This is a genomic window from Bacillus sp. FSL M8-0166, assembly GCF_038008825.1.
Lineage (GTDB): Bacteria > Bacillota > Bacilli > Bacillales > Bacillaceae > Bacillus > Bacillus safensis.
This window is the reverse complement of record NZ_JBBOZZ010000001.1, coordinates 2,990,190-3,105,532: the sequence shown is the minus strand read 5'-3', so window position 1 is coordinate 3,105,532 and position 115,343 is coordinate 2,990,190. Positions and strand designations below refer to the sequence as shown.

The window sequence follows — 115,343 nt, the reverse complement described above, 5'->3', positions numbered from 1 at the left end:
AAGAAAGGAGCGATCTGAGTGGATTTTGATGTTGCCTTTATGCTGCAGGCCTTTATAGCTGCACTTCATTATTTGCCAACGACGCTGTTATTAGGCTTTCTCCCGCTATTATTTGGCTCTGTCTTTGGATTTGGTATTGCCCTTATCCGTTTTTATCAAGTGCCTGTATTGTCTCCATTGTTCAAATGGTTTGTGGTTATTTTTAAAGCAATTCCTGTTGTCCTGATTCTGCTCGTATCTTATCTCCTTTTTTCCGATTCGCTGGATCGTTTGGCTGCATCTCTTTCTCTTCAGATTCGTTTCAGTGATTTGGACAGACGATGGATTGCCATTTTCGCCCTTACTTTATATGCCGTAAGCGGGTTATCTGAAATATTTCGAAGCTCTCTTGCATCTATTCCAAAGGGGCAAATTGATGCTGCTCTATCCGTTGGTTTCACCAGCAAACAGGTCTTACGAAGGGTCATCATACCGCAAGTCTTTCCCATCGCCCTTCCACTTTTGAACAACATGCTGATCAGTTTAATCAAAGCCTCTTCTCTCGTCTCTATGGTGTCTGTGGTCGATATTTTAAACGGCGCTTTAATCAAAGCCAATGTGAACTATCGTTATCTTGAAGCATACATCGCCGTTGCTCTCATTTACTGGGCACTGTGTGCCTCTATCGAAGCCATTACAGCCGGATATGAGAAATATGGATACAAAAACAAAAGGAGACGATTGGCATGATTGACATCAAACAGGTGCATAAAGCGTTCGGTAAAAACCAGATTCTGAGAGGAATTGATTTAACGGTAGAAAGAGGCGAAGTGGTCGTCATTTTAGGTCCGAGCGGTTCTGGAAAATCAACCTTTCTGCGATGCTTGAATTTTCTTGAGCGTGCGGACCAAGGAGAAATCAGCATTGATCACACGACTGTCAAGTTCAATCAAGCAAGGCCTAAAGACATTCTCGCACTTCGCAGAAAAACCGCCATGGTCTTTCAGCAATACGATCTATTTCTTCATAAAACAGCACTTGAAAACGTCATGGAAGGTTTAGTCATTGCCCGTAAACAACCAAAAGATCAAGCCTATGACACAGCTCTCCAATTACTCACAAAGGTCGGATTACTAGAGAAAAAGGATGCCTATCCGCATCAATTATCTGGCGGACAGCAGCAGCGAGTTGGCATTGCACGGGCACTGGCTTTGAATCCAGAAGTCATTTTGTTCGACGAACCGACCTCTGCATTAGATCCAGAACTTGTAGGAGAAACGCTTGATGTCATTAAACAGGTAGCACAAACCGGGGTCACCATGATCATCGTCACCCACGAGATGAACTTTGCCTATGATATTGCCGACAGGGTGATTTTCATGGAGGATGGGGTCATCGTCGAATCAGGTACGCCGGAAGAAGTCTTTGAACAGACGAAAGAAGAACGTACAAAACAATTTTTAGCGAGATTCTCTTATCACCATTCATAAAAAACAAGTCGATCCATGCGGTCGACTTGTTTCTGTGCAAAATAAAAACCAGTCTGTTCTAGCCATTAGCCATCACACACTGGTTCTTCTCGTTAGTTCAATTCCTTCAACTGATCAATATAAGCAAGGGCAGCCTCAAATTCTTCATCCGTATAACGCTGCTTGCTTTTAATGGTAAAGACCTTTTCCTTTACTTCATCTTCTGGCAGGTCATCAAAATATAAAATCGTTGAGACAAGCTCTAGGAAACGGGACGATTGCTCGTTCATCTGCTGCGTCAGCACTTTGAGGTCGGGCATGTCCACTTCACACTGATCGAGAAACTCTTTCCCATTGTCCGTCAGCGAATAGCGATATTGATAGTATCCGCCCTTTTTTTCCTTCATTTCGTCCAAGAATCCAAGGTTGCACAGCTCTTCAATTCTGAGCGTCAACTCCTCTGAATAGGGGCCATAAAAATGAAAATCGTATTTCTCGTAAAAAGGCAAATCTAGCTTTTTTGCTATGTAAATCATCTTTTGCAGCTTCTTCCGTCCAACGATTTCCCCTGATTCAGAGAATACCTTCATCAACTTTGCATGCTCTTTCAACAAATTCCCGACATCTCCTTTTTCAGTACTTCCTTATCCCAAACCAAGCAGCTTCATGATCGCCTTCTTTTCTTCAGCTTTTTCCGACATATCTACAATTAAGTCCATCGGGAAATAAAGTTTATGATCGGTTCTTCGTTTACCGGAAATGGCGTCAACAATATCTGACTGTCTCGACAATTCTTTAATATGACCGCTTTGCGTCAAAAGGTGGATGGGCAGCCTCTCTTCTTCCTCCCCTGGTCTGTAGAAGTCATAGGGCAAGTCAGAGGAAGAGTCGACCACTAAATAGTAGTCAGGATCAATTCCTGCCTCCTTGAACAAGGCGGTCAGCTGGAAATATTTCGTCATTTCTTCATTTGGATTAAACTCTGTATATTGGAACAATCGGCGGTTCATAAAACGGCGGCACAAATCAGCCAGCACGTGATCTTCTTCATCTTCCCACGCCTGAAAATAAAATAAGACAATGGATTCATCCAGCTTAATATAGTCCTCTGTGGTGACATTCCCCTCAAAGATTGAATAAAAATGAACTGGGGCATGTGTAAAAATATAACCAGTTTCATGCAGCTCTTTTGCCCGATGAAGGATTTTCGTTAAAATGACTTCCGCACTGCGTGTCACTGGGTGGAAATAGACTTGCCAGTACATTTGATAGCGGCTCATAATATAATCTTCAACCGCATGCATCCCGCTCTGCTTCATCACAATCTGATCTTCTCTCGGGCGCATCACACGTAAAATACGTTCCATATCAAAGTGGCCGTAGCTGACACCTGTATAGTAAGCATCACGCTGCAAATAGTCCATTCGGTCGGCATCAATTTGACTTGAGATCAAACTGACCACCTGTTTGTTTTGATACGTTTTGGCAATGACTTCAGCCACATGCTTCGGGAAATCATCACTCACCCGGCGGAGCACTTCATTGACTTCCGTCTGCCCTAAAATAATATCTCTTGTAAACGATTCATGGTCTAAGTGGAAGACCTTTTCAAAGGAATGAGAAAATGGACCATGTCCGAGGTCATGAAGCAAAGCAGCACTAAGTACAAGCTCTCGCTCTCCTTCATCCCATTCAGGCCGCCCTTTAAACACATCATCCACAATTCGTCTCACAATCTCGTATACACCGAGTGAATGATTGAATCGGCTGTGTTCTGCACCATGAAACGTCAAATAAGTAGTTCCTAGCTGTTTAATTCGTCTCAGGCGCTGAAACTCTCTTGTTCCTATTAAATCCCATATTAATGCATCCCTTACGTGAACATAACGGTGCACAGGATCTTTAAATACCTTTTCCTCAGATAATTTCCCTTTTGGATACGCCATCGTTTCGTCCCTCTTTTTTTAAGACGTGTTTCTATTATATCGGGTAACTTTTCCCGAAAACATCCTTGAATTTGCTGGTGAATGTGTTCTCAAAGATTGCACGGACGTAAAAAGCCCGACCTGACAGGGACGGACCTCTTTTTAGGTCGACTGAACACATTCAGTGACATTTATTTGACTTTTTTTTGAACCTTTTCGAGTAATTCATCTTCTGTTGGTGCGGATAATGGGCGATTGTTCACAAACGCAAAAGCCTTTTTTCGTCCTGGGCCACAATAGGATTGACAGCCGATCTCAATTTTTGCATCAGGGTCAACCGATTTGAGTCGAGGCAATAACGTCTTTAGGTTCGTCGCATCACAATCGTCACATACGCGAAACTCATTAGCCATGGTCTTACGCTTCCTTTCAATGATGATACTTCATTCTATATGAAACAGTTGGACAGCCAATCGTGGATAATATACCACCCAACATTGTACATCGAAGCGGCTGGACTTGCAAGACGCTTTGCCACCCCAATCACCCGCTTACATAAAAGCTAGTATTTTCCACTATCCTTTTAGCAAACTTGTATAAACCTTCTTGAACTTGGCTAATCTAATACCATCAAATCATATGGGGGTTTAAACACATGTCAAAACAAAGACAAGATGCTTGGTCAGAGGAAAATGATCTCCTCCTGGCAGAAACCGTCTTACGTCACGTCAGAGAGGGCAGCACGCAGCTGAATGCGTTTGAAGAAGTAGGAGATAAACTGAACCGCACCTCAGCGGCATGCGGATTTAGATGGAATGCTGTCGTCAGACATCAATATGAAAAAGCGTTGGCACTTGCCAAAAAACAGCGAAAACAACGGATGCGCGCACTTGGCAATGGCCAGCCAGCGAAAAAACGATTACTTTATCAGCCGCAAGTAGAAGAAACGGTTACTCAAGAGGAATTCTCACAGGAACTGGAGCCAGCACAGGAAGAAACATTTGCACCAGCTGCTGAAACAGCAGAACAGCTTCAGTTTGTGGATCAAAGCTACAATGAAGAGTTAGCTAGTTTATCACATTTATTGTCACAGGCTGCTCCTGCCCCAAATACCGCAGAGAAAAAGCCGGAAGCAAATCCATTTAGGCAGCATCAAGAATTAACCATCGACGATATCATTGATTTCTTACGCCGTTATGAAGGCGATGGTCAGCAATCCACTGCCTTACGTATGGAAAACAGCCGCTTAAAACGAGAAAACAATGAGCTTTCTCATAAAGTCTCGCAGCTAGAAGCTGAAGTGAAAAAGCTTGAAAAGGATCAGCTCACGATTCAAGAAGATTATGAAACACTCGTCAAAATCATGAACCGTGCAAGAAAACTAGTTTTGTTTGAAGAGGACGATAGTGCCGCACCAACCTTTAAAATGGACCGGAACGGCAACCTCGAAAAAATGGCAGAATAACAAAAAGTGCTCCCCGCCTCGGGAAGCACTTTTTTAAATACCCAGAAATAGCATCACACTAAAAAGAACATTGATCAAAAACACAAACATAAAAATATACCTGACCTGCCTTACCTGAAAATCACCAAACATAAAAATATAAAGACCTGCGATGCCAAGTGTCAGTACAGGCTGAAGAAATGGCACTAAAAGCGAAATGCCGTAGCCGGCTCCCATGAGGACAGGAAGCCATAGTAAATAGAGGTAACCGCCGTTTTTGGATTTCAAGAAACCACTCCCTCTCTTTCTTCTATCTGCTTGATTTCAGGCTGGACAAACTTGAGTCCGGCCATTGTGCGGCCGCGTTTTTGTGATGTCCAGACCGCAATCGCCGGCTGATCTATCAGAGATTCTGTGTCAATGGTGATCAGCACTTTCTCATGTAATTCAATTGAAGCTTCAGACTCGATTTTGCATCCAGATAAACTAATATCATGTATGTTCACCGGCACCTTCTCTTCTAGCCGGCCCTCATAGGACAGCGTACCTGTCACACCTTGCAATGGTCTTCTCATCCATTTGCGCTGCAGAGCCTTTGGTACCTTCTTCGTTTCTCTTACAAAGCGGAGAAATGTCCGAACAGCATAGGATTTTTTCTCACGATCCGTTATCGATATATGCTCTCGTGTGAATAAGAAGCGGATCAGCGATAGATACTCTGATTTTTCTGTGTCAGTAAAAGCAACACCAACCATCAGCTTGTCTCCCTCTGGATGGCTCCAAACCACATCACACGCCACACTTTCTTCCTCTGAAAAGAACAATTGCGTTTGTCCTTGATAGAGAGAAGGAGCTTGATCAAGTGGAATGGATAGACGCGCACCTGAATCACTCATATCTAGTAGAAAACAAGCAATCGGCTCATCTTGATGATCAGAACGGAGCTGCCCCTCTTTTTCAATGACAAACCGCTCTGATTTTCGATAACGCGGACGATCAAACGCCACAATGAGTGCCATGAATAGACCTGCACCGTTATAAAGCACCCAAAAAATATTAATCAACGTGAGGTCAGCATTCATCGTCCCATTTACCTTCACATCGTATCCTATTTTCACAAGGACAAGCAATGAGAGCAGCAAGAAGATCAAATGAGGAATCATCGTTTTCAAATGGAAATGTCTCTTGTCCGTTTGAATTCCCTTCGGTGTGACAAGAAATTCAACCCTCTTCTTCAAAAACAGCTCACTTAAAGCCACACCAGCCAGATGGAATGCCATAGAGCTTTCGTAAATATGACTCCAAAACATACTTCTTTTTTGATTCGACACCAGTTTAAACGCTAAATACGAACTAAAAAACGCCGGCAGCCAAAACATGAAAATGGACTGGAAATCTGCCCAGAAACTTTGAATACCAAACAATAAAAACAAAATCGGTGTAAGAATGTAAATCATTTTAAACAAACCGTTAAACCAATACACAATGCCATCTAAATAAAGAACTCGCTGCATAAGCGTTAAGCCGCGAACTTTCAATGGATTAAACTTACGGGCACACTGAATGTTCCCTCTCGACCACCGGTCTCTCTGCTTTAACAGATCAAGCCAGCTTTCAGGTGCCAGACCGACGGCTAATACTTCTCCGACAGACACAGATTTGAAATTCCCTTGGAGAAGCATTCCGGTCGCCATGTCTTCTGTAATCACTCCAGTAGCAAATCCGCCAATTTCCTCTAAGGCCGTTCTTCTAAATACAGTATTACTCCCGACATACATAACAGCATTGAACCGATCCTTACCAGCTTGGAGGGTTTGCATGAAGAAGTCCTGTTCATTTGGAATTCGATCTTTCGAGAACATATTATATTGGAAAGGATCTTCATTATAAAATGCTTGTGGAACTTGAACAAACGCAGTGGCTCCATCATGAAAGTAAGGCACTGTCTTTTCTAAAAAGGCAGGAAGGGGGACCATATCAGCATCAAGTGTGAGAATCAGCTCTCCATTCGTTTGAGACATCGCATGGTTTAAATTACCCGCCTTAGCAAACTTGTTATCTGTTCTTGTCAGATAATGAACACCAAACTCAGAAGCAAGCTGCTCTACAGACTCCCTTTTGCCATCATCACATAAATAAATGTGGACGCTGCCTTTTGGATAAGAGAGATTCAAACAACCTGCAACCGTGCGTTTCAGTACTTCAATTGGTTCATTATATGTAGCTATGAAAATATCAACTGTTGGCAGCCTGTCAAGATCACTGATCGTGACTTGTTTCCGATTTGAAGGCTTCCAAACAAGTGTATAAAACACAAGCAGCTGTAAAAATCCAATGCATTCACAGGCAACAAGCAAGATGCCCATTATCATATTAAATGTACCTTCATGCGGCAGTGTAAAGAAGAGACGCCAGCAAATATATGCGGCATTTGTTAACACACAGAGCACAATGATGATTTTTTTAACAGTAGAGGCCATCGGCTGAATACGATACATCACATACAACACAGACAAAACACAAAGCATAAACAGCGGGTAATACGTGGTGAATAATGACAACAAATTTACCTTCTTTCTTACGCCATAAATGACTATTACATATAAAATTTCATAACAAAGGAGGGGATTCTTTCATAACATTGCCCCTCCAAATCTATTTAAGCAGCCAAATCAACTATTATTTCCATAACGTATCTAACTGATTTGAATAAAAATCAATCGCCTTTCGATAACTTAAAATAGCAGGATCTTTTGTCGTTTCAGTTAAACAGTTCAGTAATATTTCCATCGCTTTGCTATGTTCTTTCAAATTATACAAAGTCATGGCATAGAACGTTTGAATGGCTTTGTTGTCCGGATAAGTTTCCATCCCTTTTAGGAATATCTGTTTTGACTTTTCATATTCTCCTAAAGTTCTGTATGTACTTCCTAACCCTAGTAAAGCGTCTTCTAGTTCTTCTGAAGACAATCCTAACTCAATGGCCCTTTCATAAAAAAAGACAGCTTGCCTTTCCTCACCTAACAGGTCATAACTCCAGGCACATTGATAATGAATAGAGGCATTGCCTGGATACTCCTCTACAAGATGAGACAGCATTTCATTTGATTCTTGAAGATGTCCACTTTTTCGAAGTTCAATGGCTTTCTCAAGCTTTGTTTTCATCATTTCACCTCTACTCTTTTCAAGATGAAAGGGCTGATGTTTACGAAAACACCTTTTCATTCCGCTCAATCATCCGCGTCATGTTTTTCTCAAATTCCAGCTGTTCTTCTGCATTCAGGCCCGAAGCTGTCAGCTGATCACTGAGCTTTTGAAGCTCCTCTAGTAATAGGCGCATGAGAAATGTACAATCAATAGGTTCACCGATTAATTCTGATAAAGATGCCATCGTATCCGGCTGTATAACAGGAAATACTGCCTTCACTTCTTGCCGTTTATCCTTTAAGGCGGCGTCATAAAAACGGCGGATCAAGTCGGCACGTTCACGCCCGCTTCCATCTGCACACAAATAAATTTGCACAGCGACCCCACCGCGTAATCTACGCTGAGAAATGCCTGCAAATTTCTTTCCATTAATACTTAAATCGTAGCTGCCTGGACAATAGGAGCCGACAATTTCATAGGCTTCGATATCCACCTCATACATCGACAGCATTCGGCGGATCAGTTCCACCATCGCATCATACCCGCGGTCAATATCAATGCCCTTGTTTTGTTCCGCAAAGATTAAAGACACATTCAGTACACCTTCATCCAGCACCACAGCAAGACCGCCTGAGTTGCGCACAATCACACGATAGCCCTCTTCCTCAAGCAGCTTTACGCCATCTTGGAGAAATGGAAGTCTTGTATCCTGAATCCCAAGCACAATCGTATTGTGATGCACCCAAGAACGGGCTGTCGCTGGTGAGAGGCCCTTTCCCACCGACGCGCAAAGTGTATCATCCATCGCAAAGGATTGCTTCGGGTCCACATAAAGACCAAGACTCGACTGATCGATGATCCGCCATTTCGGCTGTGTCAGTAACTCAATAGGTTCATTTTTCATCTCCTGCATATCCTCTCGTTCATAAACTGTGTTTATTATAACATGTGATGAATGGAGGGAGAATGCAAAAAGCTCCATAACATTTGGCGTCACAGAGCGTTTCAGTTGGATGATTTGATTTTCTTGTTCTTGCTTTTCATGTTGAAATATACAGAGATCACTAAAACAGTATCATAACCACAAAACCAGCAGTAATCCATCTATTCCAAGGCAGTGTGAACATCTCCTTTATTGGATTACGCTTCTATGATACAGCCCTCACTCACCCATTTCAGAAAATTTTCGGCCATCAGCTCTGCATGCTGAGGGTCCATTACACCAGCATCCACGATCCATACCTTTTTCTCCTCTTCAGCCAGCCGCATGAGAAATACTTGCCCGCCGCCATCGTCGCCAATCGCCACATAGCCGCTTGCATATTGCTGAACCTCCCATGTTTTATTGCGTTCCACCATGTCCTCCGTCCCGTATAGCAGCACCTCACCGCCAAAGGAACATCCATTTGTCTGTTTCAGCAATTCCTTATAAGCACGGGGCAGGACAATGTATAGCTGGGATTCTGCCTCTTTGATATGTAAGTCACTTGCTGGTTTGTTTACGTGCAGATTTGGGATTTGAGGTAAATTGATCATTTTAAAAGCCTCCTCTAAGTTAATTTCATGACCCTTTTATACAAACGAAGGAGCATTCTTAAAAGAAAATAGAAAATGACCACATCGAGTATAAAACCCCACAATAGAAATTCAAAAGTATGATGTCCGTGCAGAACTAGCCAATCAATAGGGAAACCGCGATAATCAGCGTCTGAGCGAGAAACTCCTTTCAGCAAAGCTGTTCCTATAACAATCAGAATACTGATACTTAATAGCCAATTGGGTGTTTTTTTGATTTTGTGTTGTTTATGTTCCATATGCATTCCTTTCTTTGTTTTGCTGCCCGATACAAAACTTGATTCCATTACTACAGACAGCCGTCCTATCTATGACAGCATTTCTTTAAGCAAACTCTCTGCTTTATGTAATTCATCTAGAAAGGGGTTTAGATAGTCATTATAACTATCCAAATAAGCCCTCACCCCGCCAATGATCAAAATTTTTTGGAGATCTTCATTGTTCTGAATGATCCTTTGTGCATCCTTATATCTTTTGTATATTAATTGGAGAACACCTTGATTGATTTCTTGTGAATATTCTTTTTCTAGGATGTTGATGACTGTTTGGATTTGTTTCGTTAGTTGTTGTTTTTTGTTCATTGAACGCTCCTAAAGAATCTGCATTTTTTATTCTCTTATCAATTCAACAAGCCATCCCTGAGTGTATCTGATCATTATCGTTCTTCAGCAGGTATACAGATTCAACTATCATTATATTTCAAATAGCCCTTAAAAGTTTATAGACTTTTAAGGGTTTAAAAACACCATCTCATACTAATAAATATCAAGTCGTTGACAATTAAAACTTATAAAATCGCCTTCATTTATATCTCCTGGTAAGTTGTTATCCAATTCTAATAAAAATCCGCCTACTCTCACTTTTTCATCATGCTTATCAATTAATTGTCCTAAAAAACTATAGCTAAAATTATCATCTAATTTTTCAATTCTATACTCTGACAATTCAGCTTTCACTAAGTCTGATACATCTAAACAATAAATAGGCTCTAATAGTTCACTTTCTTCAAGGTAATTTAATGGTTGGGCAAAACACATTATTTCCAGTTCACCATCTGTTACAATCACTTCAGCTTCCGAAGCTTCTTGTGAAATCCAGTTTATTTTTTTTATTTTCAATACACTCACCCTTTTTTACTTCTTTGTTTTTATCCCTAAACTTGGTGCTTTTTTAGAAAGTTCTTTAACTGATTTTATATGAAATGTGGTAATATTCCCTGTTTTTCTATCAAGCCCAACAAATCCATATTTTGCACTTCCCTTTCCACCAACAAGCCTCACATAACCATTCAGTTCTGGTACATATTTCCCCTTCTGAATAACGTGATTTGCATCTTTAAGATAATTTTTGATATTGTATTGATTTTTACCCATTGCATCCATTATCTCTTTACTATGCTTTTCATAATGAATAATAGCTTGATCACCTTTGAATTTAATCAGGTCACCCGCACCTTTAGCAGTCTTCTCAACCCTCGTCACCGCATTCTTCCCTTGATCCAACCTAAAAACATATTTCCCAACCTTCACTATCTTCGTCATTGGAATGATAGAGGCTGCGGATAGGGCTTGGTCTGTGCTGCTGATGTTTTGGCTGGTTTCTGGCTCTTTGCCAGTAACGGCTCGGTAGCCGTCGTAGATGCCGCTGTATTCTAGGATGATGTTTTCGGTGGTTGAGACGACTTCACCGTCTAATATGCGTTTAGCGTTGCCATGGCTGCGGCTTTCTGGAATTTTGTCGACTTCTTCTATTCTTTTTTCGCCATTTGCGATATACGTTCGGATGATTTGTTTATTGGCGTAAACGGTGTATCGTCCGCCAATAAAATCAATATCCGACGGGTCCGTGACGACTTCATCTGCGATATCGAATTCTTTTAACTTTTTAATGCCTTTTACGTTGTATAGTCTACCATTTATGACCCTGATGTCTCTATGAATCTTGTTTTTCCCGTTCACGGCTTCCCTTTGCAATGTGGTAAGCGATGGATCGTTTGCTGTGACTTGTTTACTGATGTTTTTATAGGTGTCATTACGAACAACCGTCTCCACATTCGCCTGTTCTTTCTCTTTCAGTTTCTTCATCATGATCATCATTGGATTGTCTTTTGGGTTGTCTATTTTATCCTTCAATCCACTGATGGTGCTGCTTACTTTTTCTTCTTTTTCATCTTTGAAAATAGACCCCTTTTGATAGCTCGTGATGTCGATTTTTGGGCCGGTGAACATGGTACTTAAGGTATTTATGTATTGCTTCATTGTTTGAAGAGAACTTTTGGTTTCATGTAAAGCACTTGTCTGCTCCCTGTCAAATGCATGAAGCAGACCAATGGTTCTTGATGTCTCGAGCCATGCCTTTTGATAGTTCTGCTGAAACACTGATTCGTCTACACTTGGCAGATGAACAATATGACCAACTCTGCCGATGGCGTGGTTTACCTCTGATACGATTTCAGAAATCGTACGTTCAGCTTTTTTTAAGCCCTGATCAAGTTCGTGTTCAATAAATGCTTGTGATATATAGCCGTGCCCGTTTGATTCTAGTGCATGAAGAGCCTGCTTTGTGTTTTTCAATGCAGCGCTATATTCCTCAATGACGACCTGAAAGAATTGCAGGAAGGGAATATGGCATTCTGTATAAAAGGCGCGGATGGCTTGTCCCGCCTCTCCCTTTAGTTCGCCATCGAGTGAGATAATGTGATTGATTTGTTTTTCTATGGAGCTGATTTGCTGTGACTGCTGCTTTAACGCATTCAGCGTTTGATCTATTCCGTTTATTAGCGCAAAGGCGTCAAGGGTTTTCATTGCGTTCTCCTTTATTTTCTTTTACTGCTGGAAGCAAGCGCCTTGTCCGTTTCAATCATGGTGTTCACCACTTGTTCTGTTTGTGCAAGCTGTTTCTGAAGAATGCCTATATAGGATGTACTAATTTCGTTCAGCTGCTGATTGATCTTTTCTAATGTGTCTGCCGTCAGGAGCTGATTTCTTCCTTTGATGGTTGTTGGAAGGGCTGCATTCATTTGAGTGCCTGATTGTTTTGCATGCTGTAATACTTGTTTGACCTGACTGGCATCTATTTTAATTTCTCTCGTCATGTGACTACCCTCTTTTTTCTTCCAGTTGTTGCTGCTTTTCTTTCTCTATTTTTCTTTCAACCGAATGAATTTCATGTTCTAACGAATGAATCTCCGATGTGAAATCACTGATTTTCTCATCGATTCGATTTAATAGATTGGTTAGCTGTACACCTTTTATTTCCTGACTAGCGGAAGCCATTTCATCTCGAATGTCATCAAACGTGTCTGCCAAATGGCCAAACCATGTATGTGATGACAGATCTGGATGAGTGATTTTCTTGCTGGCATCTGCCAGGGCCCATTTTGCCTCTATGATTTCTTTTCGGCACATGCTGAGTTCAATGATTTGTTCTTTTTTTATAGATATATCTGCCTTTAACGAATACAAGGCTGCTTTATAACCAATGATTGCTCCAGATATGGTCAAACACCTCTATTCCTTAAATAGTCCTCCGTTATGTTACCATTTACTAGCACGAGAGGCATATGATTGAAAGTGAATTTACCAAAAAATGAATCGTATGTATTGGGTTTTAATACCTATTTCTCGCGCACAAAAAAGCTGGATCCATTTACTGAATCCAGCTTTTTATTGCTTATTTGAGCGAATCCCCTGCTGATGCTGATGGATGATCGCTAATTGAGGTGTCTTTCTTTTCAGGAATATAATGGAGAGAGAAACCAACAAGACTAAAAAAGGCACTTAACACTAGTGTTGGGTTTTTGAATAGATTCGTACTCGCAATAATCATATCTCCCTTTTGCAAAAGAATCCCTAGTATTTGACCGAATACCAACAGGGCTCCTGACGTTAAGAACAGGACAAGCAGCACTTTAAATAAAAATTCCATCAATGCTCTCATGTGTTTCTCCTTTCTATACTGGAAGTATTCCCATTCCAATGAGCCAGCCAATTCCCACGATCGGCAGCATATAGTAGAGAATCAGCGGTATAAACGTTTTCTCCGGTCTGGCTCCTGCAAGACCAGAAGCAATGAAAATCGATCCTGATGCCGGCGGGGAAGCGCCTTCTGTTGATGAAAAAGCAAGAATGGCGACAACAGCCACAACTGGGTCCACTCCGACTGAGACTAAAGCTGAAAATGAGACAAGCCCAACAGCTGTTAACGTGGCCGTTGAAGATAATGGTCCAGCCACCAGTGTGACAAGAATTCCCACAATGAGCACCATGAGCCACTTCGGAATGGTAAGTACTGATGTGATTTGCGTCAAATCTTCTGCCAATCCTAATTCAGCAAGCACCTGACTAGCAGCAACAGCAAACAGCATCAAGGCACCGATCGTTGTAAACTTAGGAATGGCCGACTTGAAAAACTGAGACCAATCAAGTGCAGACGCTTTTTTTCTCCCGATCGTTAAACTAATCAACATCATGAGAATTGGAATCCACGTAATTAAAGAAATTTGATCCATTGCCTCTGGTCCGATGTTTGGATTACTTTTTAAGTAGTTTGCCAGCGGACCAATTGTGATAATGATAGGAATCAAGGCACCGAAAAAAATAAAGATCGACTTCCACCCTTGTTTCACAGCTTCCCTAAAAGGAAGAATATCATCTGGCGGCATGGCCTGAATTTTATTCTTTTTCACCAGAATATAAACAAGAATAAATCGGTATACGACTTGATACAGTCCTCCTATTAAAAGCGCAATATATAAATCTCCTTCGGATACAAGGGCTGCAATTGGTGCAAACCCCAGCATGATAAACATTGAAGAGTTCGGAGGCAGTGCCGCCCCAAGTCCGCCATTCCCTGCTAAAATCGTGGCCGTATGGGTTCGGCTCCAGCCTGATTTAATCATCCAAGAGGCCGTGATAGAGCCAGTCGCAGCTGTGTTTGCAGAATTTGAACCTGAAAGAGCACCTAAGACTGCTGAACCTAACGTACTCATATAAGCCGCTCCACCAGGAAGTTTTCCTACAACCGAATTTAAGATTCGCAAGAGTGCATGAATTAATTCCAGCTTTTCGATTAAATAGGCCATGAATACAAATGCGACAGCTGCATAGAGCACCTCATATGTAGATGCAAATTTTAATCCATCCCAGAAAAGTCTTAATGCATCCAATCCGCCAAATAATGTGGTTGCAATAAAGCCTAATAGCATGGCTTCTCCCATATTCCGTTTCACGACGACATTCCATATAATGATGACAGCTATGAATACAATCAACGCAATAAAACCCATATCGTTTTTTCGCCTCCCCTTTGTTAAATAAAACGCTTACAATTGATCACCCTTGCTGCATCACGTCAATGACTTCTTCCCAGCTGGCTGGTTTTGCCCCGTCAAATCGTTCAGCAAAGTGAAAGTCTGCTAATCTCTCAAGCTTTTGTTGTGCTGCCCGAGACATACTGGCATCAACCTCTGCTTCATCTAGCATTTCAATAGAGCCAAGCAGCTCTACTGCCCGTCTTTTTGCATGCAATGCACTTCCTGTCACAAGACGGTTCATTGTTTCTTCAAAGCTCTTGCTGTCCATTGTTTCGCTCAGAGAAGAAATCACTTGATGTTCCACATTATATTTTTTGGAAATTTCCAAAAATTCAATTAAGAGTCCAACAATCCCCTTCATATAAATGCTTCTTATCAGCTTTAGTGCCGAAGCATCTCCTGGCTGGTCACTGATTTTTGTGATATTCATGCCATATGCTTTTGTGACGTCTATGAATCGGTCTGTTCCACTGCCGCTTGCCGTGATTGGAACCTTGTGTTTGTTGACTGGAAGAGATCCTAGCATGGCGGCATCTACAAATAAAGCTTTTTGCTTTTCAATTTCGTTTGCCACTTGTTTTTTGATGTCTGGTGTTGATGCCGACACATCCACATATACTTGATTCTCTTTCAAACTTCCCGAAACGGATTGGGCCACTCCTAAAGTTTTATTTGCTGGCACAGCGGCAATGACAATATCAGATTTCTCAATGACTTCGCTGATACTGCTGGTTAATTGAACTCCTGTCTGCGATGCTTTTTCTTTCAATGCGCCAGCTAATTTCTCATTTTGTAATAGTACATCATACGCGTAAAATTGATCTAATCCTTCTGTTTTCAATCCCGTTGAGAGCTCATATGCTGCTTCTCCATAACCGATAAACCCTATTTTCATCACCGATTCTCCCCTATTCCTGAAATTTTTTCATTTTGCCTGCCAGCCATGCAGGTGCTAAGAGACTGATGTCTTGCTTTCCTTCGTCCATATACTGTTGAATCGTTTTTAATCTCTGATTTTCATACGCTTGTTTCTCTTCCGCTAGTGTCAACAGGTGTTCCGCCTTCTCCTGTGGAACGATGACGACTCCATCATCGTCAGCAATGACTAAATCACCTGGTGCTACTTTGACACCGCCGCACGAGATGGTTTGATTCAATTCCCCAGGACCATCTTTAAAAGGTCCGTTCGGCATAAACCCCTTACTGTATATTGGAAAAGCCAGCTCCTCTAAAGCGAGTTTGTCGCGAACAAGCCCGTCAATCACGATTCCTTCTATTCCTGCAGCCTTTGCTACACCTGCCATCAATTCCCCTAAATATGCATGACCCTTATGGTCTTTTCCATCAACAATCAGTACATCTCCTTCTTTCGCAGAGTAGATCGCATGATGAAGAAATAAATTATCCCCCGGCCGTAAGCTAACGGTAAAAGCTGTCCCTACTATATTCATGCCTCTTGCAACAGGTTTAATTTGATGATCCATCGCGCCGGTGCATCCCATCACATCTGACAGCAAGGTCGAGTTCAGTTTTTTTGCCCGATCTATTAGATCATTTGACACGAATTGAACAGTACTCATTGTATCCATCATCCCCTTTTAGTTATATTCATTACATTTAATTTAATTAAAGTAATATATATTACTTTCGTGATACGATCATACCATCTCGATTTTATTTAGTAAAGCGCTTTCAAAAAAATTAAATTAAAAAAATGAGTCATCACACGACTAATGTGTTGTGTGATAACTCATTTTCGTTAACATATGATTGATTTGATCTAAACGTGGTTTTGTCCTTTCAGGATCATTAATGGCTAAGGCACTTAAAATATAATCTACGATAAAAATAGCAGATACGACAGAGTTATGAGAGCCCACACTTGCTGAGGAACATGGTAATACATATTGTGCATACTTAGTTAGAGGAGAGCTGTAGCTGTCTGTAATTAAAAGCACTTCCACCCCATATGACTTCGCTGCCTCCATCAAGTCCTTCAAACGCTTTGCATAGCGAGGATAACTGACCGCTATAATGAAATCATCAGATTGAAAATGAACGAGATCATCCACCCAGTCACTTTTGTCCGCATCAATATATTGACAGTTTCCCAACAGCCGATTGATTCCGAGTGACAGATACTCGCCAACAGGCCTTCCACTTCGGACACTTGTACACAGAACCTGGCGGGAGCTGGCTATTTTTTCAACAATATGCTGAAAGGTTTCTTCCGTGATATTGTCTAAAGCGTACTGGATATTTTGAAATTGCAGCTCGACATGATTATGCAGGAGCTTACTTTTATTTGAATGCTTGAGGTTCGCTTCAAGTCTCGTTTGAGGGGCAGCTTTATGCTTCATATTTGATTGAAGCTCTTTTTGAAGCTCGGAGAAACCGGAATACCCTACAGCAGCAGAGAATCTCATGATGGTAGCTGTACTAGTCCCTACTTTTGACGCCAATTTATCTACAGTTAAAAACGCAACCTCCATTGGATTTTGCACGATATAATCTGCAATTCTCCTTTGTGCCTCGGTTAATCCTGCGACCTTATGCTGAAGCTTATGTATTAAATCGTCCATTATAGCACCTGCCCATTCTATCGGCTTTATCTACGATCAGATTTTTTCTTTTCCCCCTATATTGTACACATTTGTCATCAAAAAAACAGCCAGCACGAATCTATCGTACTGGCTGCCTTTGTCGAGATCATTATAGTGCTTGAGCTGCTGTGATAAGCGCAAGGTTGTAAACGTCTTCGGCATTACAGCCTCTTGAAAGATCGTTTACTGGCTGGTTTAAGCCTTGCAGGATTGGACCTACAGCTTCAAAGTTACCTAAGCGCTGTGCAATTTTGTAGCCAATGTTTCCAGCTTCGAGGCTAGGGAAAACAAATACGCTGGCGTCGCCTTTGATGACGGAATCCGGCGCTTTTTTCGCTGCTACTGAAGGAACGAAAGCTGCATCGAATTGGAATTCTCCATCAAGTACAAGCTCAGGTGCCTTTTCTTTTGCAATGCGAACTGCTTCAGATACTTTTTCTGTTTCGTCTGATTTTGCTGAGCCTTTTGTAGAGAAGCTAAGCATTGCCACACGTGGTTCGATATCAAACATTTTGGCTGTATTTGCACTTTCAATCGCAATTTCAGCTAGATCTTGGCTGTCTGGTGCAATATTGATTGCGCAATCAGCAAACACATATTGCTCTTCGCCGCGAGCCATGATGAAGACGCCAGATGTTTTCTTTACGCCTTCTTTTGTTTTAATGATTTGAAGTGCTGGGCGCACTGTGTCAGCAGTGGAGTGTGCCGCACCGCTCACAAGTCCGTCTGCAAGACCTTTATACACAAGCATTGTACCGAAGTAGTTTTCATCTAGTAATGCTTTTCTAGCTTGCTCTTCTGTTGCTTTACCTTTACGTCTTTCTACGAAAGCTTGTACAAGCTCTTCAAAACCTTCATATGTATGAGGATCATACACGTCAACACCATCAAGTGTAAGACCTAATTCTTTTGCTTTAGCTTCAACTTCTTGTTTTTTTCCTACCACAATTGGCTGCAATACTTTGCCATCTGCTAGTTTTTGAACGGCTGTTAGAATGCGTTCGTCCATTCCCTCAGGAAAAACGATCTTAACTCCTTTACCTGCAACCTTTTCCTGAACTGTTGAAAAAATATCTGCCACTTCAATACCCTCCTTGATTTTACAAAAAAAGCGTTCTCTTTTAAGCATACTCTTCTTCTACCTAAATTCAAACTACCAACTTATATTATAGCGCTTACAAATTAAATTCTTATTTTTCAAACTAATTTAATCAATTTTGACAAAAGCTGTCTTCCTCGTTCAAGTTTTGATCACATCTCCATTTGGACAAACTATGTTATAGTTGGAACAGATGGAAAACTGTTAATAGGAGTGAAAGAAATGAGCGAACAACATACAACAAATGAAGCAGCTCAAACACTAGATGGCTGGTATGCACTGCATGATTTTAGAACGATCGACTGGACAGCTTGGAAGCTGCTGACAAGTGATGAGCGCCAAGCCATCATTCATGAGTTCACAGGTCTATTGGAAAAATGGAAGACAGCTGAGCAAGATAAAGCTGGAAGCCAAACAATCTATAGTATTGTCGGCCAAAAAGCAGATATTATGCTCATGATTTTACGTCCGACAATGGAAGAACTAGGTGAAATTGAACTCGAATTCAACAAGACACGGCTAGCAGAGTTTACGATTCCAGCTTATTCGTATGTTTCAGTTGTTGAGCTCAGCAACTACTTAGCTGGAGGCGGCGATGGCGGAGATCCTTACGAGAATCCGCATGTACGTGCTCGCTTATACCCAGAGCTTCCTTCTTCTCAATACGTGTGCTTCTATCCAATGGATAAAAGACGTTCTGGCAATGACAACTGGTACATGCTTTCCATGGATGAGCGTAAATCTCTTATGAGAAGCCACGGCTTAATTGGCCGAAGCTATGCTGGAAAAGTAAAACAGATCATTACAGGTTCTGTTGGTTTTGATGATTATGAGTGGGGCGTTACCCTTTTCTCTGATGATGTGCTTCAATTTAAAAAATTGGTTTATGAAATGCGCTTTGATGAAGTCAGTGCACGCTACGGCGAATTTGGTTCCTTCTTTGTTGGAAACCGATTAGCAAACGAGCAGCTGGCGTCTTACTTCCATGTATGATAAACTCTTAAGGCTTCGGATCTCTCCGAAGCTTTTTTATGTATTTGTTTAGAAAGGTGATCACATCATGAAAAACTTCCCCATCGCTATTTTTGCATTAACGCTCGGTGCGTTTTCGATTGGCATGACTGAATTTGTCATCAAGTGTTGGAACAACAACTAGACATGTATAAACCTTTTGTCTTTTGCTTGTTATACTCTTTTCTGTATATGCTGCATAAACCATCAAACCTATTAAAATAAAAAGACATACGGTACGACCCATAAAGAAAGAACTACATGATGTGTTTGCCATTGAGAAAATTCCGTAAAGTAAATCTGCATAATGATGACGGGTATGAACAAAATTATTTTCCAAATGAAACTTCGCTTTTTACTTGTGATTATTTCTGAGAACACAAGGCCGAAAATCATAATTGCAATAAAGCTGCCCCATCTTGTTTTTTTATTTTCAGGATAAGTAAGAAACAAAACTAAACTCATGACCCACAACAATGCAGTTAGGATGAACATCATTTTATTTCTTTAGCCTACTTTCAATAAATTGAAGTGTGTCACCTGCTATTCTATTTTTAGATAGAACAATCCCAGCATGCCCACAACTGTATATGTGCCTTTTAGGTTGATTCCAGCTATTCCACAGAGTATCAGCATCGTTTATGTCGATATACATGTCATATTTTCCTGATATTAAGAGTACATTTTCTTTGTCTACGAGAAGCTTTGCTTTACTAGGGTTCATAATGTCCCAAGCTTTGTCGAGTTCTTCATACGTTGCTCCATGTTCCTCCAGATCTCTTCGTATATACTTACCAGGAAGAGTATTCCAAATAGAATGTGCAATATTGTTCGCATAAAAAGCTGATACGACAATATTCACGTCTTTCTCGACTGTTGCTAATAAGTTTGTTAGCCACCCTCCTAAACTAATACCAACTACGATTATTTCCCCACCTTCATTTTCCTTGATCCATTTAATCAGCCCTCTAAGTTCAACAATAGCTTGCTGGGAGGATTGCACGGTTCGACTTATATTGGCGCTAATCATCTGTTCACCAGAATATGTTGAATTTTGTGGTTCCCTATCGAAATGATAAGGCAGCGTGTAGTAATACATATTCCAATCATAATTTTTAACGATCTTATCGTGATAAATCTTCTTGATTCTGTCGTATGAATCCATTCGCCATCCATGTACGAAGATTACATTGGGCCTGTGCTTTGACTCTTTTCGTAAAAACACTTCCCCAGAAACCTTATCATTCTTATCTTCACCAGATTTGATGCTTGAATGAAAAGAAAATATTCCACTTTTTAAGTTTGCTGTATGGTTATCGATGTGAAATTGTAAATCAATTGGCTGAGCACTAAAAAAACGATCCCTATTACCTACGTCAATAGGCAAATTATTATAGTGACTTTCTTTACTTCTTGTTCTGTGCATATCCATCAATGCTGCGTAATCTATTACTTTTAAAAGCTTCAAAAGAATTAACTCCTTTAATCTCAAATTATTACTATACGAATATTTCTCCATTCTGCCTTTAATATTGGGAATGCCGTTGGTGCAGCGCTTGGCGGTCTTGCTATCGAAATCACACATTTACAGCTTGTTCCGTTATTTACTGCAGCTGTGACATTTATTGGTCTTATCATTACGATTATGAGCTATCAGTCAGATAAACGAGGAAAAAGGACCTGAGACAGGTCCTTTCAGCGTGTAGACAAACCCTAGCATTCGTTGTCAGTCCTGCGCTCCGGTGCTCGCCCTTCCTAGACTTCAAAGGTTTTCTATCACGCTGAGCTGAAAAAATACAAAGGGCTAAACTAAAGATCATTTTAGCTCTTTGTCAACAATCTGAAACTTTTTATTTCACCACGGTCACTTCTGGCTCTTCTATTGGTTTCACACGTTCCTGAATGGGATGAGAAAAAGAGTGCTCTGACAAGACAATATGGGATACGGTTTTTGTAAATCCAGACACTTCTTGAATAAAGGCTTCAATTTCTTCAAGAGAAGAAACTGACAGTTTAATGAAAAAGCAAGACTGCCCTGCCACTCGATAAGCAAAAAAGGCGCGTGGGTGCTCGTTCATAAAAGCCACAAAACGCTGATACTCCCCATTTAACACCGTAACTTCCAGCAGGCAGTCAATCAGAAGCCCTAATTTTTTATAATTGACCTGAACAGAATACCCTTCGATAATCCCTGCATCCTCTAATTTACGCACTCTTTCTGCTACCGCAGGTGCTGATAAATTCACTCGTTTGGACAATTCCCTCATGGATAAGCGGGCATCTTCTCTCAATTCATTTAAAATATGCACATCTACATCGGTGATTTTCATTCGTACCTCTCCTATCCAAAAATCGTTCCATTTGAAAAGTATTTTATGATAATACTTATGATGCGAAATGTAAAATAAAACTAAATAATGGTAGAATTTATTTTAACGGAATTGAATGAAAAAGCAAGTATGGAGGGATCACTTGATGAAAGAATCTTTAGACAGCCAGGCTTCTAAAACATTTCCCATCACACTTGCCATCGCACTCACACTTGGCGTTTTTGCGGCGGGATCGGAAGAGCTGGTGATTTCACCGCTGCTGCCTGATTTATCAAACTCCTTTCAGCACTCTCTTGATGTTCTCGCTCTTTCCATCAGCATTTATGGGTTAGCTGTGCTGGTTGGAGCTCCGCTGCTCGTTCCTTTAGGGGACCGGTATTCAAGAGAGCTGTGTTTGATTATTGGGCTGTCTTTCTTTTTGATTGGAACAGTGATGTGTGCTGCTGCCCCAAATTTGGCCGTGTTTTTTGCAGGCCGTGCTATTTCTGGGCTGGCGACTGGTGTATTTGTGCCAACAGCCTATGCTCTTGTGGGCGACCGGGTTCCATACGAGTATCGCGGCAAAGTGATGGGGCTCATTGTATCGAGCTGGTCTCTTTCTCTTGTCCTTGGTGTGCCCATTGGCGCCTTTATCGGTCAAAGTTTGAACTGGCGCTGGACATTTTGGATTTTCGCCATGATGAGTCTCGTTGTCCTGCTGCTCGTCATCCTTGAATCACGAAAACAAGTGGCAACAGCTGATCCGAAGGCTCCTCAAGCTAGGGAGAAATCAGGCTCTTTATGGGGGGCTTTAAAAATCGACCGAGTCCCTGCCTATTTGACCGTGACATTTTGTAACATGCTTGGATTTTATGGCATGTACTCATTTTTAGGAGCTTACCTGCAAAGTCTGTTTTCCGGAGGGCAATCGACTGCTGGACTTCTGATCATGGCTTATGGTGTTGGCTTTTCCATGAGTATGTTTACTGGGAAATTAGCAGATTGGTTTGGCAAAACGCGGTCTCTTTTCTTTGTGCTGGGCGGCATTACGCTCGTTCTTGCCTTACTTCCTTATGCACCGTTCTCATGGACATTGCTCATTTTCGCTTTATTTATTTGGGGTGCCATGCAAAGTTTATCTGTCACGCTTTTGAGCACCGTCCTGAGCGACTGCTCCCAAACCCACCGAGGCAAAGTGATGGCTTTTTACAGCCTTGCTTCCAATCTTGCCGTAATGCTTGGGTCCGCTCTGATGGGACCTGTTTATGTCCATTTCGGCTATCATACGGTAGGGCTTGTATGTGCACTCATTACGCTTGTTGGTTTTCTCATCAGCTTCGTCAGCTATAAACGTGAAAAAACCTTACAGCAGAAACATAAAAAAACATTTGAAACGTGAGCTCATTTCACTGCACATCTCGATATGTGCAGTTTTTTAGATCAATTTTTAATATCATCATAAAATACATTTTTTATAAATTTTGTTGACAATTGCCAATTTTATTTTTTATAATCTAGTAAAAATTTGAAAAAGATTGGATGGTAAACATGATCTTAAAGAATGATGTTTTTCATTTCAAAGAAGAGCCCATCGTTTCACCTAAGATGTTTACAGTCAATACATTAGGCCCTAAGGGGACAAGCAGTGAATATGCAGCAAAACATTTCATCTCTCATTCCACCACTACACTCGGCACTCATACGAAACTATCCCTTTACGACACATTCGAAACTTGCATTGAACATACTCTCTCTAACGCACTCCAATACACTCTCGTTCCACACGCATACGAAGGAATTAAACACTTCTACATGAGACCTGACCTACAGCTTTTACAAATATTCAGATGTGACACGCCCATGTATGGTTTGGCTGTCAGACCAGATTTCCCCTTTCAAGAACAAATGCTTCACCATTTAAAAATTGTTTCTCATCCTGCACCTGTGAATTTGATTCAATATTTTATTCATCAAAATGCTGAATTTGAGCTTGTCAATTCTACAAGTACAGCCGCACAAAAAGTAAGAGACGGTGAATTTGATTTCGCTTTAACCAATGAGGTGGCTAGAGCTACATACGGGCTCACCTTCATTCGAACATTTAAAAGCATTCCTATGAGCTGGTCTATATTCGGAAAAGGAGAGATGTAACATGACAACTGAACAAAAGGTGCAAGAATTATATTTTCCTCAAGCGAAAAAACGAGAATGGGATAATGGTGTCATCCAATATTCTACTGTCAGAGGCGATACGGAAGTGTTAATTTCATACGTCCCTCCTCACACAATCATCGAACCTCACGAGCATCCAGAAGCACAAATCGGCATCGTATTAAAAGGCGAGCTTCAAATGACGGTCGGCCAATCGACCCAATTGCTGACCCCATTAGAATCAGCCTATATTGCACCACCATTCGTACCTCACGGCGCATCGAATCTGACAGATGAAGAAGTGATCGCCATTGATATTAAGAGATTAAAAGATGGTGAAGAATATACGGCTCCTCCTACTTATTTCTTAGACATTTTCAAAACTCGTGATTTACTTCCTGGCATGGAAGTGACTTTTTTTGTGGAGGACTGGATGGAGCTTATGATTGCCAACATTCCGGGAAATGGCGGGGAAATGCCTTTTCATAAGCACCGTAATGAACAAATCGGGATTTGCATTAGCGGTGGGTACGATATGACGATTGAAGGCTTTACAGAAAAGATGGAATTTGGCACGACTTACTTCTGTGATCCAAAAGAAGATCACGGCGCCATTAATCCAAAACCAGAAGCATCAAAGTCTATTAATCTCTTCTTCCCTCCACGCTATAACCGCTTAAAGCCAAAAGCGTCTAAGGTGAAGAAATGAACATTGCCGGAAAAGTCGTCCTGATTACAGGAGGTGCGTCTGGGATTGGGCTTGCCGCCGTCAAGCTTTTCCTTGAACACGGAGCAAAAGTAGCTGTAGCTGATATCAATGAAGATAGCGGTAAACAACTCGTTGAATCATTGCCTCATGAACATGCAGCGTTTTTCAAAACAGATATTACGAATGAGTCTGACTGTCAAAAAACCGTTCAATCCGTGCTGAGCCAATTCGGGACAATTGATGTTTTGATTAACAATGCAGGCATCGAAATTGTCTCACCTGTTCACGAGATGACACTGGAGGATTGGAACCACATTCTACAGGTCAACCTGACTGGTGTATTTCTTATGAGTAAGCATACATTGCCGCATATGCTTGAGAAGAAAAGCGGAAGTATTATTAATACTGGATCTGTCGGAGGTCTCGTTGGCTGGCCTGACATTCCTGCATACAACGCAACGAAGGGCGGCGTCATCCAGCTCACCAAATCGATGGCGATCGACTATGCTGCTCATCAAATCAGGGTGAATTGTATCGCCCCAGGCATCATTGATACGCCATTAAATGAAAAATCCTTTTTAGACAATCATTCAGAAAGTCTTGAGGTTGTCAAAAAGGAAAAAGCAAAGGTGAACCCATTACTTCGTCTCGGAAAACCCGAGGAAATTGCGGGCGTGATGCTGTTTCTCGCCTCTGATCTATCCAGCTATATGACTGGAAGTGTTGTCACAGTAGATGGCGGTTACACCGCTAGATAAAAAGGAGTGCTTTCATTGAGTAAAAAAACCGTACTTGTCATCGCTGACTTAGGAGGATGCCCGCCCCATATGTTTTATGAAAGCGTGGCGGCATCTTATCATATCGTTTCTTATATCCCTAGACCCTTTGCCATTACAAAGGGTCACGCTGAACTAATCGAAAAATACTCCATTGCCGTCATCAAAGATCGTGATTATTTTGAGACACACCCTTCTTTTGAACACCCTGATTCTATTTACTGGGCACATGATGATTATCTGAAATCAGAGGAAGAAGTGGTGGATGACCTAGTCCGTGTGGCTTCCTTTTTCAAAGCTGATGCCATCACCACCAATAATGAATTATTCATTGCACCAATGGCAAAAGCAGCTGAGCGGCTGGGGCTGCGCGGCGCTGGGGTAAAAGCAGCTGAAATGGCACGTGATAAAAGCCAAATGAGGGCTGCATTCAACGCTGCTGGTGTCAAAGCGGTGAAAACTCAGCCTGTCACTACTTTAGCTGATTTCCAGCAAGCTATTGAACATATCGGGACACCGCTTATTTTAAAGCCTACATATTTAGCAAGCTCCATTGGCGTGACCCTTTTTCATGACAGAGCCGGCAGTGATGATCTCTTTTTAAACGTACAATCCTACTTACAAACAATTCCCGTCCCAAACGCTGTAACATATGAAGCACCATTTGTCGCTGAAACGTACTTAGAGGGTGCTTACGAGGATTGGTATCAAGGGGATGGCTATTCTGATTATGTCAGTATAGAAGGGTTTGTCGTGGAAGGAGAATATATCCCTTTTGTCATTCATGACAAGACCCCTCAAATCGGTTTTACAGAAACGGCTCATATCACTCCCTCGATCCTAGACAATGAAGCCCAGCAAATCATCATTGAGGCAGCAAAGAAGGCAAATGAAGGGCTAGGCCTTGAAAACTGTGCGACCCATACAGAGATCAAGCTCATGAAAAATCGAGAAACGGGACTAATCGAATCAGCAGCTAGATTTGCTGGCTGGAATATGATTCCGAATATCAAAAAAGTGTTTGGGGTGGATATGGCCAAGCTGCTGATCGATGTATTAGTCGATGGAAAAAAAGCGGAGCTGCCAAAAGAGCTGCTTTCTGGACATACGCATTATCTAGCAGACTGCCATTTATACCCTCAGCATTTCAAAGAAAGCGGACACATACCGGCAGAGGCCACACATATCACCATTGATCATGTCCATATTCCAAAGGATGCTTTAGTTGGAGATACTGTGATCGTCAGTGAATCCGTCCCATCCAAAGGCACCTTTGTGGATTTATCTTTATTTGAAGCCTTTAACGGCATCGTGTCGCTTGAATTAAAAGGGTCATCCTCACAGGATGTTGCCGCATCCATCCGCAACTTACAGAAGCAAGCTGCAATTCAGTTAATGGATGAATTAGTGAAGGGATAGAAAGAGAGGGTAACGTGGTGGAAATCTTACCATCTAACATAATTGAACGGCTGCCAGAACAGAAATTTGGAACCGTATTTGAGAAAATTGCGCAAAAAGCAGAAAACGGAGCGAACATCATAAACCTTGGTCAGGGAAATCCCGATCTTCCTACTCCTGCACATATCGTAAGCGCCCTTCAAGAGGCAGCAGACACTTTGCAATTTCAGCAATATGCACCTTTTAGAGGCTTCGACTTTTTCAAGCAAGCCATTGCAGATTTCTACAAAAAGGAGTTTGGCACTGAGATAGACCCACAGAAAGAAGTTGCCCTTTTCAATGGGGGAAAAACAGGCCTTTATGTCATGAGTCAGTGTCTGCTTGACCCTGGGGACGTTGCCCTCGTCCCCGATCCAGGATACCCAGAATATCATTCTGGGATCTTGATGGCAGACGCAAAGCCCTACTGCATCAAACTTGAATCGAAAAATGGCTATTTGCCGAATCTCTCTTCAATTGATCCGGAGGTGCTAAAAAAGGCAAAGGTTCTTTTCTTAAATTATCCGAATAACCCAACAGGTGCTGTGGCAAATGATGCATTTTTTGAAGAGACTGCTGATTTCGCCTCAGCTCACGGACTGCATGTCATTCATGATTTTGCCTATGGTTCATTTCATTATGAACAAAAGCCCGTTAGCTTTCTGAACGCTCCTCTTGGGAAAAGCGTAGGAGTGGAATTATATTCTCTATCCAAAACATTTAATATGGCAGGATGGAGAGTCGCTTTTGCTGTAGGTAATGAGGAAATCATCCAAGCCATTAACGCCTTCCAAGATCATGTGTTTGTCAGTATGTATGGCGGATTTCAACAAGCCGCAACCGTCGCCTTGCAAAGTGATGACCGTCACATACAATCATTAAAAGAGGTCTACCTTGAACGAATTCAATTCTTCATCCGTCAGGCAGAAAAGCAGCTAGGATGGTCCATCGAACGTCCAGCTGGCGCCTTTTATTTATGGGCTCCAATCCCTGATGATTTTGAACATTCTCATGCATTTGCTGACTATTTACTCGAACATACTGATGTCGTCGTCACGCCTGGGGGTGTGTTTGGAGCACATGGAAGCCGTCATGTCCGCATCTCAATGGTTGCTCCAATTGAACAGCTCGCCCTGTTTATCGACCGGCTTCGCATTCTTCCGATCCGCTTTAATCAAAAAACCCGCATATAGCGGGTTTTTTGATGCTATATACTTTTCATTGCTCCACCATCGACAGATATTTGCTGCCCTGTAAGATAGGAGGCTTCCTCTGATGCGATAAAAGCGGCCAATGAAGCCATTTCACTCGCTGAGCCCACTCTTTGCATTGGAATTCCTGACGCTACAGCCTGTACAGCTTCTTCCCGCGATAATGCCTGTTTACGCATCATGTTTCCGATAAATTGTTCATACCGATCTGTAGCAATAAATCCTGGGTTTAAACAATTCACTGTGATCCCTGAAGGTGCAAGCTGTGTGGCAGCATTTTTACTAGCATTGATAATTGCTGCATTCATCATACTGTTCGTAAACATTTGGTCACCAGGTTCCTTCCATAGGTTCCCGACAATTTGAATGATCCGGCCATATTCATGTCGTTTCATCATCGCTGCCGCACGCTTCATCGTATCAATGTACGCAATGGCTTTTTGAGAAAATACTGCCATCATCTGCTCGCTATCACACGAATCAAAGGTATCCGGCTTCCCCCCTGGAATGTTATTAATCAACACATCCAGTCTGCCAAACTCTTTTTCTATTTCCGTAAAAGCCTCAGCCCTCACCCCTTCATCTGACATGTCGCCACAGAAAAGAGCCACCGGCTCCTTTGTTTCTGCCATACGCCCAATGTGCTGCAGCGCATCTTCTAGCGAGGATTGATTTCTAGAATTGATGATGACCTTTACATTGTCTTGAGCGGCAAGCTTTATGGCGATGGCCTTTCCAATTCCTGTACTTGCTCCAGTTACAAATGCAATTCTTTTAGACAAATTCATCCACATCCCTTTTCTTATCAGCTTAGTACATATACATAAAATGACACATATAGAATGTATTTCAACAAAAAAAGACCTTTCTCCTGCGAAAGGCCCCCGTTCTCTATTTAAATGTCGTTTCCCAATTAAACCCGATCGTTTCGTCATTCCAGGCAATTCTCTTTTCATCTGGGTTTTTCGGGTCATACGATTCTGTTGTGAAATACACAATTTGCAGCGGCGTCTCACCTAGTACACGATAGCCATGCGCGACACCCTTTGGGATGAGAAGCAGCATCGGATTGTCTTCCCCCATATAATACACATCGGTTTGCCCCTTTGTGGAAGAGTCCTTACGCAAATCATATAACACGACCTGCGCATGACCTGCGGGGAAGAACCAAACGTCGTCTTGTTTTTCATGATAATGAAAGGCTTTGATCACGCCTGGAAAGCTTTTCGACCATGACGCCTGACCAAAGCGTTTCAGCATCGGTTCATCATCTCGAATGAGCTCTGCAAAAAAGCCGCGGTCATCACAATGTTTCATGAGTTTTTTCGTTTGAACACCATCAATCATGCTGTTGCCATCTCCCTTCTTTCTGCAAATATTCGTAAAGTGCATCCTTCCAATGCCTCGGCTGCCAGCCTGTGGCTTCAATCGCTTGAAGATCTAAGACAGAATAGGCTGGGCGAGGCGTTTGGAAGCCGTACTCTTCCGTGGAAATCGGCTCAATTGTGGCGGACAGGCCGCTTTTCATCACAATTTCTGACGCAAAATCAAACCAGGAACAGCTTTCTCGATTACTGACATGATACACGCCTGCCTTCTGATCAAACAAATGAATCAAGGCCTCGGCTACATCCTTTGTATAAGTAGGAGACCCTATTTGATCGTTCACAATGCGCAAATGATCTTTCGTTTCAGCGAGCCGAAGAATGGTATTCACAAAGTTATGCCCTTCATGTCCATAAAGCCACGAGGTACGAATGATTTTCACTTCGTCTGACACAAGCTGAATCAATTCCTCACCAAGCTTTTTACTCTTTCCATAAATGGTTTGAGGGTCTGCTTGTGCATCGATTTGGTAAGGGGTGTCCGCCTGCCCGTCAAACACATAATCTGTACTGACATGTAACACATCAGCGCCTGCGCGTTTTGCTTCCAGTGCTGTATAGTAAGCGCCAATGCCATTCACAAGATATGCCTTTTCCGTTTCTGTTTCACACTGATCAACAGATGTATAGGCTGCTGCACTGACCACAATATCAGGCTGAAAGTGTCTCATCGCATGTCTGACTGCCTGCTGGTCTGCGATATTGAGCATGTTCCTCGTTAAGGCAATGACGGTCATGTCTTTTTCCTTGAGCTGTCTGCTCAATTCTTTCCCTAATTGGCCGCCTGCACCGGTGATTAAAACTTTCATCCGTCACCCTTCTTCGCTCTGATCGTATTTGGTTTGATACCAATTGATCGTTTTTTTGATACCTTCTTCAAATGACGTCTCCTGCGTCCAGCCGAGCTCGCCTTTTAGTTTACTGGCATCAATGGCATACCGTCTGTCATGTCCTTTTCGGTCTTGAATAAACGCAATTTGATCATGACTGATTCCGAGCTGCGATAAAATAGTTTTGGTTAAATCAAGATTTGTTTTCTCATTGCCGCCGCCAATATTGTATACCTGCCCGGCTGTGCCGTTTTCGAGTACCTGCTTCACAGCTCTCGCATGGTCCTCTACATACAGCCAATCGCGAATTTGCTGTCCGTCTCCATAAATCGGGATTTTCTCTCCATTGACCGCTTTTCTAATAATGGTCGGTATTAATTTTTCCTCATGCTGATACGGTCCGTAATTGTTGCTGCATCGTGTAATCATTGCGGGTAATTGGTGAGTGTGGATATAGGATTTCACAAGCAGGTCTGAACTCGCCTTGCTTGCTGAATAAGGATTATTCGGTGAGAGTGGTGTTTGTTCTGTGAAAGCAGGATCATCTGGCTCCAAATCTCCATATACTTCATCTGTTGAAATATGAATGAGCTTTTTCGCCTTTCCTTTTAAGACCGCTTCAAGCATACGATACGTTCCAAGGACATTTGTTTGAATAAAAGGCTCTGCTGATTCAATGCTGCGATCAACATGCGATTCTGCCGCAAAATGAATGATCGCATCATAGACTTCATCAAATGCTTGATCCAGCTCATGCTGAAGGGTAATATCCCCTTGAATAAAACGAAAATGAGACAACTTTAATAATTCATCCATCTCCTCTGGATGACTGGCATACGTTAATTTATCAAAAACGGTGAGCCGGACATCTGTGTCCTGAAGCATCAGCTTCACAAAATTCAGTCCGATAAAACCCGCTCCGCCTGTAATTAAATAAGACTTCGTCATTCGGATCCCTCTTTTTTCTTCATCGTTTCAAACATTTTCGCAGATGCTTCGTGGAGAGATTCATGTGTTCCTGCATCAATCCACCACCCTTTTAACATATCATAGGTCAGCTGGCTATTTGAGATATAGAGATTGTTCACGTCTGTAATCTCTAATTCGCCTCGATCTGACGGCGAGATTTTCTCAATATATTGAAAGACTTCTTGATCATAAAAATAGATGCCCGTGACGCAGTAGGATGAGCGCGGATGCTCCGGCTTTTCCTCTATTGATAAAATCCGTTGGCGGGCAGCATCAATTTCTGCAATGCCAAATCGCTGTGGATCTGCCACTTCTTTCAACAGAACCTTGGCTCCACTTTCTTGCTGCTGAAAAGCTTCAACAAAAGGGCTTAGCGAATCTTCAAATACATTATCACCAAGCATCAGCACAAACTTCTCCTCTTCTACAAAGGGCTTTGCATAGGATAAACCGTCTGATATCCCAGACGCTTCAGGCTGTACCTGATATACGATGTTCATCCCAAGTTCCTGATCGCTTTCAAGCAGCTTTTGAAACAGCGGGATTTGTTCTTCTTGTGATATGACCATCACATCTAAAATCCCTGCTTCCTTTAATTTGAACAATGACCAATAAATCATCGGATATGGACCAACCGGCAATAAATGTTTATTGAAAATCTTCGTTAAAGGCGCCAGTCGTGATCCCTTTCCTCCTGCTAAAATAACTCCCTTCACATCTACACATCCTTATGTTCTTTTTGGTGATGATTCATGAGGTGTATAAGAATGTTTTTCACTCGTTCAGTTCCTTTTCCATCAATGAGTGTCCGTCCATTGAGATGGATGCTCCTGCGGAGAAAGTAGCTGCTGGACAGTCTTTCCACAGCACATCGTATATCTTTTTCATCCACAAGTTCACCTAATCCAAGATGGTGGCAGGCTCCCTTTTGCGCAAAACGAGCGGCTGTCACTGCTTGGTGGTCTACTTGTGAAAGGACAATACTTGGCACTCCGATACAAACTGACTCGTATAATGTCATCCCGCCAGCAACTATTGCCAGATCAGCTTCCGAGAGACGCGCAGGTAATTGATCTGTATGACGAATGAATTGAATATGCTCAGCCTCTATTTGTTCTTCGATGCGGGAGGCTTTTCCTGTAACCGCTAAAATGTGTAAGTGGTCCGCTTCGAGGAGTGCTGATACAGCCTTTGATAACAATCCGCGCGGGTCACTGCCCCCAAGGCTGATGACCACCTTTTTGCATTCTTTTCGAACCTCATATGTGTCTTTTAATCGGCTTATCTCTTGATCTAACAATAAATAAGGTGTTCCATAAAAATATTCTGTCCCATCTACTTGCATGTGCTTTTCATCCAGACCACCATAAATGCCGTTCACGACAGCATCGGCAAGCTGACAGGCTTCTGCTCTTTTTTCTTCGAATAAAACCAGCCTTGCAGAGCCGGAGGACGCTTTGACCAATCGAAGAAATTGAAGGTCACAATCAAGTACATCAATCAGCAGAAGAGCAGGATTCAGCTCTTTTATGTCCTGCTCCATCTGAAGGAATGCCTTCGACTCCTGCACCAAATGAACGTGCCAATCTGGATCTGAGAGCATTTCTACACAGATCTGTTCATTTGTATAGAAATATAAGTCGTTTCCTTCTTGAAGCAGTTGATTTGCCAGCCGTTTCATTCTGACGACATGCCCCATCCCTCTTAAAAAACCACCATACACAACAATCATGATTTTCTTGTTCATTCAGCATCCTTCTGTTTCACAAATTGATTCAACCGAACAATATCAGGGTCTTGTTCGCAAATGGTGATGAGCTCAGCCGCAGGCACAGCAATGGAGCCGCCAGCTTTCTCTAGTAAACGGGTCGCAAACACATAATCTTCTTCTGTATCAATCGTGAATCGATAAGCAGGATATGCAAGTTCTTTGGGCGGTGTGAATAATTGCAGATGAAATTGCTCAGGATGCTTTCTAATATAGAGCGTGACATGCTCACGCTCTGGCTGCGTAAGGGGAAAATTGTCGATTTCACTTAAAATCGGTGCGTCGATCATTTCCCCGGAAATACCGAGTGGTGTTCCAGTCGTATACGTGTAATCAGCCTTCTCTTGTCTATGTTTTTCAAGCATTTTCGACAAAAGGGCCGGATCTATAAATGGGTTATCTCCCGTTAAACGCACAATGGTTTGCGGTTCAAAATGACGGACAATCTGCGCAAATCGCTGCAGTACATCCGTCTCACTGCCACGAAATACTTTATAGCCCTTTGATAAGCAGTAATGAGCCAGCAGATCATCTTCTGCCTCAACTGTTGTGGCGATCATGAGGTTCTGCGTTTTGTGATTGTAATGAGCTGATTGCTTTACCCGTTCAACAATCAGGTCGATCAGCGCCATACCGCCGATCGGTTTCATCACCTTTTTTGGCAGCCTTGTTGAACCCATTCTCGCCTGTATGACAAAGAGCACATCATTGATCATTTGACGTCTCCTGCACGAGTACATCTTTCCACGAAACCCCTGTATGGGCTGGGATATCTCTGACAGCCTTTGCACCAAGTAAAACCGCCATATACCGCGGATGCAGACCTTGGCTTTTTTGGCCTGGACGTAACACGGCTAGATTTTCTGCGGTCAATGTCTCGCCCTTTGCAATGCCTTTTGTCGTAAAAATGCCTCGATACGCAAATTCACGAATCTTGCCTTCAATGGCTGTTGTCGTTTTATAAGAACTGCCAAGGAGCTCCTCTGGCACTGAATGAGTGTCAGCTTCTGTTAGATTCCGCTGCTTTTCTGCCGCTCGAATATGCTGAACCATTTCCTTCAATTCTTCAGGATCAAGAGCAAAGGAATGATCAGCCCCAGGTAACGTTTTATCGACTGTGAAGTGCTTTTCAATGATTGCTGCCCCAAGCTTCACAGCGGCCACAGGAGCTTCAGTTGGATGCTCACTATGATCAGAAAAGCCAATGACTGCCTCGGGAAATGCCGCAGCTAAGGTTTGAAGCACACGCAGGTTCGTGTAAGCTCTAGGTGCTGGATACTTTGCTACGCAATGCATGATAGCAACCTGTTGATTTTGCACGCTTGTAATCGCCTCATATGCTTCATGGACATCTGAAATGGTTGCCCCGGCTGTTGAGAAAATGATGGGCTTTTGAAAAGATGCCGTGTAACGCATAAGAGGCAAATGATTGATTTCATAGGATGCCAGTTTGAAAGCCGGCGGATCGGTTTGATTCAATAGATCCGCAGATTCTTCGTCACACACTGTGCTTAAAAATATCAGCCCTTTTTCCTCACAACGTGTCAATAACACCGGGAGCCATTCTGGCGGCAGCTCCATTTGTTCCACTAAAGAAAAAATCGACACCTCTTCTCCCTTGGCTGTTTCGTACAAACCCGGTTCCTTTTGATACATCCGATCAGCTTGAAACATTTGAAACTTCACTGCATCGGCACCTGCTTCTTTTGCCACATCAATTAAAGCAAGCGCCTGATCTAGCTTTCCATCATGGTTAATGCCTGCCTCTGCAATGATAAAGACAGGCGCACCATCCCCCACTTTGCGATCTCCGATATAGAAATGCGCCATCTTACCTCTCTCCTTTTTTCGGCCACACATGGTAATACAAGAAGGCATTTTTTGTTCTAAAGCCCAGCTTTTCGTACAGCTGAATCGCGGTTGTGTTATGCATCTGAGTTCCTGCAGACATAAACCGATGCCCTCTCTCATAAGAGGCGTTTATCACCGCCATAACCAGCTTTTTTCCGATCCCTTTTCCTTGTGCATCCGGTCTAATGGACAATAAATCAAGTACCAGTTCATTGCCCTTTGTCACCCCTTGAATCAAACCAATGACTTCATCGTTCACCTTTGCTGCGAGATTGATATCTGCACGTCCGAGTAAATTGTTTCTCATCCATTCCTGAAAGAAATGCTGGACGGCATTCTGATCTAAAAAAGGATCAAGTGCATACCGGCTTTTCATAAAAGCCTGATGAGCAAGTGACACCGCCTCATCGTAATCCTTTTCATCCGGCAGACTGATGACCACATCTTCACCTGTAGATGGTATCTCCATTTGAACAGGCGGCGCCTCAAGACGAGTGAGACCGCCCACATAGTACACATGTGACAGCCTTTGGACGATGCGGTTTTTTTCATGATCAGACGCTTCAAGACGTAAAAAGAAAAAATCGCATTTTTCTGTTCTCATCCAATTGATGAAACGCTCCATCAATTCTTGAAAAGCAGACGCCGACTCCGCGTCCACAAACTTCACATGAAAAATATGCTGATCAAAAATGCCGCTTTCCCATTTTGACCATTCATATAACAGGACTGCCTTGAGCTGGGCGCCATTGACAAGAGCAAACTGCTTGAAGCCGTTCATTTGTTCCGCTTGTTGGCCGTATTTCTCCAGCCAAGCGGCCAGCACCTGATCATCTACAGCATGAACGACCTTCATAATGATGCCTTCTGTTCTTTTAAAATAGACAACACCGCTGTGATAACATCCTGCACATCTTCATCTGTCATACTCGGATAGAGCGGCAGTGAGAGCGTCTGCTTGTAGTATGCGAGTGACTCAGGGAAATCCTCTGGTGAATAGTGATACGTTTGTTGATAGTATGGATGCAAGTGAACAGGGATAAAGTGAACACTCGTGCCGATTTTATATTCCTTTTGCAGCTGATCAATCAGTTCATCACGCGTGATGAATGCTTCTTTTGGATTCACTTGCAGTACATACAAATGCCATGCATGTCTTCCTTCTTGATGCACAGGCGGCAGAATCAGACCCGCTTCTTTTTGAAAAGCCTGATTGTATGCTTTCGCAATCTGTTCTCTCCGTGCCTGCATGTCATCCAGGCGGCTTAGCTGAACAAGCCCTAACGATGCCTGCACGTCAAACATGTTCATTTTATAGCCTGGTTCCTCGACCTCGTAATACCACGTTCCTTTTTCTCCATAACGATTCCACGCTCCCTTGCTCATCCCATGGAGCGCTAGTCTTCTAATTCGAGCCGCAAGCGCATCATCATTTGTTGTCAGCATACCGCCTTCACCAGTCGCTAGGTTTTTCGTTGCATAAAAGCTAAAAGCGGTCGCATCACCAATCGATCCAATTGGCTGACCATGGTACGTTGTGTAAAGAGCATGGGCAGCATCTTCAAGTACAAATAGATCATACTTTTTGGCAATCGCTAAAATCCGGTCCATATCACACGATTGACCAGCAAAATGAACAGGGACAATCGCTTTTGTATGTGGTGTAATGGCCGCTTCTAGTTTCTCTGCATCGAGGTTGAGTGTCGCTGGGTCAATATCGACAAATACAGGAGCTGCCCCTGTATGAATGATCGTATTGGCTGTTGCGCAAAATGTCAGAGGCGTTGTAATCACCTCATCCCCATTCCCAATCCCTTTAGCTTTTAAGGCTAAAAATAAAGCAGCCGTACATGAATTGACAGCGATCGCATGTTTTGCACCGGTCAGCTGCTGAAATTCTTCTTCAAACTGTCTTACTTTTGGTCCAGTTGACAGCCAGCCGGACTTTAATGTTCCAATGACTTCATCAATTTCTTCCTGCTCAATGAAAGGCAGAGCATACGGAAGAAATTGTTCTCTCTTTTTTTCCATATCGCTTGCACACCCCTATCTTCATCTCTGAAAATCTACACCTGTTTTTGTTTTAAGCAGAGAAAGCAGAACATCGGTCGATCGCGCATGCGGATAATGTTGTTTAATGAATTGAGCTCCTTGCTGTTTTGCCAGTTTCATCTCTTGTTCATCCGACAAAATACGAATGGCTTTCTCAGCTAGTTCAACAGGGTTTTCCATATGATAGCTGCCAAGCGACTCGTAATATGGGTATCTTCTGCCTTCTGTCATTTTCCCGATCAGCACACTCTTTTCAAAAAGCATGGCTTCAAGACCAACTGTTGATGTGAGCGTAATCACGATATCCACATATGGCAGCAGATCATACAGGTCGATTTCTTTTTTTATCAATCTCACATGATTCCCCGCTCGTTCAATAGACACATAGTCGTTTAATCGATTTCGGGCAATTTCCCAAGGATGCGGCTTCATGATCAGCTGAATGTCTTTCCGTTTGGCGATCGTTTTAAGAACATCGCCATAGAAGGCCTCAGAAAACGGCTGCGTTGCCACAAGCACAGTCTTTTTAGCCGGACTGAAGTTCAATTTACGAAAAATGAGATCCTGTTGAAGCGGCGTTCGCTCCTTCACCAAATCAAATCTCGGATGACCTGTGATCTCCACCTGTTCCGGCTGACAGCCTTTGTCTACATACCAGTCCTTTTCATACTTTCCAAACACCCCATGGCAAGTCGTGAAAATCGGTAAAAAGGCTTCGTCTCCCATAAGCGCGCCGTGCTGAAGACAGATACTCGTAAGCTGGCGTTTCACTGTTTGCAAAGCGAGTACTCGGCTGTAAGCATCCTCCGTCGTTCCAACAATGACAGCTGCAATCGGCTGCATCTGAAATAGCACTTCTGTCTGGTCAATGACATCGATAAATTGCACAATGTCCTTCCGCAGTTTTTCTCTAAAAAAGACATTGCCAAAGACAGGGTGGTGAGCGTAAGGTTTAAGGAGAACATTTGCTTTTTCAATATATTCAGCATGGGCTTCTTTATTAACCTCTCCGGCTAATTCCGGCTTACTGATGACAGGTAATCCGAAATAATCCGCCTTCTTCCAGCGAGCGAGCACCACCGTTTGGTTTGGATGGAACCGCGTGTAATTTTGTTCAGTAAAACGCAGGTGTTCAAAGTGAAGCAATACCTTTCCATTCGCAGGACGATAAGCGATCCGCTTGATCTGCTGCTTATGCTGATCAAAAAATGGCTGAATCTCTTCCGGTAATGGACAAGCGGTTGTCAGTTCTTGACCGAACACTTCATCTTCCATGCGTTCCCTCACTTCTGGACTGATATATTGATAAAAATTACTGATCAACCCAAGAGGAATTTGCTTGTAGGACAAATCCTTCATCAGATTCACATACTCAAAGTACACTTGCCAATAATGATGAATATAGTGCGACACTTCAGGTCACCTCCCATTTCTTTGTTTTAATATACTGCGTAGCTCCCAGCAGGTAGACTGCTCGGGAAGTGCTTGAATAAAGGCACTTTTCTCTTCTTCTGCCAGCTGATAATGAATTGACTGTTCTGTGATGTAATTTGTATCTAATATTTCATCAAAGGGATAGAACGGATAAAAATGATTTAACCGAAAAAAGAAACGGGCATCCCCTATTCGATAAAAATGCGGACTCTCGTCCCAGTAAGACCCAAATTCAGCATGAATTTTTGATAAAATGGATGCACGATGTACGACCGAGCAATGATCTATGGCACAGGGGGCATTCCATTGCACTGTTTGCGCTGGCCGAATTGTTTCCTTCACTGGCTCTTTTTTGCTATTTAAATAGATCACTTTAGAACTGGAATAGACAATATCTTCACCTGGGCGGGCATCTAGATAATGAGTGAGCTTCTCTAAACGGTTCGAGGCGTAGACATTGTCATCTGTGGCATAGGAAATATACTCGCCCTTTGCCAGTTCTAATGCTTGATTAATCAGCACGGCGTAGCGAGTTTTCGCTGTTCTCTCTTCCAGCGTTTTGACACCGCTTTGGATAAAATGAACACGGGGATCTTTGCGAAACGGTTCAATCGCAGCTAGGGTTTTTTCGTTTGATCCATCATCCATGATAAAAAGTTCAAAGTCTGACAGCGTCTGCTTCAAGACCGCTTCAATCGATCTGCCGACGTAAGCCGCCTTGTTGTAGCTCGTCATAATGACAGTTACTTTTGTCAAAGTTTTCACCTCGGTCTCTTTCAAACTATGTTTATCATATGTGTCTCCTCTTAAAGAGACTGTAGAGTGACCTATTTTTTATAAAATTGTATTTTTTTATTGATCTATCTTTGAAAAATGCGAATTTTTTGGTAATATAAGTAATCATTTGTGTGTATTAAAGGAGTAAAGAACATTGGAAGCTATGAAGAATGATCACTCCCAAGAAGAGGAAGTAAAAGGATTTTTTCGATTTTTTAAAATTTTCGTCGCGACAAAAACGATTATTCGCTCATATCGACATTCCAATATTCCAATTTGGCTGATGATGCTCCTTGCAAGTATCGCCGGTACGGGCTGGATCTACGAAGGGTATTTTAGCGAGTATATGGGCAATCATATTCCATTCCCTTTTATTCTGTTACAAGGAGCGGGATATGGTATTTTGGCAGGCAATATGATTCTATTTTTCGGTGTCCTCCTGATCAAATGGTTAGGCCGTCTCTTTTTCGGCTGCCAGTCGGCGTATCGAGATATACTCAAAGCCTGCACACTGACGGTTTTTTTCCCTTCTGCTTTATTTTCACTTACTTGGATTTTCACAGTTGGGATGCTCGGTCCGTATACGTTTGTTAAAGTCTCACCATATTTAGATCAGCATTATGAAGTATGGTATTATCTCAATCTTTTACCTCTTACGGAAGCATATGCAAAGACGTGGATATTTGGAATGGCTGTTTTAGGCATTGTCGCTGTGATGAAGCTCAGATTATGGCAAGCCTTCATCATTGTGATCACACCGCTCGCCGCGTTTTTTCTCATCATGACACTTTTATTTGATATTCAGCACGCTGTAAACTGGATCACGTAAAAAGAACGAGTACCGATAGAATGCGAAGGTTTGTCTACACTTTAGGAACTGTAGAGCAGTTCCTCAGATTGCTGACAAAGGGCTAAAATGGTCTTTATTTTAGCCCTTTGTCTTCTTTTCAGCGTGATAGAAAACCTTTGAAGTCTAGGAAGTTTGAGCACTGGAGCGGAGCGAATTTGACATTCGTGAGCACCAGCGCGCAGGACTGACAACGGATGCGAAGGTTTGTCTACACGCTGAGGAATTGCATAGCAGTTCCTTTTTTTCGGTCAATGTACATATTCTCCCCTCCTGTCTCATAGTGTGAAAGAGAGAAAGAATGCTATGGAAACAACAGGTGCTTTAGCGCCTTCTGTTTAGAACACCATGAGGAAAGAGGAGGAACGTTATGAAATTGAAAAATCAATTTGGGCAAGGTTCGGGTTTCGAAGGTCAAGATTTTCGCCAGCAACAATATGGAGCAAATCCGTATCCTGCGCAGCAGATGGGTTATTCAGTCCCTCCCCAAACGCAGGGTCAAATGCAGCAGGGGTTTTCGCCAATGCCGTCTACCGGCACTTCACAAGGAGGCCAGGGAACGCAGGGCGGCGGTCAGCCTTATCAGATTCCTTCTGGACCGATTTATCAGCAGAATGTCACTGGTCAGCTGCCAATCGAGCAGTCCTATATTGAAAATATTTTACGATTGAACCGCGGCAAGGTAGCCACGATTTATATGACATTTGAGGCAAGCAAAGAATGGAATTCGAAGATTTTTAGAGGCGTCATTGAAGCTGCAGGACGTGACCACATTATCATTAGTGATAACAAGACAGGAACACGATACTTACTATTAACGATCTATCTTGATTACATTACGTTTGATGGGGAAATTCAATACGACTATCCATACTCCATGTCTACGTATTCTCCGAGGTAGATAACGCCACATATCGCAAAAGCAAGGAGCAGGCGCCCTTGCTTTTTTCTTTTGTCTAGGTTTTTGTCACACCTCTGGGGCGCTGCTCATAAGATGCCTAGTAGTTTTTATCAAAAGCCTAGAGGTGACATCAATGACTGTTGAGCTGGATTATACATCACCAAATGTCAAATTTTCATACGATCTGAGTCAAAGCCCCCTTGTGAAATACGATCAGCATAACCTGATTAATGTGTTAGGAAAAAAACAATTAAACTCGTTGGATCGAGTGTCCCTGCTGGATATATATTTGAGTAAAAGCAAAGTCGTAGAGCCTCATTATCATCAAAATGCCGCAGAGCTTGTTTATTGTATAGCCGGTTCTGCTGCCGTATCGATACTGAATCCATTTACAAAAAAACTGCACACCTACACCATCACACCTGGACAGGTAGCAAACGTGCCTCAAGGCTGGTGGCACTATGAAGTCGCTCTCCAAGACAGAACTCATTTGTTAGCCATTTTTAACGCATCTACACCTGAAGTGATCCTAGGCTCAGACCTTCTCACCCTCACACCTTCTCACATCATGGCCCATACTTATTGCATGAACGAAACACAGTGGAAGCAGGCGATAAAGCCGGTAAAACCAAGCGTGTTTATCGGACCATTTTGCCACCGGGAGGAAGAGTCTCAAACGCATCCTGTCCCTCCATCTCACTACGTCCCTTATTATCAAGCACCGCCCAACTATACCCCTTACTGGAGTTAAGAAAAAAACCGATGCTCTCATAGGGGCATCGGTTTTTTGGCTTATAAATTTTTTGCTGCTGCAATGACAAGCATAATCCAAGAGGCGATAAACGCCACTCCGCCAATGGGGGTAATGGCACCTAGAATCTTCACCTGAGTCAATGCCAGCACATAAAGGCTTCCTGAGAAGAAAAGGATGCCTGCAAGCATCACCCAGCCAGCGGCAGGAACCAAGGAGACACCTGACAGCTTATCTGCAAGAAAAGCGACAACAAATAAGCCAATGGCATGGAACATCTGATATTGAACACCTTTATTCCATATTTCTATATATTTTTCAGGGATTTTTCCTTCCAGACCGTGCGCACCGAAGGCTCCAAGTCCAACAGCAAGCATGGCGTTAATAGCACCTAAAATGAAAAATAGTTTCATTCGTCATTCTCCTTATCTCGTCAATTATGTTTATCATAGCGCGGGTGAAGGGCGACATTCAACTTTCCCATTACGTTGACACGAGATTGTCGGATTTCTTTTTCTTTCGTAACAAGACTTGGTCGACCACGATCGCAATGAGCGTGCCTAGAACAAGACCGTTGCTTAATAATGAAATGAGCACAGGATGCATGCCTTTCAAGGCTCCCTGAGGCACAAACATCGCCCCTACGCCTGCTAAAACGGCAATCCCAAGGACAAAGCGAATCCGCGGGACTTCTTCTTTCTCATACTGATCAAACTCCGACATCGCAATCCCAATCATAGAAGAGAAGACCACAAAGTTTACAGCAAGCCCCACAGGTGATGGCAATGCGGAGAAAAAGCTCATGAGCAGCGGGAATAAACTAATGAGTACAATGAGCAGACTTCCTATGAAAAATGGCTTTCTCGATGGAATTTTCGTTGTCTGGATAAATCCTGCTGCCCCCGAAATAGGTACAGGCGCAATCGCACCGATGAGCCCGCTTAGTAAATGACCAAATGCTGCGACAAAACCAGCAGGGCGTGCTCTCTTCCGCTCACGCAGTTCACCAAATGCCTTCACTGAGCTTTCCACAATTCGAATACTTGCCAGCATGTTCACAATGAGTAAAATCGTTATAAAAAAGGACGTGACAAGCAATCCACTGTCAAAGACCGGCATGCCGAATGGAAACAGCTTCGGAAACTCGATGATTTGTTCTGGAATTCGAACCGGCTTCGCCAATCCGAGTAGAGCGAATAACAGCCATCCGCCTGCAAGTGCGAATAACACAGAAAACTGCCTCAAGTAATGCCATTTTGATCGGCTGATCATGAAGGTGAGGATAATAATCAAGATCGATAAGCAAAAGACAAGCCCATCCACCTGATTTCCCCGATAGCCGATGCCCATCAGCCCTTTCATGATTGGCTGACTTAGCTGCACAACAAGCAGCAGCAGATAAATGCCTGTAACGACTGGCGTAAATAAAGACGCGAGCCAATTGATGATTTTAAATAGACTAAAAATAAAAAAGAAAACAGCACTAAAAATTAAAGCCCCTTGTAATGCTTGCAGGGTTTCAGGATACGTCGCAAAAATTGTACCTGTCATGCCGGCATAAAGGGTATACACACCCCACCAAAGCCCTGCTGGACTTTCATTGATCGGCAGCATATGGCCGCATAAACACTGCACCATCGCCACAAGACCAAGTGAAAAGAAAGTACTTTGAATCAGCTCCGCCGATTGCACTTGGTTCAATTCAAATGCTTGTGCAATCGCAATTGGTACGGCAATAGAAGCTGCGATAAAAAATGCCATCCACTGAATGGCGCCCAAAAATAGTTTCAAACCGATCACCTTCCCTTTGTCGTGACAAGACCATTAAAAATCAAAAATAGAGTCGCCGTTCCCATCCTTCTCTTTTTGCCCCTCATCATTTTGCTGAAATTTCTTCGCACCACTTGTGCCCATTAGTTTCTCCAGCATGGCTTGATCTGTAGACACAGATGGTGCTGATGGTGTATGTATCGATGGAGGTGGTGAGATGGCCGGCGACTGCGGCATCTGCACCTGTGAAGGTGCGTCGAGAATGACATCACATAGTGAAGAAATGGCCGCCACTTGACGTTTCACCTCTTCATCATTTCCACTTTGTTTTGCTTTTTGAACCGCTTCCTCCATTTTTTGAAGCAGACTTGATATATGAATATTCAAGGGTAGACCCTCCAATCTAAAAAAATCTCTTTTCAACATTATTTTACCAAATGAACAAACCAAATGGGTTCATTTTTTCAAAGCAGTGCGCTCACGCCTCTCTTATTTGACCAGTCATCTTCATTCACACATAATAAAAGGAACAAAATCGTCTATGAAAGGATTAAATAATGGACAAGCTCACTGCTCTATTTCAGAAACAAAAAGTCTTTCAGAAGCCGGCGGTTCAAGAACGCATCCGCATTCTTCAAGACTTAAAAGCAGCAATCAAACAGCATGAAAAGGATATTTTACAGGCCTTAGCCCATGATTTACATAAATCCGAACAGGAAGCCTATACAACAGAGATCGGGATGGTGTATGAAGAAATCAATCATACCATCAAACACCTTCACAAATGGGCGAAGCCAACACGCGTGAAAACACCCCTGACTCATATCGGATCAAAAAGCATGATCATCAAGGAACCTTATGGAAATGTGCTCATCATTGCTCCTTGGAACTATCCTTTCCAATTAGCCCTTTCTCCATTAGTCGGCGCGATATCTGCGGGAAATGCCGTGATTTTAAAACCGTCTGAGCTGACGCCAGCAGTCTCACAAGTGATCAGCACTATCATGAAACATGTATTTCAAGAAGACCATGCGGCTGTCGTAGAGGGCGGTGTTGATGTCAGTACAGAGCTGCTGAAACTGCCCTTTGATTATATCTTCTTTACTGGAAGTGTGGCAGTTGGCAAAGTCGTCATGGAAGCCGCCGCAAAGCATTTGACCCCTGTCACACTTGAGCTTGGCGGAAAAAGTCCCTGCATCGTCATGCCTGATGCCGACATCAAGCTGGCAGCGAAGCGGATCACCTTTGGAAAATTCACCAATGCAGGGCAAACCTGCATTGCACCAGACTATTTGCTCGTTCATGAATCCATCAAAGAGGAACTTTTGCGAGAAATGACTGCCTGTATCCGTGATTTTTATGGTGAACATCCCGAAACACATCCCCACTTTGGAAAAAATGTCAGTCAGCGTCATTTTGACAGGCTTACACAATTTCTCTCAAATGGAACGATCGTCACAGGTGGACAGCGCAATGAACAGGAGCTCAAAATCGCTCCGACCATTTTAGACCACATCACATGGGAAGATCCTGTCATGCAGGAGGAAATTTTCGGACCGATTCTGCCTGTCATGACCTTTGATTCTCTGCATGAGGCAGTTCATATGATCAAAGCAAGGCCAAAGCCGCTTGCACTTTACTTATTTACGACAAGGAAAGAAACAGAATCCTATATTCTAGACAACCTCTCATTTGGCGGAGGATGTATCAATGACACGCTTATGCATGTCGCTACCCCTTACCTGCCATTCGGAGGCGTCGGCGAAAGCGGCATGGGACGATATCACGGGAAGGAAAGCTTCTTTACTTTTACGCATGAAAAAAGCGTCCTGCGCCAAACCAATCGCTTCGATTTTTCCTTCCGTTATCCAAATGCGAAAAACGGACTCGACTTGGTCCGCAAATTTTTAAAATAAACAGGACGAAGGGGCTCTCCCCTCGTCCTATTTTCATTCAATATCCTTGATACACCAATTGATTTCTTCGATTCCCATTTGCTTTAAATACGTGTTTACCTTTGAAAACGGCCGGCTGCCAAAAAAGCCGTTTCTTGCAGAAAAAGGACTTGGATGAGGTGACTCAATGATGTAATGCTTGTTTTGATCAATTCGTTCTTTCTTGTTTTGAGCATGTCTTCCCCATAACACAAAAACGACGGGCTGCTCACGCTTATTCAGCACATCAATTACGCGGTCAGTTACTCGTTCCCAGCCTTTGCCTTTATGAGAATTCGCCTCTCCCCTTCTCACGGTCAGCACAGTGTTTAAGAGCAGCACACCCTGCTCTGCCCAGCTGACAAGTGAGCCGTGGTTTGGAACAGGACAGCCAAGATCATCCTTTAGCTCCTGAAAAATATTTCTCAAAGAAGGCGGGTGTTTGACGCCCGGCTGAACAGAAAAGCTTAATCCATGTGCCTGCCCTGGGCCATGATAAGGGTCTTGTCCTAAAATCACCACTTTGACCTTTTCATATGACGTTAAATGAAGAGCACGATAAACGTCATCTGGTTTTGGAAAAACGGTCTGCGTGCGATATTCTTGCTTCATCCATTCACGTAATTCCTGATAATATGGCTGTTCAAATTCACTTTTCATCACAGCCCACCAGCTATCATTTAAAAATGGCTTCATTGTGGTTTTCCTCCTTCTACTTGCTGCGCTAGTCTGGAGATCATCGGTTTTCCATCCCACACAATCTCACTCTCTGATTCTCGCTTTTTCATCGCTGGTTCTTCTAATAATATAGCAAAGTTCGCTGTCGGCAGGTCGCCCAGTTCATGCTTTTCACTTAAATCATCTAAGTAGTTCTTCCTTGTTTCACCAAGATCACTAGACTGATTTCCACCGCCGTCAAAAAACGCATAGATCACGCTGGCCGCGGGCACTCGTTTGACTCGGGCATGCTGTGATACACGCAAAAAGAAGTCCCAGTCCCAATAATGATGCATCGCTGGATCAAAATAGCCAATCTCATCGTGTATACAGCGTTTGTACATACTGCCCGAAGGAACATATGTAGAAAAGACACGCATATCCTCAATATCCGCTGTATAAGCAAACAAACGTCTCGACAGCGGGAAACGGGTCGCGCCTTTTTCATCAAATGACACAATTTCTGCATCAGAAAAGACAAAATCGGCATCCTCCAGCGCCTTGCTCATGCGTTCGATATGACAAGGTGTGAAGTAATCATCGTCGTCGCTCAGCATGATGACGTCGCCTGTCAGCTCCCGCACCCCCACATTTCTGGCATTCACATGCTGGACATTCTCATCTAAATGAATCAAGCGGATCGGAAGCTCAGAGTAAAGTTCCTGAATGATGTCGACTCGCTCTCCTGCATCATTGACGACGACAATTTCAAAAGGCTGTACGGTTTGTCTTGTAATGGATTCAAGCAGCTCACACAGTGCGCTGAGCCGGTTATGTGTCACAATTAATAAGGAAATCTTCATATGCAGCTTACTCCTTTAATAGATTCGTCTTTTTCCATTAAAACATAAATTGACTTTCTTCTCATGATATAAAAGGCGGTTTGATTTGACGGGAAAATGGGAATTTTTGATGAAAAGGAGTGATGATGATGAAATATATCACGGTTGAAAATAGTAAAGAAGCGAAACAGACCATCGACAACATTCATTCATCGGGTTCGTCTAAGGACGCTGTTTTTATTTTTGCGTACGACCCAGAACGCTCTGATACCGTAACGGAGTATACAGACGCCAAAAGCATGACTGCGGTCGATCAAGGGATTTTGGATCAAGTCGCCAATGTCATCCGCACCCGGGATGATGAACTGATGGCCAAAATGATGTCAGCTGGGGCCGATCAAGAGTTAGCCTTAACACTTTTAGATGAACTGAAAAAAGGGAAATTGGTGATTTGTAAAAGGTAAGAAAAAGAAGCGTTCCGAAGAGAGGGACGCTTTTTTATGCCGTTTCATTGTGATAAATGGAAAAGCTGATTATAATAAAGGATAGAACAGTAACTGTTACACATCACATTGGAGGTTCAGCAACTATGTCTATGAATAAAGCACTCACCATCGCAGGTTCGGATTCAAGCGGCGGTGCAGGTATCCAAGCAGATTTAAAAACGTTTCAAGAAAAAAACGTCTACGGGATGACAGCTTTAACCGTTGTCGTTGCAATGGACCCACATAATCATTGGGATCATCAGGTGTTTCCAATTGATACGGCGACAATTCGTGCGCAGCTCTCTACCATTGTAGAAGGCATTGGTGTCGATGCACTGAAAACGGGTATGCTTCCTACCGTCGAAGTGATCGAGCTTGCAGCTGACACCATTAAAACATACGACCTAAAAAATGTCGTCATTGATCCTGTTATGGTTTGTAAGGGTGCGAACGAAGTCCTTTACCCAGAGCACGCGGAAGCACTGCGTGAAAAGCTCACGCCACTGGCAACTGTCATCACACCTAACCTTTTCGAAGCAGGTCAATTAAGCGGGATCGGCGAGATTAAAACGATCGAACAAATGGAAGAAGCAGCAAAACGCATTCACGAACTTGGTGCAAAGTATGTGGTCATCACTGGAGGCGGTAAGCTAAGCGAAGACAAAGCCATCGATTTGCTTTATGATGGACAAACCTTCGAACGCCTTGAAACAGATAAAATTGACACAGAATACACACACGGCGCAGGCTGCACATTCTCAGCAGCAGTCACAGCTGAACTAGCGAATGGATCAGACGTGAAAGAAGCCATTTATGCAGCAAAAGAATTCATCACGGCTGCCATCAAAGGCTCTTTCCAGCTAAACGAATACATCGGACCAACAAAGCATTCTGCTCATCGTTTTGACAAATAAAACAGAAAAAAACCGATCCGCCGTTTGGGTGAATCGGTTTTTTTGTTTATCGTAAGCTGAGTCTCTGTGCAAATAACCAATCCGTTAAGCCTGGGGTCTCATAAGCAGGCGTCCATGATGCATGATCATACCCATACTTGCTTGCATACTCGGTATAAAGTGGCCTTCCACCAGCTTTTTGAATAGCTTGAATTGTATTTCTCGCATAGCTGATAGGGATAATGGAATCATCCTCTGCATGAAATGCCCATATTGGCTTGCTCGCTAAAATTCCCGCCTTGCTCGGATCTGCACCCCCAGCAATAGGAATCATCGCTGCAAACAAACGAGGATATGTGATGTTCAACTGATACGAGCCAAACCCACCTTGAGATAAACCAGTCGCATAAATCCTTTTCCTATCAATTTTATAAGAAGTTAAAACATGCTGAAGCACTTCATAAGCTTTGTGTAAATCTGGTGAAAACTGAAACACGTTTGTGAGGTCGATTTCATTTTGCGAATTTCTTGTTAAAGCAAAGCCCCCATCCACAGCATTTCGCGCCTGAGGTGCTAGTACGTATGCAGGATGTTTCTTTTGAACTTCAGGAGAAGCCCATAAAACTGCACCATCGTTCGCAAGTAACTGCTTTTGATTATCGGTTCCTCTCTCCCCGCCTCCATGTAAGAAGAGGACTAAAGGATAGGCTTTACCCCTCTTATGATTTTTCGGAATGTACAACCGATAAGGCATTCCTTGATATTCAAAAGATAAAAAAGATGATGCGATATCCTCTCGTGTGACAAAACGATAATTGTACGTAGATGTAGCAAGTCGATGCCTATTTTTGTAAGCGCTTACTTTTAAAGTCGTACTGGCATCAATATGAATAGGCTTTTTATATCGCTGACTTTGAGTTGTCGGCTGGCTGCCATCTGTTGTGTAATAAAGAGAAGCTTTTGGCACCGGAGAATGGAGAACCACCTCTTGTGAGCGATAATATTGACCAGATGGTACAGAGGCAGTAGGTGCAAAAAATGACGTGTGTTGAGTTCGGGCAGATGAAACGGAAGGATTGAGAAAACTCATAGAAAATAGGACAATGATAAAGGTGATCAGGCATTTCTTGGTTGTATGGTTCATAACGTTCCTCCTGTAAATGCTCAGATAAATTTTTATTTATTTTGTATCATGACAAAAGAAATGTCAACGCTTTCATTTTAATTTCTGAATAATCTATTAAAACAAAAAAGCGTACCCACACCCAGGTACACTCTTTTATTCATACATTCATGCCTATTTTTGCTGATCGGACTCTTTCGCCATTTTTCGAATAAAGGCTTCAATGGATTCAACAAATAAAGCATATTCTTTCATTTGTTTATACGTATCTGACAGCTTCTCTTTCACTTCTTCCTGCTCTAAAGAAGGTTCACCGAGAATAGATTGAACTTGAATGAGCAATTCCTTATATTCTTCACGTTTATCTTCAACATGATCTGCCATTGTCTCCAAGCGTTTTCTAGTCGTCGGCTGCTGTTTTGAATTCAAGTAAACAACCCCTTTTTGTCCTACCGCATTTGGATAAACGTCAGCCTCAGCTGTATATATTTTAAAATCATACCATAATTCCACCTGTTATCATATATGTAAAACGTCATCAAACCGCTTTAGGCCAACCTTGTATATACACGTTATAGGCTTTAAGATACAGGCTGATCTCACTAGAAAAAAGCAGATCATTGATCTGCTCAGATTGTAGAGAAACCCATGTTTCTTTATTTTTCAAGTCGGATTTCCCCTATTTCCTTCTGACTCTTTAAGGCAGTTCTTTTTTGCTCAAATTTCATAGCTAATACTAAAATAAAAGCGATAATTAAGATAATACTCAAGAAAATCAAACCGGCTTGCATTTTTCCTGTATAATCTTTTAGCCATCCAACTGCATAAGGGCCAACAAAACCTCCTAGATTTCCAATTGAATTAATGACTGCAATTCCAACAGCTACTGTGGCTGGACTCAATATCATAGTTGGTAATGACCAAAAAGGACCTTTAAAACAATACATGGCTGCCAATGAAATGGTGATGAAAATCATTGCAATAAATGGATTGGCCACCATTCCTACACTGAGTAACGTTAAACCAGCTACGAGTAACGGTAAAGCTGTGTGTATACGTCTTTCACCAGTGCGATCTGAACGTCTTGACCAGTAATTCATGACGATTGAAGCAATAATGTAAGGGATTGTAGCAATGAAGCCGATCTGGGTGTTTGTTAAATAGCTAGATAATCCTTTAATAATTTGGGGCATCCAATAACCGACGCCCAGTGTACCTGCAGTATATACAAAGTAAATTAAGGATAGGTACCACAGTTTAGGATCAGTCAAGGCCGTCTTATGACTAGAGGTTTGTTGGCCTTTCTTTTCTCTTAGCTCCTCGTCCTTTCTTAATTCTGACATCAACCAATTTTTTTCTTCGGCTGTTAACCACTTTGCTTGTTCTGGCCGGTCTGTTAAGTAGAAATATGTTACAAACCCTAAAATAACAGCAGGGGCGCCTTCGATAATAAACATCCAACGCCATCCTGGTACATTCATCCAATGAATATGATCAATAATTAAGGTAGAAACGGGAGCTCCAATTATATAAGAAACTGCGATTGCTGTCATAAACATCGCAATTGTACTTGCTCTTTCTTTAGCTCGGAACCAATAAGTAAGGTATAGTATAATGCCAGGAAATAGACCTGCTTCTGCTATTCCAAGAAGGAATCTTATAACATAGAGCTGGGTAGCATTCTGAGCAAACCCAGTTGCCATAGAGATTATGCCCCAAGTAAAGAGAATCCTAGTAATCCAAACTCTTGCCCCAAATTTTTGCATTAAAATATTACTTGGTACTTCAAAGAGAAAATAACCAATAAAAAAAATACCTGTAACAAGACCAAACATTTTACTTGTTAGTCCTAGTGCTTCATTCATTTCCAATGCTGCATATCCCACATTTGCCCTGTCTAGATAAGAAATAATATAGAGTAAAAATAGTAACGGGATAATTCTTCGTGTCACCTTTCGAATCGTCTTCTTTTCGAAATTCAATTGAGAATTTTCCAATCAAATTCCTCCTTTTAAAATAATAAAAAGAAATTTTGATAACGCTTACATTTGTTTAGAAAATAAAGAGATACTCTTACGGTTCTGTAAGAGGTGTAAGAGTATCTCCATTTACCCTCCTGTTGTTTCCTCAAGACAGCGAACAAAATGAAAACTTTCTTTCATCGTGTCTAAAACGTTTATTTTCAACTGAAATTGCTCTCAATGCCTGGTTTACCGTTAAATATTACATGTTTCGGTTGATAATTAATGTTACCTAACACCGTTTCTCCATCTACATCGGGAAAAGCAGTCTCAGTAGAAGTAGAATCTAGAACCACAAGGTGATTTGGAGTAGAAGTAAAATCGTCAATTCCTAACAATTTAGGAGCTGTTACCAGAACTGCTCTAAAAGCTTCATCTAGAGACAGACCACCTACAATCATTTTAGAAATGATGTAGCTCATGTTATAAACAGGGTATTTTCTCCATGACGCGCTTGTTAAATCTGTACTGATCGTATCTGGTTTAATTCCCTCAGCTAAGCATTTATAAAAAACATTCCAATTAAAGTGTTTTCTACCGTGACCGATATCTAATACTATTCCTCTTTCCACTGCAGCTAGAAATTCTTTTTTTACCTTTCCGGCCGTATTTAACACGTTTCCATCCCTTCCTTGAAATGGATGGGTGAGAATGTCTCCTTTATTAAAATATTGTGTTACCTCTTCAATATCTAGTTGAGTTCCAGTTAAATGAACCATCATTCGTAAATCGGTTCGATCGGCTGCTTCTCTTGCTAAGCGTAATAAAGACCGGTCAGTCGTTTTATCCACCTGGCCTAAACGAATCTTAATTCCTAATAAACAATCTTCAGCTAAAGATGCAACTTCAACAATTCGATCCAACGAAATACTTTCTGGCTTGGTTGGGTTAGGGTTGGGGTGATTGGTTAGCCCTTCTGGTAAAGCTGATAACCAAGAACGTACTGTTAACGGGCTGTTTTCCCAATAACGATTTGCTTCCTCCCATCCGTCATAGCCAAAAGTACCTGCGTCCCCAACTGTAGTTACTCCTGAGGAAAGATATTGTTTATCTGTCACACCAATCTCTGCTCCAGGTGCCCATACATGACAATGAAAATCGACTAGTCCCGGTACAATTACGCTAGATTCAGATAAATGAATATCCCTATCATCCTCATGAGTAACTGTTATGCTTGTAGACTTATTTGGAATGAACCCCTTTTCTGACCAAATAGAACCGCCTTTAAAATTCCATACTCCCATGCAAATACACCCCTTAACTTAATATAGATTTAATAGATTAATTTATTTAATTGTTTGCAATAGCAACTTCTTTACATGCATTGATAACATCCAACCACTGGTGCTAAATCACCGACCAACATACACTCCTCTTCTTTTTGGATAGTAGAAACAATCAACTAAGTAGAATTTTTAATCTGTTCACTGTCATACATAACCAATAAGATAGCGCTTTCAAAAATAAAATTAATGACGCAACCCCTATCTCCAAAGGATTATAAATCATTTGTAACAACTCTCATTTTAGAGACAGAACACACCTTATCCATCATAAAAAAATTTATATGATTTATCTTATGTAATAAAAATTACTTTATTTTATATAAAAGTAATATTCATTACAAATAATTTAAATGTATGTTATCACTCATAATTAATAAAGTAAACCTTTTTTATAAAGAACAGCAGATAAAGTAAAACGAACAGTGAAGCACATGGGAAAAATCGTTTTAACTGATAGTTATCAAGAAAATATAATGGAATTAATGGCGAGGGGGATGTAGACGTAGTGGTTACCATTGATCCAAAAGCAAAAAAAACAATGAAAATAAAAATTCCACTTATGATCAGTGGAATAAGATGCAAGGCTTTCTTTGGCTGAAGCAGCTAATGATGTCAAAACAGCGATTAATCCTGAGGAAGGCGGGGTTAGTTTTCAAAACTGATTGGTCAAAAGAAGCAGAACTATTTAAACGGGCTGATAGGATTGAAGTTAAATTTAGATAAGGTACTTTAGCAGGAACGGGTGGAAAAATTTCAGCTGAAAATTTAACAAGGAAAATGAGGATGCGGTATTGGGGTACCCAATTTCCCGCACCTCACTTATCTGATAGATAAATGTATTCTACATCGCATCTTTCTCTTTCAATTTCACATCATATTGATCATCACTTGTAGGATACGGATCAACGACCTGCTTCTTTTTGTAAATGCCATGTCTTCAATGTCAGCTTTGTTTCATTTCTTCCACTGATGGAGATCGATTTATTTCCCGGGGAAGGAAAGTAACGTGCAGTAAAAACTTCTCGGCCTCCGTTTACAAATATCTCAATCGACGATGAATCAATAAAGATATGAAGATCGCGTAATTCCTCTATTGCTGCTTCACGCACTTCCTTTGATCGATCTTCAAATCGATCCCGCTCTAATGTCAGCTTTCCTTCCTCTTTATCATAGATGATGCGTGCAGCTGCACGGATACAGCATTCAAACCCTTTTTGTGTGTCAATTTGATCAATGAATACCTCTGCGCTCGTAATATCATCTACAGGGATGGAATGAACAGAACGTTTAATGTGAAAAACATGCTCTTGTTCATTGGTCCGCATGGATTGAAGTTCACTTACTGGCTTTTGAATCAGATGTCCGTCATCATCTAAACAGAGCTCTCTCGGGATCGTGAGGCAGTGTATCCATTGATAAGAAATCGTCGGATGATGCTCTTCTCCTTGATCAGGCACCCCCATCCACCCGATTAAAAGACGTCTGCCTGATTCGTCTAGAAAGGTTTGCTGCGCATAGAAGTCAAAGCCGCGGTCCAGCTCCTCAAACGCTCCGTGTGTAAATTGATAGGAGTGATCATCTAATGTGCCAACAAAATAGCCTGATTGATGTGTGTTGTGATATTTTAAGCCATCCGGCTTGAGTCCTTGCGGTGACACAATCAATACATCCCGGCCGTCTAATTCAAACAGGTCTGGACACTCCCACATATAGCCGAAATTGTCTAAACCATTCTTTCCGCTGCCTGCAATCGTGCCTTGAAACGTCCAATTCTCTAACGTATTAGAGGTAAATAAGACAAGGTGTCCTTTCAGGTCTAAGCTTTGTGCACCAAGGACCATGTACCACTGGCCATTTCGCTTCCATACCTTTGGATCTCGAAAATGGGCGGTGAACCCTTCCGGCAGCGTTGCCACGACACCTTTTTTCTGAAAGTGAATACCATCCTCTGAAACAGCTAAACATTGATACGTCTCACGGTTCCCTTGTTCATCCCGAACGTTTCCAGTGTACATCACATGCATCTGGCCATCATCTATAAATGCACTGCCAGAATAACAGCCGTTTTGATCAAACCAATCACTTGGGGCAAGAGCGGCTTCTTCGTGCTGCCAATTGACTAGATCTGTCGATGTATAATGACCCCAGAATTTTGCACCATGCCCCGTTTTGAATGGCTGCCACTGATAAAAGACGTGGTAAATTCCTTTCCACTGAATCAGTCCATTCGGGTCATTTAAAAGACCGACTGGCGGCATCAAATGAAAATGCTGCCGGTACACATCCTTTTTGACCAAATGCTCATAGTTTCGAATACGGTCTGCTATCTTTTGACGAAGTGCTGCGTCAGTTGTTGTCATGACTGTGACCACTCCTTGATTATTTTTCGACTTCTTTTACTTTAAAAATGATGGTGAGAATAAATGAAACAGCAACAGCGATTAACATACCAATCACATAATTGACCACATTCTGAACACCGAATGGTGCTGCAATCGCAATCATCGGAATGCCTGTTAATCCATAAGCGTTGGCGGCTACCTTCGTGAAAACTACAAATGCCCCGCCCAATGCGCCTCCGATCATCGCCGCAATAAATGGTTTACGATAGCGGAGATTTACACCGAATATGACAGGCTCAGTAATTCCTAAAAAAGCAGAGAAGGCAGCAGGAAGGGCAATTTCTTTTGTTTTTGCACGCTTAGCTAAGAAAAAGACAGCCAATCCTGCCCCGCCTTGGGCGACATTAGACATTGCCCAAATTGGAAGCAAATAGTTACGCCCAATATCATTCAGCAATCCTGCCTCAATCGCATGGAAGCTATGATGAACCCCTGTGAGCACAATTAAAGAGTAAGCACCGCCGAAAATGAGTCCTGCTAAAAACCCTGCATGATCATAAATAAATGTCAGTGCATTCGAAATTCCTGTACCAAGCATTCTTCCAAGCGGACCAACTGCAATAAATGTCACAAATCCAGTTACAATCACGGTGACAAATGGGGTCACAAGTAAATCAATACTGTTCGGAACGACCTTTCTTAAATTTTTCTCAACAAGGCACATGATATATACGGTCAATAACACTGGAATGACCGTCCCTTGGTAACCAAGAAGAGCAATATCAACATTGAATAAATGCATATATTCAGGTTTTGCTTCCGTCAATCCCCACGGATTAAGCAGATTCGGGTGAATCATAATTCCCCCAATGACAGCCCCTAAATACGGATTTCCGCCAAACTCTTTCGCTGCACTGACCCCAATTAAAATCGGTAAAATGATAAAGGCTGCACTTGAGAACATATCAAGCATTTGGAAGATCGCAGAGCTTGGGTCAGCCCATTTGAAAGCTTTCATCATGCCTAAGAGACCCATTAATAAACCGCTCGCAACAATTGCTGGAATGATCGGTACAAAAATATTCGATAACGTCTTTGCAAAACGCGCAAGTGGATTCATTTTTTGTTTCACTGCTTCATCATGGCTGACAGGCTTTTGTTTCTCGTCGCCTGTCTCAAGACCAGTCTCACGAGCAAATGGTTCGTATACTTTATTGACAGATCCCGTTCCAAAAATGACCTGAAATTGTCCTGAACTTGAGAAAGCCCCTTTCACACCTTCAAGTTCTTCAATGGCCTCTTTGTCAATCAAATCCTCATTTTTCACCACCAATCTGAGTCTTGTTGCACAGTGCGTAGCACTGATGACATTTTCTTTGCCGCCTAACAGTTTTGTTAATTCTTTGGCTGTTTTTTGATAATCCAAGTTGTCTCCTCCTTTTTTAAAGCAAAAAAGACCTAAAATTCACCAACGAGTAAAGGACATACACGTCCCCTCGTTACGCAAATTTTAGGTCTTGCCTGCCTGACAGTCACAATCCCGCGATATCAAATTTTGGTTACGCTTTCATCATAGTATAAGACTGTGACATGCGTCAACCTCTTTTTTCAAATCCAATGACCCATATACACTAATAAGAGTAGTGTGCATAAAAAAAAGCCTGCATGCAGGCATCACAATTAAACCAATTCGGCTTCCTGCAGACGCTGGACATGCAGCGTGATGTAGCCGATCTCCGATTCAGGGAGATGAAGTCCATATTCATCTTTTAACAAATCAGCGAGTCCAAGTGCACACTGGTAAGCCGTATCATACTTTGTTTGGATAAAAATCAGCATGTCATCGTCCATGATTTGAAATGCCTCATTCGATTCCAACCTGCCTAATGCATACCTCAAATGTGTCACAAGCCGCTGATAAGAAATACTATCCTCATCAATTGAATGCTGAAAATAGCTTTCAATATGCTCGATCATTTCTTTGATCATCGTTGTATATTTCACGGTCTTTTTCATAGACTCCGTATTCATTTTGGCCGTATGAATATGAAGTGCTACATATCCTGCCTCATCGTCCGGCAGTTCAACCCCAAGCCGCTCCTTTACATAACGAATGGCATACTTTCCAATCTCATATTCCTGCTTATATAAGACTTTAATCTCACCAAGCAATTTATTATATAACACAATGCCTTTTTGAAGGCGTTCAATGGCGAAGGACAAATGATCAGTCAGTGATATGTGGATGTGATCACTGAGCGGCATCATGAGTTTACCCTCAGCATAACTGATGATATGCTCTGCCACCTCAATATGCGCCTCTGGCAATGTGGCAAGAATTTGTTTGAATTTCTCATTTTCTTCACGCACAACAAAGATTTTCTCTATTTTTTGAAGAGGAATGACGTCATTTTTCCCCTTCTGAAAAGCAATTCCGGGTCCCATCACAATTTTCTCCTGATCACCCTCCTTCACGACCACAGCGTTGTTATTTAATATTTTATATATCTTCAAGGGGTATCCTCTCCCAGCAGATAACATTTCTTATGTGGGATTTTACCCTGTTTCACTTTTTCTGTAAAGGTAAGAGCGGACCAGCACGCGCCTCTCGCATCGTCTTCTCTTCAAGCATCATCAGACTTTGAGTAAACCGCTTCTCTGCCCTGCGTTTCTTCTTATGTTCTTCTGCCAGCTTCTCCAGCTCTCTCTCTTTCACCACTTGAAAGAATCCGGCAGCCGCCGCAGCCGCCTGAAACCCTTGCTGTTTCATCATCACACCAGGGTTCACAAGCACATTCATCATGAAACCAAACCATACGCTCAACCAGTTTTTTAATTTCTTCACTGAACATCCCTCCGCTTTTCTTAGAATCTAGCAGCTCTAGCAAAACAACTGCTCCTATCATATCCCGAGAAAAAAGAGAGGTTTGTCACAATCTGGGTGAAAAAACCAACTAGTTTTCAGAAGTTTTGTTGAAAAGTGCAGAAGATCATCATGTACCTGGATGTTTCATTGAAAATTTTATGCACACACTATCCCAAAGATAAGCACACCTTATCAACAGGGTTTATCCACATATCAACACCCTCTTACTAGATTTTGTGTATGTGAATTTTTTATTTTCCATATATGTATCTGAATAATAGAGTTATCAACAGATATTTGTGCATAAGTGCGACTTTATAAACAAAATAGTTCTTTATAACTATGTAAAATAAGACCATTTTAGTAAAGGAATTGTTTTCAACATATTGAATACTTAATAACGGGCAGTGAATCTTTCCTATTTATCCACAAAAAGAAAGGCTATCTCCCTAAAAACACAGCTAGAAAGGGGAAAATAAATGAAAAAGGTAATATCTCGTTCTTCTGTTCTATTGTTCTCCACTATTTTTATTTTATCCACATTCTTTACCGGTCAACAGGCTGCTGCTGCTCCATCTAACAAAAAGATGGAACTAGAAAAAGCAGAAATCTTCGGTGAAATCAATGTCAACTCGAAAAAACAAACCACTGTCATTGTTGAATTAAAGGAAAAATCCTTAGTTGAAGCCAAGCAAGAAGGCGAAGCACAAACAAAAGCCTCCCTCAAAAAATCTCGAACAAAAGTAAAGAACGCAGCACTCAAAAAGGTAGATAAAGCGAGTGTTCGTCAAGAATATGAAAAAGTCTTCTCTGGTTTCTCTATGAAACTTCCTGCAAACGAAATACCGAAGCTGCTCGCAGTTGATGGAGTAAAAGCCGTTTATCCGGATGTTACATATAAAACCGATGAAGTGAAAAAGGAAAGCATCCAGCTTCCAAACGAAGATGTCTCCCCGCTTATGGATAAGAGCGCTCCATTTATCGGTGCACCAAAAGCATGGGATGCCGGCTTTTCTGGAAAAGGGGTCAAAGTTGCAGTCATTGATACTGGAGTAGACTATACCCACCCTGATTTAAAAGGAAACTTCGGTTTATACAAAGGCTATGATTTTGTTGATAATGATTATTCTCCGCAAGAGACACCTAAAGGAGATCCTAGAGGCGAATCCACAGATCACGGCACACATGTCGCAGGAACGATTGCAGCAAATGGACAAATTAAAGGGGTCGCAAAGGATGCCACGCTTCTTGCATACCGTGTACTTGGACCAGGTGGATCTGGAACAACTGAGAACGTTCTTGCAGGCATCGACCGGGCTGTTACTGACGGAGCAGATGTCATGAACCTCTCTCTTGGAAACAGTGTCAATAACCCTGATTACGCAACGAGCACCGCACTTGATTGGGCTATGTCTGAAGGCGTTGTCGCTGTTACTTCCAATGGAAACAGCGGTCCGAACAGCTGGACAGTCGGTTCTCCCGGCACGTCAAGAGATGCCATTTCTGTCGGAGCAACTCAGCTTCCGTACAGCCTTTACAATGTGAAATTCCCGAACTATTCTACTGCAAAAGTCATGGGCTACTACCAAGAAAGTGATTTAAAAGCGCTTGACCAGAAACAAGTCACACTCGTTCAAGCAGGAATCGGTGACGAAAAGGCATTTGACAACATCGATGTTAAAGGAAAGGTGGCCGTGATTGAACGGGGTGCCATTGCTTTTGTGGATAAAGTCGACAATGCAAAAGCCGCTGGTGCAATCGGCGTTGTGATGTATAACAATACCGATGGAGAAATCCCAGTCGATGTACCAGGTCTCGCACTTCCTACGATTAAGCTGTCAAAAGCTGAAGGAACAGCGCTTATCAAAGCCATTGAGGCTGGAAACAATACAACGGCTTTCTCCATTCAATTTGTCAAAGAACTTAGTGAGCAAGTCGCTGACTTCTCATCCCGCGGACCGGTTGTGGATACGTGGATGATTAAGCCTGATCTATCAGCACCCGGCGTCAGCATTGTGAGTACGATCCCAACGCATGATCCTTCTCAGCCTTACGGATATGGTTCTAAGCAAGGAACAAGTATGGCATCTCCGCATGTGGCAGGAGTTGCAGCGATCATCAAACAAGCAAAACCATCGTACTCAACTGAACAAATCAAAGCACTGCTGATGAATACAGCAGAAAAACTGTTTGACGCAAATGGCAGCCCATTCCCTCATAACACACAAGGAACAGGCAGCGTTCGAATCATAGAATCACTTCAAGCGTCTTCTATCGTTTCTGATGCGAGCTATTCATACGGCACTTTCTTAAAGGAAAAAGGCGTTCAAATCAAAACGAAGAAATTCAAGGTAGAAAACCTTTCAAAAGCACCGAAAACGTATACCATTGATTACAAATTCAATGGCAGCGGCATTAGTACAAACGGAACGAAAAAAATCACCGTCAAAGGGAATTCCACTGGATCCTTTACTTCCGCAGTACAGGTGAATTACGGAAAAACCAAAAAAGGGACGTACCAAGGCAGCATAACCATTCGCGAAAATGGCAAAAAGGTCACGGAAATCCCTACTTTATTGATTGTGAAAGAGCCAGATTATCCGCGCGTCACTTCTGTTTCTGTAGAGCCTGACAACCGTGCTGGAAGCTATGTCATTAGCAGCTATCTGCCTGGCGGCGCTGAGAACCTTGCATTCCTTGTCTACTCGACAGATGGAGAGTATTTAGGTGAAGCTGGTGTTTATCAACATGTTGATAAAGGAGAGCACCGCGTAAAATGGAATATCACGATCAATCAAGGACAGAAGCTTGAAGCTGGTGAGTATACAATGCTTGCGTATGCAAGTTTGAAAGGGAAATCAGATACCGTACAAACGAAGGAACCTTTCGAAATTTACCCTGAATAAATGTGAATCACAAGAAAAGCCTTGTATGAGCGGATAAGCTCATCAAGGCTTTTCGATCATATATGGAGGAAAGAGAAACTCATGTTGATATTGCTTTGGATCGTTTCTTTTTTTACTGCTTTTTTTCTGACGATCACCTTGGTTTATTTTCTAACCTTTTTACATACGAAGCAGCCTCGTCCTTTTCATCAAGCATGCGAGCTGTCTGTTTATGCTTCCTGTATCTACCCGCTCAGTCTGCTGGTGTCAGCCGCCTTCTTCCTCACCATGATACTTCTTTTCCCCTTTTATTGGCTGCGCAGGCGATAAATATACATACGTTATGCATCAAAAGCTTCTTTTAATAAACGATACGATGTGAGCCGGTCTTGCATGTGATGTGTGATGGTCACAGCGATCAATTCATCTGTCCGATAAGCCTTCGCAAGTGTGGTCAGCTGCTTTTTCACAGATGCTGGTGTTCCAACGACCATCCTTTGACGATTGGCAGCCACTCGTTTTTGTTCATATGGACTGTAGGAATACGCTTGCGCTTCTTCATATGAAGGAAAGCCGCCAAGATTCAGACCCTGTTCATTGGCGAGTAAAGATAAATCTAAGCTGACAGCCAGTTTTTCTGCCTGCTCCTCTGTTTCGGCACATAAAACAAAAACTGCCAGACTGACACGCGGCTTTTCACCGAATACTGAAGGTTCAAACCGGTTGATATATTGCTCCACAGAGTCTTCTCCGCCTTCACCATTAATAAAAAGAGCAAACGTGTAGCCTGCACCTGCTTTCGCCGCAAGCCTTGCACTCCCTCCTGAGGAACCAAGCATCCATACTTCCGGCGCAGTCTCTACCTTCGGAGAAGCAGTCAAATGAGGCAGCGGGTAAAATTCATCCGCTAGATCATGTAAATAGACCTTCAATTCTTCTACCTGCTCAGGATATTGGTCGCCTAGACGCTTTCGCTCACCATGATGAAGGGCAATGGAGGAAATGGGCATACCACCAGGAGCACGTCCAATTCCAAGATCGATTCTGCCGGGAGCCAGCGCTTCGAGAACCCTGAAATTCTCTGCTACTTTATAGGCACTGTAGTGGGGAAGCATGACGCCGCCTGAGCCAATGCGTATGTGCGACGTAACGGCTGATAAATGCCCGAGGAGCACCTCTGGACTCGATCCTGCAAGCCGATTTGAAAAATGGTGCTCTGATACCCAAAAACGGTGATAGCCCCACTTTTCCGCCTGCTTCGCCAGTTCAACCGTCTGCTTCAGTGCTTCAGCAGGTGTTGCGCCTCCAATCAAAGGAGATTGATCCAGTATACTTAATTTCATCATGCTGCACCTCTTACAGAAATCCCCCTCTCTTAAATTGAAAGGGGGATGTCTTATTTATTTTCGATTAAAGCCCTTCTCTTTCACAAATTCTCCAAGGAAGGCACGCTTTGGCTGACTAAAGCCTCGCAGCATCTGCTCAGACCAAGTATCTTTTCTCTCGCCGTTTGTCCGTGCTTCATAATATGCTGAAATACGATCGTCGTATTCTTTTAAATAACGATCCACATGCGCTTCATCTTGCTGATATGAATTTTCATGATAGATTAGTTCAACTGGCAGCCGTTCCTTTTGTGACGACTGGCTGGCTGGATGGCCGACAGCTAGACCGAATAACGGCAGCACATAAGATGGCGTTTCAAGTACTTCAGAGACTTCTCTCAGCTGATTACGCAGTCCGCCAATATAGCAGATCCCAAGTCCCATTGATTCTGCAGCAACACTGACATTTTGTGCAGCCAATGCCGCATCAATGACGCTAATGAGAAAGGCTTCCGTATTCTCAAGCGCCTCCTGATGATTCTTCCCTGCTTTTTTTGCAATATGATCATGGCGTTTCAAGTCTGCACAGAAGACAAAGAAATGCCCGTTCTTCTCAACGTATGGCTGATTCCCAGCCAGTTCAGCAAGCTTGGCCTTCTTCTCCTGATCTGTCACCCCAATAATACTATACGCCTGTACATAGCTTGATGTCGAAGCAGCCTGTGCACTTTTGACCAGTGTCAACACCTCTTCTTCTGTCAAACGCTCGTCTGTAAACGAACGGATGGATCGATGATTTAATATGGTTTCTATCGTTTTGTTCAATTCGAAGACCTCCTTCACTTCTTCTATCATAAGGCAAAGACATAGGGAATTTCAAAAATGAAAACTCACATAAAAAAAGACAGCCTATACTTAGACTGCCCTTACCCGTTTTATTTAAATAAATAACTTTGATATTTCGTTAATTGAACACTTGCGTTATATGCGATCCCGAATCCAATGAGAACGGACAAGACAGAGCTTCCTCCAAAGCTGATAAATAAGAGCGGAATCCCTGTTACAGGCATCACGCCTATGTTCATCCCAATGTTCTGGAACGTATGGATCACAATCAGCGCTGTATATCCTACGCAGAAGAATGACGCAAATCGGCTATAAGGATGTATACGGTCAATCAGTACGACAAGCCGGTAGATCAAGAAGAAGAACATGATCACAACAAACGCACAGCCAATAAAGCCAAAGGCTTCACCTATAATGGAGAAAATCATATCCGTTTGTGCTTCAGGGACATAGACCTTTAAGTTTTTAATGCCATTCCCAAAAATCTGCCCTGCACCAATGGCCATAATCGCCTGCTCCACTTGATATTTATCAGATCCAGATGCATCCTGCGTCTGTGCTTGGTTGGCTGTCGAAGAACTATCAGGCAGCCAGGCAGTAATCCTGTTGATTTGGTACTGCTGAATGCCTATTGTTTTCGCAAAATCAGGGAATAAAATGATCACAGCTAAAACAGAGGCAACTAAAAGCACAACCACTGAACCGATGAGAGAGATCAGTTTCCAATTGACCCCTGATAAAAACACCATCACAACGACAATAAACATACAGACAGCAGCCGTTCCTGCATCCTGCAAGAAGATCAGTCCAACTGGTACAGCTGCCACTCCGGCAATTTTTAATAGAAGGAAAATATCATCCTCTAATGTCCGCTTTCCTCTAGGTGTAGACTTACCAATGACAGATGCGAGCATCATAATCAAACCAATTTTCATGAACTCTGAAGGCTGAAATGTCCCTATTCCAGGTAACACAAACCAGCTTTTTGCACCATTTTTGATTGGAGCAAAATCATGACCTCCAATTTGTGCAGGAGCGATTTTTAGAAGAATTAACAGCATAATGCCGCCTATAAATATATATAAGCTCAGCTTCTCTAATTGCTCCAAGTCAAAGTAATTAATGGCTACAATACATATAACCCCGACCATATAGTATATGATCTGTCTGGTCCATGCATTAGATCCATACTGCCCAAATTGACCCGCAGCATAAATCGCAATGACACTGATGGCAAAGAAGGCTAAAAATATAAAAATCAAATCTCCTTGATAGTAAGGAGATGTATTCTGCTTGTTCATGAACTAACCACCCTTATTACAAAACATAAAAGCCCTTATTTATATTAGATTGAAATTTTCACAAAATCAACTCACCTTAAATATGACGGAAGATACATCCGAAAGGTTCCATTCAATTTTCAAAAAATGAAATACTTTTCATCCTAACAATAGGAAAAAATTCCTTTACACTCTTTTCATTCAACCGATCTCAAGTCCTTTAAAAAGATTATTTTACAGATTTTAAGGGGAAAATTCAATGACCTATGTGGCAAGAAGACAAGTAAACATCAGATTAGCTTAAGCTGCAATGAGGATTGAGGAACAAAACCATTTTGTATGGAATAAGGCCTATTTTCCAATAATTGCGTTTACTTCAAAGTCAATTGTGGTATAATACCTGTAACAAAATGTTCACAATATCTCCTAAAAACAGACACAATTGCATCCTGACCTCTCATTTGATTTGAACATCAACTTACAAAGGAGTTGGATACGATGGATATGTTCTTTGCGTACCTATGTATTGCAACGGCTACACCCCTGTTTTTATGGCTGGAAAACAGAAAAATTGCATTAGCATCTATTCCACCCATTATGATTATGTGGATTTTCTTCGGTCTTTACATGACAAGCAGTTTATCTCCAGCAGGACATACCTTCATGATCGCATTCTTTGCCATTAACGTGATTTTGGCTCACATTGCAGCGTTCCTCATCTACGGACTTCCATTCATTCGCAAAAGATTCAGCAGCAGATAGATATCGCCCAACTATTGGAAGCGTTATCACCATCATGATAAAAACCACTCACCTTCAAGAGATGAGTGGTTTTTTTATTATTTCTCTGAATGCTCAGACTGCTTTGGCGCAGACGGTGAATAACCGTCTTTACTGTTCTCTCCGTGGCTGTAGTGAGCCGCAAAGATCCAAACAGATCCGATGACAAAGATAATCGCACAGAAAAGACCAAACAAAGTATTTCCGACTTGAACAGTTCCGTTCTCGCTCTCTGTCATATGCATAAACATGAACAGCTGCAAGAATGCTTGAATGAACGCAAAACCAAAGATAATCCATAGTTTTGCGGAACTGCCAATTTCGGCTCCAATGGCAATCCAGAATGCTAAGATTGTCAGCACAATGGATAGGATGAAGCCAACTACGTGTTTCCAAGGGAAGTGTTCGTGCTCTGCTGAGGAATGTGTTTTTCCAGCCATATCACAAAAGCCCCCCTAATCCGATCAAGTAAACAGCTGTGAAGATGAAAATCCATACAACATCAAGGAAATGCCAGTATAGACTTGAGATGAAAATCTTCGCTGCTGTTTGTGGAGTTAATCCACGTTTTTTAATTTGGAACAAGATCCCGGTAATCCAGAAGATACCGATCGATACGTGTAGTCCGTGAGTTCCTAAAAGTACAAAGAATGCAGACCAATACGCACTTGTATGGATGCTCGCACCCTCATGTACATAATGGAAGAACTCAAAAATCTCAAATCCAACGAAGCCTGCACCTAGAAGCAGTGTGAGAATCGTCCAAATGACAACCCCTTTTGTACTTCCACGGCGCATTTCATGAACGGCAATCCCGCATGTAAATGAACTAACCAATAGCAGGAATGTCATGATCAATACAAGCTTCATATCAAACAGCTCAGCTGGTAAAACGCCGCCAGCTGTTCTGCCATGTAGAACAAAGTAGGTCGCAAAAAGTGTTGAGAATAACACGATTTCCGCGCCAAGGAATATCCAGAAACCAAGGATGTTTAAACGTCCGGTTTCAGACTGATATTCAAGCGGTGCATTTGCATAGCTGCTATCATTATGTCCCATTACTTCTGCGCCTCCTTATTCTTTTTCTCTGTTTCAATCACTTCTTCAACAGGAATATAGTAGCCATTGTCATATTCGAATGAACGTAAAATCATCGTTGCGAATACACCAATTAAGCCAATAACGCCAATCCAGTACCATTCAAACACAAGACCGAATGCACCAAGTCCAAAGAATGCAGACATGATCAGCGGTCTGCCTGAATTATGCGGCATGTGAATTTTCTTGAATTCTTTTTCAGGATGAACGTCCACATTGTTTTGCTTCCAATGATGGAATGCATCTGGTGTTGTCACTTCTGGAAGTGCTGCAAAGTTATAATGCGGCGGAATTGTAGAAGATGTCGCCCAGTCAAGTGTACGTCCTTCTCCCCAGCTGTCTCCAGACACTTCACGTTTTGAGTGTCTCCAGCTGTAGTAAATGTTGTAGCAAAGGATGATGAATCCAATACCCATCATAAATGCACCAATTGTTGAAATAAAGTTGAGTGCAGTCCAGCCATCTTCTGGTCCATACGTATAAATACGTCTTGGCATTCCTTGCAGTCCTAAGAAGTACTGCGGGAAGAAACAGATGTTAAATCCGATCATGAATACCCAGAAGAACCATTTGCCGATTCTTTCGTTTAACTTGTAACCAAACATTTTTGGATACCAGAAAACAAGACCAGCAAAACAAGCAAATACAGTACCTGCGATTAATACATAGTGGAAGTGGGATACAAGGAAGTACGTGTTATGGTACTGGTAATCCGCAGCTGCCATCGCAAGCATAACCCCAGTTACACCACCGATGACGAAGTTCGGGATGAAACCAAGTGCCCAAAGCATTGGTGATGTAAAGCTGATACGGCCTCGATACATCGTAAAGAGCCAGTTAAAGATTTTCACACCTGTTGGTACAGAAATCGCCATTGTTGTAATCGAGAAGAATGAGTTAACCGCTGCACTGTTCCCCATTGTAAAGAAGTGGTGAACCCACACAAGGAAACTAAGAACAGAGATTGCCACAATCGAGACAACCATCGCTTTGTAACCAAACAACTGCTTTCTTGAGAACGTCGCAAAGATTTCTGAGAAAATACCGAAAGCCGGCAGGATGACGATATATACCTCAGGATGTCCCCAAATCCAGAAAAGGTTCGCCCAAAGCATTGGCATACCGCCTGCTTCGAGTGTAAAGAATGCAGAACCGAATAAACGATCAAATGTCATAAGTGCTAAAGCAACTGTTAGTACAGGGAATGCAAAAACGATGATGACAGACGTAATCAATGTTGTCCATGTAAACATTGGCATACGCATTAGTGTCATACCTTTTGTACGCATTTTTAAGATGGTCACCATGAAGTTAATACCTGTCATAAGTGTACCAATACCTGCAATTTGGAGCCCGAGCAAGTAGTAGTTCTGTCCAGGTCCTGGTGAGAAATCATTTCCGGCGAGCGGCATGTAACTCGTCCAGCCTGCACTTGGTGATCCTCCAATAACGAAGGAAATGTTGAACAGCATTGCTCCGACCATGAATGTCCAGAAGCTAAGGTTGTTCAAATAAGGGAATGCAACGTCACGTGCACCAATTTGAAGAGGAACAACGACGTTGATTAAACCAATTAAAAATGGCATCGCCATGAATAGAATCATGATCGTACCATGCGTTGTAAAGATTTCATTATAGTGGTTTGAATCTAAAAACGTATTATTAGGAAGCGCCAGCTGCGCGCGCATCATCAGTCCGTCTACCCCACCGCGGAAGAACATAATCACAGCAGCAAGAATATACATGATTCCAAGCTTTTTATGATCAACTGATGTCAGCCATTCTTTCCAGAGCCATTTCCACTTTTTAAAGTAGGTTAAAACAAACACGATGGCAATGGAGGTAAGAGCGATAGAAATTTGCGCACCAAGTATTAATGGGTCTCCAGTTACAAAAAACTCATCCCATTTTAAATGCATAACGGCCTCCTCCTTTCCTTAGTCAGTTTATTCTTTTTCTAGTTTTCTTTTATAGTTCTTCACATTCTCGAAAGGATCTGTCTTGGAATGCGGAGAAACTGCTTGATAACCTAAACGTTTGCGTGCTTGGAGTGCATATTCAGAATCCTCTCCATGCTTCGCAAAGGATAAATGCGTTGATGAGAATGTCTGCACATCTGCAGCATCAGGAAGCATCAAATAGTCATACGTTTTCTTCGTTAACTTTGGTGCTTCTTTTTTCGTTTTGTTTACCCATTTATCATAGTCAGACTGCGTCATCGCATTGACTTTGAATTTTTGCTGAGCAAAGCCATCACCTGTGAAGTTGGCGTTTCTTCCTGCATATGTGCCTACTTCATCAGCTTGAAGATATTGTTCCATTTCCATTCCAGCCATCGCATACTTCTCCCCGCCTAGCTGAGGGATCCATAGTGATGCCATTGTATCAGCGGAAGTGATTTTGAATAAAATCGGCTGATCTTTTGGAATGTTTAAGTAGTTCACTGTCTCAATATTTTCCTCTGGATAACTAAAGATCCATTTCCAATCAACAGCTGTCGCGTAAACGACAAGTGGATCTTTATGGCTTGTTGCTTGAGGTGCCTCTTCCAAAGAGTAAATTGTTTTTACAGTTGGAATCGAAAGAGCAGCAACGATTAATATTGGGATCACTGTCCAGATAACTTCTAGAAGCGTATTCCCGTGAATTTCTGGATTATAAGAGGCGTTCCCAACGTCCTTACGCTCACGGTATTTAACCAAAATGATGGTAAAGAGAACAAATACCGCGCCAACGATAAAGAGCATGAATCCAATAGATAAAAGGATTAAGTCTGATTGTTGTGCTGCGACTGGTCCTTTAGGATCTAAGACAGCGATATTGCTGCAACCTCCTAAAACAAATACGCTCACGAGCATTGCTAATAAAAGCATAGGTTTAATGGCTCTGAACAAGAAGATCACCATCCTTCCTTAAATAATGTATAAATTGCTGAATAATTGTGAAAAGCCATCTGCCTTCGAAAACTTTTCTTCCCTTTGTAATGCTATCAAAATCTGTTAGAGTTAGCTTCCCTTTTTTCAAAAGTTCATTTATTTTTCAACAGATTTCTATTAAAATGTCATAAATTCGACATAAATTTATATTATTGCACACACAATAAATTTCTAGGATTTTGAAAAGTTGAGAGTTGAAGGCAAAGGACAAACAATCAAGAACTTTGTCAAATTTAGGTTTACCACAATAAAAAAGTTTGGTCAAATTTCAATTTAACTTAATGAAATTTTATCTAGGTAAACAATTTCAAAATAGGTATCCCCACATTTAACAAAAACCTTACTTATTTTAACGCAAGTTGACAAGAAAAGAAAGTATCGATCCTCTGACTATGCGGTGTAAGAATTGGCAATCATGATGAATATGTGGAATCCCGCTAAATGACTTCCAGCAAAAAACCGGCTCAGCGCCGGCATTCTGCAGTTATTCATCTCTCACTAAAATATCAGGGCGTCTATAGATGTCCCCTTCATGTTCAATGTCAATGTATGTCCACTTGCCTGTATAGGTTAAAAAGCGGTTCCCCTCTTTCTCTACGACCATCGTATCCTCTGACTTCAATCCAGGCAATGAAGGATTCCAAGTATAGACTTGATGCAGCTGAATTTCTCCCTTCGATGAAGGAACTGCAATGATTTCTCTAGATACAAAGCCCGTTTTTCCTCCTTGATGAAGCTTTTTCCAGCTATCAGGGAAGCCCTCTTTTTCATACTGAGCAATACCTGCTTTCAATACATCTCCCAATGTCTTACCAGGGCGCGTGGCGGCATTCATGACCGTGTCAATTCGTGCAAGCCGCTCTTTGTTCTCTTCAAGCTCCTTTGGAAGCTGACCGAAGTAAACAGACCTTGTGACATTCGCCACGAGTCCGTGCCGTTCAGCACATAGGACAACAAGCGCATGCTTTTGAAGTGCTTTGTCTGTTGGAATTGGATGACGGTATTGATGAATCCGGTCATCTGTTGCCACAAGCAGTACCTCTATCGTCATTCCCTGCGCGATCGCTTTTTGAGCCGCAAGCGAAGCGATTTCGTGCTCCGTCTGTCCTGGAACGATTTCTTTACAGACACTCTCTACAATGACCGCTGTTTCATGACAAAGCGTTTCATATTGGCGGAGCTGTGATGCGGAAAGAATGGATCTGACTTGCGACAAATCTGGCTCGATCCATTCGAATCCATCCATTTGAATGTCTGACCCGATTCGTTTGTCTTTTGTGAGTGTTTGAATGTGTGCCGTATCATCCTCAAACCAATCCATCGTCACCACTTGAAAGGGGTGATCGATATACGCCATCTCTTCTTCAATGATCCGCTTTTCTTCCATTTGATTCACAATGAGGACGAGATCGTCTTTTAACACGAGCAGCTTGCACACACCCTCTGGTGTATTTAACACAATGTGATTTCTTCTTCCTCCTGTCAGCCAAGAGAAGTTATTTCTCTTTTGAATCAAGACACCGTCGAGCTGTTTTTCTTCCATTAATGTTCTTACTTGTTCAATCATCTAATCACCTGCCTATATGAGTGTATGAATGAAACGTTTAAAAGCTGTTTTCCCTTGCTCGGTTCTTTTAAACACACCCGCCTGTGAGAGAATACGAGAAAAAATCATGCCGATTTCTTTTTGTAAAATGGCTTCTGTATTGTCCTCTGTAAAGGTGTTCTCTTCAAGCAGACGCTTTGCCCATGTTTCGTGTTTCGTGATAGCAGGGCGGGCTTTGATTTCTTCAAGGGGGTTTTTGGATAACAGCGCTTCTTTTAATTGGCTTAATTCCTCTGCTAATCTACCAGGAAGAACGGCAAGGCCCATCACTTCAATTAATCCGATATTCTCTTTTTTAATATGATGGACTTCTTCGTGCGGGTGGAAAATTCCAGCCGGGTGCCGCTTGTTTGTACGATTATTACGCAGCACTAGATCTAATTCATAGTCATCTCCATGGCGGCGTGCAATTGGTGTAATGGTATTATGCGGCGTCTCTCCTGTATGAGCTAGCAGCTCCACTTCTTCATCTGAATACATTTTCCACTCGTTTAAGATAAAGTCTGCTGCGTCTGCGAGCTTCTGCCGGTCGCTGCTTCGAAGCCGGATGACAGACATCGGCCATTTCACAATCCCAGCCCTCACATCCGGAAAGGCATTCAGAGAAAAGACATCTTCCATCTCTGCTTTCGCCATCGGAAATTCATGCGCACCGCCCTGAAAATGGTCATGACTTAATATACTGCCCCCGACAATCGGAAGATCGGCGTTCGATCCGATGAAATAGTGCGGGTATATATATATGAAAGAAAGCAATCGTTCAAAGGTCTTTTTGGTGATGCTCATCGGCTCATGTTCGCCTTTGAACACAATGCAATGCTCGTTGTAATACACATAAGGTGAAAATTGTAGAAACCAAGATTCATCTGTGAGTGTCACAGGAATAATCCGGTGATTCTGTCTCGCTGGATGGTTGATCCGCCCTCCAAACCCAACATTTTCTTTACAAAGGAGACAAAGAGGATATTGCTTTTGACTAAGCTTTTTGGCTTCAGCGATTGCTTTTGGGTCCTTTTCCGGCTTCGATAGATTGATTGTGATCTCCAGCTCGCCATCATCTGTTGGTGTAAACCACTGTACATTTTTGGCGATTCTGCCTGTATGAATATAGTGTGCGTGCTGCTGCATTTCATAGAACCAGCTTGTAGCCGCCTCTGGCCCTTCATGCTGGCGTTTCTCTTCAAACTTTGCGTAGATGACACTTGGAGGCGCCACCAAGCATCCCATGATTTTCGCATCTAGTAAATCGCGATACGTATCCGTCCCCTCAGGGATAAGGCCAGTCTCTACTGCCCAATCCAGCATCGGCATTAAAATGTCTTCAAGCTCCACATCCCCTGAGACTTTTCTTGGCTCAGCTTCATCCAGTCCAAGCACCTCAAGCAGCCGATTTCTCGTATAATCGATATCTAGTGGTGTGATCAGCTCTTGATTGATTCCGTATTGAATCAGCTGTTCCAGTTTTTCAAAAATATCAACCGCCATTCTCTCTGTCCCCTCTCTTGCCTGCCTGTTATGCGTTATTTACTCTGGTAGCCGTCTGGATGCTTCTGAAACCAATCCCACGCACTTTGAATGATGGTATGAAGGTCAGCATATTGAGGTGTCCACCCTAATTCTTGGAGCGCTTTTTCAGAAGAAGCAATCAGCTTTGCTGGATCTCCCGCGCGTCTGTTAGCCACCTGTGCTGGGATCGCATGCCCCGTAACGTTTCTTACAGCATCTACTACCTGCTTCACGGAGAAACCTGTGCCATTCCCTAAGTTGTATGTTGCACTTCCTTTTCCAGCGCGCAGACGATCAACAGCTAAGATGTGCGCCTCTACTAAATCCATCACATGTATGTAATCCCTAATACACGTGCCGTCCTCTGTCTCATAATCATCACCGTAAATCATGATCTGATCTCGTTTTCCTAAAGCGACTTGCAGAATGATCGGAATGAGGTGTGTCTCAGGCTGATGATCCTCTCCGACAAGTCCTTCTGTATGAGCGCCAGCTACATTAAAGTAGCGAAGCACGACGTATTCTATTCCATATGCCTGCTCAGACCACTTCAGCATTTTTTCAATCGCTAGTTTCGTTTCTCCATAAGGATTGGTTGGGTTCGTCTCATCCGTTTCAACGATCGGCACACGCTTTGGTTCACCATATGTGGCAGCGGTTGAAGAGAAGACGATGTGTTTCACATCAAATTCATTCATCACCTGAAGTAAAGCTGTTGCTCCTCCAACGTTGTTGTCATAGTACTTTAGCGGGTCTGTCACACTCTCACCGACAAGTGAATCTGCGGCAAAGTGCATCACCGCTTCTATTTGATGCGTTTTGAAAACCTGTCTTAAAAAATCTTGATCTCGTAAATCTCCCTCTTCTAAAACAGCTCCCTCCAAAACAGCTTCTTTGTGGCCTGTCTGCAAATTATCCACTACCACCACTTGTTCGCCTTTCGCTAAAAGAGCCGCTACCGCATGGCTGCCAATGTACCCTGCTCCCCCGCACACTAAAATTGTCATGACACTTCCTCCTTCGTCAGTTCTCTTGCGCCGCCTCCAATTCCAGCTGTGTAAAAAGAGGCTTGAATGCCTGTCTTCTCTTGATAAATCGCACCCGTTTCTTCTATAAATGATGCCAGCTGCTTTTCTTTCACAATACTGATCGTGCAGCCGCCAAAACCTGCACCAGTCATACGGGAGCCAATCGTCCCAGGGTGGAGCCAAGCGGCTTCTGTCAGTGTATCCAGTTCAAACCCAGTCACTTCATAATCATTCTTTAAAGAGAGATGAGATGCCTTCATAAGTGCACCTATTTCTTCCATTTTATCATCTTTCAGAAATTTGACTGCTTTTATGGTCCGATCGTTTTCTGTCACCACGTGTCTTGCACGTTTGCGGCATGTTTCATCCTGAATCAAGTGGGCATGCTCGGCAAATTCATCTGCCGTGAGCTCACATAAGTGGGCAAGATCGATTTCTTTTCGCAAATCGTTTAAGGCTGATTGACACTCTGACCTGCGTTCATTGTATTTGGAGTCTGCCAGTATCCGCTTTTTGTTTGTATTGGCAATGACAAGCGCCAGCCCCTCTTGCCGAAACGGACTGTATTCAAAATCAAGAGTATCGCAATTGAGCAAGATGGCGTGATCTTCTTTTCCAAGAGCGATTGAAAACTGATCCATGATGCCGCAATTGACGCCAATAAATTCATTTTCTGCACGCTGCGAAAGGAGGGCAAGACGGGCATTTGAAACGCCGAATGAATGCCATTCATTGATGCAGACGGCGGTGACAAGCTCGATGGAGGCAGAGGAAGACAGGCCTGCGCCATTGGGTATATTGCCGCCGTATACAATGTCAAAGCCTTCTTCTATCTTCATCCCTGCTTCGATAAACTGACTGAACACGCCCTTCGGATAATTTGCCCAGCCGTCCGACTCCAAGTAAGCGATTTCAAAAAGGTCGAATTCTTTCACACCATCGCCATCAAAGTTCAAGGAATACATTCTCACACGGCCATCTGACCGCTTTGCACATGCTGCATATGTACCAAGAGTGAGCGCACAAGGGAATACATGACCTCCATTGTAATCTGTATGTTCACCAATCAAGTTCACTCTTCCCGGGGCAAAAAAATAGCGAAGTTCTGCTCTATCCCCAAATTGCTGGTGAAATGCCGTGCGTAACATATCGATCATATCCATTCCCCTTTTCTCTTCTGATACTCTTATTTTAGTTGCCTGAACAGCGTAAGTTCAATGGTAAAAAAATCGTTAAAAAATACCCTTTTTTTGCTGTGAATGGTACGATGTGATATGAGGTGTACCATGATTCAAAATAGAAAAAGGTTGTTTTTTGCTGTGAAGGAGGTTTTCCAATTTGAAGAAGGAAGCATTTGCATTTCGTTTTCACCATTCTGATGTTACATTGCCGGCACAAATATGGTCTGTTGGCTGGGAGGTTCAATCATCTTCGTTATACAGCTGGAATGGCGTGGAGCGGAAGGATCAGGGCAAGTGCATCTTTCAGCTCACACTGTCTGGACACGGCATGATTGAAATCGGACAGAAGCGGTTCAAAGTCTTGCCGGGGCAGGCCTTTCTTGTGAAAAGCCCAAGTGCCTATCAATATTATTTTCCAGAGGACAGTGAGCATTGGGAATTTCTCTATTTGACGCTTTATGGGGAAGCCTGCGATCTTTGCTTTGACCAATTTATTGATCAAGGAAAGCAGGTCATGCGTTTTCATCCTAATTCCAAACCGATCCGCCTGCTGAAGAAAATTTATGATGAAGCCAGTGAAAGACGGATTACCAATCCATTTGAGGGGTCTAGCCTTGCTTATCAATTTGTCATGGAACTGTATTCATATTTGCCAAAGCTTGAGGGACAAATGGAGAAATGGCCTGAGCCCATCGTCCAAGCGGCCTTGTTTGCCAGCCATCATTTTCACGAGGAAATTGGCCCAGACGATATGGCAGCTGCGGCACGTTTATCCAAAAGTCATTTTACGAGGGAATTCAAAAAGGCCACTGGCTTCACACCTATTCATTACTTAACCAATATCCGGTTAGAGAAGGCGGAAACATTATTAAAAACAACGAAATACTCAATTGAAGAAATCGCCATACAGTGCGGCTACCGAAATGCGAATTACTTGAATAAAGTCTTTCGAAAGAAAATCGGCATGTCTCCAAAGCAACTGCGGGAAACAAGCGATGCATAATAAAAAGCAGCCGCTTCATCATTGGCTGCTTCTTTTACGCTTTTGACAGGTCAACATGAATTCTCCCTTGTCTTAATACAATGGTCATTTGCGTGTCAGGGGTCATTAAGTTTTCTAAAATGTCCGTTGCCGTTTGAAGCGCAATGTCCATTCGGTTGATCTTTTCCTTTTCTTGTTCCGAAAACGCTTCTGGATGTGCGGTCATTTCTTTGACTAGCCTCAGCACTTGTTCATGCTGCTTTTCTGTTTGTTGATATATGGCATCATATAAGTCGTCTGGCCTGCTGCTCATTAAACATCACCTATCTTTTTTATGTGTTAAATCGCATCTTCTTTTGTTTTCTTGAAGACGAACCACTTACTGGCGACATAATTGACCACCACAATCACAAAGTTGACGAGAATTTTTGCGACGGTTTCATTGAGCGCCATTTGGCTCACAAATAAAATCATCAGCCCCAGATCTACACCTAGAGACATGAGACGGACACTAAAAAATGAAGAAAGCTCACGCATGAGGCTTTTTGTGTCACGAGCCTTTTGCTTGAAGACATACTTCTTATTGGTGATATAAGCAAAGAGAACAGCAAATACCCATGAAACAACCGTAGCTGTTTTGTAATCCATGGAAAACATCTCAACGAATAAATAGAAGCTGACGATATTGACAATGGTTGTACACACACCCATCACAAGATACATGACAACTTCTCGATACTTTTGAAAAAGGCTATACATGTCTTTCTTCATTCCTTCTTGGTGGTTTCTGTTTCTTTTAGAATACCATCTTGAGAAGAACTTCCCAAACGAACAATATGTGCGTCCTGAAAAGATGAAATTTGTTCTACTCGATGGCAAATGTCAACACAATTGGTTTATATGAGTCAAATGTTTTAGGTCTTTATCATTATTTTAATTTATAATCTTTCAACTGACTTTACAATTGTTTATTATTAGAAGTAAGATTTCAATATTTATGGGTTTTTTAGTCATTTTTTTAGGGACGTGGTAGGTGATAGATTTTACAAAATAGGTTAAATGTCATCATTTTTCGACAAAATTTATTTTGCGCTGTTTTCAACCACACGTACAGTTACTAGACGGTTTGTTCAAGTCATTGGTTGCAGTGAATATGTCTTATTGAACTGGAGGATATTATGGATACGCAAGTGAAAAGAAGAGTTGACGAAGAGTGGGTTTATTTGATTGAGGAAGCGAAAAAAATTGGACTAGGCATCGAAGAAATACAAGCTTTTTTAACATCCAACGGTGATCAGAAGATGATAAACAAACCGTAAATCAACGCCGTTATCCTTTGTCTTTCAGACTGCTTTGGCTAAAAGTTCTGACCTGTCAATTGACCTTTTGAAAATCCTTTCATGACGATACGCTACAATAGTTGAACACCTCTCCATACCAATCCCTTCCACTCAATGGGGTTCTGTCTTTCTATATTAGGAGGACAGTCCGTTTCCTGTTCTTTATATGATTCCTTTTTAGCCGCCATTCATGAAAATTGTCCTTCTCTCGTTATAAAACCAAGCTGCCCACCCATATATTAAGCATGAAAACAACGAGAAAGCAGAAAGGTGGGTAGAGCGTGAGTTCAGGTTCCCTTTCGTATTATCACCAAAAAAAGGATCAGTATTATCATGGGGTAAACCCGGTCATCGTCAGTCGTATTCGCGCGGAATGGACGTCTTTATTAGATATCGGATGCGGCACAGGCAAGCTTGGAAAAGTCCTGAAACAAAAGGGCCGGACCATTTATGGCATTGAGTCATTTAAGGATGCAGCAAAAGAGGCTGAGCAAGAGCTGGATCATGTTCTTTGCGGAAACATTGAACAGATGGCTCTCCCTTATGAACATGAACTATTTGACTGCATTATTTTCGGTGACGTCCTCGAGCATTTATTGGACCCTTGGGCCGTTTTAAAAAAGGTGAAACCCTTTCTTAAAAAAGAAGGGGCCATCCTGTCATCTATTCCAAATATCGGCCATATTTCAACGGTTTTAGAATTACTAGCCGGCAGATTTACTTATACAGATGCAGGGTTAATGGATCAAACACATTTACGTTTCTTCACCCTTCACGAAATACATGCACTCTTTCATTCAGCGGGTTTTCGCATTCGCGAATTCGAGGCCATTCGCGTACAGCATCCTTCCTATGCAAGCGTGTTGAATGATCTACATGAATTACTTATGAAACACGGCATTCGTTCTGATTTTCACGAGGCCGCTACAGCCTATCAATATGTGGTCGAGGCGGTTCCATTCAATGAGTAATCCCACCATCCTGTTTGTTTTATGTGTGAATGATGAATCTATGTTTCAGGCTTGCTTCCGGCAGCTCGCTTCACTTCCGGCTCCTCATGGATACCATGTGGAGGTCTTACCAATCAGACAGGCATCAAGTATGACCTCTGCATACAATGAAGCCATCACTCATCCAGCTCAGTTTAAAATTTATCTCCATCAGGATACCTTGATTGTCAAACAGCATATGCTGCTTGAGCTCATCCCGCTTTTTTTACAAAATCCATCACTTGGCATGGTTGGAGTGATTGGAGCAGAAAGCGTGCCTGACAATGGAATTTGGTGGGAGAGTTCTGATTGCAGGGGCAAAGTCATTGAATATCGCCACGACACCTATCAGCTGCTTTCGTTTGAAAGAGGCCGTCAGCAGCCCGAAGCGCAAAATTATATCAAAGCTGCGGCCATTGATGGTCTCTTTATGGCGACACAGTATGACGTAAGATGGCGTGAAGACCTTTTCGACGGCTTTCATTTTTATGATGTCTCGCAGTCCTTTGAATTCACTCAGCAGGGCTATGAGGTTGGGATTGCAAGACAAGAAGAGCCTTGGTGTATTCATAAATGCGGAGATCATTTTGACGCAGAAGCATATGAAAAAGCGAGAGAACAATTTCTTGCAAATTATCGATAGAAAGCACCCTTTTCGGGTGCCTTTTTTATGATATACTGTCATAAACAGCCAGATCGTCTCATATGCATTGGAGTACCTTGTCCCTAATTCGTACAAAGGAGGAAACAATGGCAGACAAAAAAGTTCATTATAAGAAGGTTGCCGCTTCAGAGGATTTTCGAAAACTTCTTGAGGAAAAACGCAGATTTATCGTACCGATGACGATTTTCTTTTTTCTCTTTTACTTTTCACTTCCGGTTGCTACATCCTACTTCACCTTTTTGAATACGCCGGCAATTGGCGCCATCTCATGGGCTTGGTTATTCGCCCTCACACAATTTGTTATGACCTGGGTTTTATGTGGACTTTATGCGAAAAAAGCAGCTAAGTTCGACAATTATGTAAGCGCTTTAAAAACTGAATCAAGAGGTGATGACGAATGAGCATGACCGCTTTTATTTTGTTCGTAGCGATCGTAGGACTCACATTGGTCATCACATATTTTGCTGCGAAAAAAACAAGCAATGCGAGTGATTTTTACACAGCAGGCGGAGGTCTGACTGGGTTTCAAAACGGTCTTGCCATTGCTGGCGACTATATGTCCGCTGCATCATTTTTAGGGATTGCTGGAATGATCGCGTTAAACGGGTTTGACGGCTTTTTCTATAGCATTGGTTTTCTAGTAGCGTATCTTGTCGTTCTTTACGTTGTGGCTGAACCGCTTCGAAATCTAGGGAAATATACGATGGCCGATATGATCGCTGCACGATTTAAGCGCCCTGCCATTCGAGGGGTTGCCGCCTTTAATACTATTACAGTCTCCACTTTTTATATGATTGCACAGCTTGTTGGGGCAGGTGCATTAATCAAACTGCTTCTTGGCATTGATTACTGGATCGCGGTACTGATCGTAGGTGTCCTGATGACCATTTATGTCGTATTTGGCGGCATGATTGCGACCAGCTGGGTACAGATCACAAAAGCTGTGCTTCTCATGCTTGGGACTCTAATTATTTCTCTGCTTGTGTTTGCAAAGTTTGATTTTAGTCTGCTGAAGATGTTTGAACAGATGAAAACAGCGACCCCGCTTGGTGGGGCATTTCTTCACCCGGGAAATAAATATGATGTGCCTTTAGAAACCCTGTCTTTGAACCTTGCTTTAGTGCTTGGAACAGCAGGTTTGCCGCACATTTTGATCCGGTTTTATACGGTCAAAGATGCGATTTCTGCGCGAAAATCGGTTCTTTCTGCCACTTGGATCATCGGAATTTTTTATTTAATGACAGTCTTCCTTGGCTTCGGCGCTGCTGCCTTTGTCGGAACAGAAGCGATCACAGCAGCAGATGCAGCCGGAAATATGGCCGCTCCACTGCTCGCCCAAGCTCTTGGAGGAGATTTGTTATTTGCCTTTGTTTCCGCTATTGCCTTTGCGACTATTCTGGCGGTGGTAACTGGTCTCGTCCTATCCGCCGCGTCTGCCTTTGCGCATGATTTTTATAGTCAGATTATCCGCAAAGGAAAAGCGAGTGAGCGGGAGCAGGTGAAGGCGGCACGCTTTGCTTCCATCGGCGTGGCCATTCTTTCCATCATTCTTGCATTATTTGCCCAGTCCTTAAACGTCGCTTTTCTTGTGTCACTTGCCTTCGCAGTGGCGGCAAGTGCGAATTTACCTTTGATTATCTTCACTGTTTTTTGGAAACGATTTAACTCTACGGGTGCCATCGCAGGAAGCTTAACAGGTCTTTTGAGCGCACTGATCATCGTCTCACTCAGCCCAAGCGTCTGGGACCCATCAGGAGCAGCCATCTTCACAGGAGAGCCGCTCATCCCGCTGTCGAACCCTGGGATTATCTCGATTCCACTCGGATTCCTTGCCGCATACTTAGGCACGATATTCTCGTCTGAAAAAGCAGATGAAGACACCTTTACGGAAATTCAAGTAAAGGCACATACAGGCATGCATATGGATACTGATTGATAAGGAAAAGCCGGCTGCTCAGCCGGCTTTTTAATAGATCTGTAATAACTCTGGATTTTTCCGAACGTTTTCGAAATAAACGATCTTCCCTTGGTCGTCCAGCTCTGCAATATCAATTCCTTCTGCTGTATAGACACGACCATCCGAAAGTTTTCCACAAACGGCCCAGTTTGTTTCATACTTTCCATCTTCTCTTTTAATCCATCCATCCCACATATGCTTAATCTCTTCATGTACGTGGAAAAATTTTTCTAAAATTTGTGTGAATCCTTGGATACCAGACTTGTTGTCGCCATTTATGACAACTTTGACATCGTCAGAAAACAATGCCAGCAATTCCTCCAATTGCTCCTCTCCTCTTCCCACTTCATCATACCGGCGAAAATACGTATCGAGTACATCCATGTTCATTCTCCTTTATTTACCTGTCATTTCGATAATGATCGAACTATTTGATTATACATAACGATTCTTCTCCTGTCTATTTTCCCCGACATAAGAAAAGACATGAATTGATTCAATCCATGTCTCCTTCAGATTAAAGAGATGCTTTTTCTGTTTCAACAAGTGATTTCAGCTCTTCTGCTGCTTTTTTTGGATCGGCGCTCTGGCTAATAGCACTAATGATGCTTATACCGTCTGCCCCAGCTTGTATCACTGGTGCAGCGTTATCGTATGTGATCCCTCCGATACCTACAATCGGAATCTGAAGGCCATGACGGCGGACTTCAGTGATCAAAGACACACCCTGGACACTGCGTGTATCCTTTTTCGTTTCCGTTGGATAGACTGGGCCCATACCGACATAATCTGCTCCGTCCTTCATGGCTTGTTTTACTTCGTCTAGGTTATGCGTCGACACGCCTAATATTTTATTCCCGATCCTTTCTCTGACGTCTTTTGCATTTGTGTCTTCCTGTCCAACATGAACGCCATCTGCATCAAGATCAATCGCTAGCTGTACATCATCATTCACAATAAAAGGAACATTTGCTTCTTGGCAAAGCGCTTGAATTTGACGAGCCAATTGTTTCTTCTCATCACCCTGCAAAGCTTTTTCACCCTTTTCACGAAATTGAAACATGGTGATTCCGCCTTGAATGGCCTCTTTCACAACATTAAGCGGCTGCCTCGTTGTATTCGTTGTGCCCATAATAAAATAAACCGATAATTGCTGTTTGATTTGCTGTTGCTCAGCCTTTGTCATGTGAAACTCCCCCTATTTTCCCTAACGTCAGCACTTCATCTCCGGATGTGTGTGATAGTGCGTTTAACAATTCAATTTGAAAAGTTCCCGGTCCTTTATCCTTTGTGTGCAGAGCTGCCCTTTCAGCGGCGACACCATAAAACAGCAATGCAGCGGCCGACGCATGAAGCGGCTGTTCACCTGCTGCACAAAATGCCCCGATGACAGACGTCAGCAAACAGCCGGTTCCCGTCACCTTGGTGAGCCATTCATGTCCATTATGAATGGACAGCACCTCATCTCCATCTGACACCACATCGACTTTTCCTGTGATTGCCACTATTGTCTGAAGTGCAATGGACGCTTGTTTGGCTAATGCCGATACATCTCCATTCGCCGCTTTCGCATCAACGCCTTTTGACTCCCAGCCATCCACTCCAAGTAAATGAGCCACTTCAGCAGCATTTCCTCTGACAACGGTGATTTTTACTTTCTCTAACAGCTGTTTAGCGGCATTCGTTCGAAACGTTGTCGCACCGACGCCGACAGGATCTAACAAAACAGGTACACCTTTTTCATCGGCGGCTTGTCCAGCGAGAATCATGGCTTCCACCGTTTCCTTGGTCAGTGTGCCAATATTCAGCACTAGTGCATCCGCTAATTGCGCCATTTCAGCCACTTCTTCTTTGGCGTTTGCCATGACCGGCGAAGCACCTAAAGCAAGCAGTCCATTCGCTGTAAAATTCGTCACGACTTGATTGGTGATATTATGAACGAGTGGATTTTTTTCTCGAACCTTCTCCAATAATTGAGACGCGCAGCTTGTTTTCATCCGTATCGTCCTCCCTTTTACTCTGCATCCCACACATAGGATTTCGTATGCTTTAACCATTCTCTTGCCGCAAACGACAAATAGCGGTCCTTTCGCCAAATGACACCTAAATGCCACGGGATCGACGGGTTTAGGGAAATGACCTTTACCTTTTCAGGATCAAGATCACGGCAGATTCGTTCTGGCAGAAGTCCAATCCCTAAGTTTTCAGCTACCATTTCACTAATGAAATCCCACTGAGACGTTTCATAAATGACATTTGGCCGGAATCCCGCATTCATACATTCATTCAAAATCCGGCTATGCAGAACAAAATCTTCTCTAAAGAAAATAAAAGACTCTTCCCTTAAATCAGCTAAATGTACCTCCTCACGGCCAGCCATCGGATGGGATGGATGCGTCACGAGCTTCATGTTCTCTTTAATAATGGTGTACGTATGAAAAATTTTATCATTTGCAGGCAGAACAATGACACCAATATCTAACGACCCATCCTCGACTCCTTCTTCTACTTTAATAGAGCCGTGCTCAACCAATTGAAATGTGACATCTGGATATTGCTGGCGGAATTCCCCCATGACATTCGGGAAGAAACTTGAGCCAATCATCGGCGGCAGTCCGATTCGGATATGCCCTTTTTTCACATTCATTAAATCATTTAATTCGCTCGTTAAATTCTGAAATGATTGTGTGATTTCACTCGCCTGTGTATACATGGTTTGTCCAGCATCTGTCATTTCAACCTGCCGGCCATTTCGGTAAAACAACTGCACCCCCAGCTCATCCTCCAGGTTTTTGACCATTTTGGAAATGGTCGGCTGCGATACGTAAAGAGACTGCGATGCTTTCGTGAAGCTCTTTAACCTTGCCACTTCTAAGAAATATGTTAAATGTCTGATGTCCACATGCTTCATCCTTCCTATAGACAAAAGGAATAATTACTATTCGATATATGTATTTTACCTATAACTAAACGTGCTGTACACTTTAAAGTAAGCTCATCACTTGGAACGTTGTCATGTTTTTGTGAAATAGTGAACAATTTATATAGAAAAAGGAGTGAACAGAAAGTGAAATTGCTCAAAAAGCCGCTGATTGCTGCCCTTCAGATTATGGCCTTGTTTATTTTTGCGAAATTCATGAATGTGCTGGCGGCCTTTTTGCATTTAAGAATTCCGGGCACGATCTTAGGCATTCTTGTCATTTTCTTATTACTTCATTTTAAGATCATTCAATTAAAATGGATAGAACTTGGCGCCGTATGGCTGCTCGGAGAACTGCTGCTTTTCTTTATTCCATCAGCAGTGGGTGTCATTGATTATGGAAAACTGCTTTCTCAATCTGGCACAAGTATTGTCCTTGTCGTCTTACTTAGTACGTTTGTGGTCATGCTCTCAACTGGTATCATGACGCAAATGATTGCGAAACGAAAGGAGCGGAAAAAGCTATGTTAGTTGGCGGACTATTTCTGATTTTAACAGTTCTTTTATATCTCGGTTCAAAAGCGGTGTACAAACGGCATCCGAAGGTCTATGTCTCCCCATTACTTATCACTCCGCTTGTTCTTGTCGTCTTGCTGTTAATCGTCAACATTCCTTACGATGCTTACAATCAAGGCGGGAAATGGCTCACGAATATGCTGCAGCCTGCGACTGTTGCTTTTGCCATTCCTTTATATAAGTATTTTCATATCTTGAAGAAGCATGCAGTAGAAATTATTTTGAATGTGGCTTGCGGCTCTGTCATTGCGATCTTATCAACGGCTTTTATCGCCAAGTTGTTTCATCTAGACACAGGCCTTATTGAGAGCCTTGTCCCAAGATCGGTCACAACACCTGTAGCAATGAGTGTGTCAGAAATGATCGGCGGCATGCCGTCCGTTACGGCTGTGTTTGTCATTTTAACTGCACTGTTTGGATCGATTATCGGTCCAATGGTGATCCGTTACTTCCGCATCGATAATGACATTGCCATGGGCGTCCTGCTTGGAACGGGTGCACACGGTGCAGGAACATCGAAGGCCTTTGAAATGAGCTCCGTCTCAGGGACGATCTCAAGTGTATCAATGATTATTTCAGCCATTATTACATTATGTGCAGCGCCTATCCTCATGTCGTTTGCCTTATAAAAAAAGCCATTTCCCTTATTGGAAAATGGCTTTTTCTTATGCTTGTATGAAGACAACCTTTAAATAGTTCCCTTCAGGATAATTCTTCGTTGTACGGAAATCCTCAGGAAGGGTATATTCTTCAAGTATCCGATAGGTTTGCCCTGCTTCTTTAAAAGCCTGCGCAATAAACCCTTTAAATTTCTTCATGCCAAATGCACTGCTATTCGTTGATGCCACAATGACGCCGTTCTCAGCTGTGATTTGGATGGCTTCTTTTAATAGCTTCTTATAATCCTTCGCCGCACTGAATGTGTGCTTTTTCGTTCGTGCAAAGGAAGGCGGGTCTAAGATGACGAGATCATAGGTCCAGCCTTTTTTCGCTGCAAACGGAAAATATTTAAAGACATCCATGACTTTGATATCCTGTCCGTCCACATCAATATCATTGACTTCAAACTGCTCAGATGTTTTTTTCAAGCTGCGGTTTGCAACATCCACACTTGTCGTACGGCTCGCTCCACCAAGCGCAGCTGCCACTGAGAAAGCACCTGTGTAAGAAAACGTATTGAGCACAGTCTTTCCTTTTGCATAACGATCTCGGATCGCTTTTCTCACATGACGCTGATCAAGGAAAATACCCGTCATCGCGCCATCATTTAAGTAAACCGCCACGTTCATGCCGTTTTCTTTCACGATGAGAGGAAATTCACCTTTCTCTCCCTTCACAAAATCATCATCTTCTATATACTGTCCAGACGTATCAAATCGTTTCTTTTCATAAATGCCTTTATAGTCTGGATATACTTGCTCAAGTGCATCCAATACTTCTGCCTTTAATGTATAGACTCCTTCGCTATACCATTGGATGAGGTAGAATCCGTCATAATGATCAATCGTGACGCCGCCAATTCCATCCCCCTCTCCGTTGAACACACGAAAAGCAGTCGTCTGTGCATCACGAAATAAATGCGTTCTGCTTTTCGCTGCCTGCTCAAGCCTAGAGACAAAAAAAGCTTGATCTATTTTTTCGTTCGCATCAAAGGTTAGTACCCAGCCGATTCCTTTATTTTGTACACCATAATACCCTTTTCCTAAAAAAGCGCCCCGCTCATCCACCCATTCAATGAGCTCGCCTTCCCGTACACCGTTCACATGCAATACTGCATCTTTGGAAATGAGCGGATATCCTTTTTTCACTTGTTCCGCAAATGTTTGTTTTAATGAGATTTTTTTCATTTGTGTCATCCTTATCCTAAATTGACTCTCTCTATCCTACCATATGAATGTATACGTTACTTCTATTATGATAAGATGAGGAGAAAAATATCAACATGACATAGAGGAGGCACTTCGTTTGACGACATTACGCTTAGATCATACAGGTATTATGGTTTCGAATATTGATCAGTCGATCGATTTTTATGAAAAAGTGGTGGGGATGAAATTAAAGGACCGCGTCACTCATACAAATGGAGTGATTGAGCTTGCATTTCTCGGTTTTAAAGATGAAACCGAAACGGAAATTGAGCTCATCCAAGGCTACAGCAGTGACCTGCCATCTGAAGGAAAGGTCCATCATCTCGCTTTCACAACAGACAATATTCATGCTGAGTTCAATCGTATTCAAAAGCTGCAAATTGAATTAATTGATGAAGAAATCACGACATTACCAAACGGATATTGCTACTTCTTTTTTAGAGGACCAGACCAAGAATGGATTGAATTCTTCCAGCGCTAATATTTCCTAGGAAATGGGGCCGCTAATCCTCCCCCATTTATTCATAAAGAAAAGAGTAAGAGCATATACATGCCCTTACTCTTTTTTATAACACCTTACTAAGAAATGATTTTGTACGCTCATGCTGCGGGTTTCCAAAGAGAGCTTCCGGTTTGTCTTCCTCGACAATATATCCGCCATCCATAAAGATGACACGATCTCCTACTTCTCTTGCAAAGCCCATTTCATGTGTGACCACAATCATTGTCATGCCTTCGACAGCTAATTGTTTCATTACAGCTAATACATCCCCCACAACCTCAGGATCAAGAGCTGATGTCGGCTCATCGAATAATAGTACTTTCGGGTCCATTGCCAAGGCTCTTGCAATGGCGACACGCTGTTTTTGTCCACCAGATAATTGGTTAGGAAAGCTTTGAGCTTTGTCTTTTAAGCCGACTTTTTCAAGCAAGTCTAACGCTTTTTCGACTGCTGCCTTCTTCTCGATGCCTTTTACCTTTATTGGTGCAATTGTGATGTTTTCTAAAACGGTTTTATGAGGGAATAAATTAAAGTGCTGAAACACCATGCCTACTTCTTGTCGTACTTTATTGATACTCACCTTTGGATCTGTAATCGTATGTCCGTGGACAACGACCTCTCCAGCCGTGATATCTTCTAATTTATTGAGGCATCTTAGAAACGTGCTTTTCCCTGATCCAGAAGGACCAATGACACACACTACTTCCTTTTCCTCGATGACTGCGTTAATATCCTTTAACACTTCGTGATCGCCAAAGGATTTCTTTAAGTTTTTCACCGTAATCATACTCATTTGATATCAAATCTCCTTTCTGCGTAGCTAGCCAGTAGAGAAAGTAAATAAATGATCACGAAATAAATGACACCGACAATAAGCCAGACATTCAAAGGATCAAATGTAGCCGATGCTTGAACTTGTCCTCGCTGCATAATATCGGCAATCCCGATAATAGATAAGAGAGATGTATCCTTCAAGCTGATGATGGCCTGGTTTGTAATCGCTGGGAGCATGCGGCGGAATGCCTGCGGAAGGACGATAAAGCGCATGTTTTGTCCCCCTGTAAAGCCTAAAGAGCGCGCAGCTTCTGTTTGTCCTTTATCAATAGACTGAATCCCTGCACGAATAATTTCTGAGAAATAAGCCCCTGCATTAATTGCTACTGTAATAATCCCTGCTGGCACTCGATCAAGCGAAATGAACTCAAGTGTATTCAGACCAAAATAAATGAAGAATAGCTGTACGATAAATGGTGTGCCTCGAATGGCATTCACAAAGACGAGTGCGATGAAATTTAAGATTTTAAATGGTGACAGACGGAATAATGCCACAATTAAACCGATGATAAACCCTAAAATGATGGCAACAACAAAGATATATAAAGTGGTTTGCAAACCATCCATTAAATACGGAAATGCATTAATAATTGTATCCATGTTTCTCCCTCCCTAATTCACATACGGCTGACACATAAAGAAAGCGCGCTCGGAGCGCGCCTCGCTTGTGTTATGACTTCAAATATTTATCAATAATTTTGTCATATTCACCGTTTTTCTTTAGGTTCTCAAGGCCTTTATTGATCTTCTTCAATAGGTCTTGGTTTTTCCCCTTCATGACAGAGATACCATACTGGTCTCCATTCAAGCGTTCTCCAACTGTTTTCAATTTTAAATCTTGTTGTGCGATCGCATACGTAATGACAGGATAATCCTCAATTAAGGCATCTGCATTTCCGTTTGACACTTCTTGGAACATAGATGGGCTGTCATTAAATTGAACGACTTCATACCCATATTTATCTGCGTTATCAGATGCGAACTTTGCACCAGTCGTCCCGTTTTTAACAGCTAACTTTTTCCCCTTTAAATCATTAATTGATTTGATGCTGCTGTCCTTTTTCACAACAACTGTCAGCCCAGCGTCGAAGTAAGGATCTGAGAAATCCACTTTCTTCTTACGCTCATCTGTAATACTCATCCCGCCCATTCCAACATCAAGCTGTCCTGCTTGCATCGCTGGAATGATGCCTGAGAAGTCCATGGCTTCAAGCTTCACTTTGAACCCTTGGTCTTTCGCGATTGCATTAATTAAATCAACGTCTATCCCTTCATATTTACCGCCCTTTTCAAATTCAAATGGCGGATAAGTTGTATCTATCCCAATTTTATATGTGCCTTTGCCTTCTCCCGATCCACTTTCCGATTTTGATCCACAGGCTGCCATGACAAGCACAACAATTAGTCCCATGATCAATAACATCGATTTTTTCATAAAACACGACCCCCATTGTCAGTTTTGTCTAAATATTCGCAATAACAATAATACTATACCACGCTAAAGCTATAGTGTGTGATGTTTTTTATCAATACCAAAGATCCATACAATTCTAGATCAATAGTCTCTTTAAATTTTACTTTTTTGCGAATAACTCATTTTATTCTAAAAGAAGAGTGATTCACAATTATAATGTGAGATAATCTCACAAAAAAACGAGGCAGCGCCTTGATAAATGATGTTTCTTTCTTGTCTACGTAAGCAAACTAAACAACTGGCTCCCTCTCTTTATTGATATTGTAATATATTTTTTCCAAAACCCTCTTTTTACCTAAAAATATGTAAGCGTATACAAAATGAGTGCCGACTCCCTATTTCTTTCACTACTGGTTTAATTTACATCAAAAAACATGTTTTACAAACTGCTAGAGAGAGCTTAAAATATAAGAAGATACTGGAATATGGAAAGTTGATTCAGAAGAACGGATATTGATAGATGAAGAAAGGAGGATATGAATTGGCAGAAGCAAGTGTTTTGTCGTCCGTTGATGTAGCGAATATGCTCAATGATTGGTATGTCATGATGAAAAAAAGAGAAATACAAGGTGCCATCCAGTTAAAAGAAGACATTCTTCAAGCGTTTGATCGAATGGAAGAAAATCAAGACGTCTTACTTTACTATCAACTGCTAGAGTATCGTTTTAAAGATCTAATAGAAGATACAGCTTCGTTAGATCATAGTCTTTTTGTTGATGAAAATGCCATCCGTACGGATGATATGCTCAGCTATTATTTCTATTTCTTTAAAGGGATGTATGAAATGCGCAGAGGCAATCAGGATACCGCATTTCACCATTTAAAATTGGCCGAGGATAAATTAGATCTCGTACACGATGACATTGAAAAAGCCGAATTTCATTATAAAACAGGGTGTCTTTACTATAATATTAGGTCCACGCTTCTCTCCATCCACCACTTAAAGATGGCTTCATCTATTTACGACGCAGATCCATGTTATGTGAAAAAATCAATCAGCTGTCAAATGATGCTTGCTTTGAATTATGCGGATCAGTCGAAATATGATGAGGCAGAAGCGTTGTTTGAAGAAGTGATTCATTCACTAGAACAGATGGAAGATCCAGATTTACTTGGCCACGCCTATTGCAATGCCGCCTTTATTAAGAGTCTAAGAAATGAATACAGTGAAGCTGTGCCGCTCCTAGAAAAGGCTTTAATGATAGAGACATTCGAAACTTCTTCTCCAGGCGGCTATTTACTCGCCATGTATGCCTACACAAAGGCACTATTTAAGCTTAAAAAGCCTGGTTTGTTCCACTATTATGTACAGCTTTCACTTCAAAAAGCAGAAAACTTAAAACAACGAAACATTTCACTTAAATTATCCATTTTAGAAACACTTATGATTCAGCCAGACAACATGATTGAGCAAATCAAGGCTTATTGCGATCAATTAGAATCGATGAATTTCCTTGTTGATCTTGAAGCTATTTGTCAGGATGCAGCTGCTTACTTAACGGATCTTGGGCTTCATGAAGAATCCTCTTATTTTAGAAACAAGGCATTGTCCTTAAAAACTTGTTAAGAACATGGAGTGATGTATGATGAAGAAATGGCTTATCACAAGTGCGATTTTCACGCTCTTGATAACAGGTGTTTCTGTTGCTACTTTCATTCAAAAAGACAGCCAATCTGCACAATCTCAAGATATCATTCAAAAGAGGGACCGTGGAACCAACCCTTAATATGAAAAAAGCAGCTGTGATCAAAACAGCTGCTTTTTTATGTGCTAATCAATTTCTCGTTTAATATTTTGCATTTTTTCATCTAAGTAATGGGCAATATCTGCGGCTTCCTTCAGTTCATCGGTCAGCTGATGAGGAACATCGTTTTGCAGTTTATAATAGATTTTATGCTCTAGACTCGCCCAAAAATCCATCGCAATGGTCCGCACCTGAATCTCAACCTTCACATGCTCCACACGATTCGTTAAGTAAACAGGTATCTCAACAATTAAATGAAGGCTTCTGTAGCCATTTGGTTTCGGATGTTGAATGTAGTCCTTCACTTCAAGGATCTTTAAATCCTCTCTTTGCCTCAATACATCCATAATGTTATAGATATCTTGAATAAAAGAACAGATGATGCGGACACCTGCGATATCATGGATCTGCTCCTTGGCACATTGTGTCGTGATGTCGCATCCTTTTCTTGCTAGTTTATTCACTATACTTTCAAAGGATTTGATCCGTGATTTTGTATGCTCTATTGGGTTGTGTCCATGGATTAAATTATACTCCTGGCTGATAATCGAAAACTTTGTGTCCATTTCATCTAACGCAAATTTATATACTAATAGTTCATTTTTCCAGTCTTCCATGACATTTTTCAAATCTTCTACATGAGTTGCTGACATATTCATTTTCTTTGTCATCTCCTTTTGGGAAACGGCGGCTGCACCGCTTTCCGTTTACTAGACGGAGAGAGGACTCGAATGGTTTTAAAAAATACGCAGTTAGCCTCGTTGTTTGTAATATGTCAGCGCCAGTGCAAGGGCCAGCACAGAGCCTTTCACAATATCCATTGCATAATAAGGGACAGACATCATCACCAGCCCATTTTGTAAGATCCCGATGAGTACAGCCCCGATAAAAGTACCAAATGCGTTTGGCTTACCTGCTCCCATGACGGAAAAGCCGATAAAAGCAGCCGCTACTCCATCCATTAAATATGGTGCACCAGCATTAATTTCTGCTGTCATCACCCTTGATGCCAGCACGATACCGCCGATCGCTGCAAATAACGCAGAAAGCAGATAGGCCGCCATTTTGTATTTGTTCACATGAATGCCAGACAATCGAGCCGCTTCCTTATTCCCACCGATGATGTACATGAATCGGCCGTGCTTTGTGTAGGTCATGAAAACATGCGCAAATAGTACAATGGCAGCCATAATAAGAATGATATATGGCACCTGTCCGATTTTGCTGAAAAAGGCAGGAATCGTTCCCGTTGAGAACGTACCATCGGGCAGCACCATATTTTCAGAAATGGTCGCCCCTTTCGTATACGTTTGAGCCAGCCCTTGAATGATAAACATCATGGCTAATGTCATGAGCATATCTGGAATTTTCATTTTGACGATCATCCATGCATTTATCAATCCAACAATGATAGAAGCCGCTAGTGCAGAGAGGATTGCAGTCAGTGGGTTTTGCGAGAACCATACGAACATAGAAATGACAATCGCATTTGATAGCGTAGCGACTGATCCAACTGATAAATCAAAGCCGTTTACTGCTAATGAGATGGTTAAACCCACCGCAATGATGGTCACTATTGAGATAGACCGTAGAATATTGATGATATTTCCTGATTGCAAAAACGCTGGATTCGCTGCCGCAAATACCACAATCAACACGACAATGGTTAAGATCGTGCCATATCGATAAAAGAAATCAAACAGATGAAAGGATGGCCGCTGTTTTTTGATTTGCTGCACAGGGGCTGGAATTTGTTGTTCGCTCATGATTGTCCTCCTGTTGAATGATATAAAAGCTCCTCTTCAGTCGTCGGTGCGGTCATTTCCCGGGCAATGCTGCCATCATATAACACGTATACTCGGTCAGCGATACCTGCAATCTCTGACAGCTCACTCGACGCATAAATCACAGATTTTCCGCGGGCGGCAAGCTCTGCAATCAAAGTGAAAATATCTTTTTTCGCTCCAACGTCTACACCTTTGGTTGGTTCATCAAAGAGATACACATCTGCCTCAGCCAGCAGCCATTTTCCGATAGCAACCTTTTGCTGATTTCCACCAGACAGGTGCTTCACCTTTGCTTCAAGAGACGGCGTTTTGACACCAAGCCGTTTGACGATTTCGCCTGCTTCCCGCTTTTCCTTCGAACGATGTAAGAAGCTGAATATCCGTGAAAATGAATGAAGACTTGCAGCCGTTAAGTTCCACCCCACGCTCTCTTCGGTCAAAATCCCTTCTTTTCTCCGCTCTTCAGGCACAAGGGCCATTCCAGCTCTCACCGCTTGATGAGGCGATGTGATGCGAATGGTTTGACCATGAAGCTGCACGGTCCCCGTCTTTTTTTCTGAGGCACCGAAAAGGGCTTTGCACAATTCTGTTTTACCAGCACCGACAAGTCCTGCGATCCCGAGTATTTCTCCTTTTTTGACATAAAAGTGAATGTTGTTTAATTTATGTTGATCGTTTAGCTCTTTCACTTCAAGCACAATAGGTGCATCTTTCAGTGGCCTGCGAGACGGGAATTGCTCCTCTAATGGTGCACCTAGCATTTCTTCAATGACCTGCTGCGGATTTGTGTCTTTGACAAGGTGAGCTGCGACATCAGTTCCATTTCGCATCACAGTCAGTTCATCACAGATGGTGAAAATTTCAGGCATGCGGTGAGAGATAAACACGATCCCCGTCCCATTCTGTTTCAACCGATCAATCATTGAGAATAATTTGCTTGTTTCTGCATGACTAAGCGGAGCCGTTGGTTCATCTAAGATTAAAATGCTGCATTTAATGGAAACGGCCTTGGCAATGAGCACCATCTGTTTTTCGGCAAGGGTCAGATCGCTGACAAGTCGTTTTGTGGAGATGTTGATGTCCATTTCTTTTAATAGTTGAGCCGCCTTGCGATGCAGCTCTTTCCAACTGACAAATGTTTTTTTCTCAATTTCATGCGTCATCATATTCTCACCAACAGTTAAGTAGGGAACAAGAGCCGTATCCACTTCTTGATGGACCGTCTGCACACCATATGAGGATGCATCCTTTGGGGTTTGAATGGATGCCGCCTGACCATTGATGTGGATGGTTCCGTCGAAGTGTGAATGAGCGCCAGAAAGAACCTTCATTAACGTTGACTTCCCAGCACCATTCGCTCCAATCAGTGCATGAACCGTCCCTTTTTTTAATGTGAAATTCACTTGATCTAACGCTTTGACCCCTGGAAATTCAATTGAAATATTCTTCATACGAACAAGCGGCGCTGTCATAGGTGTCCTCCCTCTCTTGATATCATCTGAAAAACGAAACACCCTCTATGGATAGAGAGTGCACGTCGCTTATTTTGTATAATGCTTCTTCAAGGTCTTCATCCAATCTTCCTCAAAAGCAGTCGATGAACCGAATCCCTTCACTTCGTCTGCAAGATTGACCATGTTAATGGCTTTTCCTGCTTGTTGAAGCTGCTTTTGCGAGATGAGAGAGGCCTCAAGGTCATAGGAAGATGGTGTTTTCTCACCAGCTATTTTCTTCGCAAGAATCCTCACGTCGACTGCGCCAATGAGCTTCGGATCAACCGCTGCTGTGTACTTCCATGGACTGTCCTTCGCTGTCATTTCTTGAAGATCCGCATTTGACACATCAATCCCATAAATCTTCACTTCTGTTCTCCCTGCTTCCTTTAACGCTCTTGCTGCCCCAATGGCAAAGGCATCCCATGTGGCAAAAATAGCGTCCAGCTTGCCCTTTGGATACTTATTCAGCATGGCTGCTACTGCATTTTGCGTTTGAACAGACGTATCAGAGGAGGCTATACCAAAGCGGTCAAGCTCCTTGATCCCTGAATGTTGTTTAAGCGTTTCTTGATAGACCTTATTTCGTCTCACCATTGGCGGGAATCCATCTACCCAGAGGTACGCAATATTTGCTTTTCCTTTAAAATCAGACACGAGCGCGTCTAATGATTTTTTTGCTAATTGCTCGTCATCTTGAGACGTCACTGTGACCCCTTTGATGTCCTTCAGTTTAGGATTCGAATCAAATGCTACAACTGGAATGCCTTTCGCTGTGATCTTTTTCACATCAGCGACTGTCGCCTCGTCGTCCCCGTGAGAGATGATAAAGCCATCATAATTTTCTTCAAGCGCCTGAGAGATGGCATCATGGAACTTCGCTGTATCTCCATTTGCGGTGTAGACATCTACCGTAAAGCCGAGTGCTTCACCTTCTGCCTTGGTTCCAGCTAAAAATTGAGCTGTATGATCGTCTCCTCCAATTTTGCGGATGACTTTAATTTTTGCTCCCTGTCCCTTTGCAAATCGCTTCGGTACATTGTCAAAAGAGACTTTTTCGTTCGTATTTGCCTTTGAGCCTGCACTTGATCCAGTGCCGCAGCCTGTTAACAGGACGGTTAATGCCGTTAATAAGACAAGACATGATGTAAAATGATTACGCTTCATTGCTGTTCCTCCTCAAGTTGTTTTGATTTTTCACATCGGAAAACTAGGTAAAAAAGTGGAAATACGCCTGTAAAACAGGCATTTGATACGAAAAAAGCCTCTCTTGGAAAGAGAGGCTTGATCACCGTTGCATGAAACATGTATCGGGAAGTCTTCCTCTCTTATCTGTCAAAGCTGTAACAGCTTTGCAGGAATTAGCACCAATTTCTAAAATAGAAACGGTTGCCGGGCGTCATAGGGCCAGTCCCTCTGCCTCTCTTGATAAGAGATCCGTTATGAAATTTGTTTTCGTTGAAATGTCTTCTTTACTTTAATGTGATGTCACATCAATGTCAATGACTTTTTTGAAAATTTCTAAAATAACATCAGCTTCCGATGATTTTCTTAGCAGGTGATGATTTCTTCAGACGGAAATCATATTTTTTCTCATTCACAAATTGTGGGTTGAGATGTGCTGATCCTTTATCTTGACCGCTTTTAGAGAGATAGGTTTTGTAGCCTTCTATCCATTTCCCGCGCCAAATCCACTGTGATGCTTTCGCACCTTTGCGGTCATCATAAACGTTCTTCTGGAAGGTATTCTTTTGATTTACCTGATAAAGATTCACGACTAAGTAATGCGAGGCACTAGCTGTCATGATATTATTCGTGATTCGATTGTTCACTGCTTGATATTGCATCAGCAATTGGCCGCCTTCTAAGCCGGCTGTGTCATTTTTGTACAAAGTATTATGTGAAATCGTCGTATTGGTTGTACCGCCCCGCTTCTTATCATAGCCGCCAATAGAAATGCCTGTATAACGGTTCAAATACACTTGATTGTGTTCGATGCGGATGCGATCCGCCATTTTTCCTTTATGTTCGCTTGTGACTTCAATCCCCAGGTCATTGTGATGTGAGATGTTATGATCGATCACAATGTCTTTTCCGCCATCAACATAAATTCCGCCAGCGGAGATGTCGCTTCCATAGGCCGGGTTCCCTGCACTCGTAATCTCATATACTTTGTTTCTTGAGACGACTCCATTTCTAACTTGATCATACTTTTTAGAGGGTGCTACGTTCTCAAAACCAATTAAATCAATGCCAATATTATCAGTGTGCCGGACCGTGTTATGTGTCACACGGAACTTTTTGACGTTCCCATTTAGCACAAGCGCTTCACTGAAGCCCAGTTTTAATTTTTCCACGGTATTTCCTTTGATTTCAATGTCTTCAATGGCTGCAGGAGCTTTTGTCCCATAGACAGCAATTCCATGTGCATTTCCATCTTCATGTTTCGTCTGAATGTCATACACTCGGTTATTAAGCAGTTTGACGCCTTTGCCGCTTCCTTTGATGAAAATACCAACTGGTGTCAAATCTTCTTTATTCGTCTTAAGATGTGCTACAGTCAGGCCTTTGAGGGTGATGTAGCTCTTTTGATCGATCGTGACAAGACCGCCATCGGTTTGATTTCCTTTAAGGGAAGCCCCGCTGATCACAGGTTTTTCTTTTCCGTAGGCTTGAAAGACAACGGGTGCTTTCTTTGTTCCTGAATGGCGGACAATCAATTTTTCTTTATATGTGCCGCCTCTCATGTAAATGGTTGACCCAGCCTTTGCCATACTTGCTGCTTTTTTCAGTGTACGGAAAGGTTTTTGCTTTGTTCCCGGGTTTTTGTCGTTTCCGTTTACCGCTAAGTAATAGGCTGTGCTTTGCTTAGCTCCAGCCTCATCTGTCATCGCCTGACAGCCAAAGCTGATCACGGTCATGAATAAAATGAGTAAAATGCCTGGTATCGCTCGTTTCATCTTGTTGTATGCTCCTTTCTCTTCTCTTCTTCCTTTATCGGTTAAAAAAAAGAGGATTAAAATATGACAATGTCCCTTGCAATGTACTAGTCAAAAGGTGTATGGTTGAAAGAATATCTTACAGGAAAACCATTCGTTTTTAAATTGTCAGATTAATCAGTTAATAATGAATTTGGATTTTATTTCTTTTTTAAAAAGGGGTGACATGAGCCAAACTGACAGCAGAGAGAAGGAAAGCGCTTTAACAGATTTTTCTTGTCTGAATTCTAGAAAACCTATTGCTAATATTTTGTGAAGGTATAGAATAGAATCATAATTATTTCATATTATTAGAATTTTCAAATAATCAAACAGCAAGGAGATTTACAATGCCAAAACAACCCATCCGCGTTGAACTTAGTTCAACAAAAAAACCAAAACCTCAATCTGATCAACTTGAATTCGGAAAAATCTTCACTGATCACATGTTTGTGATGGATTATTCAGTTGATAAAGGCTGGTACGATCCAAGAATTATCCCTTATCAGGCCATTCCAATGGACCCAGCTTCGATGGTCTACCATTATGGTCAATCTGTTTTTGAAGGCTTAAAGGCTTATGTTTCTGAGGATCAAAAAATTCTCTTATTCCGTCCGGAAAAAAACATGGAACGCTTAAACAGATCCAATGACCGCCTCTGTATTCCGCAAATTGATACAGAAACAGTATTAGAGGGCTTAAATGAACTCATTCGCATTGATAAGGATTGGGTACCTGATGCAGAGGGCACTTCCTTGTATATTCGTCCATTCATTATTTCCACTGAGCCATATTTAGGCGTTGCACCGTCTAGCACGTATAAGCTGCTGATTATCTTATCTCCAGTGGGATCATACTATAAAGAAGGCATTCATCCGGTCAAAATTGCAGTTGAAAATGAGTTTGTCCGTGCCGTTAAGGGTGGAACAGGAAATGCCAAAACAGCTGGAAACTATGCCTCAAGCCTTAAGGCACAGCAAGTTGCTGAAACAAAAGGATTTTCACAGGTTCTTTGGCTTGATGGGGTCGAGAAAAAATACATTGAAGAAGTCGGCAGTATGAATATCTTCTTTAAAATCAACGGAGAAATCGTGACGCCTGAATTGAACGGCAGCATTTTAGAAGGCATCACACGTAACTCTGTGCTTGAGCTGTTAAAGCATTGGGGAATTCCAGTAACAGAGCGAAAAATTTCAATTGATGAGTTAATTGAAGCACATCAATCTGGCGAGCTTGAAGAAATTTTTGGGACTGGAACGGCAGCCGTAATCTCTCCTGTAGGGGAATTAATTTATCATGATCAGCCATATGTGATCCAAAATGGTCAAACAGGCGAAGTATCGAAGAAATTGTACGAAGCCATTACTGGCATCCAAAAAGGGACACAGCCAGACATCTTCGGCTGGACAGTTGAAGTTGACTCAGTCGTCAAGCAAGCATAAACATATAAAAGAACCTTTCAATCATGAAGGGTTCTTTTTTGTTTATTTACCTCTCCTTTATCCCTTATAATGGTAAATACACATGAATCCATGCATAAGGAGAGTGATGGTATGTTTTTTACTTATTTACTAGCGTTCTTTGGGATCTGCATCGGGTCGATGATCGTCGCTACTGGTTTCGACGATTCACCGTTCCTCACCCGGTTTCTATTTAAGGCTCTTGGGATTTCTATCCTTGCTCTTTCCATCTCTTTTGTAAAGGTCAGACGAAAGAAGTTACAGAAACAAAAGGCGAAATAGACTTAGTTGACCAGTCTGCTTCCCATCAAATCGTGCACCAAAACAAGACCGATACCCCAACAATCGCCCCTGCGTATATCCACTGTTTCCCTTTGATGCTCCGCTTTCTTTCGATCAGTAAAAAGATCTCTGGCAAAAAGATGATCATGATTTCTATAATAAAGACAAGATAATAAACAAGCGGCATCGGCTGGAAATCAAACTTTCTTTCATCTCCTCCAATCGTTGCGAAATACATCAACAGGTTGGTCACTGGAATGGTGAAACAAACAAGCAGGCGGAGAACATAGATCCACACATAGCCCCTATGCCGAATGAGACCAACAAATGAAGCAATAAGGCCATATAAAAACAAGATCACTGTGCCATAACTCATCACAGGCTGTACGACAAAGCCGTAAAGCATTAAACCAATTGCAACCATATTTCAACAGTCCTTTCTTTGAAGCCATACATGCTGTTTTTTCTATCATACACTTCTTTCTCCAGTTTCCATATGGGACAATCATAAAAAATGACCCCATTAAAGGGGCCATTTTGTGTTAAGCATTGACTGATTTGAAGAATTGCGGTAAATACTCACGATGGGCTTCGAGCATTTCATCTAAAATTTGCTTTGCAATTTCGTCAGATGGGACGAGCGGGTTGATCGTCATTGCCACAAGAGCCGTCTCGTAATCTCCAGTTACAGCCGCTTCTGCTGCCACACGCTCGAATGACTTGATTTGTTGAACGAGCCCTCTCACAGATACAGGCAGATCACCTGTTGCTATTGGTTTTGGTCCGTCCTTCGTAATGATACAGTTTACTTCAACCGCTGATTCAGCCGGAATGCTGGCAATCGCCCCTCTGTTCACTGTATTGACTGGTTGAATGTCGTGCTTATCATTATAGATGGAGCTGATTAAGTTACAGGCCGCATCGCTGTAATATGCCCCGCCTCTTTTTTCGAGCTGCGGTGGTTTAATCGACAAATCAGGATCTTTATAGAGCTCAAATAATTCCTGCTCGACCTGCTGCACAACCTCTGCTCGTGTTCCTTTTTCTTGAGCCGCCTTTTGCTCTTCTTCCAGCATATCTTTCGTTTTATAGTAATAGCGGTGATATGGACATGGGATGACCCCTAATCCTTTCACAAAAGAAGGCTCCCAGTTTTTCGCTTCAATGTTTTTCATGGACCACTGGCTGTTCGGATTTCCTAGTTCATCAAGCACTTGATCCATAATGCTGACCCCGTCTAAATATACGTCTAATCCATAGACCATGTGATTGAGACCGGCAAACTGTACCTCGATGCGTTCTACATCCACTTCAAGCGCCTTGGCAATCCCCATTTTGATCCCAATCGGCACATTGCATAGACCGACCACTTTTTTTAGATTCGTGTAGCGTAAAACAGCTTCTGTGACCATGCCCGCTGGATTTGTAAAGTTCACAAGCCATGCGTCTGGGCAAAGCTCTTCCATATCTTTCACAATGTCTAGAATGACTGGGATGGTCCGAAGGCCTTTAAATAAACCGCCTGGTCCGTTCGTTTCCTGACCGATGACGCCGTATTTAAGCGGTATTCTCTCATCCTTTGCCCGTGCTTCCAGCAGTCCTACACGAAATTGTGTCGTCACAAAATCTGCGTCCTTCAAGGCTTCCCGGCGGTCAAGAGTCAGGTGTACCTCAATCGGCAGACCCGCTTTTTCTACCATACGTTTCGCCAGAGCGCCCACGATGTTTAACTTTTCCTGACCCGCTTCAATATCCACAAGCCATAATTCCTTTACAGGCAATTCATGATATCGTTTAATAAACCCTTCGACGAGCTCAGGCGTATAGCTCGATCCACCGCCTATTGTGACAATTTTAATTCCTTCTTTCATGAATTGACACCTCCGAGTTGCTTCATTTTTTCATGGAGCTCGATGATTTCCGCTGCGAGCTCCTTGACGGTCATTGCGTTCATGAGATGATCCTGCGCATGAATCATTAAGAGGCTAATATCCGTCTTTTCGCCCCTGATTTCTCCTTGGATCAGCTCTGTCTGTGCGTGATGCGCCTCATTTAACGCGTCTTGTGCTTCCTGCAATTTTTGCTTCGCCTCATCAAAGTTTCCTTGTTTTGCACATGTAATGGCCTCCATCGCGGAGCTTCTGCCATTCCCGCCGTGCAGGATGAGTTGAAACACAATTTGTTCCATTTCCATCGGCCGCATCCCCCTTGTTCCCTCTATTACATGCTGACGACATTTTCATCAGTTGAGGCTTTTGTTTCTAGCTCACTTTCTTCTTTCAATTTCTGCTTATCCCACATTCTAAAGAATGGATAGTATAGAGCAAATGACAGCGCAAGGTTAATCAGCTGCATGACAGCACCAGAGATTTTGCCTCCTGTGGCGAGATAGCCTGAAATGATTGGCGGCATGGTCCATGGGACAGCAATCCCTGCCGGTTTTGCCACAAGCCCTGTGCTCATTCCGATATATGTGGTGATGATCATCATGATTGGCGTAAGGATAAACGGAATGAGGAGCATTGGGTTCATCACAATCGGCATTCCAAAAATGATCGGTTCGTTGATGTTAAAGATGGCTGGCCCAATGGCAAGGCGGCCAAGCTGTTTCATTTGTTTACTTCTGGCACGTAAGATCATGGTCAGCACCAAAGCAAGCGTTGCGCCGCTTCCGCCGACGTTGATGAAGATTTCAAAGAACTGCGCTGTGAAAATATTCGGCAGCACTTCTCCTGCTTGGAATGCAAGGCGGTTCTCATCCATTGCACCGAGCCAAATCGGCCCCATGACGCCCCCGACAATTGTGGCTCCGTGAATACCACATGCCCAGAGGAGCATTTGCACACCTATCGCAACGATACTGCCGCCTAAGCTTCCACCAAGAATCGATAGCGGTGTGCCAATTAAGACCGTGATGATATTATGAATACTCTCAAAAGGTGTCATCTCAATCACAAGTCTAGCGACCCAGATCAGTGTGATGACCACAAAACCTGGAATAAGTGCAATAAACGATTTACTGACTGCTGGCGGTACACCATCAGGCATTTTAATGACGATGTTCCGCTGTACAATAAAGCGGTAAATTTCGGTTGAAAGCATGGCAATAATCATGGCAACGAATAAACCTTTACTGCCCATCAGTGTGACAGGAATTCCCCCGCCTACTAGGATAGCTTCTGTTGAGCCTTCAGGTGTGAAAGGTACTTGATATGGTGTAGCCAAAAGGAAAGCCGCAACAGCGATCGCACCAGATGATAGTGCATCAACGGCATACTTTTCAGCAAGCCTGTAAGCAATCCCGAAGGTTGCAACAAGTGCCATAATGTCAAAGGTTGCATTAACAGGATAGGATAGTTTCGTGGCCCATTCTGCTCCGAAGATACTTGCCATAAAATCGCTGTATCCTGGGATCGGAAGGTTGGCTAAAATGAGAAACAGTGAACCGACAATAATGAGAGGCATGGTTAAAACAATTCCGTCACGCAATGCTTGTAAATGTCTTTGAGCGGCAATCTTCCCAGCAAACGGCATGACCTTCTCTTCTAGAAATCGGTTGAATCCATTCATCCCCTCCGCCCCCTTTATCCGTTCACTAACTGTTCAGCAGATTTTAAAACCTCGGCGCCATTACATACGCCATAATGCACGGTATTAATGACGTCTACTGGAATTCCTTTTTCTTCTCCGAGCTTTTTCATTTGTGGTAATAAATATCGAACCTGAGGTCCTAATAAAAGCACATCGGCTTGATCAATATGATTTTTCGCAGAATCTCCAGATACTGCCCAAATACGATATTCTTTTCCTTGTTCTTGTGCGCTTTTCTCCATTTTTGTGACAAGTAAGCTTGTGGACATACCTGCTGCGCAAACCAATAAGATGTTCATGTGTAAACGCCCCCTTTTCAAAGTGTGAAGCTATTCTTTACACATTCATCATATTATGAAACCGCTTTCATAAACACCCATACTTTTTCCTTTAGGAAGCGGAAAAAGTTAAGATCACACAGTTAGTTCTTGTACGAAGGAGCCTTTTTATACATGATATCAAGCATGTCTTCAAATGTGTCACAGGCGATAAGGTGCTGAATGAATTTCACATTATGCACAAGCTCCCCCAGCAGGCGGTACATGCCTTTTAAATCTTTGGCATTCTCTTTTTCGACACAAAGCAGGCAGACAAATTGAACCTTTTTTTCTCCCCAAATGATTGGTTTTTCTAATGTACATATCGCCCAAAACGTCTCATCTGTCAGCGGCGTCATCGGGTGCGGGATCGCTGTATAATGCCCGAAAGAGGTAGGGGCAGCCTCTTCTCTTTCCATGACAGAAGGTGTAAGCTCTGCTGGTGCTAAGCCCATATCGATGACTTTTTGCGTTAAAAAGGTGATGACCTCTTCCTTTGTGTGAAAGGCGCGTTTTGTAAAAATCAATTCCTTTTTCATATATTGAGAGGCCAATGTCACTCTTGTTTCACTCGTCAGGGCTTCTTCAATTTTTAAAAAATCGCCGCCTCCCAAAATGGTGTTCACTTGAATGACTGGAACCGGTAAATCCATATGAATTGGGATCGTTGTAATAATCAAATCCAAGGCATGTAAAGAGACATGCGGAAGCGAATATAGCTCTGCTGTTCCTAAAATGGTCAGCTTTGACCCAAATTGTGACCGCAAACGATCCTGCAGCAGCCTTGCACTCCCTGCACCAGACGCACAGACAATGAGACACCGCTTCGGCGGGATCTCCATTTTCCTCCGCTCTAAAGCCGCACCAAAATGAAGCGCCATATATCCGATTTCGTTCTCATGAATACTCAGCCCCTCCTCTTCTTCAAGGACTCTGCTGGCGATAATCCCCGCTTCAAAAGCAAGGGGATACCCCGCTTTTATTTCATCAAGCATCGGATTTCTTAAGTTCATTCCATATTTACATCGGTTTATGGCAGGCTTTAAGTGCAGACTGAGTCCAATCATTAGTTCCGTATCGCCGGCCAAATCAAGCTGCAATTTTTGATCAATGGCTTTCAGCATGAGCTGTACAAGCCGGCTCGTGTCATCATCTACAATTTGTTTTTGACCGCTCGAAGAAAAGGACTGTACCATTTTGGCTGTTCCTAGCAAATGAATGGTGATATAGACGATTTCCTCTTGTGGAAATGAGACGTCCAGCAGCCCTTCTAGACGCTCCACCATTTTTTTAGCGACCTTGTATTCTTTTGCCCGCGGAATGTCGTTGATTTCCTCTGGAAGAACAGATACATAGTTTCCGTGTCTAATTCGTTTGCAGGCAATGGCAACATGAACGATTAAATTATTCATGCAAATGTCTGATAGATTCATGCCTTCCTCATTGATATAATTGATCATTGTTCTCTGAATCAATTCGAGTTCATGCTTTGGCAAAATCGTGACCGCTGTGTTCAGCATCGTTTGATAAGAACGACGTTCATTGAATAAATATTCTGACATGCAATAACGGATTTTCATCTCTGATCCCTTGATTCGGCAGCCTTTGCTTGGCTTCGCTTCCAGCTTCAGATCAAAGGGCTCCAGCTTACGTTTGACCGATTTCACATCGTTGCTCATCGTTGATTTACTAATAAACAGCTGCCCCTGTAAATCCTCTAGCTTCACATAGGATTCTGCCAGAAGAAGCCTTTTTAAAATAAACCGAACACGCTCCTCTGGCAGCACAGCAAGCGGCTCTTCCTGCTCGACCTCCTCCTTCATAAAACGGCGAAAGGCATTCTCATCGTTGATCAACAGCTCATAGCCAGCTCCTCTAACAGCAGTTACAGCCGCTCGATAAGGGGCAAGACGGTCGTTCAGTTCTTTAATGTCTGTACGAATGGTGCGGCTTGTCACTTGTAAGCTGGCAGAAAGCGCAGCGCTTGTGAGTGGGGTCTCAGCTGCCATGAGCTGACTTAAGATGTGCGCCAGTCTTTTACTCAGCATCAGATCGGCCTCCTTATGTAGGGGTGGAGAATCTGCCTTGTCTGGACAGGTTGTATACGCTTGCAGTTCTCTTCATTACTCATATTCTACTGAAAAGAAATAAAAATTGCCAACTCATTTATATGACAAATGCCCCTATTTATACAACTAACCATATCTAATGTCCTATGAATCTTTTTGGAAGATACTTGCGAAAACCACGAAAAAAAGGCGTACACCTTCGTGTATCCGCCTTCTTTATGAAGAGATCAGCTGGGTAAAGACAACCAATCTTTTTTTATGCGTACCTGCTGCATGATCAAATGTCCCTGTACAAGTGATTAAATTGAGATTCCGTGTAAAAGCGTATCCAAAAAACGCATTGGGCTTCTCTTCACGCGGATAGCTTCTTACTTTTATGACTTCAAAAGTTCGCTTTTTTCCTGATGAGGACGTGACGATCACCTTATCTCCCTTTTTTAGCTCCTTTAATCGATAAAAAACCGATGGCCCCCATTTATTATCTACATGGCCATTCATGACAGCATTCCCTTTATCTCCTGGCTTTGGACCATCTTCAAACCAAGCCGTGTTGTCTGTATCCTGAGGGACACCCATGCTGCCATCCTTTGATAAAGCTGTTTTCTCCACTTTTGCTTTGACATCAATCGCGGGAATGGCAATTTCAGCTGGAACAATACCAGACGGCGCATCTTTTAATGTATCGTGTGAGTGGCTCTGTTTCTCAGCTTGATGTGTGGTCATTTCATTAGAAGCTGGTATGTTTTTTGAGGATGACGATTCATCCGTTGCCTGTGATGAACAGCCTGTGATGATGAGAAGCGAAAGAATACTGAGCAGCCAATTCTTCATCTAAGCCGGCCTCCTTTTGAAGAAAGGAACGGCACGATTGTGCACGTTCCCGTCTGTCTTTATGAGTTAGAATTTGATGCCTTACGGCGAATGAGGAAGAATGCACCTGCTGCACCGCCTGCTAGGATCAAACTTGCGATCATTCCCGCAAATGCTTCATAGGACATGCCTAAAGGACCGGCTGTGCCTCCCATACCTGTTTTCGGCATTTCATTAGGCATGTTCGATTTAAACAGTTCAGGGTGCTGATCAACAATCGCTGCTGCGACATCTTGACCAACCATGAACATATGACCATAAGCCTCTCTCACTGTCGGATAAAGCTGATCATATTCGCCATTATGGTAAGACGTATATGTTTTGATCAGCTCATCAATATGTGTTTTCAAACCAGCCTCTAAATCAGCTGCCTTCAAACGTCCATCTGTCGCTTGATCTAGGAATTTCGCTTGCTTCATTCGATACGCATCTAAATCTTTGACAGCCTTTTCTTTTGCTTGATGATCCCCTGATGCATCCGCCTTTACATAATCAACTAAATAACCGATATGGCTTGACCAAATGTCTTTGAATTGTTTTCCTGCATCCTTACCATAAACAGATGCAATCGCATCAGATAAATCATTTGTGTTTTCATTTAAAGCCGCTGCTGCTTGCTCAAAGTCCTTGCTGCCATCATTTCCTTTTTGCATGGCAACTACCGCAAGCGCCAAATGCTCTGAGAACAAGTAGTTTAAATCTTCACGAAGATCCGCTGCTGGTGTATCCACTGACTTTTGATCAAATTTCCCAGGAAATTGATCTGTGATGGCCCATGAAACGCCTTTTCCTACCTCAAACATATGATGAATGGATTTTCTAACCGTTTCATGGGTCGTATCAAAATCCTTTTCAGTGTAGCTGTCAAACGCTTTTAGCAGTTCATTCACATGCATCTTCAAGCCTTCTTCAAGCTCACTTGCTTTCAATCTGCCGTCTGTTGCTTGATCGAGCATATCGGCTTGTTTCATTCGATATTGATCAAGCTGCTTCATCGCTTTCTTTTTACCTGCATCATCTTTTTTCGCTGTGGCTTGTACATAGTCAACAAAGTAGCCGATATGACTTGACCAAATGTCCTTGAATTGTTTGCCTGCTTTTTTTCCATACACGGAGGCTATTGCATCTGATAAGTCATTCGTATTGTCCTTTAAAGCCGCCGCTGCTTGATCGAAGTCTTTACTGCCGTCAATTCCTTTTTGCATCGTGATCACTGCTAAATAGGCATGCTCTGAAAACAGCTGATCTAGCGCTGCTCGAAGATCTGTTGCTTTATTTGACACCTCTTGTGACGAAGACGTCTTTTTCGTCTCCCCATGCATATGTCCTTCGTGTGCACTTGCGCTATGAGCCGCTGGGAATAGTAACGCTGCGCTCAGTGGAATGGTTAACATTGCTTTCTTCATGTTCATCTTTTATTTCCTCCTCTTTCCGTTTGTTATGTACTTAACGGAGAGAGGGATGAAATGGATCATTCGATTCATTTATTTTTTTCTTACAACGCAGGATCTGTATGTTTGCATAAAAAAAAGCCGGATTATCCGGCTGATACGTTACGACGTTTAGATGCTTTTCGCTCTTTATATATTTTTCTCACCACTGGATAAATCACAGGTGCCCATTTGACAATTTGTTTCAGCCATTTTTTCATTTCTCCCGCGCCTCCTTATTGTCATTCTTAAAGGACGATTCCCCATCTTGTCATGAAATAAACAGGTGCGGGAGAGCAGGAGTTAAATCACGCCTTGTGCGATCATGGCATCTGCCACTTTACGAAATCCTGCAATATTTGCTCCAACCATGATGTTCCCTGAGTGTCCATATTCGTCTGCTGTCTCTGTACACTGACGATAAATAGACTGCATCATTTGTTTCAGCTGATCATCTACTTCTTCAAATGTCCAAGACATTCTTGCACTGTTTTGTGCCATTTCCAGTGCTGATACACCTACTCCTCCAGCATTGGCCGCTTTTGCTGGCGCAAACAAAATACGATTCTCTTCAAATACTTTGACCGCCTTAAGAGTGGATGGCATATTGGCTCCTTCTCCTACAGCGATGACACCATTTGCTACAAGCTGCTGTGCATGCGCCTCTGATATTTCATTTTGTGTTGCACATGGCAGCGCAATATCACAAGGAACGGACCAAATTTGTTCGCAATCTTCAATTAATTCGGCATGCGGGTGAATGTCTATGTATGCCCCAATCCGCTGATTCTCGACTTCCTTCAGCTGCTTGATGGTCTCAAGTGAAATCCCTTGAGGATCATAAATCGCTCCGCTTGAATCACTACAAGCCACAACCTTACCGCCTAATTCAATTACCTTTTCCATTGCATAAATAGACACATTTCCTGAACCCGACACAACAACTGAACGCCCTTCAAATTGGAGCCCATGTGCTTTCAGCATTTCCTCCATGAAGTACACCAGTCCGTAGCCTGTTGCCTCTTTTCTCGCTAAGCTGCCTCCGAATCCAGGGCTTTTCCCCGTGAGTACACCCGCTTCATAAGCACCGCGCATTTTCTTGTACTGTCCGAACATATAGCCAATTTCGCGTGCTCCTACACCAATATCACCTGCTGGCACATCTTGATCAGGTCCAATATATCGGCCGAGTTCACTCATAAAGCTTTGAACGAAACGCATGATTTCTCCATCAGACTTTCCTTTAGGGTCAAAATCCGATCCGCCTTTCCCTCCGCCAATCGGCATACCAGTCAGTGCGTTTTTAAAGATCTGTTCAAACCCTAAAAACTTGATAATGCTTGCATTGACGGTTGGATGGAAACGAATGCCTCCTTTATAAGGACCGATGGCACTATTGAATTGAACCCTAAAGCCTCGATTGACTTGTACTTTGCCCTCATCGTCTACCCATGGCACTCGAAATACCACAAGCCGCTCAGGCTCAATGAGCCGTTCTAAAATGCCCTGTTTTTCATACTCTGGGTGCTTCGCAAAAACTGGGACGAGTGATTCCAGAATTTCTTTTACGGCTTGCTGGAACTCCTCCTCGCCGGGATTTCGTTTTTCCACCTCTTCTAACACACGGTGGATGTAGCTTTGTGCTGTTTGTGCTGCTCGATCTAAGGTCAACATGTCGCATCTGCCTCCTTGTAGATATCTCCACACTTTTAATTGTTAGATTTTCTAACGCATATTGAGATTAATTTAACACCAATTGTAAAATCTGATCAATATTGATAACAGATGAAAATGATGCCGAATTGAGATAGATCAAGCAGCCGCAGCGATTGTCTTAAAAATAAGCGCTCAAGGAATGACTAATGTGCTAGAAATGAACACGCGGATGTTTCTCGTCCCGCTTTCTTTGACAAATACATGAATCATGATGAATTTCTAGCTGGTTTTCCATCGAAAAAAGGGTCAAAAGTTTGATCGGATGCACTCAATCTTTTCGGAGCTTCCCGCCTCTTTTTCGATCAGGTAACACAACACAAAGCCAATATAAAATAGAAGACGATGGAAAGTTAATGAGACCGACAATTCCCCAAAACCACTTGTAACGCCCTCTTTTCTTTGCATCCATAAATAAAAGAAAGCCCTGTGCAAACAATAACGGCAAGACGCACAATAAGATGATCATTTCCGTCTGACTCATAAGGAAGACCCTCCTTTGATATGTTGATATTCCTTGTAGCCAACAACAAAACAGATGGGTACGCTCACTATTTGGAGAAGAATGAAGATGATAGGCAAATGGGTAATGGCAGCTGCAAAGAGTGCCAAAATGGTCAAACTGATCAGAACGTATGCCAGTACTTCTTGTTTAAAACGCCTTTTCTCTTGTTCCTTCGCCTGTTTCAGCATCATCATGACCGCCTGCTCACTTGGCTTTTCCACTTCAATTTGTTCGTCTAGCTGCCGCAGCTCTTCTTTTAAACGTTCGGTCAAACGATCTTCCTTCATAAATCCCACTCCTTTCGAATTTTCTTTAATCCATGATGGACCCTCGATTTCACAGTGCCTTCTCTCATTCCGAGCATTGAAGCAATTTCTGGATAGGTAAAGCCATAATAATAGTGCAGAATAATCGGTGCTCTCTCCTGAGCCTTTAATTCATTTAAAGCATCCCACATGTCATGCCATGTGTTCCCCTTTTGCTGAACGTCCCATTTAAAGCGGCGTATGGCCTCCTGATTCGCTTTTCCTTCTCTCATTTGTTCACGTTTTCTTTTCTTCTGGTGATCTAAAAATTGCCTAGATGCAATCGAAATGAGCCAGGTTGAAAATAAGGCATCTCCTCTAAATGAAGAAAGTTTCATATACGCTTTCAGCATCGTTTCTTGCATGATTTCCTCTGCCAGCTCTTGTTGAAGGGTCAGCTTCAACATATATCGGTAAAGAAAGGAATAGTGATGCCGATAAAGGGCTGTAAACGCGGCATCATCTCCCTGTTTTGCCCGCTGAATCAATAATGTCTCTTCTGTCTGCTCCAAACACGCCCCTCCTTCCTTTTCTTCTCTTATTCATGAGACGACACGGATGACAATATCGTTTAAAATAGACCTTATTTTTTAGCATATCTTCTATGATTCTCGTTTTATATCCAATTTTTTCTTATGTAATGATTATGGCATTCCTTCTTCTCTAACAAAATGATGCGTTTATAATCATCTTGATTTTCTACCAAACGGAGAGCCTCCTCTCCATAATCAAGATGTCATCCTCATACCTATCGACAATGGTCCTTATCTCATGAAGATGAAAATGAAATAATCATTGGCTTAGTTTCCTAGAAAATCATGGAATATGCTGCGTCTATTCTTAGCCGATGATACCTTTTTGCATGCTATGCTCTTCCTACATTCCGAATGAGGCGATGCTTGTGAAGGAAGGAGGAGTGGTTGAATCACAGCTTATTTTGGAAACGTTTTCATTAAAACAAATTAGAATGGAGATGTTGACTTTGAAGAGAAAAGTTCCAATGTTAGCCGGTGTATTAGCTGTTGGTCTCGTCACTTCATTATTTGCACCAAACGGGGAGGCAAAGGCAGCAGCCAAATACCCAGAAAGCCCTTCTATTATGGCCAACTTTAATCAACAAGGCTTCTCCACATTAAATGGCGGCACAACAGGCGGTGAAGGCGGTAAAACCGTGACAGTCAAAACTGGAAATGAACTATTGGCTGCCCTCAAAAATAAAGGAACAAACGAAAAATTAAAAATTGTTGTAGACGGGACGATTACCCCTTCTAATACATCAGCCAATAAAATCGATGTGAAAGATACAAATAATGTCTCAATCGTCGGTAAAGGGACGAACGGCGAATTTAATGGGATTGGCATTAAAGTTTGGCGTGCCAATAACATCATCATCCGCAACTTGAAAATCCATCACAGCAAAATCGGTGACAAAGATGCCATCGGGATTGAAGGCGGTTCTAAAAACATATGGGTCGATCATAATGAACTGTACAACACATTGAATTCTGGGAAGGATGACTACGATGGTTTATTTGATGTAAAAAATGACTCTGACTACATTACCTTCTCGTGGAACTATGTACATGACAGCTGGAAAACAATGCTCATGGGCAGCTCCGATAACGATAACTACAATCGTAAAATTACGTTCCATAACAACCGCTTTGAAAACCTGAACTCTCGTGTACCGTCTATGCGCTTCGGGGAAGGACATGTCTTTAACAACTATTATAAAGACATCCTGACAACTGCCATTAACTCACGTATGGGCGCGAAGATGAGAATTGAACACAACGTATTTGAAAACACCAAAAATGCGATCGGAAGCTGGGACAGCAGTCAAGTTGGGACATGGCATGTCATCAACAACTCTTATATTAACAGTACAGGCAGTCTGCCAACGTCTTCAACAGGTACGTATAACCCTCCTTATAACTACTCTTTGCTTAACGTGAACAATGTCAAATCAGAAGTGATATCAAATGCAGGTGTTGGTAAAGTAAACCCTTAAACCACAAAACGTTCGGGCAGAGATTTCCTGTCCGAACGTTCTTATCATTTCATTCATTTATATTGTAGCAAACGGACGATCCATTTCATACAGCTTTTGATAACGCGTGTTTTCTTTTAGTAAATCCTGATGCTGACCCTGCATCTCAATACGCCCGTCTTCAATAAACATGATGCGGTCACACGCCTCACAGCCAGTGAGATGATGGGTAATCCAAATAACTGTTTTCCCTTTTAACACACGGAAGATGGTTTCAAGCAATTCACGCTCTGTCCGTGGATCAAGTCCGACAGTTGGTTCATCTAATACAACAACTGGTGTGTCCTGCAGCAAAATCCGGGCTAATGCCATTCGTTGTCTTTCTCCACCTGAGAAACGAACCCCTGTCTCCTGAACACCTGTGCGATAACCTTCTGGCAAAGACTCAATGTAATCATGCAGCTGCACTTGTCTTGCTGCTTCTTTTACCTGCTCTTCTGTCGCCTCTGGAGATCCTAAACGAATATTGTTTAAAACAGACGTATCAAATAAATAAGGCTGTTGATTGAGCACAGACACATAGGCAGACACCTTCTCTTGAATGCTTTGAACCGGTTTACCTTGAATGCTGACAGCTCCTTGATTTGGAACGACTGCCCCTTCTAACAATTTTAAAATGGTCGATTTGCCTGCACCGCTTTTTCCTAAGAGCGCGAGTGACTCCCCTTGCTTCAGAGAAAATGACAGGTCTTGAAGTACATATGGATACGTGTCATACCGAAAGGACACTTGATCAAAACAGACAGCTTCATCGTGAGAAAGGGTTGACTGATCCACTGCCTCACTCTCAGTTTCTCCTTCATATGACTGCTTTTCATAATGATGTAATCTGCTGACAGCATGCTGATAAACGGGAATATCACCTGCCGCATCTGACAGCGGAAGAAAGGCTTCTGTTAACGGAAACAGCACAAGCACAAAGGCTGCAATCAGTGTGTGCGACATGGATCCTGACTGAACGACCGAGCCGCTCCAATACACGACAAGCACGACAGCTCCTCCAATCAAGAGCTGTGCAAAAAATTGACGCACGCGGATAAATCGGTGTTTGGCTGCTTCAAGCGCTAACAGCTGCGCTTCTTTTTGTTCATAACCATCCACAAAATCTTTCTGCCTGCCGCTGAACAGCCAGTCACTAACGCCCATGACTGCATCTGTTAAATGGCTGTACAGTTCATTTCTGCCTTTTTTCATTTGAATTTGTCTTGCCCGGTTCACAAGCACTGTGACGTATGGGAAAACGAATACGAGAAGTGCCATATAAAGCAGCATCAGTCCAGCAAAAGGCCATGAGAAAAGGCCAAGTGCTCCAATGGATGCGGCATATAAAAGCAGTGCACCGATAGATGGAAAGATGGTTTTTAAATAAGCGTCCTGCAATCTTTCCACATCATCTGACAAGAGACCAAGCATTTCACCTGTCCCAAGCTTAGTCTGTTTGGCACTTCGTTCAGCCATGTCATAAAGGCGTACACGCATTTTCTCAATCATTGTCAAAATGAGCTGATGGCTTGCCAGCCTTTCTGCATATCGGGCAGCAGAGCGCGATATACCAAAGGTACGTACAGCCACAATCGGGACGTAGACCATGAGTATATTCTCAGGTCTTGTCGCGGCTTTTGAAATGAGAAATCCCGACGTGTACATCAGCATAGAAGCAGAGAATACCGCAATGGCTCCTAAAAATAAAACCAAGGCAAACAGCTTTTGATTCTCCTTGATATAAGGTATAAACCAGCCTTTACTGACCATGTGTGACCGCCCCCATTTGCTCCTGTACCAATTGATAATACACGCCTTTTCTTTGCATTAATGATTCATGCGTCCCCATCTCTGCGATGGTTCCTTGATCCATGACAATAATTTCATCCATGTCCGGCATCCAATGGAGCCTGTGTGTCGCTAAGAACACAAGTTTATGTTCAAACAGTGGAAGCATTGTTTTCTTCAGTTCATACTCTGTTTCAATATCGAGATGCGCCGTTGGTTCATCTAACAGCATAATGGAACGCTGACCCAGCACAGTTCGAGCAAGCGCAATTCTTTGCGCCTGTCCGCCGCTTAGCTCTCTTCCTTGTTCTCCAATGACCTCATCCAGACCGTTTGGCAGCTGCGTAACCAACTGAGATAAGCCAGCCTCATGCACAGCTCTTTCCACTTCTTCGTCTGTTGCATTCGGTTCATAAAAACGAATGTTTTCCTTTAATGTCATGTGAAATAAATAGGGATGCTGCGGCATATAGACAACTTCCTTTTGCCATTCCTTCATCTGTAAATGAACAAGCGGCTGGCCGTTTAGCGTGATTTGACCCGAAGACGGTTCAACAAAGCCGCCGAGGACATCGGTTAACGTCGATTTCCCTGAACCACTGGCACCAATGATGCCGATTTTTTTCTTCCCTTTGACAGTGAAATCTACATCCTGAATGGAATAAGGGGCAAGTTCATCATGCTGGACACAAACATCCTGCAGCGTGAGCACGGATGGTTCATCCCACTTATTCAGCTGCACCGATTGTGTCTCCTGCGTGCGAAAGCCCTTTTCTTCTAAAATGACCTGCATGGCTTCATTCGCTTCTTTTCCATTTAACGTTGCATGATAATCATTTCCCACTTCACGTACCGGCAGGAAATACTCCGGCGCCAGCATCAGCGCCGTCAAAGCCGGCAATAACAGAAGCTCTCCTTCAATTAATCGCAAGCCAAGAAAAACAGCGACAGTTGCAATCGATAGCATCGAAAAGAAATCGAGCGCAAACGATGACAGAAAGGCGACCTTCAGTGTACTCATGGTCGCTTTTCGATATCGCTTTGACACCTCCGCAATATTACGAGAGTGTTTTTTGCTGATACCTAAGTAACGCAGCGTCTCAAGGCCGCGGAGAGAGTCAGTAAAATGATTGGATAATTTCTCATATGATCTCCATTGTTTGGCCGCTTTACGCTGAGCAACAAGGCCTAGCAAAATCATAAAAATAATTAAAATTGGCAGTGTCACAATTAAAATGACGGCCGATGTTTCATCTAATGTCCACACATAGATAAGGACCATTGCCGGAATCACTGCCATGTTCACCATTTTCGGCAAAAACAGCTGTAAATACTGACGGTATTGAGCAATTCCTTCCATTGCTAAGGTGACAAGCTTTCCTGTCCCTTTTTTCTTTGCAAAGGCAGGCCCTAATCGAAAGAGTTGGTCTAGCAGCTGCTTTCTGACGTCTGCTCCAATTCGGGAAGAGTAGGTAAACATGACCTTCTCCCGAATCAAGGTGAGACCGTGCCGCACAAGAAAGGCAGCAAGAAACAGCAGGACATAAGGCGCTGCCTGCGAGAGGCTTTTCCCGTCAAACAGCGTTGTAATGGCATGTGCCAGCCACTGTGCTTGGAAAATAATACTTGCTCCTTGGATGAGTGACACAATACCTAAGAGGGCAAGAAGCCCTCTCATTCCTTTTAATTGAAGCAAACGTTTATCCATTAGTAGGTCATTGGCTCCTTACCGCTTACACGTTTACGGAAGACGTAATAGCTCCAAATTTGATACCCAAGCACAAAGGGCAGCAAAGAAACGGCAACAATCGTCATGACCGTCAGTGAATAAGATCCAGATGCAGCGTTTTGAATCGTGAGATCAAACGCATGGTCGATCGAACTAATCATGACGCGCGGGAACAATGCAGTGAACAGCATGGCCACCGTCACCATGATGCCTGCACCTGTAAATAAGAATGTCCAGCCATCACGTTCTTTTCTCATCAAAACAAGAGCAGCTACATAACAAACCACAATCAGCACAGTTAACGGAATGGTGATGATCGGGCGTACGGTATAAATATCTGTTTCAATGATGGACACACCGACAAATATAACAAGAACAGGAAGTCCAATGAGCAGGACACGCTGACCTAGTTTTCTTGCACGATCTCTTAAGTCACCCTCTGTACGAAGTGTGACGAAAATCAAGCCATGCAGCAGGCAAAGAACCGTCACAGCTAACCCGCCGATCACAGAGTAAAGATTAACAAAGTCCGTAAAACCAGCGTACATGTTCATGTCTTGATCAATTGGCATCCCGCGTAAAATACTCGTGAATAACACACCGAGCAAAAACGGCGGAAGCAGACTGCCAAAGAAGATTACCCAGTCCCACGCCTTGATCCAAGAGGCTTTCTCAACCTTCCCTCGGAATTCAAAGGCAACTCCGCGCCCAATGAGCGCTAAGAGGAGA

Annotated in this window: 121 protein-coding genes and 1 riboswitch (2 of these 122 cut by a window edge); of the genes, 33 read left to right on the top strand and 88 right to left on the bottom strand. The window is 42.5% G+C overall.

The genetic code is table 11. The features are described 5' to 3' along the window. The 3 genes in view from NSS92_RS16035 to NSS92_RS16025 are tightly spaced (at most 16 nt apart) and all read left to right on the top strand, a layout consistent with a single transcriptional unit that may run on beyond the window. Window positions 1-2, top strand: a 2-nt sliver of a protein-coding gene (locus NSS92_RS16035) for a transporter substrate-binding domain-containing protein (protein ID WP_267586859.1). It extends 841 nt beyond the left edge of the window; just 2 of its 843 coding nucleotides fall inside the window; the start codon falls outside the window, past its left edge; its stop codon straddles the left edge of the window (only 2 of its three bases are visible, at window positions 1-2). A gap of 16 nt (window positions 3-18) precedes the next feature. Beyond that, window positions 19-729, top strand: a complete 711-nt coding sequence (locus NSS92_RS16030) for an ABC transporter permease subunit (RefSeq protein WP_340869211.1) — start codon at window positions 19-21, stop codon at window positions 727-729. Beyond that, window positions 726-1,469, top strand: coding sequence for an amino acid ABC transporter ATP-binding protein (locus tag NSS92_RS16025; protein ID WP_267586861.1), 744 nt, complete (start codon window positions 726-728; stop codon window positions 1,467-1,469). The genes NSS92_RS16030 and NSS92_RS16025 overlap by 4 nt, the downstream gene beginning before the upstream one ends. 92 nt (window positions 1,470-1,561) lie before the next feature. On the opposite strand, the gene NSS92_RS16020 is transcribed toward NSS92_RS16025, so the two are convergent. From NSS92_RS16020 to NSS92_RS16010, 3 genes are all read right to left on the bottom strand, one after another. Next, window positions 1,562-2,062 (bottom strand): YwgA family protein, encoded by a 501-nt coding sequence (locus NSS92_RS16020; protein WP_060698665.1) that lies wholly within the window; start codon window positions 2,060-2,062, stop codon window positions 1,562-1,564. Between the two features lie 30 nt (window positions 2,063-2,092). Continuing rightward, complete coding sequence (locus NSS92_RS16015) at window positions 2,093-3,394, bottom strand: HD domain-containing protein (protein WP_142946255.1); 1,302 nt, start codon at window positions 3,392-3,394, stop codon at window positions 2,093-2,095. Window positions 3,395-3,564: 170 nt separating this feature from the next. Further along, window positions 3,565-3,786, bottom strand: coding sequence for a DUF1450 domain-containing protein (locus NSS92_RS16010; protein ID WP_003215259.1), 222 nt, complete (start codon window positions 3,784-3,786; stop codon window positions 3,565-3,567). A gap of 242 nt (window positions 3,787-4,028) precedes the next feature. On the opposite strand from NSS92_RS16010, the gene NSS92_RS16005 reads away from it, so the two are divergent. Then, complete coding sequence (locus NSS92_RS16005; protein ID WP_267586862.1) at window positions 4,029-4,838, top strand: RsfA family transcriptional regulator; 810 nt, start codon at window positions 4,029-4,031, stop codon at window positions 4,836-4,838. Window positions 4,839-4,871: 33 nt separating this feature from the next. Here the strand turns inward: NSS92_RS16005 and NSS92_RS16000 are convergent, their stop codons facing one another. The 16 genes from NSS92_RS16000 to pta form a co-directional block, all read right to left on the bottom strand. Beyond that, window positions 4,872-5,105, bottom strand: coding sequence for a DUF5970 family protein (locus NSS92_RS16000; RefSeq protein WP_048237691.1), 234 nt, complete (start codon window positions 5,103-5,105; stop codon window positions 4,872-4,874). After that, the gene (locus NSS92_RS15995) at window positions 5,102-7,378 is read right to left on the bottom strand and encodes a glycosyltransferase (RefSeq protein ID WP_340869203.1); all 2,277 of its coding nucleotides are present in this window, start codon (window positions 7,376-7,378) and stop codon (window positions 5,102-5,104) included. The genes NSS92_RS16000 and NSS92_RS15995 overlap by 4 nt, the downstream gene beginning before the upstream one ends. A 118-nt stretch (window positions 7,379-7,496) precedes the next feature. Continuing rightward, entirely contained in the window at window positions 7,497-7,982 is a 486-nt protein-coding gene (locus NSS92_RS15990; protein ID WP_267586864.1) for a tetratricopeptide repeat protein, read from the bottom strand. Between the two features lie 40 nt (window positions 7,983-8,022). Beyond that, on the bottom strand, window positions 8,023-8,868 hold the full coding sequence (locus NSS92_RS15985) for a lipoate--protein ligase family protein (RefSeq protein ID WP_267586865.1): 846 nt from the start codon (window positions 8,866-8,868) through the stop codon (window positions 8,023-8,025). A gap of 236 nt (window positions 8,869-9,104) precedes the next feature. Continuing rightward, a complete protein-coding gene (locus NSS92_RS15980; RefSeq protein ID WP_340869200.1) occupies window positions 9,105-9,500 on the bottom strand; it encodes an SMI1/KNR4 family protein in 396 nt (131 codons plus the stop codon). 347 nt (window positions 9,501-9,847) lie between these two features. Further along, window positions 9,848-10,120, bottom strand: a complete 273-nt coding sequence (locus tag NSS92_RS15975) for a hypothetical protein (protein WP_340869198.1) — start codon at window positions 10,118-10,120, stop codon at window positions 9,848-9,850. A gap of 174 nt (window positions 10,121-10,294) precedes the next feature. Further along, window positions 10,295-10,657, bottom strand: a complete 363-nt coding sequence (locus NSS92_RS15970; protein WP_142946282.1) for a hypothetical protein — start codon at window positions 10,655-10,657, stop codon at window positions 10,295-10,297. A 15-nt stretch (window positions 10,658-10,672) separates the two neighbouring features. After that, window positions 10,673-12,343, bottom strand: coding sequence for a T7SS effector LXG polymorphic toxin (locus tag NSS92_RS15965; RefSeq protein ID WP_340869196.1), 1,671 nt, complete (start codon window positions 12,341-12,343; stop codon window positions 10,673-10,675). Between the two features lie 11 nt (window positions 12,344-12,354). Then, window positions 12,355-12,633 (bottom strand): YwqI/YxiC family protein, encoded by a 279-nt coding sequence (locus NSS92_RS15960; protein ID WP_340869194.1) that lies wholly within the window; start codon window positions 12,631-12,633, stop codon window positions 12,355-12,357. Between the two features lie 4 nt (window positions 12,634-12,637). Then, on the bottom strand, window positions 12,638-13,036 hold the full coding sequence (locus NSS92_RS15955; protein WP_340870054.1) for a YwqH-like family protein: 399 nt from the start codon (window positions 13,034-13,036) through the stop codon (window positions 12,638-12,640). Window positions 13,037-13,211: 175 nt separating this feature from the next. Then, entirely contained in the window at window positions 13,212-13,478 is a 267-nt protein-coding gene (locus NSS92_RS15950) for a hypothetical protein (protein ID WP_267586871.1), read from the bottom strand. Window positions 13,479-13,491: 13 nt separating this feature from the next. Next, a complete protein-coding gene (locus NSS92_RS15945; protein WP_048237701.1) occupies window positions 13,492-14,826 on the bottom strand; it encodes a TRAP transporter large permease subunit in 1,335 nt (444 codons plus the stop codon). Between the two features lie 46 nt (window positions 14,827-14,872). Further along, a complete protein-coding gene (locus tag NSS92_RS15940; protein WP_340869190.1) occupies window positions 14,873-15,748 on the bottom strand; it encodes an NAD(P)-dependent oxidoreductase in 876 nt (291 codons plus the stop codon). Window positions 15,749-15,761: 13 nt separating this feature from the next. Next, on the bottom strand, window positions 15,762-16,433 hold the full coding sequence (locus NSS92_RS15935) for an RraA family protein (RefSeq protein WP_340869188.1): 672 nt from the start codon (window positions 16,431-16,433) through the stop codon (window positions 15,762-15,764). A 150-nt stretch (window positions 16,434-16,583) separates the two neighbouring features. After that, window positions 16,584-17,435, bottom strand: coding sequence for a MurR/RpiR family transcriptional regulator (locus NSS92_RS15930; RefSeq protein WP_267586875.1), 852 nt, complete (start codon window positions 17,433-17,435; stop codon window positions 16,584-16,586). Between the two features lie 130 nt (window positions 17,436-17,565). Then, window positions 17,566-18,537 carry a phosphate acetyltransferase gene (gene pta / locus NSS92_RS15925; RefSeq protein WP_024423792.1) on the bottom strand — a complete coding sequence of 324 codons (972 nt, stop codon included), beginning with the start codon at window positions 18,535-18,537 and terminating at the stop codon, window positions 17,566-17,568. Window positions 18,538-18,777: 240 nt separating this feature from the next. On the opposite strand from pta, the gene hemQ reads away from it, so the two are divergent. Then, window positions 18,778-19,548, top strand: coding sequence for a hydrogen peroxide-dependent heme synthase (gene hemQ / locus NSS92_RS15920; protein WP_024423793.1), 771 nt, complete (start codon window positions 18,778-18,780; stop codon window positions 19,546-19,548). Between the two features lie 517 nt (window positions 19,549-20,065). On the opposite strand, the gene NSS92_RS15915 is transcribed toward hemQ, so the two are convergent. Continuing rightward, entirely contained in the window at window positions 20,066-21,034 is a 969-nt protein-coding gene (locus NSS92_RS15915; protein WP_340869184.1) for an alpha/beta hydrolase family protein, read from the bottom strand. 382 nt (window positions 21,035-21,416) lie between these two features. Next, complete coding sequence (locus NSS92_RS15910) at window positions 21,417-21,896, bottom strand: Lrp/AsnC family transcriptional regulator (protein ID WP_267586877.1); 480 nt, start codon at window positions 21,894-21,896, stop codon at window positions 21,417-21,419. Window positions 21,897-22,041: 145 nt separating this feature from the next. Here NSS92_RS15910 and NSS92_RS15905 point away from each other — a divergent pair, with 145 nt between their 5' ends. The 6 genes from NSS92_RS15905 to NSS92_RS15880 all read left to right on the top strand — a co-directional run bounded on the left by NSS92_RS15905 (window position 22,042) and on the right by NSS92_RS15880 (window position 28,141). Beyond that, on the top strand, window positions 22,042-23,274 hold the full coding sequence (locus tag NSS92_RS15905) for an MFS transporter (RefSeq protein WP_267586878.1): 1,233 nt from the start codon (window positions 22,042-22,044) through the stop codon (window positions 23,272-23,274). A gap of 149 nt (window positions 23,275-23,423) precedes the next feature. Next, complete coding sequence (locus tag NSS92_RS15900) at window positions 23,424-24,026, top strand: bacilysin biosynthesis protein BacA (RefSeq protein WP_024423797.1); 603 nt, start codon at window positions 23,424-23,426, stop codon at window positions 24,024-24,026. A 1-nt stretch (window position 24,027) separates the two neighbouring features. Continuing rightward, window positions 24,028-24,735, top strand: coding sequence for a cupin domain-containing protein (locus NSS92_RS15895; protein WP_034281271.1), 708 nt, complete (start codon window positions 24,028-24,030; stop codon window positions 24,733-24,735). Continuing rightward, on the top strand, window positions 24,732-25,493 hold the full coding sequence (locus tag NSS92_RS15890; protein WP_095409823.1) for an SDR family NAD(P)-dependent oxidoreductase: 762 nt from the start codon (window positions 24,732-24,734) through the stop codon (window positions 25,491-25,493). Before NSS92_RS15895 ends, NSS92_RS15890 begins: the two co-directional genes overlap by 4 nt. A gap of 15 nt (window positions 25,494-25,508) precedes the next feature. Beyond that, window positions 25,509-26,930 (top strand): ATP-grasp domain-containing protein, encoded by a 1,422-nt coding sequence (locus NSS92_RS15885; RefSeq protein ID WP_340869175.1) that lies wholly within the window; start codon window positions 25,509-25,511, stop codon window positions 26,928-26,930. 17 nt (window positions 26,931-26,947) lie between these two features. Next, entirely contained in the window at window positions 26,948-28,141 is a 1,194-nt protein-coding gene (locus NSS92_RS15880) for a pyridoxal phosphate-dependent aminotransferase (protein ID WP_340870053.1), read from the top strand. A 14-nt stretch (window positions 28,142-28,155) separates the two neighbouring features. Here NSS92_RS15880 and NSS92_RS15875 read toward each other — a convergent pair whose 3' ends face one another. The 12 genes from NSS92_RS15875 to NSS92_RS15820 form a co-directional block, all read right to left on the bottom strand. Beyond that, window positions 28,156-28,947: an SDR family oxidoreductase gene (locus NSS92_RS15875; protein WP_324290859.1), complete on the bottom strand. Its 792-nt coding sequence runs from the start codon at window positions 28,945-28,947 to the stop codon at window positions 28,156-28,158. A 103-nt stretch (window positions 28,948-29,050) separates the two neighbouring features. Continuing rightward, entirely contained in the window at window positions 29,051-29,506 is a 456-nt protein-coding gene (locus tag NSS92_RS15870; protein WP_340869174.1) for a dTDP-4-dehydrorhamnose 3,5-epimerase family protein, read from the bottom strand. After that, a complete protein-coding gene (rfbD, locus tag NSS92_RS15865) occupies window positions 29,499-30,353 on the bottom strand; it encodes a dTDP-4-dehydrorhamnose reductase (protein WP_340869173.1) in 855 nt (284 codons plus the stop codon). The genes NSS92_RS15870 and rfbD overlap by 8 nt, the downstream gene beginning before the upstream one ends. A gap of 3 nt (window positions 30,354-30,356) precedes the next feature. Continuing rightward, window positions 30,357-31,322, bottom strand: a complete 966-nt coding sequence (gene rfbB, locus NSS92_RS15860; protein WP_267586884.1) for a dTDP-glucose 4,6-dehydratase — start codon at window positions 31,320-31,322, stop codon at window positions 30,357-30,359. After that, entirely contained in the window at window positions 31,319-32,059 is a 741-nt protein-coding gene (locus tag NSS92_RS15855; protein ID WP_340869171.1) for a sugar phosphate nucleotidyltransferase, read from the bottom strand. The genes rfbB and NSS92_RS15855 overlap by 4 nt, the downstream gene beginning before the upstream one ends. A 2-nt stretch (window positions 32,060-32,061) precedes the next feature. Next, window positions 32,062-33,090 carry a PseG/SpsG family protein gene (locus NSS92_RS15850; protein ID WP_340869170.1) on the bottom strand — a complete coding sequence of 343 codons (1,029 nt, stop codon included), beginning with the start codon at window positions 33,088-33,090 and terminating at the stop codon, window positions 32,062-32,064. After that, window positions 33,087-33,827, bottom strand: coding sequence for a glycosyltransferase family protein (locus NSS92_RS15845; RefSeq protein WP_340869167.1), 741 nt, complete (start codon window positions 33,825-33,827; stop codon window positions 33,087-33,089). Before NSS92_RS15845 ends, NSS92_RS15850 begins: the two co-directional genes overlap by 4 nt. Then, entirely contained in the window at window positions 33,817-34,941 is a 1,125-nt protein-coding gene (locus tag NSS92_RS15840; protein ID WP_340869165.1) for an N-acetylneuraminate synthase family protein, read from the bottom strand. The genes NSS92_RS15845 and NSS92_RS15840 overlap by 11 nt, the downstream gene beginning before the upstream one ends. 1 nt (window position 34,942) lies before the next feature. Further along, entirely contained in the window at window positions 34,943-35,818 is an 876-nt protein-coding gene (locus NSS92_RS15835; protein WP_267586889.1) for a GNAT family N-acetyltransferase, read from the bottom strand. Beyond that, window positions 35,815-36,993 carry a DegT/DnrJ/EryC1/StrS family aminotransferase gene (locus tag NSS92_RS15830; protein WP_340869163.1) on the bottom strand — a complete coding sequence of 393 codons (1,179 nt, stop codon included), beginning with the start codon at window positions 36,991-36,993 and terminating at the stop codon, window positions 35,815-35,817. The genes NSS92_RS15835 and NSS92_RS15830 overlap by 4 nt, the downstream gene beginning before the upstream one ends. A 21-nt stretch (window positions 36,994-37,014) precedes the next feature. Next, window positions 37,015-38,427, bottom strand: a complete 1,413-nt coding sequence (locus NSS92_RS15825; RefSeq protein WP_340869161.1) for a capsular polysaccharide export protein, LipB/KpsS family — start codon at window positions 38,425-38,427, stop codon at window positions 37,015-37,017. Window positions 38,428-38,433: 6 nt separating this feature from the next. After that, a complete protein-coding gene (locus tag NSS92_RS15820) occupies window positions 38,434-39,204 on the bottom strand; it encodes a glycosyltransferase family 2 protein (protein ID WP_340869159.1) in 771 nt (256 codons plus the stop codon). 184 nt (window positions 39,205-39,388) lie between these two features. Between NSS92_RS15820 and NSS92_RS15815 the strand changes: the two genes are divergently transcribed. The 3 genes from NSS92_RS15815 to NSS92_RS15805 all read left to right on the top strand — a co-directional run bounded on the left by NSS92_RS15815 (window position 39,389) and on the right by NSS92_RS15805 (window position 41,724). Next, window positions 39,389-40,054 (top strand): YIP1 family protein, encoded by a 666-nt coding sequence (locus NSS92_RS15815; protein WP_267587106.1) that lies wholly within the window; start codon window positions 39,389-39,391, stop codon window positions 40,052-40,054. Window positions 40,055-40,442: 388 nt separating this feature from the next. Further along, window positions 40,443-40,973: a spore coat protein GerQ gene (gene gerQ / locus NSS92_RS15810; RefSeq protein WP_212039586.1), complete on the top strand. Its 531-nt coding sequence runs from the start codon at window positions 40,443-40,445 to the stop codon at window positions 40,971-40,973. Window positions 40,974-41,106: 133 nt separating this feature from the next. Continuing rightward, complete coding sequence (locus tag NSS92_RS15805; protein WP_267586893.1) at window positions 41,107-41,724, top strand: cupin domain-containing protein; 618 nt, start codon at window positions 41,107-41,109, stop codon at window positions 41,722-41,724. A 41-nt stretch (window positions 41,725-41,765) separates the two neighbouring features. Here the strand turns inward: NSS92_RS15805 and NSS92_RS15800 are convergent, their stop codons facing one another. The 3 genes from NSS92_RS15800 to NSS92_RS15790 form a co-directional block, all read right to left on the bottom strand. Next, a complete protein-coding gene (locus tag NSS92_RS15800; RefSeq protein WP_025093833.1) occupies window positions 41,766-42,137 on the bottom strand; it encodes a DUF423 domain-containing protein in 372 nt (123 codons plus the stop codon). Between the two features lie 70 nt (window positions 42,138-42,207). Beyond that, the gene (locus tag NSS92_RS15795) at window positions 42,208-43,515 is read right to left on the bottom strand and encodes a purine/pyrimidine permease (RefSeq protein ID WP_041115438.1); all 1,308 of its coding nucleotides are present in this window, start codon (window positions 43,513-43,515) and stop codon (window positions 42,208-42,210) included. Window positions 43,516-43,548: 33 nt separating this feature from the next. Then, complete coding sequence (locus tag NSS92_RS15790; protein WP_267586895.1) at window positions 43,549-43,881, bottom strand: YwdI family protein; 333 nt, start codon at window positions 43,879-43,881, stop codon at window positions 43,549-43,551. A gap of 170 nt (window positions 43,882-44,051) precedes the next feature. Between NSS92_RS15790 and NSS92_RS15785 the strand changes: the two genes are divergently transcribed. Beyond that, window positions 44,052-45,410, top strand: coding sequence for an aldehyde dehydrogenase (locus tag NSS92_RS15785; RefSeq protein ID WP_340869150.1), 1,359 nt, complete (start codon window positions 44,052-44,054; stop codon window positions 45,408-45,410). A 33-nt stretch (window positions 45,411-45,443) separates the two neighbouring features. Here the strand turns inward: NSS92_RS15785 and NSS92_RS15780 are convergent, their stop codons facing one another. Together NSS92_RS15780 and NSS92_RS15775 are read right to left on the bottom strand one after the other, a co-directional pair. Further along, entirely contained in the window at window positions 45,444-46,124 is a 681-nt protein-coding gene (locus NSS92_RS15780; protein WP_267586897.1) for a uracil-DNA glycosylase, read from the bottom strand. Next, on the bottom strand, window positions 46,121-46,948 hold the full coding sequence (locus NSS92_RS15775) for a glycosyltransferase family 2 protein (protein WP_267586898.1): 828 nt from the start codon (window positions 46,946-46,948) through the stop codon (window positions 46,121-46,123). Before NSS92_RS15775 ends, NSS92_RS15780 begins: the two co-directional genes overlap by 4 nt. A 128-nt stretch (window positions 46,949-47,076) precedes the next feature. Between NSS92_RS15775 and NSS92_RS15770 the strand changes: the two genes are divergently transcribed. Both NSS92_RS15770 and NSS92_RS15765 read left to right on the top strand, forming a co-directional pair. Next, on the top strand, window positions 47,077-47,391 hold the full coding sequence (locus NSS92_RS15770; protein ID WP_267586899.1) for a general stress protein: 315 nt from the start codon (window positions 47,077-47,079) through the stop codon (window positions 47,389-47,391). A 125-nt stretch (window positions 47,392-47,516) separates the two neighbouring features. After that, a complete protein-coding gene (locus NSS92_RS15765; RefSeq protein ID WP_267586900.1) occupies window positions 47,517-48,326 on the top strand; it encodes a bifunctional hydroxymethylpyrimidine kinase/phosphomethylpyrimidine kinase in 810 nt (269 codons plus the stop codon). Window positions 48,327-48,372: 46 nt separating this feature from the next. On the opposite strand, the gene NSS92_RS15760 is transcribed toward NSS92_RS15765, so the two are convergent. The 8 genes from NSS92_RS15760 to NSS92_RS15725 all read right to left on the bottom strand — a co-directional run bounded on the left by NSS92_RS15760 (window position 48,373) and on the right by NSS92_RS15725 (window position 57,922). Beyond that, a complete protein-coding gene (locus NSS92_RS15760) occupies window positions 48,373-49,449 on the bottom strand; it encodes a chitobiase/beta-hexosaminidase C-terminal domain-containing protein (RefSeq protein ID WP_267586901.1) in 1,077 nt (358 codons plus the stop codon). Between the two features lie 153 nt (window positions 49,450-49,602). Beyond that, a complete protein-coding gene (locus NSS92_RS15755) occupies window positions 49,603-49,857 on the bottom strand; it encodes a hypothetical protein (RefSeq protein ID WP_024423823.1) in 255 nt (84 codons plus the stop codon). A 227-nt stretch (window positions 49,858-50,084) separates the two neighbouring features. After that, window positions 50,085-51,425, bottom strand: a complete 1,341-nt coding sequence (locus NSS92_RS15750) for an MFS transporter (protein WP_262089823.1) — start codon at window positions 51,423-51,425, stop codon at window positions 50,085-50,087. Between the two features lie 185 nt (window positions 51,426-51,610). Next, window positions 51,611-52,693 carry an amidohydrolase family protein gene (locus tag NSS92_RS15745; RefSeq protein WP_340869143.1) on the bottom strand — a complete coding sequence of 361 codons (1,083 nt, stop codon included), beginning with the start codon at window positions 52,691-52,693 and terminating at the stop codon, window positions 51,611-51,613. Window positions 52,694-53,637: 944 nt separating this feature from the next. Continuing rightward, window positions 53,638-55,095: a sucrose-6-phosphate hydrolase gene (locus tag NSS92_RS15740; protein ID WP_340869141.1), complete on the bottom strand. Its 1,458-nt coding sequence runs from the start codon at window positions 55,093-55,095 to the stop codon at window positions 53,638-53,640. 19 nt (window positions 55,096-55,114) lie between these two features. Then, window positions 55,115-56,503: a sucrose-specific PTS transporter subunit IIBC gene (locus NSS92_RS15735; RefSeq protein WP_340869139.1), complete on the bottom strand. Its 1,389-nt coding sequence runs from the start codon at window positions 56,501-56,503 to the stop codon at window positions 55,115-55,117. A 254-nt stretch (window positions 56,504-56,757) separates the two neighbouring features. Then, window positions 56,758-57,591 (bottom strand): PRD domain-containing protein, encoded by an 834-nt coding sequence (locus tag NSS92_RS15730; RefSeq protein ID WP_267586906.1) that lies wholly within the window; start codon window positions 57,589-57,591, stop codon window positions 56,758-56,760. Between the two features lie 52 nt (window positions 57,592-57,643). Further along, window positions 57,644-57,922, bottom strand: coding sequence for a hypothetical protein (locus tag NSS92_RS15725; protein WP_340869135.1), 279 nt, complete (start codon window positions 57,920-57,922; stop codon window positions 57,644-57,646). Between the two features lie 500 nt (window positions 57,923-58,422). On the opposite strand from NSS92_RS15725, the gene NSS92_RS15720 reads away from it, so the two are divergent. After that, window positions 58,423-60,849 (top strand): S8 family serine peptidase, encoded by a 2,427-nt coding sequence (locus tag NSS92_RS15720; protein WP_340869134.1) that lies wholly within the window; start codon window positions 58,423-58,425, stop codon window positions 60,847-60,849. Between the two features lie 320 nt (window positions 60,850-61,169). Here the strand turns inward: NSS92_RS15720 and NSS92_RS15715 are convergent, their stop codons facing one another. The 3 genes from NSS92_RS15715 to NSS92_RS15705 form a co-directional block, all read right to left on the bottom strand. Next, complete coding sequence (locus tag NSS92_RS15715; protein ID WP_267586909.1) at window positions 61,170-62,174, bottom strand: LLM class flavin-dependent oxidoreductase; 1,005 nt, start codon at window positions 62,172-62,174, stop codon at window positions 61,170-61,172. Window positions 62,175-62,228: 54 nt separating this feature from the next. After that, entirely contained in the window at window positions 62,229-62,978 is a 750-nt protein-coding gene (gene nfsA, locus NSS92_RS15710; RefSeq protein ID WP_267586910.1) for an oxygen-insensitive NADPH nitroreductase, read from the bottom strand. Window positions 62,979-63,088: 110 nt separating this feature from the next. Beyond that, window positions 63,089-64,300, bottom strand: coding sequence for an FtsW/RodA/SpoVE family cell cycle protein (locus NSS92_RS15705; protein WP_041108302.1), 1,212 nt, complete (start codon window positions 64,298-64,300; stop codon window positions 63,089-63,091). Between the two features lie 477 nt (window positions 64,301-64,777). Between NSS92_RS15705 and NSS92_RS15700 the strand changes: the two genes are divergently transcribed. Then, window positions 64,778-65,041, top strand: coding sequence for a spore morphogenesis/germination protein YwcE (locus NSS92_RS15700; protein ID WP_008345491.1), 264 nt, complete (start codon window positions 64,778-64,780; stop codon window positions 65,039-65,041). Window positions 65,042-65,118: 77 nt separating this feature from the next. Here the strand turns inward: NSS92_RS15700 and qoxD are convergent, their stop codons facing one another. The 8 genes from qoxD to NSS92_RS15660 form a co-directional block, all read right to left on the bottom strand. Further along, window positions 65,119-65,499, bottom strand: a complete 381-nt coding sequence (qoxD, locus tag NSS92_RS15695; RefSeq protein WP_007497818.1) for a cytochrome aa3 quinol oxidase subunit IV — start codon at window positions 65,497-65,499, stop codon at window positions 65,119-65,121. A 1-nt stretch (window position 65,500) separates the two neighbouring features. Further along, window positions 65,501-66,118 carry a cytochrome aa3 quinol oxidase subunit III gene (gene qoxC / locus NSS92_RS15690; RefSeq protein ID WP_008359616.1) on the bottom strand — a complete coding sequence of 206 codons (618 nt, stop codon included), beginning with the start codon at window positions 66,116-66,118 and terminating at the stop codon, window positions 65,501-65,503. Next, window positions 66,118-68,076 (bottom strand): cytochrome aa3 quinol oxidase subunit I, encoded by a 1,959-nt coding sequence (gene qoxB, locus NSS92_RS15685; RefSeq protein ID WP_267586912.1) that lies wholly within the window; start codon window positions 68,074-68,076, stop codon window positions 66,118-66,120. The genes qoxC and qoxB overlap by 1 nt, the downstream gene beginning before the upstream one ends. A gap of 27 nt (window positions 68,077-68,103) precedes the next feature. Further along, window positions 68,104-69,060, bottom strand: a complete 957-nt coding sequence (gene qoxA, locus NSS92_RS15680) for a cytochrome aa3 quinol oxidase subunit II (RefSeq protein WP_267587107.1) — start codon at window positions 69,058-69,060, stop codon at window positions 68,104-68,106. Window positions 69,061-69,577: 517 nt separating this feature from the next. Continuing rightward, window positions 69,578-70,660: a M24 family metallopeptidase gene (locus NSS92_RS15675; RefSeq protein ID WP_340869123.1), complete on the bottom strand. Its 1,083-nt coding sequence runs from the start codon at window positions 70,658-70,660 to the stop codon at window positions 69,578-69,580. Between the two features lie 12 nt (window positions 70,661-70,672). Continuing rightward, window positions 70,673-72,184, bottom strand: a complete 1,512-nt coding sequence (galT, locus tag NSS92_RS15670) for a UDP-glucose--hexose-1-phosphate uridylyltransferase (RefSeq protein ID WP_340869121.1) — start codon at window positions 72,182-72,184, stop codon at window positions 70,673-70,675. A 35-nt stretch (window positions 72,185-72,219) separates the two neighbouring features. Then, window positions 72,220-73,212, bottom strand: a complete 993-nt coding sequence (gene galE / locus NSS92_RS15665; protein ID WP_340869120.1) for a UDP-glucose 4-epimerase GalE — start codon at window positions 73,210-73,212, stop codon at window positions 72,220-72,222. Next, a complete protein-coding gene (locus NSS92_RS15660; RefSeq protein ID WP_445661644.1) occupies window positions 73,209-74,390 on the bottom strand; it encodes a galactokinase in 1,182 nt (393 codons plus the stop codon). The genes galE and NSS92_RS15660 overlap by 4 nt, the downstream gene beginning before the upstream one ends. A 181-nt stretch (window positions 74,391-74,571) precedes the next feature. On the opposite strand from NSS92_RS15660, the gene NSS92_RS15655 reads away from it, so the two are divergent. Beyond that, entirely contained in the window at window positions 74,572-75,417 is an 846-nt protein-coding gene (locus tag NSS92_RS15655; protein WP_007497828.1) for an AraC family transcriptional regulator, read from the top strand. Between the two features lie 34 nt (window positions 75,418-75,451). Here NSS92_RS15655 and NSS92_RS15650 read toward each other — a convergent pair whose 3' ends face one another. Both NSS92_RS15650 and NSS92_RS15645 read right to left on the bottom strand, forming a co-directional pair. Continuing rightward, the gene (locus NSS92_RS15650; RefSeq protein WP_024423842.1) at window positions 75,452-75,709 is read right to left on the bottom strand and encodes a hypothetical protein; all 258 of its coding nucleotides are present in this window, start codon (window positions 75,707-75,709) and stop codon (window positions 75,452-75,454) included. 26 nt (window positions 75,710-75,735) lie between these two features. After that, a complete protein-coding gene (locus NSS92_RS15645; protein ID WP_039182392.1) occupies window positions 75,736-76,167 on the bottom strand; it encodes a GtrA family protein in 432 nt (143 codons plus the stop codon). A 407-nt stretch (window positions 76,168-76,574) separates the two neighbouring features. Between NSS92_RS15645 and NSS92_RS15640 the strand changes: the two genes are divergently transcribed. The 5 genes from NSS92_RS15640 to NSS92_RS15620 all read left to right on the top strand — a co-directional run bounded on the left by NSS92_RS15640 (window position 76,575) and on the right by NSS92_RS15620 (window position 80,325). Beyond that, window positions 76,575-76,715: an anti-repressor SinI family protein gene (locus tag NSS92_RS15640; RefSeq protein WP_095409863.1), complete on the top strand. Its 141-nt coding sequence runs from the start codon at window positions 76,575-76,577 to the stop codon at window positions 76,713-76,715. Window positions 76,716-77,017: 302 nt separating this feature from the next. Next, window positions 77,018-77,707 (top strand): class I SAM-dependent methyltransferase, encoded by a 690-nt coding sequence (locus tag NSS92_RS15635; protein ID WP_267586917.1) that lies wholly within the window; start codon window positions 77,018-77,020, stop codon window positions 77,705-77,707. Further along, window positions 77,700-78,368, top strand: coding sequence for a glycosyltransferase family protein (locus NSS92_RS15630; RefSeq protein ID WP_340869118.1), 669 nt, complete (start codon window positions 77,700-77,702; stop codon window positions 78,366-78,368). The genes NSS92_RS15635 and NSS92_RS15630 overlap by 8 nt, the downstream gene beginning before the upstream one ends. Before the next feature lie 107 nt (window positions 78,369-78,475). Next, window positions 78,476-78,790 (top strand): DUF485 domain-containing protein, encoded by a 315-nt coding sequence (locus NSS92_RS15625; RefSeq protein WP_024423845.1) that lies wholly within the window; start codon window positions 78,476-78,478, stop codon window positions 78,788-78,790. Continuing rightward, complete coding sequence (locus NSS92_RS15620; RefSeq protein ID WP_340869117.1) at window positions 78,787-80,325, top strand: solute symporter family protein; 1,539 nt, start codon at window positions 78,787-78,789, stop codon at window positions 80,323-80,325. Before NSS92_RS15625 ends, NSS92_RS15620 begins: the two co-directional genes overlap by 4 nt. A 30-nt stretch (window positions 80,326-80,355) precedes the next feature. On the opposite strand, the gene NSS92_RS15615 is transcribed toward NSS92_RS15620, so the two are convergent. The 4 genes from NSS92_RS15615 to cidR all read right to left on the bottom strand — a co-directional run bounded on the left by NSS92_RS15615 (window position 80,356) and on the right by cidR (window position 83,248). Next, the gene (locus NSS92_RS15615; RefSeq protein ID WP_125585782.1) at window positions 80,356-80,730 is read right to left on the bottom strand and encodes a nuclear transport factor 2 family protein; all 375 of its coding nucleotides are present in this window, start codon (window positions 80,728-80,730) and stop codon (window positions 80,356-80,358) included. Between the two features lie 133 nt (window positions 80,731-80,863). Continuing rightward, window positions 80,864-81,532 (bottom strand): thiamine phosphate synthase, encoded by a 669-nt coding sequence (gene thiE, locus NSS92_RS15610; protein ID WP_340869116.1) that lies wholly within the window; start codon window positions 81,530-81,532, stop codon window positions 80,864-80,866. Continuing rightward, window positions 81,519-82,343: a hydroxyethylthiazole kinase gene (gene thiM / locus NSS92_RS15605; RefSeq protein ID WP_340869115.1), complete on the bottom strand. Its 825-nt coding sequence runs from the start codon at window positions 82,341-82,343 to the stop codon at window positions 81,519-81,521. The genes thiE and thiM overlap by 14 nt, the downstream gene beginning before the upstream one ends. Before the next feature lie 17 nt (window positions 82,344-82,360). Then, window positions 82,361-83,248: a cidABC operon transcriptional activator CidR gene (gene cidR, locus NSS92_RS15600; RefSeq protein ID WP_039182411.1), complete on the bottom strand. Its 888-nt coding sequence runs from the start codon at window positions 83,246-83,248 to the stop codon at window positions 82,361-82,363. A 165-nt stretch (window positions 83,249-83,413) separates the two neighbouring features. Between cidR and NSS92_RS15595 the strand changes: the two genes are divergently transcribed. Together NSS92_RS15595 and NSS92_RS15590 are read left to right on the top strand one after the other, a co-directional pair. Continuing rightward, window positions 83,414-83,797, top strand: coding sequence for a CidA/LrgA family holin-like protein (locus NSS92_RS15595; RefSeq protein ID WP_080967777.1), 384 nt, complete (start codon window positions 83,414-83,416; stop codon window positions 83,795-83,797). After that, window positions 83,791-84,471: a CidB/LrgB family autolysis modulator gene (locus tag NSS92_RS15590; protein WP_267586921.1), complete on the top strand. Its 681-nt coding sequence runs from the start codon at window positions 83,791-83,793 to the stop codon at window positions 84,469-84,471. The genes NSS92_RS15595 and NSS92_RS15590 overlap by 7 nt, the downstream gene beginning before the upstream one ends. A gap of 36 nt (window positions 84,472-84,507) precedes the next feature. On the opposite strand, the gene NSS92_RS15585 is transcribed toward NSS92_RS15590, so the two are convergent. Further along, on the bottom strand, window positions 84,508-85,689 hold the full coding sequence (locus tag NSS92_RS15585) for a class I SAM-dependent rRNA methyltransferase (RefSeq protein WP_340869113.1): 1,182 nt from the start codon (window positions 85,687-85,689) through the stop codon (window positions 84,508-84,510). Window positions 85,690-85,807: 118 nt separating this feature from the next. On the opposite strand from NSS92_RS15585, the gene NSS92_RS15580 reads away from it, so the two are divergent. Beyond that, the gene (locus NSS92_RS15580; RefSeq protein WP_340869111.1) at window positions 85,808-86,191 is read left to right on the top strand and encodes a VOC family protein; all 384 of its coding nucleotides are present in this window, start codon (window positions 85,808-85,810) and stop codon (window positions 86,189-86,191) included. A gap of 85 nt (window positions 86,192-86,276) precedes the next feature. Here NSS92_RS15580 and NSS92_RS15575 read toward each other — a convergent pair whose 3' ends face one another. The 3 genes from NSS92_RS15575 to NSS92_RS15565 all read right to left on the bottom strand — a co-directional run bounded on the left by NSS92_RS15575 (window position 86,277) and on the right by NSS92_RS15565 (window position 88,481). Beyond that, a complete protein-coding gene (locus NSS92_RS15575) occupies window positions 86,277-87,005 on the bottom strand; it encodes an amino acid ABC transporter ATP-binding protein (RefSeq protein WP_340869109.1) in 729 nt (242 codons plus the stop codon). Next, window positions 87,002-87,646 (bottom strand): amino acid ABC transporter permease, encoded by a 645-nt coding sequence (locus NSS92_RS15570; protein ID WP_024423856.1) that lies wholly within the window; start codon window positions 87,644-87,646, stop codon window positions 87,002-87,004. The genes NSS92_RS15575 and NSS92_RS15570 overlap by 4 nt, the downstream gene beginning before the upstream one ends. A gap of 70 nt (window positions 87,647-87,716) precedes the next feature. Next, the gene (locus NSS92_RS15565) at window positions 87,717-88,481 is read right to left on the bottom strand and encodes a transporter substrate-binding domain-containing protein (RefSeq protein WP_340869106.1); all 765 of its coding nucleotides are present in this window, start codon (window positions 88,479-88,481) and stop codon (window positions 87,717-87,719) included. Window positions 88,482-89,001: 520 nt separating this feature from the next. Here NSS92_RS15565 and NSS92_RS15560 point away from each other — a divergent pair. Next, window positions 89,002-90,087, top strand: coding sequence for a Rap family tetratricopeptide repeat protein (locus tag NSS92_RS15560; RefSeq protein WP_267586924.1), 1,086 nt, complete (start codon window positions 89,002-89,004; stop codon window positions 90,085-90,087). Window positions 90,088-90,106: 19 nt separating this feature from the next. After that, the gene (locus NSS92_RS15555; protein WP_340869102.1) at window positions 90,107-90,247 is read left to right on the top strand and encodes a hypothetical protein; all 141 of its coding nucleotides are present in this window, start codon (window positions 90,107-90,109) and stop codon (window positions 90,245-90,247) included. Window positions 90,248-90,291: 44 nt separating this feature from the next. On the opposite strand, the gene NSS92_RS15550 is transcribed toward NSS92_RS15555, so the two are convergent. From NSS92_RS15550 to NSS92_RS15530, 5 genes are all read right to left on the bottom strand, one after another. After that, the gene (locus tag NSS92_RS15550) at window positions 90,292-90,924 is read right to left on the bottom strand and encodes a GTP pyrophosphokinase (RefSeq protein WP_267586926.1); all 633 of its coding nucleotides are present in this window, start codon (window positions 90,922-90,924) and stop codon (window positions 90,292-90,294) included. 93 nt (window positions 90,925-91,017) lie between these two features. Further along, window positions 91,018-92,031 (bottom strand): ABC transporter permease, encoded by a 1,014-nt coding sequence (locus NSS92_RS15545; protein ID WP_340869099.1) that lies wholly within the window; start codon window positions 92,029-92,031, stop codon window positions 91,018-91,020. Then, window positions 92,028-93,524 carry a sugar ABC transporter ATP-binding protein gene (locus NSS92_RS15540; RefSeq protein WP_340869097.1) on the bottom strand — a complete coding sequence of 499 codons (1,497 nt, stop codon included), beginning with the start codon at window positions 93,522-93,524 and terminating at the stop codon, window positions 92,028-92,030. Before NSS92_RS15540 ends, NSS92_RS15545 begins: the two co-directional genes overlap by 4 nt. Before the next feature lie 69 nt (window positions 93,525-93,593). Beyond that, a complete protein-coding gene (locus NSS92_RS15535) occupies window positions 93,594-94,712 on the bottom strand; it encodes a sugar ABC transporter substrate-binding protein (protein WP_340869095.1) in 1,119 nt (372 codons plus the stop codon). A gap of 158 nt (window positions 94,713-94,870) precedes the next feature. Then, window positions 94,871-94,980, bottom strand: a riboswitch (SAM riboswitch). A 97-nt stretch (window positions 94,981-95,077) separates the two neighbouring features. Continuing rightward, window positions 95,078-96,505 (bottom strand): right-handed parallel beta-helix repeat-containing protein, encoded by a 1,428-nt coding sequence (locus NSS92_RS15530; protein WP_340869093.1) that lies wholly within the window; start codon window positions 96,503-96,505, stop codon window positions 95,078-95,080. 368 nt (window positions 96,506-96,873) lie between these two features. Between NSS92_RS15530 and NSS92_RS15525 the strand changes: the two genes are divergently transcribed. Continuing rightward, a complete protein-coding gene (locus tag NSS92_RS15525; RefSeq protein WP_024426445.1) occupies window positions 96,874-97,965 on the top strand; it encodes a branched-chain amino acid aminotransferase in 1,092 nt (363 codons plus the stop codon). A 111-nt stretch (window positions 97,966-98,076) separates the two neighbouring features. After that, window positions 98,077-98,265 (top strand): hypothetical protein, encoded by a 189-nt coding sequence (locus NSS92_RS15520; protein ID WP_267586930.1) that lies wholly within the window; start codon window positions 98,077-98,079, stop codon window positions 98,263-98,265. A gap of 25 nt (window positions 98,266-98,290) precedes the next feature. On the opposite strand, the gene NSS92_RS15515 is transcribed toward NSS92_RS15520, so the two are convergent. The 13 genes from NSS92_RS15515 to sigY form a co-directional block, all read right to left on the bottom strand. Continuing rightward, window positions 98,291-98,689, bottom strand: coding sequence for a hypothetical protein (locus NSS92_RS15515; RefSeq protein WP_267586931.1), 399 nt, complete (start codon window positions 98,687-98,689; stop codon window positions 98,291-98,293). Window positions 98,690-98,807: 118 nt separating this feature from the next. After that, window positions 98,808-100,136 carry a 6-phospho-beta-glucosidase gene (locus tag NSS92_RS15510; RefSeq protein ID WP_340869089.1) on the bottom strand — a complete coding sequence of 443 codons (1,329 nt, stop codon included), beginning with the start codon at window positions 100,134-100,136 and terminating at the stop codon, window positions 98,808-98,810. Further along, window positions 100,133-100,459, bottom strand: coding sequence for a PTS lactose/cellobiose transporter subunit IIA (locus tag NSS92_RS15505; RefSeq protein WP_003215078.1), 327 nt, complete (start codon window positions 100,457-100,459; stop codon window positions 100,133-100,135). The genes NSS92_RS15510 and NSS92_RS15505 overlap by 4 nt, the downstream gene beginning before the upstream one ends. Window positions 100,460-100,485: 26 nt before the next feature. Continuing rightward, window positions 100,486-101,835: a PTS cellobiose transporter subunit IIC gene (celB, locus tag NSS92_RS15500; protein WP_133744404.1), complete on the bottom strand. Its 1,350-nt coding sequence runs from the start codon at window positions 101,833-101,835 to the stop codon at window positions 100,486-100,488. Between the two features lie 14 nt (window positions 101,836-101,849). Then, window positions 101,850-102,155, bottom strand: coding sequence for a PTS sugar transporter subunit IIB (locus NSS92_RS15495; protein WP_024423869.1), 306 nt, complete (start codon window positions 102,153-102,155; stop codon window positions 101,850-101,852). Between the two features lie 122 nt (window positions 102,156-102,277). After that, the gene (locus tag NSS92_RS15490; RefSeq protein WP_340869082.1) at window positions 102,278-104,221 is read right to left on the bottom strand and encodes a BglG family transcription antiterminator; all 1,944 of its coding nucleotides are present in this window, start codon (window positions 104,219-104,221) and stop codon (window positions 102,278-102,280) included. A gap of 237 nt (window positions 104,222-104,458) precedes the next feature. Next, window positions 104,459-105,073: a class F sortase gene (locus tag NSS92_RS15485; RefSeq protein ID WP_267586933.1), complete on the bottom strand. Its 615-nt coding sequence runs from the start codon at window positions 105,071-105,073 to the stop codon at window positions 104,459-104,461. A 59-nt stretch (window positions 105,074-105,132) separates the two neighbouring features. Beyond that, the gene (locus tag NSS92_RS15480) at window positions 105,133-106,524 is read right to left on the bottom strand and encodes a copper amine oxidase (protein ID WP_340869079.1); all 1,392 of its coding nucleotides are present in this window, start codon (window positions 106,522-106,524) and stop codon (window positions 105,133-105,135) included. A gap of 125 nt (window positions 106,525-106,649) precedes the next feature. Continuing rightward, window positions 106,650-106,763, bottom strand: a complete 114-nt coding sequence (locus NSS92_RS15475) for a hypothetical protein (RefSeq protein ID WP_223250414.1) — start codon at window positions 106,761-106,763, stop codon at window positions 106,650-106,652. Between the two features lie 82 nt (window positions 106,764-106,845). Next, window positions 106,846-108,216: an NADP-specific glutamate dehydrogenase gene (gene gdhA / locus NSS92_RS15470; protein WP_267586935.1), complete on the bottom strand. Its 1,371-nt coding sequence runs from the start codon at window positions 108,214-108,216 to the stop codon at window positions 106,846-106,848. A 310-nt stretch (window positions 108,217-108,526) separates the two neighbouring features. Beyond that, window positions 108,527-108,739 (bottom strand): hypothetical protein, encoded by a 213-nt coding sequence (locus tag NSS92_RS15465; protein WP_039182469.1) that lies wholly within the window; start codon window positions 108,737-108,739, stop codon window positions 108,527-108,529. Continuing rightward, window positions 108,736-109,047 (bottom strand): YxlC family protein, encoded by a 312-nt coding sequence (locus NSS92_RS15460; RefSeq protein WP_267586936.1) that lies wholly within the window; start codon window positions 109,045-109,047, stop codon window positions 108,736-108,738. Before NSS92_RS15460 ends, NSS92_RS15465 begins: the two co-directional genes overlap by 4 nt. Next, the gene (gene sigY / locus NSS92_RS15455; RefSeq protein ID WP_251216151.1) at window positions 109,044-109,577 is read right to left on the bottom strand and encodes an RNA polymerase sigma factor SigY; all 534 of its coding nucleotides are present in this window, start codon (window positions 109,575-109,577) and stop codon (window positions 109,044-109,046) included. Before sigY ends, NSS92_RS15460 begins: the two co-directional genes overlap by 4 nt. 461 nt (window positions 109,578-110,038) lie before the next feature. Between sigY and NSS92_RS15450 the strand changes: the two genes are divergently transcribed. Continuing rightward, complete coding sequence (locus NSS92_RS15450) at window positions 110,039-111,076, top strand: pectate lyase family protein (RefSeq protein ID WP_445661656.1); 1,038 nt, start codon at window positions 110,039-110,041, stop codon at window positions 111,074-111,076. A 57-nt stretch (window positions 111,077-111,133) separates the two neighbouring features. On the opposite strand, the gene cydC is transcribed toward NSS92_RS15450, so the two are convergent. The 3 genes in view from cydC to cydB are tightly spaced (each overlapping or abutting the next) and all read right to left on the bottom strand, a layout consistent with a single transcriptional unit that may run on beyond the window. Beyond that, window positions 111,134-112,867 carry a thiol reductant ABC exporter subunit CydC gene (cydC, locus tag NSS92_RS15445; protein ID WP_340869071.1) on the bottom strand — a complete coding sequence of 578 codons (1,734 nt, stop codon included), beginning with the start codon at window positions 112,865-112,867 and terminating at the stop codon, window positions 111,134-111,136. Continuing rightward, a complete protein-coding gene (cydD, locus tag NSS92_RS15440; protein WP_340869069.1) occupies window positions 112,857-114,593 on the bottom strand; it encodes a thiol reductant ABC exporter subunit CydD in 1,737 nt (578 codons plus the stop codon). Before cydD ends, cydC begins: the two co-directional genes overlap by 11 nt. After that, window positions 114,593-115,343: the 3' portion of a cytochrome d ubiquinol oxidase subunit II gene (gene cydB / locus NSS92_RS15435; RefSeq protein WP_340869067.1), read on the bottom strand. It continues 266 nt past the right edge of the window; 751 of the gene's 1,017 nt are visible here — the last part of the coding sequence; its start codon lies beyond the right edge, outside the window — the gene reads right to left on this strand; its stop codon occupies window positions 114,593-114,595. The genes cydD and cydB overlap by 1 nt, the downstream gene beginning before the upstream one ends.

Excerpts from the sequence above, each read along its gene's own strand:
- NSS92_RS15775 (WP_267586898.1), bottom strand. The coding sequence starts at position 46,948 with ATGAAGATTTCCTTATTAATTGTGACACATAACCGGCTCAGCGCACTG.
- NSS92_RS15780 (WP_267586897.1), bottom strand. The coding sequence starts at position 46,124 with ATGAAGCCATTTTTAAATGATAGCTGGTGGGCTGTGATGAAAAGTGAA.
- hemQ (WP_024423793.1), top strand. The coding sequence starts at position 18,778 with ATGAGCGAACAACATACAACAAATGAAGCAGCTCAAACACTAGATGGC.
- NSS92_RS15525 (WP_024426445.1), top strand. The coding sequence starts at position 96,874 with ATGCCAAAACAACCCATCCGCGTTGAACTTAGTTCAACAAAAAAACCA.
- NSS92_RS15590 (WP_267586921.1), top strand. The coding sequence starts at position 83,791 with ATGTTAGTTGGCGGACTATTTCTGATTTTAACAGTTCTTTTATATCTC.
- galT (WP_340869121.1), bottom strand. The coding sequence starts at position 72,184 with ATGGCGGTTGATATTTTTGAAAAACTGGAACAGCTGATTCAATACGGA.
- qoxD (WP_007497818.1), bottom strand. The coding sequence starts at position 65,499 with ATGGCTGGAAAAACACATTCCTCAGCAGAGCACGAACACTTCCCTTGG.
- NSS92_RS15845 (WP_340869167.1), bottom strand. The coding sequence starts at position 33,827 with ATGATCAATGATGTGCTCTTTGTCATACAGGCGAGAATGGGTTCAACA.
- NSS92_RS15700 (WP_008345491.1), top strand. The coding sequence starts at position 64,778 with ATGGATATGTTCTTTGCGTACCTATGTATTGCAACGGCTACACCCCTG.
- NSS92_RS15800 (WP_025093833.1), bottom strand. The coding sequence starts at position 42,137 with ATGAAACTATTTTTCATTTTAGGTGCTATTAACGCCATGCTTGCTGTT.
- NSS92_RS15630 (WP_340869118.1), top strand. The coding sequence starts at position 77,700 with ATGAGTAATCCCACCATCCTGTTTGTTTTATGTGTGAATGATGAATCT.
- NSS92_RS15510 (WP_340869089.1), bottom strand. The coding sequence starts at position 100,136 with ATGAAAGAAGGAATTAAAATTGTCACAATAGGCGGTGGATCGAGCTAT.
- NSS92_RS15940 (WP_340869190.1), bottom strand. The coding sequence starts at position 15,748 with ATGAAAATAGGGTTTATCGGTTATGGAGAAGCAGCATATGAGCTCTCA.
- NSS92_RS15660 (WP_445661644.1), bottom strand. The coding sequence starts at position 74,390 with ATGATCGATATGTTACGCACGGCATTTCACCAGCAATTTGGGGATAGA.
- NSS92_RS15960 (WP_340869194.1), bottom strand. The coding sequence starts at position 12,633 with ATGACGAGAGAAATTAAAATAGATGCCAGTCAGGTCAAACAAGTATTA.
- NSS92_RS15990 (WP_267586864.1), bottom strand. The coding sequence starts at position 7,982 with ATGAAAACAAAGCTTGAGAAAGCCATTGAACTTCGAAAAAGTGGACAT.
- thiE (WP_340869116.1), bottom strand. The coding sequence starts at position 81,532 with ATGACAAAGGCTGAGCAACAGCAAATCAAACAGCAATTATCGGTTTAT.
- NSS92_RS15475 (WP_223250414.1), bottom strand. The coding sequence starts at position 106,763 with ATGAAAAAATGGCTGAAACAAATTGTCAAATGGGCACCTGTGATTTAT.
- NSS92_RS15890 (WP_095409823.1), top strand. The coding sequence starts at position 24,732 with ATGAACATTGCCGGAAAAGTCGTCCTGATTACAGGAGGTGCGTCTGGG.
- cydC (WP_340869071.1), bottom strand. The coding sequence starts at position 112,867 with ATGGTCAGTAAAGGCTGGTTTATACCTTATATCAAGGAGAATCAAAAG.
- NSS92_RS15615 (WP_125585782.1), bottom strand. The coding sequence starts at position 80,730 with ATGGATGTACTCGATACGTATTTTCGCCGGTATGATGAAGTGGGAAGA.
- NSS92_RS15850 (WP_340869170.1), bottom strand. The coding sequence starts at position 33,090 with ATGAACAAGAAAATCATGATTGTTGTGTATGGTGGTTTTTTAAGAGGG.
- rfbB (WP_267586884.1), bottom strand. The coding sequence starts at position 31,322 with ATGACGAAGTCTTATTTAATTACAGGCGGAGCGGGTTTTATCGGACTG.
- thiM (WP_340869115.1), bottom strand. The coding sequence starts at position 82,343 with ATGAAAACAAGCTGCGCGTCTCAATTATTGGAGAAGGTTCGAGAAAAA.
- NSS92_RS15720 (WP_340869134.1), top strand. The coding sequence starts at position 58,423 with ATGAAAAAGGTAATATCTCGTTCTTCTGTTCTATTGTTCTCCACTATT.
- NSS92_RS15620 (WP_340869117.1), top strand. The coding sequence starts at position 78,787 with ATGAGCATGACCGCTTTTATTTTGTTCGTAGCGATCGTAGGACTCACA.
- NSS92_RS15450 (WP_445661656.1), top strand. The coding sequence starts at position 110,039 with ATGTTGACTTTGAAGAGAAAAGTTCCAATGTTAGCCGGTGTATTAGCT.
- NSS92_RS15835 (WP_267586889.1), bottom strand. The coding sequence starts at position 35,818 with ATGAAGGTCGTTCATGCTGTAGATGATCAGGTGCTGGCCGCTTGGCTG.
- NSS92_RS15465 (WP_039182469.1), bottom strand. The coding sequence starts at position 108,739 with ATGAGTCAGACGGAAATGATCATCTTATTGTGCGTCTTGCCGTTATTG.
- NSS92_RS15745 (WP_340869143.1), bottom strand. The coding sequence starts at position 52,693 with ATGGGAGTATGGAATTTTAAAGGCGGTTCTATTTGGTCAGAAAAGGGG.
- NSS92_RS15535 (WP_340869095.1), bottom strand. The coding sequence starts at position 94,712 with ATGAAGCGTAATCATTTTACATCATGTCTTGTCTTATTAACGGCATTA.
- NSS92_RS15550 (WP_267586926.1), bottom strand. The coding sequence starts at position 90,924 with ATGAATATGTCAGCAACTCATGTAGAAGATTTGAAAAATGTCATGGAA.
- NSS92_RS15495 (WP_024423869.1), bottom strand. The coding sequence starts at position 102,155 with ATGAACATCTTATTGGTTTGCGCAGCAGGTATGTCCACAAGCTTACTT.
- NSS92_RS15895 (WP_034281271.1), top strand. The coding sequence starts at position 24,028 with ATGACAACTGAACAAAAGGTGCAAGAATTATATTTTCCTCAAGCGAAA.
- NSS92_RS15585 (WP_340869113.1), bottom strand. The coding sequence starts at position 85,689 with ATGAAAAAAATCTCATTAAAACAAACATTTGCGGAACAAGTGAAAAAA.
- galE (WP_340869120.1), bottom strand. The coding sequence starts at position 73,212 with ATGACAATTTTAGTGTGCGGGGGAGCAGGGTACATTGGCAGCCATGCG.
- NSS92_RS15570 (WP_024423856.1), bottom strand. The coding sequence starts at position 87,646 with ATGGATACAATTATTAATGCATTTCCGTATTTAATGGATGGTTTGCAA.
- NSS92_RS15740 (WP_340869141.1), bottom strand. The coding sequence starts at position 55,095 with ATGACAACAACTGACGCAGCACTTCGTCAAAAGATAGCAGACCGTATT.
- NSS92_RS15905 (WP_267586878.1), top strand. The coding sequence starts at position 22,042 with ATGAAAGAATCTTTAGACAGCCAGGCTTCTAAAACATTTCCCATCACA.
- NSS92_RS15515 (WP_267586931.1), bottom strand. The coding sequence starts at position 98,689 with ATGGTTGCAATTGGTTTAATGCTTTACGGCTTTGTCGTACAGCCTGTG.
- NSS92_RS15565 (WP_340869106.1), bottom strand. The coding sequence starts at position 88,481 with ATGAAAAAATCGATGTTATTGATCATGGGACTAATTGTTGTGCTTGTC.
- NSS92_RS15760 (WP_267586901.1), bottom strand. The coding sequence starts at position 49,449 with ATGAACCATACAACCAAGAAATGCCTGATCACCTTTATCATTGTCCTA.
- NSS92_RS15480 (WP_340869079.1), bottom strand. The coding sequence starts at position 106,524 with ATGAACATGAAGAAAGCAATGTTAACCATTCCACTGAGCGCAGCGTTA.
- NSS92_RS15460 (WP_267586936.1), bottom strand. The coding sequence starts at position 109,047 with ATGAAGGAAGATCGTTTGACCGAACGTTTAAAAGAAGAGCTGCGGCAG.
- NSS92_RS15935 (WP_340869188.1), bottom strand. The coding sequence starts at position 16,433 with ATGAGTACTGTTCAATTCGTGTCAAATGATCTAATAGATCGGGCAAAA.
- NSS92_RS15650 (WP_024423842.1), bottom strand. The coding sequence starts at position 75,709 with ATGAGCAGCAGGCCAGACGACTTATATGATGCCATATATCAACAAACA.
- gdhA (WP_267586935.1), bottom strand. The coding sequence starts at position 108,216 with ATGTTGACCTTAGATCGAGCAGCACAAACAGCACAAAGCTACATCCAC.
- rfbD (WP_340869173.1), bottom strand. The coding sequence starts at position 30,353 with ATGAAAGTTTTAATCACCGGTGCAGGCGGCCAATTAGGGAAAGAATTG.
- NSS92_RS15645 (WP_039182392.1), bottom strand. The coding sequence starts at position 76,167 with ATGAAGAAAGACATGTATAGCCTTTTTCAAAAGTATCGAGAAGTTGTC.
- NSS92_RS15505 (WP_003215078.1), bottom strand. The coding sequence starts at position 100,459 with ATGGAAATGGAACAAATTGTGTTTCAACTCATCCTGCACGGCGGGAAT.
- NSS92_RS16010 (WP_003215259.1), bottom strand. The coding sequence starts at position 3,786 with ATGGCTAATGAGTTTCGCGTATGTGACGATTGTGATGCGACGAACCTA.
- NSS92_RS15830 (WP_340869163.1), bottom strand. The coding sequence starts at position 36,993 with ATGGAAAAAAAGAGAGAACAATTTCTTCCGTATGCTCTGCCTTTCATT.
- NSS92_RS15945 (WP_048237701.1), bottom strand. The coding sequence starts at position 14,826 with ATGGGTTTTATTGCGTTGATTGTATTCATAGCTGTCATCATTATATGG.
- NSS92_RS15675 (WP_340869123.1), bottom strand. The coding sequence starts at position 70,660 with ATGATTGAACAAGTAAGAACATTAATGGAAGAAAAACAGCTCGACGGT.
- NSS92_RS15815 (WP_267587106.1), top strand. The coding sequence starts at position 39,389 with ATGAAGAATGATCACTCCCAAGAAGAGGAAGTAAAAGGATTTTTTCGA.
- NSS92_RS15545 (WP_340869099.1), bottom strand. The coding sequence starts at position 92,031 with ATGAGCGAACAACAAATTCCAGCCCCTGTGCAGCAAATCAAAAAACAG.
- NSS92_RS15985 (WP_267586865.1), bottom strand. The coding sequence starts at position 8,868 with ATGAAAAATGAACCTATTGAGTTACTGACACAGCCGAAATGGCGGATC.
- NSS92_RS15805 (WP_267586893.1), top strand. The coding sequence starts at position 41,107 with ATGACTGTTGAGCTGGATTATACATCACCAAATGTCAAATTTTCATAC.
- NSS92_RS15575 (WP_340869109.1), bottom strand. The coding sequence starts at position 87,005 with ATGAGTATGATTACGGTGAAAAACTTAAAGAAATCCTTTGGCGATCAC.
- NSS92_RS15910 (WP_267586877.1), bottom strand. The coding sequence starts at position 21,896 with ATGAAAATCACCGATGTAGATGTGCATATTTTAAATGAATTGAGAGAA.
- NSS92_RS15705 (WP_041108302.1), bottom strand. The coding sequence starts at position 64,300 with ATGAACAAGCAGAATACATCTCCTTACTATCAAGGAGATTTGATTTTT.
- qoxC (WP_008359616.1), bottom strand. The coding sequence starts at position 66,118 with ATGGGACATAATGATAGCAGCTATGCAAATGCACCGCTTGAATATCAG.
- NSS92_RS15785 (WP_340869150.1), top strand. The coding sequence starts at position 44,052 with ATGGACAAGCTCACTGCTCTATTTCAGAAACAAAAAGTCTTTCAGAAG.
- NSS92_RS15715 (WP_267586909.1), bottom strand. The coding sequence starts at position 62,174 with ATGATGAAATTAAGTATACTGGATCAATCTCCTTTGATTGGAGGCGCA.
- cydD (WP_340869069.1), bottom strand. The coding sequence starts at position 114,593 with ATGGATAAACGTTTGCTTCAATTAAAAGGAATGAGAGGGCTTCTTGCC.
- NSS92_RS15520 (WP_267586930.1), top strand. The coding sequence starts at position 98,077 with ATGTTTTTTACTTATTTACTAGCGTTCTTTGGGATCTGCATCGGGTCG.
- NSS92_RS15900 (WP_024423797.1), top strand. The coding sequence starts at position 23,424 with ATGATCTTAAAGAATGATGTTTTTCATTTCAAAGAAGAGCCCATCGTT.
- NSS92_RS15975 (WP_340869198.1), bottom strand. The coding sequence starts at position 10,120 with ATGAACAAAAAACAACAACTAACGAAACAAATCCAAACAGTCATCAAC.
- qoxB (WP_267586912.1), bottom strand. The coding sequence starts at position 68,076 with ATGCATTTAAAATGGGATGAGTTTTTTGTAACTGGAGACCCATTAATA.
- NSS92_RS15875 (WP_324290859.1), bottom strand. The coding sequence starts at position 28,947 with ATGAATTTGTCTAAAAGAATTGCATTTGTAACTGGAGCAAGTACAGGA.
- NSS92_RS16025 (WP_267586861.1), top strand. The coding sequence starts at position 726 with ATGATTGACATCAAACAGGTGCATAAAGCGTTCGGTAAAAACCAGATT.
- NSS92_RS15555 (WP_340869102.1), top strand. The coding sequence starts at position 90,107 with ATGAAGAAATGGCTTATCACAAGTGCGATTTTCACGCTCTTGATAACA.
- NSS92_RS15980 (WP_340869200.1), bottom strand. The coding sequence starts at position 9,500 with ATGATCAATTTACCTCAAATCCCAAATCTGCACGTAAACAAACCAGCA.
- NSS92_RS16005 (WP_267586862.1), top strand. The coding sequence starts at position 4,029 with ATGTCAAAACAAAGACAAGATGCTTGGTCAGAGGAAAATGATCTCCTC.
- NSS92_RS15965 (WP_340869196.1), bottom strand. The coding sequence starts at position 12,343 with ATGAAAACCCTTGACGCCTTTGCGCTAATAAACGGAATAGATCAAACG.
- NSS92_RS15870 (WP_340869174.1), bottom strand. The coding sequence starts at position 29,506 with ATGATTGATGGTGTTCAAACGAAAAAACTCATGAAACATTGTGATGAC.
- gerQ (WP_212039586.1), top strand. The coding sequence starts at position 40,443 with ATGAAATTGAAAAATCAATTTGGGCAAGGTTCGGGTTTCGAAGGTCAA.
- NSS92_RS15530 (WP_340869093.1), bottom strand. The coding sequence starts at position 96,505 with ATGAAACGAGCGATACCAGGCATTTTACTCATTTTATTCATGACCGTG.
- NSS92_RS15485 (WP_267586933.1), bottom strand. The coding sequence starts at position 105,073 with ATGAAGAATTGGCTGCTCAGTATTCTTTCGCTTCTCATCATCACAGGC.
- NSS92_RS15625 (WP_024423845.1), top strand. The coding sequence starts at position 78,476 with ATGGCAGACAAAAAAGTTCATTATAAGAAGGTTGCCGCTTCAGAGGAT.
- NSS92_RS15640 (WP_095409863.1), top strand. The coding sequence starts at position 76,575 with ATGGATACGCAAGTGAAAAGAAGAGTTGACGAAGAGTGGGTTTATTTG.
- NSS92_RS16015 (WP_142946255.1), bottom strand. The coding sequence starts at position 3,394 with ATGGCGTATCCAAAAGGGAAATTATCTGAGGAAAAGGTATTTAAAGAT.
- NSS92_RS15950 (WP_267586871.1), bottom strand. The coding sequence starts at position 13,478 with ATGAGAGCATTGATGGAATTTTTATTTAAAGTGCTGCTTGTCCTGTTC.
- NSS92_RS15770 (WP_267586899.1), top strand. The coding sequence starts at position 47,077 with ATGAAATATATCACGGTTGAAAATAGTAAAGAAGCGAAACAGACCATC.
- NSS92_RS15490 (WP_340869082.1), bottom strand. The coding sequence starts at position 104,221 with ATGCTGAGTAAAAGACTGGCGCACATCTTAAGTCAGCTCATGGCAGCT.
- celB (WP_133744404.1), bottom strand. The coding sequence starts at position 101,835 with ATGAATGGATTCAACCGATTTCTAGAAGAGAAGGTCATGCCGTTTGCT.
- NSS92_RS15765 (WP_267586900.1), top strand. The coding sequence starts at position 47,517 with ATGTCTATGAATAAAGCACTCACCATCGCAGGTTCGGATTCAAGCGGC.
- NSS92_RS15540 (WP_340869097.1), bottom strand. The coding sequence starts at position 93,524 with ATGACAGCGCCGCTTGTTCGTATGAAGAATATTTCAATTGAATTTCCA.
- NSS92_RS15840 (WP_340869165.1), bottom strand. The coding sequence starts at position 34,941 with ATGGCGCATTTCTATATCGGAGATCGCAAAGTGGGGGATGGTGCGCCT.
- NSS92_RS15930 (WP_267586875.1), bottom strand. The coding sequence starts at position 17,435 with ATGGACGATTTAATACATAAGCTTCAGCATAAGGTCGCAGGATTAACC.